The organism is Micromonospora sp. NPDC047187 (genome assembly GCF_040643355.1).
In the GTDB taxonomy this organism is placed as follows: domain Bacteria; phylum Actinomycetota; class Actinomycetes; order Mycobacteriales; family Micromonosporaceae; genus Micromonospora; species Micromonospora salmantinae.
The window spans coordinates 283,155-389,779 of record NZ_JBEYUF010000004.1 but is presented as its reverse complement, the minus strand read 5'-3'; the positions used below and the strand labels follow the sequence as shown (position 1 = coordinate 389,779).

102 protein-coding genes and 3 tRNA genes (1 of these 105 only partly in view) are annotated in these 106,625 nt (G+C 70.1%); 59 read left to right on the top strand and 46 right to left on the bottom strand.

The features are described from left to right. Nucleotides 1-639 precede the first annotated feature (639 nt). Entirely contained in the window at nt 640-894 is a 255-nt protein-coding gene (locus ABZ794_RS11060) for an SCO4848 family membrane protein (protein WP_238687998.1), read from the bottom strand. A gap of 193 nt (nt 895-1,087) precedes the next feature. Between ABZ794_RS11060 and ABZ794_RS11055 the strand changes: the two genes are divergently transcribed. The 3 genes from ABZ794_RS11055 (at nt 1,088) to trpS (ending at nt 2,887) form a co-directional block, all read left to right on the top strand. Continuing rightward, nucleotides 1,088-1,558 (top strand): PRC-barrel domain-containing protein, encoded by a 471-nt coding sequence (locus tag ABZ794_RS11055; protein WP_210782581.1) that lies wholly within the window; start codon nt 1,088-1,090, stop codon nt 1,556-1,558. Between the two features lie 4 nt (nt 1,559-1,562). After that, nucleotides 1,563-1,739: a hypothetical protein gene (locus tag ABZ794_RS11050; RefSeq protein ID WP_210782583.1), complete on the top strand. Its 177-nt coding sequence runs from the start codon at nt 1,563-1,565 to the stop codon at nt 1,737-1,739. An 89-nt stretch (nt 1,740-1,828) separates the two neighbouring features. Next, a complete protein-coding gene (gene trpS / locus ABZ794_RS11045) occupies nt 1,829-2,887 on the top strand; it encodes a tryptophan--tRNA ligase (protein WP_357515288.1) in 1,059 nt (352 codons plus the stop codon). Nucleotides 2,888-2,944: 57 nt separating this feature from the next. Here trpS and ABZ794_RS11040 read toward each other — a convergent pair whose 3' ends face one another. Continuing rightward, nucleotides 2,945-3,667, bottom strand: coding sequence for a hypothetical protein (locus ABZ794_RS11040; RefSeq protein WP_210782587.1), 723 nt, complete (start codon nt 3,665-3,667; stop codon nt 2,945-2,947). 72 nt (nt 3,668-3,739) lie between these two features. Between ABZ794_RS11040 and ABZ794_RS11035 the strand changes: the two genes are divergently transcribed. Next, on the top strand, nt 3,740-4,390 hold the full coding sequence (locus tag ABZ794_RS11035) for a winged helix-turn-helix transcriptional regulator (RefSeq protein WP_357515286.1): 651 nt from the start codon (nt 3,740-3,742) through the stop codon (nt 4,388-4,390). A 12-nt stretch (nt 4,391-4,402) separates the two neighbouring features. On the opposite strand, the gene ABZ794_RS11030 is transcribed toward ABZ794_RS11035, so the two are convergent. Continuing rightward, nucleotides 4,403-4,552, bottom strand: a complete 150-nt coding sequence (locus ABZ794_RS11030; RefSeq protein WP_357515284.1) for a hypothetical protein — start codon at nt 4,550-4,552, stop codon at nt 4,403-4,405. On the opposite strand from ABZ794_RS11030, the gene ABZ794_RS11025 reads away from it, so the two are divergent. Genes ABZ794_RS11025 through ABZ794_RS11015 form a run of 3 tightly spaced genes read left to right on the top strand, consistent with a single transcriptional unit; the run spans nt 4,551 to nt 6,752 of the window. After that, complete coding sequence (locus ABZ794_RS11025) at nt 4,551-4,886, top strand: YciI family protein (protein WP_238687996.1); 336 nt, start codon at nt 4,551-4,553, stop codon at nt 4,884-4,886. The genes ABZ794_RS11030 and ABZ794_RS11025 overlap by 2 nt on opposite strands. 2 nt (nt 4,887-4,888) lie before the next feature. After that, complete coding sequence (locus ABZ794_RS11020) at nt 4,889-6,145, top strand: sigma-70 family RNA polymerase sigma factor (RefSeq protein ID WP_238687995.1); 1,257 nt, start codon at nt 4,889-4,891, stop codon at nt 6,143-6,145. Between the two features lie 16 nt (nt 6,146-6,161). Next, nucleotides 6,162-6,752 (top strand): HAD-IA family hydrolase, encoded by a 591-nt coding sequence (locus ABZ794_RS11015; RefSeq protein ID WP_357515282.1) that lies wholly within the window; start codon nt 6,162-6,164, stop codon nt 6,750-6,752. Nucleotides 6,753-6,756: 4 nt separating this feature from the next. Here ABZ794_RS11015 and ABZ794_RS11010 read toward each other — a convergent pair whose 3' ends face one another. The 4 genes from ABZ794_RS11010 to ABZ794_RS10995 form a co-directional block, all read right to left on the bottom strand. Then, complete coding sequence (locus ABZ794_RS11010) at nt 6,757-7,728, bottom strand: NADP-dependent oxidoreductase (protein ID WP_238687994.1); 972 nt, start codon at nt 7,726-7,728, stop codon at nt 6,757-6,759. A 133-nt stretch (nt 7,729-7,861) separates the two neighbouring features. Next, entirely contained in the window at nt 7,862-8,941 is a 1,080-nt protein-coding gene (locus tag ABZ794_RS11005; RefSeq protein WP_357515280.1) for a DUF916 domain-containing protein, read from the bottom strand. Nucleotides 8,942-9,030: 89 nt separating this feature from the next. Next, nucleotides 9,031-11,004, bottom strand: coding sequence for a metallophosphoesterase family protein (locus ABZ794_RS11000; RefSeq protein WP_357515278.1), 1,974 nt, complete (start codon nt 11,002-11,004; stop codon nt 9,031-9,033). Between the two features lie 143 nt (nt 11,005-11,147). Beyond that, entirely contained in the window at nt 11,148-12,413 is a 1,266-nt protein-coding gene (locus ABZ794_RS10995; protein WP_357515276.1) for a HupE/UreJ family protein, read from the bottom strand. A gap of 160 nt (nt 12,414-12,573) precedes the next feature. Between ABZ794_RS10995 and ABZ794_RS10990 the strand changes: the two genes are divergently transcribed. Next, entirely contained in the window at nt 12,574-13,209 is a 636-nt protein-coding gene (locus ABZ794_RS10990; RefSeq protein ID WP_357515314.1) for a hypothetical protein, read from the top strand. 69 nt (nt 13,210-13,278) lie between these two features. On the opposite strand, the gene ABZ794_RS10985 is transcribed toward ABZ794_RS10990, so the two are convergent. Beyond that, a complete protein-coding gene (locus ABZ794_RS10985) occupies nt 13,279-14,910 on the bottom strand; it encodes a cellulose binding domain-containing protein (protein ID WP_357515274.1) in 1,632 nt (543 codons plus the stop codon). Nucleotides 14,911-15,274: 364 nt separating this feature from the next. Beyond that, nucleotides 15,275-15,997, bottom strand: a complete 723-nt coding sequence (locus ABZ794_RS10980; RefSeq protein ID WP_307850498.1) for an SDR family NAD(P)-dependent oxidoreductase — start codon at nt 15,995-15,997, stop codon at nt 15,275-15,277. A gap of 333 nt (nt 15,998-16,330) precedes the next feature. Here ABZ794_RS10980 and ABZ794_RS10975 point away from each other — a divergent pair, with 333 nt between their 5' ends. Further along, entirely contained in the window at nt 16,331-17,818 is a 1,488-nt protein-coding gene (locus ABZ794_RS10975; protein ID WP_357515271.1) for an MFS transporter, read from the top strand. Nucleotides 17,819-18,045: 227 nt separating this feature from the next. Beyond that, nucleotides 18,046-18,528, top strand: a complete 483-nt coding sequence (locus tag ABZ794_RS10970) for a class I SAM-dependent methyltransferase (protein WP_238687989.1) — start codon at nt 18,046-18,048, stop codon at nt 18,526-18,528. A 94-nt stretch (nt 18,529-18,622) separates the two neighbouring features. On the opposite strand, the gene ABZ794_RS10965 is transcribed toward ABZ794_RS10970, so the two are convergent. From ABZ794_RS10965 to ABZ794_RS10950, 4 genes are all read right to left on the bottom strand, one after another. Next, the gene (locus tag ABZ794_RS10965; RefSeq protein WP_210782614.1) at nt 18,623-20,155 is read right to left on the bottom strand and encodes a non-reducing end alpha-L-arabinofuranosidase family hydrolase; all 1,533 of its coding nucleotides are present in this window, start codon (nt 20,153-20,155) and stop codon (nt 18,623-18,625) included. Nucleotides 20,156-20,573: 418 nt separating this feature from the next. Then, complete coding sequence (locus ABZ794_RS10960; protein ID WP_357515269.1) at nt 20,574-22,190, bottom strand: protein kinase; 1,617 nt, start codon at nt 22,188-22,190, stop codon at nt 20,574-20,576. A gap of 276 nt (nt 22,191-22,466) precedes the next feature. Continuing rightward, nucleotides 22,467-23,579, bottom strand: coding sequence for a ricin-type beta-trefoil lectin domain protein (locus tag ABZ794_RS10955; RefSeq protein ID WP_210782618.1), 1,113 nt, complete (start codon nt 23,577-23,579; stop codon nt 22,467-22,469). A gap of 270 nt (nt 23,580-23,849) precedes the next feature. After that, nucleotides 23,850-24,065, bottom strand: coding sequence for a hypothetical protein (locus ABZ794_RS10950; RefSeq protein WP_238687986.1), 216 nt, complete (start codon nt 24,063-24,065; stop codon nt 23,850-23,852). A 182-nt stretch (nt 24,066-24,247) separates the two neighbouring features. Between ABZ794_RS10950 and ABZ794_RS10945 the strand changes: the two genes are divergently transcribed. Further along, nucleotides 24,248-24,925, top strand: coding sequence for a hypothetical protein (locus ABZ794_RS10945; RefSeq protein WP_238687985.1), 678 nt, complete (start codon nt 24,248-24,250; stop codon nt 24,923-24,925). A gap of 178 nt (nt 24,926-25,103) precedes the next feature. On the opposite strand, the gene ABZ794_RS10940 is transcribed toward ABZ794_RS10945, so the two are convergent. The 5 genes from ABZ794_RS10940 to ABZ794_RS10920 all read right to left on the bottom strand — a co-directional run bounded on the left by ABZ794_RS10940 (nt 25,104) and on the right by ABZ794_RS10920 (nt 30,158). Further along, nucleotides 25,104-25,385, bottom strand: coding sequence for a hypothetical protein (locus tag ABZ794_RS10940; RefSeq protein ID WP_238687984.1), 282 nt, complete (start codon nt 25,383-25,385; stop codon nt 25,104-25,106). A 540-nt stretch (nt 25,386-25,925) separates the two neighbouring features. Then, the gene (locus ABZ794_RS10935) at nt 25,926-26,204 is read right to left on the bottom strand and encodes a hypothetical protein (RefSeq protein ID WP_238687983.1); all 279 of its coding nucleotides are present in this window, start codon (nt 26,202-26,204) and stop codon (nt 25,926-25,928) included. Nucleotides 26,205-26,549: 345 nt separating this feature from the next. Beyond that, entirely contained in the window at nt 26,550-28,493 is a 1,944-nt protein-coding gene (locus ABZ794_RS10930; protein WP_238687982.1) for a DUF3732 domain-containing protein, read from the bottom strand. Further along, a complete protein-coding gene (locus tag ABZ794_RS10925; RefSeq protein WP_238687981.1) occupies nt 28,490-28,978 on the bottom strand; it encodes a three component ABC system middle component in 489 nt (162 codons plus the stop codon). Before ABZ794_RS10925 ends, ABZ794_RS10930 begins: the two co-directional genes overlap by 4 nt. Continuing rightward, a complete protein-coding gene (locus ABZ794_RS10920; RefSeq protein ID WP_357515263.1) occupies nt 28,965-30,158 on the bottom strand; it encodes an ABC-three component system protein in 1,194 nt (397 codons plus the stop codon). Before ABZ794_RS10920 ends, ABZ794_RS10925 begins: the two co-directional genes overlap by 14 nt. A gap of 1,104 nt (nt 30,159-31,262) precedes the next feature. Here ABZ794_RS10920 and ABZ794_RS10915 point away from each other — a divergent pair. Then, nucleotides 31,263-32,183, top strand: a complete 921-nt coding sequence (locus ABZ794_RS10915; protein WP_238687979.1) for a hypothetical protein — start codon at nt 31,263-31,265, stop codon at nt 32,181-32,183. A gap of 278 nt (nt 32,184-32,461) precedes the next feature. Here ABZ794_RS10915 and ABZ794_RS10910 read toward each other — a convergent pair. Both ABZ794_RS10910 and ABZ794_RS10905 read right to left on the bottom strand, forming a co-directional pair. Continuing rightward, nucleotides 32,462-32,534, bottom strand: a tRNA-Arg gene (locus ABZ794_RS10910). Between the two features lie 35 nt (nt 32,535-32,569). After that, nucleotides 32,570-32,660: transfer RNA gene (locus ABZ794_RS10905), tRNA-Ser, on the bottom strand. 239 nt (nt 32,661-32,899) lie between these two features. On the opposite strand from ABZ794_RS10905, the gene ABZ794_RS10900 reads away from it, so the two are divergent. Next, a complete protein-coding gene (locus ABZ794_RS10900) occupies nt 32,900-34,198 on the top strand; it encodes a hypothetical protein (RefSeq protein WP_357515261.1) in 1,299 nt (432 codons plus the stop codon). Nucleotides 34,199-34,202: 4 nt separating this feature from the next. Here the strand turns inward: ABZ794_RS10900 and ABZ794_RS10895 are convergent, their stop codons facing one another. Beyond that, entirely contained in the window at nt 34,203-34,973 is a 771-nt protein-coding gene (locus ABZ794_RS10895; protein WP_238687977.1) for a CPBP family intramembrane glutamic endopeptidase, read from the bottom strand. A gap of 144 nt (nt 34,974-35,117) precedes the next feature. On the opposite strand from ABZ794_RS10895, the gene ABZ794_RS10890 reads away from it, so the two are divergent. Continuing rightward, nucleotides 35,118-36,233, top strand: coding sequence for a globin domain-containing protein (locus tag ABZ794_RS10890; RefSeq protein WP_210782628.1), 1,116 nt, complete (start codon nt 35,118-35,120; stop codon nt 36,231-36,233). A 69-nt stretch (nt 36,234-36,302) separates the two neighbouring features. Here ABZ794_RS10890 and ABZ794_RS10885 read toward each other — a convergent pair whose 3' ends face one another. Beyond that, complete coding sequence (locus ABZ794_RS10885) at nt 36,303-37,832, bottom strand: peptide deformylase (RefSeq protein ID WP_238687976.1); 1,530 nt, start codon at nt 37,830-37,832, stop codon at nt 36,303-36,305. 326 nt (nt 37,833-38,158) lie between these two features. Between ABZ794_RS10885 and ABZ794_RS10880 the strand changes: the two genes are divergently transcribed. Then, complete coding sequence (locus tag ABZ794_RS10880) at nt 38,159-38,935, top strand: hypothetical protein (RefSeq protein WP_357515258.1); 777 nt, start codon at nt 38,159-38,161, stop codon at nt 38,933-38,935. 36 nt (nt 38,936-38,971) lie between these two features. Here ABZ794_RS10880 and ABZ794_RS10875 read toward each other — a convergent pair whose 3' ends face one another. Beyond that, nucleotides 38,972-40,705 (bottom strand): hypothetical protein, encoded by a 1,734-nt coding sequence (locus ABZ794_RS10875; RefSeq protein WP_357515313.1) that lies wholly within the window; start codon nt 40,703-40,705, stop codon nt 38,972-38,974. 314 nt (nt 40,706-41,019) lie between these two features. Between ABZ794_RS10875 and ABZ794_RS10870 the strand changes: the two genes are divergently transcribed. After that, nucleotides 41,020-41,730: a class I SAM-dependent methyltransferase gene (locus ABZ794_RS10870; protein WP_210782636.1), complete on the top strand. Its 711-nt coding sequence runs from the start codon at nt 41,020-41,022 to the stop codon at nt 41,728-41,730. Between the two features lie 117 nt (nt 41,731-41,847). Here ABZ794_RS10870 and ABZ794_RS10865 read toward each other — a convergent pair whose 3' ends face one another. Beyond that, nucleotides 41,848-42,390: a YbhB/YbcL family Raf kinase inhibitor-like protein gene (locus ABZ794_RS10865; RefSeq protein ID WP_210782638.1), complete on the bottom strand. Its 543-nt coding sequence runs from the start codon at nt 42,388-42,390 to the stop codon at nt 41,848-41,850. 143 nt (nt 42,391-42,533) lie between these two features. Here ABZ794_RS10865 and ABZ794_RS10860 point away from each other — a divergent pair, with 143 nt between their 5' ends. Together ABZ794_RS10860 and ABZ794_RS10855 are read left to right on the top strand one after the other, a co-directional pair. Beyond that, a complete protein-coding gene (locus ABZ794_RS10860; RefSeq protein ID WP_210782640.1) occupies nt 42,534-42,689 on the top strand; it encodes a hypothetical protein in 156 nt (51 codons plus the stop codon). A gap of 78 nt (nt 42,690-42,767) precedes the next feature. Beyond that, nucleotides 42,768-43,925 (top strand): low temperature requirement protein A, encoded by a 1,158-nt coding sequence (locus ABZ794_RS10855; RefSeq protein WP_238687974.1) that lies wholly within the window; start codon nt 42,768-42,770, stop codon nt 43,923-43,925. A 90-nt stretch (nt 43,926-44,015) separates the two neighbouring features. Here the strand turns inward: ABZ794_RS10855 and ABZ794_RS10850 are convergent. Beyond that, nucleotides 44,016-44,102, bottom strand: a tRNA-Ser gene (locus tag ABZ794_RS10850). Nucleotides 44,103-44,263: 161 nt separating this feature from the next. Here ABZ794_RS10850 and ABZ794_RS10845 point away from each other — a divergent pair. Continuing rightward, nucleotides 44,264-45,262: an NAD(P)H-quinone oxidoreductase gene (locus ABZ794_RS10845; RefSeq protein ID WP_210782653.1), complete on the top strand. Its 999-nt coding sequence runs from the start codon at nt 44,264-44,266 to the stop codon at nt 45,260-45,262. Here ABZ794_RS10845 and soxR read toward each other — a convergent pair. After that, complete coding sequence (soxR, locus tag ABZ794_RS10840) at nt 45,255-45,728, bottom strand: redox-sensitive transcriptional activator SoxR (protein ID WP_112637862.1); 474 nt, start codon at nt 45,726-45,728, stop codon at nt 45,255-45,257. The genes ABZ794_RS10845 and soxR overlap by 8 nt on opposite strands. A 47-nt stretch (nt 45,729-45,775) precedes the next feature. Here soxR and ABZ794_RS10835 point away from each other — a divergent pair, with 47 nt between their 5' ends. Both ABZ794_RS10835 and ABZ794_RS10830 read left to right on the top strand, forming a co-directional pair. Further along, nucleotides 45,776-46,471 (top strand): transketolase, encoded by a 696-nt coding sequence (locus tag ABZ794_RS10835; protein ID WP_357515253.1) that lies wholly within the window; start codon nt 45,776-45,778, stop codon nt 46,469-46,471. A gap of 5 nt (nt 46,472-46,476) precedes the next feature. After that, the gene (locus tag ABZ794_RS10830) at nt 46,477-47,370 is read left to right on the top strand and encodes a transketolase (protein WP_210782658.1); all 894 of its coding nucleotides are present in this window, start codon (nt 46,477-46,479) and stop codon (nt 47,368-47,370) included. On the opposite strand, the gene ABZ794_RS10825 is transcribed toward ABZ794_RS10830, so the two are convergent. Further along, entirely contained in the window at nt 47,356-48,063 is a 708-nt protein-coding gene (locus ABZ794_RS10825) for a glycosyltransferase family 2 protein (RefSeq protein WP_030487790.1), read from the bottom strand. The two genes, ABZ794_RS10830 and ABZ794_RS10825, sit on opposite strands and share 15 nt — an antisense overlap. Before the next feature lie 123 nt (nt 48,064-48,186). On the opposite strand from ABZ794_RS10825, the gene ABZ794_RS10820 reads away from it, so the two are divergent. Continuing rightward, complete coding sequence (locus tag ABZ794_RS10820; protein ID WP_357515251.1) at nt 48,187-50,406, top strand: glycosyltransferase family 39 protein; 2,220 nt, start codon at nt 48,187-48,189, stop codon at nt 50,404-50,406. 210 nt (nt 50,407-50,616) lie between these two features. Beyond that, nucleotides 50,617-52,218 carry a ricin-type beta-trefoil lectin domain protein gene (locus tag ABZ794_RS10815; protein WP_357515248.1) on the top strand — a complete coding sequence of 534 codons (1,602 nt, stop codon included), beginning with the start codon at nt 50,617-50,619 and terminating at the stop codon, nt 52,216-52,218. A 39-nt stretch (nt 52,219-52,257) separates the two neighbouring features. Here ABZ794_RS10815 and ABZ794_RS10810 read toward each other — a convergent pair whose 3' ends face one another. The 5 genes from ABZ794_RS10810 to ABZ794_RS10790 all read right to left on the bottom strand — a co-directional run bounded on the left by ABZ794_RS10810 (nt 52,258) and on the right by ABZ794_RS10790 (nt 56,777). Further along, nucleotides 52,258-52,857, bottom strand: coding sequence for a hypothetical protein (locus ABZ794_RS10810; RefSeq protein ID WP_238687969.1), 600 nt, complete (start codon nt 52,855-52,857; stop codon nt 52,258-52,260). A 56-nt stretch (nt 52,858-52,913) separates the two neighbouring features. Next, nucleotides 52,914-54,380, bottom strand: coding sequence for a HAMP domain-containing sensor histidine kinase (locus ABZ794_RS10805; RefSeq protein WP_357515246.1), 1,467 nt, complete (start codon nt 54,378-54,380; stop codon nt 52,914-52,916). Further along, the gene (locus ABZ794_RS10800; RefSeq protein ID WP_210782665.1) at nt 54,373-55,065 is read right to left on the bottom strand and encodes a response regulator transcription factor; all 693 of its coding nucleotides are present in this window, start codon (nt 55,063-55,065) and stop codon (nt 54,373-54,375) included. Before ABZ794_RS10800 ends, ABZ794_RS10805 begins: the two co-directional genes overlap by 8 nt. Nucleotides 55,066-55,154: 89 nt before the next feature. Continuing rightward, complete coding sequence (locus ABZ794_RS10795) at nt 55,155-55,661, bottom strand: hypothetical protein (RefSeq protein WP_210782667.1); 507 nt, start codon at nt 55,659-55,661, stop codon at nt 55,155-55,157. Between the two features lie 111 nt (nt 55,662-55,772). Further along, nucleotides 55,773-56,777 carry an aminoglycoside phosphotransferase family protein gene (locus ABZ794_RS10790; RefSeq protein WP_357515243.1) on the bottom strand — a complete coding sequence of 335 codons (1,005 nt, stop codon included), beginning with the start codon at nt 56,775-56,777 and terminating at the stop codon, nt 55,773-55,775. 190 nt (nt 56,778-56,967) lie between these two features. Between ABZ794_RS10790 and ABZ794_RS10785 the strand changes: the two genes are divergently transcribed. Both ABZ794_RS10785 and ABZ794_RS10780 read left to right on the top strand, forming a co-directional pair. Beyond that, a complete protein-coding gene (locus ABZ794_RS10785) occupies nt 56,968-57,906 on the top strand; it encodes a hypothetical protein (protein ID WP_357515241.1) in 939 nt (312 codons plus the stop codon). A 92-nt stretch (nt 57,907-57,998) separates the two neighbouring features. Then, nucleotides 57,999-58,889: a maleylpyruvate isomerase family mycothiol-dependent enzyme gene (locus tag ABZ794_RS10780; protein ID WP_210782672.1), complete on the top strand. Its 891-nt coding sequence runs from the start codon at nt 57,999-58,001 to the stop codon at nt 58,887-58,889. Between the two features lie 19 nt (nt 58,890-58,908). Here ABZ794_RS10780 and ABZ794_RS10775 read toward each other — a convergent pair whose 3' ends face one another. Then, complete coding sequence (locus ABZ794_RS10775; RefSeq protein ID WP_210782674.1) at nt 58,909-60,081, bottom strand: acetyl-CoA C-acyltransferase; 1,173 nt, start codon at nt 60,079-60,081, stop codon at nt 58,909-58,911. Nucleotides 60,082-60,193: 112 nt separating this feature from the next. Between ABZ794_RS10775 and ABZ794_RS10770 the strand changes: the two genes are divergently transcribed. Beyond that, a complete protein-coding gene (locus tag ABZ794_RS10770; RefSeq protein WP_210782676.1) occupies nt 60,194-60,622 on the top strand; it encodes a PH domain-containing protein in 429 nt (142 codons plus the stop codon). Here ABZ794_RS10770 and ABZ794_RS10765 read toward each other — a convergent pair. Together ABZ794_RS10765 and ABZ794_RS10760 are read right to left on the bottom strand one after the other, a co-directional pair. Next, a complete protein-coding gene (locus ABZ794_RS10765; protein ID WP_210782678.1) occupies nt 60,615-61,526 on the bottom strand; it encodes a rhomboid family intramembrane serine protease in 912 nt (303 codons plus the stop codon). The two genes, ABZ794_RS10770 and ABZ794_RS10765, sit on opposite strands and share 8 nt — an antisense overlap. A 94-nt stretch (nt 61,527-61,620) precedes the next feature. Continuing rightward, entirely contained in the window at nt 61,621-62,151 is a 531-nt protein-coding gene (locus tag ABZ794_RS10760) for a peptidylprolyl isomerase (protein ID WP_091396894.1), read from the bottom strand. A gap of 84 nt (nt 62,152-62,235) precedes the next feature. Between ABZ794_RS10760 and ABZ794_RS10755 the strand changes: the two genes are divergently transcribed. Next, the gene (locus ABZ794_RS10755) at nt 62,236-63,015 is read left to right on the top strand and encodes a hypothetical protein (protein WP_210782680.1); all 780 of its coding nucleotides are present in this window, start codon (nt 62,236-62,238) and stop codon (nt 63,013-63,015) included. A 115-nt stretch (nt 63,016-63,130) separates the two neighbouring features. Here ABZ794_RS10755 and corA read toward each other — a convergent pair whose 3' ends face one another. The 4 genes from corA to ABZ794_RS10735 form a co-directional block, all read right to left on the bottom strand. Beyond that, the gene (gene corA / locus ABZ794_RS10750) at nt 63,131-64,285 is read right to left on the bottom strand and encodes a magnesium/cobalt transporter CorA (protein ID WP_210782682.1); all 1,155 of its coding nucleotides are present in this window, start codon (nt 64,283-64,285) and stop codon (nt 63,131-63,133) included. A gap of 311 nt (nt 64,286-64,596) precedes the next feature. Beyond that, entirely contained in the window at nt 64,597-65,691 is a 1,095-nt protein-coding gene (locus ABZ794_RS10745) for a PLP-dependent aminotransferase family protein (protein WP_210782684.1), read from the bottom strand. Nucleotides 65,692-65,797: 106 nt separating this feature from the next. Continuing rightward, nucleotides 65,798-66,256 (bottom strand): ester cyclase, encoded by a 459-nt coding sequence (locus ABZ794_RS10740; RefSeq protein ID WP_210782686.1) that lies wholly within the window; start codon nt 66,254-66,256, stop codon nt 65,798-65,800. Between the two features lie 83 nt (nt 66,257-66,339). Then, nucleotides 66,340-66,732 (bottom strand): CBS domain-containing protein, encoded by a 393-nt coding sequence (locus tag ABZ794_RS10735; protein ID WP_210782688.1) that lies wholly within the window; start codon nt 66,730-66,732, stop codon nt 66,340-66,342. Between the two features lie 109 nt (nt 66,733-66,841). Between ABZ794_RS10735 and ABZ794_RS10730 the strand changes: the two genes are divergently transcribed. The 5 genes from ABZ794_RS10730 (at nt 66,842) to ABZ794_RS10710 (ending at nt 70,617) form a co-directional block, all read left to right on the top strand. After that, a complete protein-coding gene (locus ABZ794_RS10730) occupies nt 66,842-67,294 on the top strand; it encodes an NUDIX domain-containing protein (RefSeq protein ID WP_357515235.1) in 453 nt (150 codons plus the stop codon). Next, nucleotides 67,291-68,058 (top strand): hypothetical protein, encoded by a 768-nt coding sequence (locus tag ABZ794_RS10725; protein ID WP_357515233.1) that lies wholly within the window; start codon nt 67,291-67,293, stop codon nt 68,056-68,058. Before ABZ794_RS10730 ends, ABZ794_RS10725 begins: the two co-directional genes overlap by 4 nt. Before the next feature lie 78 nt (nt 68,059-68,136). Beyond that, on the top strand, nt 68,137-68,868 hold the full coding sequence (locus ABZ794_RS10720; protein WP_238687963.1) for a phosphocholine cytidylyltransferase family protein: 732 nt from the start codon (nt 68,137-68,139) through the stop codon (nt 68,866-68,868). Next, nucleotides 68,856-69,923 (top strand): iron-containing alcohol dehydrogenase family protein, encoded by a 1,068-nt coding sequence (locus tag ABZ794_RS10715; RefSeq protein WP_210782697.1) that lies wholly within the window; start codon nt 68,856-68,858, stop codon nt 69,921-69,923. Before ABZ794_RS10720 ends, ABZ794_RS10715 begins: the two co-directional genes overlap by 13 nt. Next, a complete protein-coding gene (locus ABZ794_RS10710) occupies nt 69,898-70,617 on the top strand; it encodes a CDP-alcohol phosphatidyltransferase family protein (protein ID WP_210782699.1) in 720 nt (239 codons plus the stop codon). Before ABZ794_RS10715 ends, ABZ794_RS10710 begins: the two co-directional genes overlap by 26 nt. Nucleotides 70,618-70,650: 33 nt before the next feature. Here ABZ794_RS10710 and ABZ794_RS10705 read toward each other — a convergent pair whose 3' ends face one another. After that, nucleotides 70,651-71,784 (bottom strand): tetratricopeptide repeat protein, encoded by a 1,134-nt coding sequence (locus tag ABZ794_RS10705; protein WP_357515230.1) that lies wholly within the window; start codon nt 71,782-71,784, stop codon nt 70,651-70,653. Between the two features lie 297 nt (nt 71,785-72,081). Between ABZ794_RS10705 and ABZ794_RS10700 the strand changes: the two genes are divergently transcribed. From ABZ794_RS10700 to ABZ794_RS10690, 3 genes are read left to right on the top strand one after another with little or no spacing between them, the layout of a single operon-like run. After that, the gene (locus tag ABZ794_RS10700) at nt 72,082-72,411 is read left to right on the top strand and encodes a hypothetical protein (RefSeq protein WP_210782703.1); all 330 of its coding nucleotides are present in this window, start codon (nt 72,082-72,084) and stop codon (nt 72,409-72,411) included. A gap of 27 nt (nt 72,412-72,438) precedes the next feature. Further along, the gene (locus tag ABZ794_RS10695) at nt 72,439-74,697 is read left to right on the top strand and encodes a CHAT domain-containing protein (protein ID WP_210782705.1); all 2,259 of its coding nucleotides are present in this window, start codon (nt 72,439-72,441) and stop codon (nt 74,695-74,697) included. Then, nucleotides 74,687-75,883, top strand: a complete 1,197-nt coding sequence (locus ABZ794_RS10690) for a tetratricopeptide repeat protein (protein WP_357515228.1) — start codon at nt 74,687-74,689, stop codon at nt 75,881-75,883. The genes ABZ794_RS10695 and ABZ794_RS10690 overlap by 11 nt, the downstream gene beginning before the upstream one ends. 156 nt (nt 75,884-76,039) lie before the next feature. On the opposite strand, the gene ABZ794_RS10685 is transcribed toward ABZ794_RS10690, so the two are convergent. Further along, on the bottom strand, nt 76,040-77,314 hold the full coding sequence (locus ABZ794_RS10685) for a glycosyltransferase (RefSeq protein ID WP_357515227.1): 1,275 nt from the start codon (nt 77,312-77,314) through the stop codon (nt 76,040-76,042). Nucleotides 77,315-77,338: 24 nt separating this feature from the next. On the opposite strand from ABZ794_RS10685, the gene ABZ794_RS10680 reads away from it, so the two are divergent. From ABZ794_RS10680 to ABZ794_RS10635, 10 genes are all read left to right on the top strand, one after another. Then, the gene (locus tag ABZ794_RS10680) at nt 77,339-78,199 is read left to right on the top strand and encodes a DNA-formamidopyrimidine glycosylase family protein (RefSeq protein WP_357515226.1); all 861 of its coding nucleotides are present in this window, start codon (nt 77,339-77,341) and stop codon (nt 78,197-78,199) included. A gap of 264 nt (nt 78,200-78,463) precedes the next feature. Beyond that, complete coding sequence (locus ABZ794_RS10675) at nt 78,464-80,035, top strand: sugar transferase (RefSeq protein WP_357515311.1); 1,572 nt, start codon at nt 78,464-78,466, stop codon at nt 80,033-80,035. A 39-nt stretch (nt 80,036-80,074) separates the two neighbouring features. Then, entirely contained in the window at nt 80,075-81,301 is a 1,227-nt protein-coding gene (locus ABZ794_RS10670; RefSeq protein WP_210782710.1) for a histidine kinase, read from the top strand. Between the two features lie 23 nt (nt 81,302-81,324). Continuing rightward, entirely contained in the window at nt 81,325-82,086 is a 762-nt protein-coding gene (locus ABZ794_RS10665) for a LytTR family DNA-binding domain-containing protein (RefSeq protein WP_088950711.1), read from the top strand. A gap of 66 nt (nt 82,087-82,152) precedes the next feature. Continuing rightward, nucleotides 82,153-82,815: a DUF5701 family protein gene (locus ABZ794_RS10660; protein WP_357515224.1), complete on the top strand. Its 663-nt coding sequence runs from the start codon at nt 82,153-82,155 to the stop codon at nt 82,813-82,815. A 227-nt stretch (nt 82,816-83,042) separates the two neighbouring features. Next, nucleotides 83,043-83,723 (top strand): response regulator transcription factor, encoded by a 681-nt coding sequence (locus ABZ794_RS10655; protein ID WP_357515222.1) that lies wholly within the window; start codon nt 83,043-83,045, stop codon nt 83,721-83,723. Next, nucleotides 83,720-84,802: a HAMP domain-containing sensor histidine kinase gene (locus tag ABZ794_RS10650; RefSeq protein WP_210782716.1), complete on the top strand. Its 1,083-nt coding sequence runs from the start codon at nt 83,720-83,722 to the stop codon at nt 84,800-84,802. The genes ABZ794_RS10655 and ABZ794_RS10650 overlap by 4 nt, the downstream gene beginning before the upstream one ends. Next, nucleotides 84,799-86,520 carry a DUF4173 domain-containing protein gene (locus ABZ794_RS10645; protein WP_357515218.1) on the top strand — a complete coding sequence of 574 codons (1,722 nt, stop codon included), beginning with the start codon at nt 84,799-84,801 and terminating at the stop codon, nt 86,518-86,520. The genes ABZ794_RS10650 and ABZ794_RS10645 overlap by 4 nt, the downstream gene beginning before the upstream one ends. A gap of 44 nt (nt 86,521-86,564) precedes the next feature. Beyond that, a complete protein-coding gene (locus ABZ794_RS10640) occupies nt 86,565-86,978 on the top strand; it encodes a hypothetical protein (protein WP_238687560.1) in 414 nt (137 codons plus the stop codon). Beyond that, on the top strand, nt 86,979-88,622 hold the full coding sequence (locus ABZ794_RS10635) for a cation acetate symporter (protein WP_210782720.1): 1,644 nt from the start codon (nt 86,979-86,981) through the stop codon (nt 88,620-88,622). A 94-nt stretch (nt 88,623-88,716) separates the two neighbouring features. On the opposite strand, the gene ABZ794_RS10630 is transcribed toward ABZ794_RS10635, so the two are convergent. Together ABZ794_RS10630 and ABZ794_RS10625 are read right to left on the bottom strand one after the other, a co-directional pair. Then, complete coding sequence (locus tag ABZ794_RS10630) at nt 88,717-89,571, bottom strand: hypothetical protein (protein ID WP_357515215.1); 855 nt, start codon at nt 89,569-89,571, stop codon at nt 88,717-88,719. Continuing rightward, nucleotides 89,564-90,064 (bottom strand): SigE family RNA polymerase sigma factor, encoded by a 501-nt coding sequence (locus ABZ794_RS10625; protein ID WP_210782724.1) that lies wholly within the window; start codon nt 90,062-90,064, stop codon nt 89,564-89,566. The genes ABZ794_RS10630 and ABZ794_RS10625 overlap by 8 nt, the downstream gene beginning before the upstream one ends. A 285-nt stretch (nt 90,065-90,349) precedes the next feature. On the opposite strand from ABZ794_RS10625, the gene ABZ794_RS10620 reads away from it, so the two are divergent. Both ABZ794_RS10620 and ABZ794_RS10615 read left to right on the top strand, forming a co-directional pair. Beyond that, nucleotides 90,350-91,114 (top strand): ABC transporter ATP-binding protein, encoded by a 765-nt coding sequence (locus ABZ794_RS10620; protein WP_091396824.1) that lies wholly within the window; start codon nt 90,350-90,352, stop codon nt 91,112-91,114. Further along, on the top strand, nt 91,111-92,802 hold the full coding sequence (locus ABZ794_RS10615) for an ABC transporter permease (RefSeq protein WP_210782771.1): 1,692 nt from the start codon (nt 91,111-91,113) through the stop codon (nt 92,800-92,802). The genes ABZ794_RS10620 and ABZ794_RS10615 overlap by 4 nt, the downstream gene beginning before the upstream one ends. Here the strand turns inward: ABZ794_RS10615 and ABZ794_RS10610 are convergent. Then, nucleotides 92,799-93,005: a DUF397 domain-containing protein gene (locus ABZ794_RS10610; RefSeq protein WP_238687957.1), complete on the bottom strand. Its 207-nt coding sequence runs from the start codon at nt 93,003-93,005 to the stop codon at nt 92,799-92,801. The two genes, ABZ794_RS10615 and ABZ794_RS10610, sit on opposite strands and share 4 nt — an antisense overlap. Further along, nucleotides 93,002-93,787, bottom strand: a complete 786-nt coding sequence (locus tag ABZ794_RS10605) for a helix-turn-helix transcriptional regulator (RefSeq protein WP_238687956.1) — start codon at nt 93,785-93,787, stop codon at nt 93,002-93,004. The genes ABZ794_RS10610 and ABZ794_RS10605 overlap by 4 nt, the downstream gene beginning before the upstream one ends. A gap of 589 nt (nt 93,788-94,376) precedes the next feature. Between ABZ794_RS10605 and ABZ794_RS10600 the strand changes: the two genes are divergently transcribed. From ABZ794_RS10600 to ABZ794_RS10545, 12 genes are all read left to right on the top strand, one after another. After that, the gene (locus ABZ794_RS10600) at nt 94,377-95,129 is read left to right on the top strand and encodes a flavin reductase family protein (RefSeq protein ID WP_357515310.1); all 753 of its coding nucleotides are present in this window, start codon (nt 94,377-94,379) and stop codon (nt 95,127-95,129) included. Between the two features lie 175 nt (nt 95,130-95,304). After that, nucleotides 95,305-95,670: a DUF485 domain-containing protein gene (locus ABZ794_RS10595; protein ID WP_088950720.1), complete on the top strand. Its 366-nt coding sequence runs from the start codon at nt 95,305-95,307 to the stop codon at nt 95,668-95,670. Beyond that, complete coding sequence (locus ABZ794_RS10590; RefSeq protein WP_210782730.1) at nt 95,648-97,339, top strand: cation acetate symporter; 1,692 nt, start codon at nt 95,648-95,650, stop codon at nt 97,337-97,339. The genes ABZ794_RS10595 and ABZ794_RS10590 overlap by 23 nt, the downstream gene beginning before the upstream one ends. 89 nt (nt 97,340-97,428) lie before the next feature. Then, a complete protein-coding gene (locus tag ABZ794_RS10585) occupies nt 97,429-98,406 on the top strand; it encodes an NAD-dependent epimerase/dehydratase family protein (protein ID WP_210782732.1) in 978 nt (325 codons plus the stop codon). 76 nt (nt 98,407-98,482) lie between these two features. Beyond that, nucleotides 98,483-99,709 (top strand): LCP family protein, encoded by a 1,227-nt coding sequence (locus tag ABZ794_RS10580; protein ID WP_210782734.1) that lies wholly within the window; start codon nt 98,483-98,485, stop codon nt 99,707-99,709. Nucleotides 99,710-99,868: 159 nt separating this feature from the next. Beyond that, complete coding sequence (locus tag ABZ794_RS10575) at nt 99,869-101,137, top strand: LCP family protein (RefSeq protein WP_210782736.1); 1,269 nt, start codon at nt 99,869-99,871, stop codon at nt 101,135-101,137. A gap of 221 nt (nt 101,138-101,358) precedes the next feature. Further along, entirely contained in the window at nt 101,359-102,276 is a 918-nt protein-coding gene (locus ABZ794_RS10570; protein WP_238687954.1) for an LCP family protein, read from the top strand. A gap of 58 nt (nt 102,277-102,334) precedes the next feature. Next, nucleotides 102,335-102,670 carry a rhodanese-like domain-containing protein gene (locus ABZ794_RS10565; protein ID WP_030487745.1) on the top strand — a complete coding sequence of 112 codons (336 nt, stop codon included), beginning with the start codon at nt 102,335-102,337 and terminating at the stop codon, nt 102,668-102,670. Between the two features lie 10 nt (nt 102,671-102,680). Then, nucleotides 102,681-103,469 carry a glycerophosphodiester phosphodiesterase family protein gene (locus ABZ794_RS10560; RefSeq protein WP_210782738.1) on the top strand — a complete coding sequence of 263 codons (789 nt, stop codon included), beginning with the start codon at nt 102,681-102,683 and terminating at the stop codon, nt 103,467-103,469. Nucleotides 103,470-103,523: 54 nt separating this feature from the next. Then, nucleotides 103,524-104,978: a PAS domain-containing sensor histidine kinase gene (locus ABZ794_RS10555; RefSeq protein WP_210782740.1), complete on the top strand. Its 1,455-nt coding sequence runs from the start codon at nt 103,524-103,526 to the stop codon at nt 104,976-104,978. A gap of 61 nt (nt 104,979-105,039) precedes the next feature. Continuing rightward, entirely contained in the window at nt 105,040-105,459 is a 420-nt protein-coding gene (locus ABZ794_RS10550) for an ATP-binding protein (protein ID WP_238687953.1), read from the top strand. Between the two features lie 59 nt (nt 105,460-105,518). Further along, a complete protein-coding gene (locus tag ABZ794_RS10545; protein ID WP_210782745.1) occupies nt 105,519-106,406 on the top strand; it encodes a DUF5926 family protein in 888 nt (295 codons plus the stop codon). A gap of 96 nt (nt 106,407-106,502) precedes the next feature. Here the strand turns inward: ABZ794_RS10545 and ABZ794_RS10540 are convergent, their stop codons facing one another. After that, a protein-coding gene (locus ABZ794_RS10540; RefSeq protein ID WP_091396783.1) for an arginine deiminase crosses the window boundary here: on the bottom strand, nt 106,503-106,625 show its 3' end. The gene runs 1,095 nt beyond the window's last position; only the last 123 of its 1,218 coding nucleotides appear in the window; the start codon falls outside the window, past its right edge — the gene reads right to left on this strand; the stop codon is at nt 106,503-106,505.

Below are 106,625 nucleotides of genomic sequence, written 5' to 3'. Positions count from 1 at the left end.
AATTGGCACTGGCTTTACAAGCACCCTGTTGAGTTCTCAAAGAACAACCACACACCGACCAGAAGCCCCACCACAGTGGAACCCCAACCGGGGCTTTTCGTACCGCGTCCCCGCCGCTCTCGCGCCGGGCACTTTTACTACGTTACCTCACCGTCTTCGCCGTGTCAAACCGTGTGTCCCGGTCTGTCATGCTTCGTACGGGTCAGCGCCGGCGCACTCACGCAGCAGCGAACCGCTGCGTCAGGTCGTCGGATTCAGCAGACCGGCCGCTGCGGTTTCCCGCAGTCTCGCCCGGTTCCCTGCCGGTCGTGAACCTTACCCGGTCGGCTTCGCCGCACCAAATCCGCCTCGCGGCCGATCCGGCGAGCCCCGCCCGGACCGCGTCTCCCAGAAGTGAACCCCTGCTTGACCCGGTTGCCATCCCGTTTCGGTGCTCTAGGACCTTCGTCCCGTTTGCCCCGTTCCGCGCTGGCAGAGAGAAAGTTACGCGTCTGCGGGTTTGATCGTCAAATCCACGGGTAGCGGCGCGCGTCACATTCGCACGTCCGACCGGTTTTCCCAGGTCAGAGCCGTTCCGTCAGCAGCAGGCGCTCGGCGACCATCACGCCAGGCCGTCCTGGTCCTCAGGAGCGGCGGTGATCAGGACGGCTGCCGCCGCCGGGCGGCGAGCCAGGCCCGGACGCCGAGAACACCGGCGGTGGTGCCGATGGCCAGGGACGCGGCGATCAGCAAGACGTGCACCCACAGAAAGCTGGTGGCCGGGCCGTCGGCCACCGTGCCGGACGCCCAGGACCGCGGGTCCTGCCAGATGGCGACCGCGAACCTCGGCCAGATCACCCAGGTCCAGACGCCGACTCCGACCAGGAAGAGGCTCCACCCTCGCGACAGCACCATGGCAGCCGAGTATGCCAGCGCGCCTGGTCACCGTGCCCGCGCCGGCGCGCAACCGGGCGGCGGCGCGAACGCCGGGCGGACCGCCCCACACCTCGGCAGGAGCGCTGCCGCGTGGAGCCCAGGCTGTTTCCGGCGTCAGCGGGATGGGCACTGCGAAGGGGGACAGCTGAGGACCGTCCCCTGGAGGTGCCCCATGCAACCCTCGATATTCAACCCCTGGGCCTGGCGTGATCCGTCCGCCTTGGCCGGCGGGTATACCGAGACCACCCCCTCGGTCACCCCTCCGGAGGATCAGGAGGGTGGGCACGACGGCCCGGACGCCCCCGGCCCGGGTACGCCCGTCGACCTGGTGGGTTATCAGGTGCAGGCGAGCGACGGGCGTATCGGCACCATCGACGAGACGAGCGACGAGGCGGACGCCGGGCACCTGGTGGTCGACACCGGGCCATGGATCTTCGGCCAGAAGGTGTTGCTACCGGCCGGGACGGTCGACCGGGTGGATCACCAGGAACGCGTCGTGCACGTCGACCGGACCCGCCAACAGATCAAGGACGCGCCACCGTTCGATCCGGTTTCGGCCGACCAGGAGTACCGGGAACGCGTCGGCGCCTACTACGCCGACAGCTACCTTCCGCCTCCCGGCGGCATCCCGCGGGTAATCTGAAGCCGTGGTCCGGACGGGCAACTGCGCATCCGAGGCGGTCGACCTGTTCGACGGCCGCTTCGTCGGTGCCGTGCCCGAGATCCCGACCAGCTCCGGCGACGGCCGTGAGCAACTTCTGAACGTCCTCCGTGCCGGTGGTCTGCGGTTTCGCGCCGGCGCGCGATGGCGGGCGACTCGCTGAGTCGATCCCGCTGACCGAGCAGGGCTGAGCCAGCCCTGCTTCGGCGCGCGCCCATGCGTGACCCACCTTCGGATACGAGAGGCACCACCATGTCCGTCGCACGAATGCTCACCGGCGACCGGCCTACCGGCCGCCTGCACCTCGGCCACTACGTCGGCAGCATCGCCAACCGGGTACGGCTGCACCGGCGCTACGAGAGCTTCTTCATCATCGCCGACCTGCACATGCTCACCACCCGCAACCGCCGGGAGGACATCGACCGGGTCTCCGGCAACGCCCGCGAGATGGTGACCGACATCCTCGCCGCCGGCGTCGACCCGGACCGGGCCACGTTCTATCTCCAGTCGGCCATCCCCGAGGTCGGCGACCTCAACACCCTCCTGCAGAACCTGGTGACCGTCCCCCGGCTGGAACGGGTGCCCTCGCTCAAGGACATGGCCCGCGACGCCGGCAAGGAGGAGATGCCGTACGGGCTGTTGGGTTATCCGGTGCTCCAGGCCGCCGACATCCTCTGCGTGAAGGGGGAGGTGGTTCCGGTCGGCCGGGACAACGCCGCACACGTCGAGGTGACCAGGGAGATCGCCCGGCGGTTCAACCACCTGTACGGCCCCGTCTTCCCGGTGCCCGAGTTGATCCCGGCGGACACGCCGAGCCTGGTGGGAACCGACGGCGCCGCCAAGATGAGCAAGAGCCGGGGCAACTCGATCGCGCTCTCCGACGACGCGGCGACTGTGCGTCGCAAGGTGCTCGGCATGTACACCGACCCGAACCGGGTGCGGGCCGACGTGCCGGGGACTGTGGAAGGCAACCCGGTGTTCGCGTACCACGAGGTTTTCAATCCGGACCGCGACGAGGTGACCGACCTGGCCCGGCGGTACCGGGCCGGGCGGGTGGGTGACGTGGAGGTCAAGGAACGGCTGATCGTCGCGCTGGAGGGGTTCCTGGCGCCGATCCGGCAGCGCCGGGCCGAGATCGAAGCCGACCGGGGCCTGGTCGACCGACTGATCGTCGAGGGTACGGAACGGACCCGCCAGGAGGTACGCCAGACGGTGCTCGAGGTACGCCGGGCGATGGGGCTGACCGGCGCGTACCAGCAGATGCGACGGCGGGCTGAGCGAAGCCGGCGCCGGACGGACGCCTCGACCTGAGGCCGGGGCGTCCGGTCGGCGGCAGGGCGCCGGGTCCGCTGCAACACCATCGGGGTCTCAGCGGATCCGGACGTCAGCCAGGTCCAGGGTGATCGGCGTCCAGGAGAGGTCCGGGGTGCGGTCCTCCTGGCGGATGTGGATCCGGCGTCGCGTCGGCACGACCAGCCCGTCGACCTCGGTCGCCCCGCTGACGTGGTGCGCGACCGGGGAGGAGCCGTTGACCACCGGCTGGTAGTCCATGCGCCGCAGCAGCCCGCCGTCGTCGAAGTAGTACAGCTGGGTGTCGCTGTGGGTGTGCACGCTCTCGGGGTACGTGACGCGCAGTACGCGCCAGGACTCGCCGTCCTCCTTCCACGGCTCGACCTCGTGCGCCTCCACGCCTGGCCAGGTGAACAGGAACGGCTCGACGAGGTAGTGCCAGGTGGCGTAGCCACGGAAGTAGGCCGCCTGGGCGAGCGTCCACTGGCTCTCCCCGGTGTAGCCGGCAAAGCTGGCCCGAGGGTTCGTCAACTCGTCGATCAGGCTGCCGTCCGCCGCGGTGACGGTGACCCGGTCGGTGTCGCTGTCGTACTCGGTGACCTGGCCGGTGCCCTCCTGGACGTGGCGGATCCGTTCCCGGTGCAGGTCGGCCTCGACAAGTTCGGTGCTGTCGAAGTCGGGGCGGCCCTTGAACGCCCAGAACGGGCCGCCGTAGGTGAGCCGGGTGGTGAGGGTCGACGCGGTGTTCCAGCGATCAAGGCCGCCGTGACGCTCGATCACCTTGGCGAGCAGTGCATCCATTACGCGCTCCTAAGTTAGGACTAGACAGTCCGAGGTTAGCACTGTTCGGTGGACGCCCACTACGATGGCGGTGTGACTCAGCGGACTTACCAGGACGCCTGCGGGGCGGCGCGCACGATGGACATCGTCGGCGAGCGCTGGGCTCTGTTGATCGTCCGAGAGTTGGTGTTCGGCCCGAAGCGTTTCGGCGATCTGCGGGCCGGGCTGCCGAAGGCCAGCCAGAACGTGCTCAGCCAGCGACTGCGGGAGCTGGAGCAGTCCGGCATCGTCCGGCGGGTGCAGCTCGGGCCGCCGGCAAGCGTGCACGCGTACGAGCTGACCGAACGCGGCCAGCAACTGGAGGCGACACTGATCGAGCTGTCGCGGTGGGGCGCCGGCCTGCCCGCGGAGCCGGACGTCGAGATGAGCACTGACGCGTTCATGCTGTTGCTCAAGGCTCTCTATCGACCACCGACCGACGCGCCGGTGACCGCTCGACTCCGGTTGCAGGTGGGCACCGACGCCTTCGAGGTGGGGGTGTCTCCGAGTGGGATCGACGTCGCCCGTGGCCGGTCGGGCCCTGTCGACGTCACTGTCACCGGCACTGTCAGAGCACTGCGGGACCTGATGTTCGGCGGCACGCCGCTGCGATCGGCGGTGTCGGCGGGCGAAATCGACGTGCACGGCGACATCCGAGCGGCCGAGCGGTTCTTCCTGCTCTTCGGAGCGACGCCCGACGAGTAGACCGGATGAAGCTCACAGCAGCTTCGCGGCTTCGGTGTGGCCAAGGCCGAAAAAAATCTGCCCGCGCCGTGTCGATATCACCGGCCCGTGTTCGTCGTCATGCTGTACGGCGACCCGCCGCACCGAGAGGAGCCGAAACGTGATGTACATGCTGCTGTTCATGAGCCCCATGGTTGACGGGGAGGTCGTCGACAACGGGTGCAGCTTCGAGGACTGGATCCGCTACGACCGGGAGATGAAGGACGCCGGGGTCTGGGTCTCCGGGCACCCCTTGCAGGACCTGACCACCTGCACCACGGTGCAGGTCGGTCCGGACGGCGAGCGCACGATCACCGACGGGCCGTTCGCCGAGACCCGAGAGCTGCTCGGCGGGTACGACGTCATCGACGTGCCGGACCTCGACGCCGCGCTGGACTGGGCGGCCCGCAGCCCCGGGGCCATCGGCACCGGATCGGTCCAGGTCCGTCCGATCTTCGAGATCGACATGCAGGGGTGACAGTGCCGGCTGAGGGGGCAGCCGTCGGGTCGTCGGTGGAGGCGGTGTTCCGGGAGGAACGCGGCCGACTGCTCGCCTCGCTCGTGCGCCGCTTCGGCGACCTCGACCTGGCCGAGGAGGTCACCTCCGAGGCCATCGAGGCGGCGCTGACGCACTGGCCGACCGACGGCGTCCCGAGCCGGCCGGGGGCCTGGCTGCTCACCACTGCTCGTCGTCGGGCCGTGGACCGGCTGCGTCGGGACCGGGTGCTGGCGACCCGGCTCGCCGTACTGCAGGCGGAGGCCGAGCGGGCCGATCACGCGCCGCCCGCCGACGCGGACCGCGACCTGCCCGACGACCGGTTGGCGCTCTTCTTCACCTGCGCGCACCCGGCGCTGGCCGCGCAGGATCGCGGCGCGCTCACCCTGCGGTTCCTGGCCGGCCTCACCACCACCGAGGTCGCGCGGGCCTTCCTGGTGCCGCCCGCCACCATGGCCCAACGACTCGTCCGCGCCAAACGGAAGATCCGCGACGCACGCATCCCGTTCCGGGTGCCGGGGCCCGACGAGCTGCCCGGTCGGCTGCCCACGGTTCTCCAGGCCGTCTACTCGGTCTTCACCGAGGGGTATGCGGCCAGCACCGGCCCGGATCTGCAACGGATCGACCTGGCCGAGGAAGCCATCCGGCTGGGCCGGATCCTGCGGCGGCTGCTGCCGGCCGAGCGGGAGGTCGCCGGGCTGCTCGGCCTGATGCTGCTGGTCCACGCCCGACGGGACGCGCGTACCGGGCCGGACGGCGCCATGATCCTTCTCGACGACCAGGACCGGGGACGCTGGGACCGTCAAATGATCGAGGAGGGGCGCGGCCTGGTGGTGGTCGCGCTGACCGGCCGAGCGCCCGGCCCGTACGGCGTGCAGGCCGCCATCGCCGCGCTGCACGACGAGGCCGCCGACGTGGCCAGCACCGACTGGCCGCAGGTGGTGGCCCTCTACGACGTGCTGCTCGGCCTGGTGCCCTCACCGATCGTGGCGCTCAACCGGGCCGCCGCGGTCGCCATGCGGGACGGGCCGGCGGCGGGGCTCGCGCTGCTCGACGAGTTGGCCGACGAGCCTCGGCTGCGCGGCCACCACCCCTATCCGGCGGCGCGGGCCGACCTGCTGCGTCGGCTCGGCCGGTACGACGAGGCCGCCGCCGCGTACCGCAGCGCGTTGACGCTGGTCGGCACCGAACCGGAGCGCGCGTACCTGCTCAGTCAGCTGAGAGCCGTCACGACCGAGTGAGCTGTACCCTTCCCGGGTGAGTCTGCCTCTGCCTCCCGGGCCGTTCGCCGCGTACCTGTTCGACTGCGACGGCACCATCGTCGACTCGATGCCGCTGCATTACCTGGCCTGGCAGCGGGCCCTTGAGGAGTGGGGCTGCGAGTTCCCCGAGGACCTCTTCTACGCCTGGGGTGGGCGGCCCACCGCCGACATCATCGTCGCGCTGAACGAGCAGCAGGGTCTGGCCATGCCGGTGGCGGCCGTCGTCGAACGCCGGGAGAGCTACTACCAGGAGTTGCTACCGCAGCTCGCCGCCGTGCCCGACGTGCTGGCGCACATCCACGACGCGCACCGGCGGGTCCCGTTCGCCGTCGTCTCCGGCAGCACCCGCGCATCGGTCACCGCCTCCCTGGACGCGCTCGGTCTGCTGGACCGGTTCGACGTGCTGGTCTGCGCCGACGACTACACCCGGGCCAAGCCCGACCCGGAGGCGTTCCTGCTCGCGGCGGAACAGCTCGGCGTACCCCCGGAGTCTTGCCTGGTCTTCGAGGACACCGACCTGGGCATCCAGGCAGCGACGGCGGCCGGCATGGCTTCGGTACGCGTGCCGCAACAGCGCACGCCCTGACGTCTCAGGCGACCGTCAGCAGGAGCTTGCCGGCGTAGGACGTCTGTAGGCGCTGGTGTGCGTCCCGCACCTTGCCCAGCGGGAACTTCTCCGCGACGTGCACCACGAACGGCCCCGCCTCGATGAGTTCGTTGAGGCGCTGCAACTGTCGAGGACTCGATTCGCCGTCGTACGCGCGGACCATGACGCCCGACCGCTCCTGCGGCTCCGGCCGCACCCCGTGGGCGAACGCGACGACCCCGCCGTCGGCCAGCGCCTCGGTCAGCCGGTCCAGCGTCGCGCCGCCGGCCATCGCCAGGATGGCGTTCACCCCGCCCGGCGCCGCGTCCCGGATCCGGGCCAGCACGTCGGTCATGTCGCCGTGGCCGTCGAGGGACACGTCGGCGCCGAGTCGGGTCACCAGCGCGACGCCGTCCGCCCCGGACGCCACGGCGATCACGTTCAGCCCCTGCCGCTTCGCCAACTGCACGGCCAGGTGGCCCTGACCGCCGCTCGCACCGAAGATCAGCAGCCAGGCGCCGGCCGACAGGCTGATCGCGTCGAGCCCGGCCAGCGCGGTCAGCGCGTCGGTGGGCATGGCACCGGCGTGTTCGGCAGGCACGCCGTCGGGCACCTTCGCCGCGTACTCCGCCTTGACCGACGCGTACTCGGCGTAGAAGCCGCCCTTCGGCCGAGCGGTGGCGGAGACGTAGACCAGGTCGCCCACCGCCAGGCCGGTCACCTTGCTGCCGGCCGCGATCACGGTTCCGGCGCCGTCGGAGCCGGGCACGATCGGGAGCGCCGAGCCCTCCGGCACCAGCACACCCTCGCGCTCGTACGCGTCCCACACCCCGACACCTGCGCTCAGGACCTTGATCAGCACCTCGTCGTCGGCGACCTGCGGGATCGGCAGCTTCCGCAGGGTGATCACCTCCGGCCCGCCGAACTCGTCGAAGGCCGCGGCCTGCATCCGCTCTGGCACATCCCCGTCAACCATGTGGCTTCCCTCTCCGTGCCGGCGTCACCGTCGCAGCATGCCGGCTCGGGAACAGGCGTGGCCCGGGGCCGAGCGTCGTTCACCCACAAGGACGAACGCCCGCGCTGGGTGGGCCTCGCCGGGCGTAGCCGGGTCAGGAGGTCTGCGGCTCCGGGCCACGAAGCGCCTGCTCGACGGCGTCGCGTACGCGGGCGTCCTCGCGCGCCTTGCTCTGCGCCCGGTTGCGGCGTCGGTACAGGTACGCCCCGACGAGCAGGGCGATCAGCACGACGAGCACCAGCACCAGCATCCAGGGCAGGGCCCAGCCGTGCGCGGTGACCTGGACCGGCTTGAGCGAGGTGGTGGAACCCGAGGCGTCGGTGAGCAGGGGTGTCACCGTCGCGGTCGCGGCCAGCAAGACGGCGGGAGCCACCCCGTGTACGGGCACCGTCACGTCCCAGCTCTCACCCGGAAGCAGCTCCGGCGGCGCGGCGACATCCTCGGCCCGCACCCGCAGCAGGCCGAACGGGCCCGAGACGGTCACCGCCTGCCTACCGGACAGGGCCGCGTTGCCGACGTTGTGGACCTTGTAGGTGATGGTGGCGTCACCCTTGCTGAACGGGTTGGTCGGCCCGGCGTACGTGACGTGGAGGTTCTCGATCGCGAGGTTCGGCTTCAGCTCGCCGCCCACCCGCAACTTGATCCGGATACCGAGGCGCCGGTCGACGTTGATCCCCTCAGCCTGGTCGGCCTGGGTCAGCGTGGTGAGGATGCCACCGACGTAGTCGCCGGGCGTGGCGTTCTCCGGAACGTTGACCTTGAAGGGGACCTGGGCGGTCTTTCCGGGCTGGATCACGACGCTGCCGGCGTTCGGCTTCACCCAGGCGCCGATCGCGATCGACTTCTTGTCCTTGGTGAACAGGTCGAGCTGGCCGGCGTCGGTGGTGAAGCCGTCGGCCGCGTACACGGAGAGGGTCAGCGGCGCCGGGCCGCGGTTGGCCACGACCATGGCGTCCTCGACGGCACCGCCCGGGTTGACGTTGTAGCTGTAGCTGGACCGGGCCTCGCCGTAGCCGTCGGAGGCCGTCCGGACCGTCCAGGCGACGTTGCCGTCCGCCGCCAGGGCGGGACCGGCGCCGACACCGACGGCCGCGACGACGGCGAGCAGGGACAGTGCGGTCGTACGGAGGCGTGCGGTGGTCGTGGTCTTCCAGCGAGTTACGGACGGTTGCATCTCAAGTCCTTGTGGTGATCTTGGTAGTGGGTGAACCGGTGGCGGGGTAGGCCCCGAAGGTGCCTACCCCGCCGAGTGGAACAGTCCGGTCAGCTGCTCAGGGCAGTGATCGTGAGGGTGGTGCGGTAGCTGCCCTTCGCGATGCTGTCCGGGATCTTCAGATCCAGGTCAGCGCCGAGCTTGGCGCCACCACGCGGGTGACCCTGCGCGGCCGCGGCGAGCGCGCTGGAGACCGAGAGGCCCTTGCCCTGGTCGTCGAGCGACGACAGGACCGGGGCACCGGCCTCGGCGCCCGCGCCGGCGTCGAGCACGTACGGGTTCCAACCGAGGTAGGAGCCGGAGAACTTCTTGTCGGCGTCCTGGAAGTCGCCGACGTTGGCCGAGATCGACCACGGGGCGAGCGACCGGCGGCTGTCCGACACGAGGATCGGGTTGATCTTGCCGTTGGCCTGGAAGTAGGTGCCGTTGCGCTCCTGCGCGCTGCCCAGGTCGACCAGACCGTTGTAGCCGTCGATCGTCCAGCCGAACTCGCCCGGAGCCGGGTTCGGCACGTTGACCTGAATGGCCTGACCGTCACCGCTGTACGGGTGAATCGTGGTGTTGTCGACGATCGAGCCGACCGGCTGGCCGTCCGGGGTGTTGACGCAGGAGACGCCCTTCTCGACCGCCGCGTTCGGTGCCGCGCAGGTGCCGCTGCGGATGTTCTGCAGGACCAGCTTGTCCGCCTTGACCTGCACCTTGACGTAGCTGCGAACGTGCTCCTGGTTCTGCGCCGAGTTGAACCAGTAGTTGCTCGGGTTCAGCGGGTCCGGGCCGAGGCCCTCGACACCAGTGCCGGAGTTGTCGGGCTTCTTGATGTCGTAGTACTTCGAGCCGGAGGCCGAGTTCGCCGTCACGTAGATGACACCGCCCGGGCCGGGGAACACGTCGGCAGCACCCGGCTTCTCGGCCGGGTTCTCCTTCTGGCCGTTCTTGATGGAGTAGCTACGGGTGTAGACGTGGTCGTGACCCTGCAGCACCATGTCGATGCCGAGATCGGAGAACGCCGTCGTGAAGTCCTTCCGGCGGTTCTTGTTGTCCGCGTCGGTGGAGTGGCTCGCGGCCGAGTAGATCGCGTGGTGGTAGACGAGCACCTTCCACTTGGCCTCGGAGCCGTGCTTGTTGACGACGTCGGTGACGTACGAGACGTGCGCCGCGTCGCCACCGGGCGAGCCGTCGGCGGGGTTGACGTAGCTGTTGCTGTTGATGTCGATGAACAGCACGTCCTTGTAGATGTACCAGTAGTCGCCGCCGGAGCGGGTCGACTGGTCACCGTTGTAGTACTGGGCCGAACGGTCGGTGTTCGGGGTGAAGTGGTGCTGCTCCCAGGACTTGCCGCCGACGTCGTGGTTACCGATGGTCGCGGCCGTCGGGTACTGCCGAAGCTGCTCCGGGGAGAGGTACGCGTCCCACTGTGCCTCGTTGTTCGCGGACTCGACGTGGTCGCCGCCGGAGACCAGCAGCTCGGCGTTCGGGTTCGCCGCGGTGGCGACCTTCAGGGTTTCCGCCCAACCGGCCTGGTCCTTCGCGACGTCGCCGGAGGCGCCGATCTGGGGGTCGCCGAAGAACAGGAAGTCGTAGTCGCCCTCGAAGTCCTGCGTCTTGAAGGCGTACGCCGGGGACCAGCTGCCCTCGGCGCCGACCCGGTACGAGTACGCCGTGTTCTCACGCAGGTTGCTGATCGTGGCGTGCCGGTTGAAGCCGGTGGTGGAGGTGTTCGCCGCGCCGACGGCGTCGAAGCTGACCGCGCCGGCCGGGAACTCGCCGTTGACGATCTCGGCGGTCGGGGCGAGCTGGATCTTCTGCGCGGTGTCGGCGGAGGAGTACCAGCTCACGATGCGCTGGGTCTCGTTGGCGCCGACGCCGAGGACCACACCGGTGATCGTGGTGGACTCGGCCGCGCTCGCGGTGGCCGTCAGGCCACTGCCGAGGGCCGCGCCCAGACCGAGGAACCCGGCTGCGACCCCGGCGACCAGGCGCCGCCGCACGAGCGCGGAGGCCCGTGTCGAGGTGCTCAATGTCATCGACATTGTTCCCTTTTCAAATAGAGAAATGGATTGTGCCTTCACCCGACGCTGGGGAAGCAATTCCACGCTTTCGCCGCCCGATGAACCGGCCATGAACGTGATCTTGCGAAAGACTGCACTCACGAACTACTTAGCTCTACTCATGATCCGGAAATACGCTGCACAAACCAGATCAACCCCATAATGGACACGCCTGCGGAAACAGCTCCGGTCGCCCAGAGGCCGGCTTTCGGCGCACGACGGCGCAGCACGAACAGCAGCGGGAAGACGACAGCGATAATCGTCAACTGAACGACCTCGATGCCGACGTTGAACACCAGCAGCGACCACAGCAGGGTCCACGACCACGCCTCGTCGATACCCAGCGCGCCCGCGAAGCCGAGGCCGTGCACGAGGCCGAAGCAGAACACCACACTGAGGCGGATCCAGCCGGCCCGATCCAGGCTGAAGTGGCCGCGCCCGGCCGTCTCCAGGTCGGCCGCGTGCTCACCACGCCGCCAGATCCCCCACAGGTGCCAACCGGCGACGACGGCGATCGAGAGGGCGATGATCGGCTCCACGATCACCCCCGGCACCTCGACCAGGCCGAGCGCGGCGAGCATGAACGTCACCGAGTGCGCCAGGGTGAAGCTGGTGGCCGCGAGCACGATCTCCCGAAGCCGCCGAGACCCGGCGATGAGCGCCAGCAGGAACAGGATGTGGTCGACCCCGGTCAGCAGATGCTCGGCGCCCAGGAGGAAGAACTCGCCGAACCGCTCGTACCAGGCCTGCGCGGTCGAGAAGGACGGGTTGGCGGCGTCGAGCGCCGCACTGCCCGAACGGCCGTCGATCTCGTAGGTGACTATCGTCTTCGTGCCCTTGACGTAGCCCTCGCCATCAGGGAAGAGGCCGCTGCGCACCACGTGCTCGTCGACCCGCTCCGGGCAGGTCCAGTCGAGCAGCAGGTCCGCGTACGGCACGCCCTCGCGCTCGCCGACCGTCGCGTCACCCACCTGGGTCGGCCGGCAGGCCGCACCCCGGGAACTCACCGAGAACCGGTCGGAGACGTACCCGAGAACCGCCGACGCGTGACCCTTCAGTGCGGCGGCCTGGGCGGCGGTGTCGCCCGCCTCGAACGCGGCGGTCCCCGCCTGGAAGAGCGGGTCGTCGTCGCCGGCATCCGCGGCGGAAACGACGAGGAGGTCGTATTCGAGCTCCACTCCGGTCCGAATGTGACCCTCATCTCCCGCTGCAATTTTCGCGTACACGGTCGACGAGAAGCCGTGCGCGGACGCCGGTTCGGCGCCCAGAAACGGAACCACCGATGCGGCGAACCCGACAGCGGCGACGATAACGGTGCGGCGGATGCGGCCTGACATTCGACTCCCTCGGTTGGCCAGTGCACGTTGCATGCCGTTGGTGAACACCAACCCGCGCACCGACGAACCGCCGGGGAACAACTTCCCCGAACGGCCGCCCACCGATTACCGGTGACCGGAATTGAGATAGGAATACGAAGAAGTACGCGCACTTTCCGCCACCACCCGGAGGACGATCACCTTGCGCCCCCCGCTTCGGGCCGTTGCCATGCTGGCCGTGACCGCCGCGCTGGTCACCGCCTGCAACTCCAGCGACGACTGGTCCGAGCCACGTCCGGCGCCCAGCGCCATCGGCACTCTCGGCCCGGGGTTCGTCGACCCCTCCACGAAGCCCGCGCCGGAGGCGACCATCACCCCGCGGCCCGGTTCGTGGGCCGACGTCCACCCGCCGAAGGACTACCGGGTCGTCCTGCTGACCAGCGGTACGGACAACGCGACCAAGGCCCTCGTGACGGCGGTGAAGGAGTGGGCCGACGACGAGCACGTCGACCTGAGGACCATCGTCGTCGGCAGTGCGCACGACACCGTTCCCAGCATCGCCAAGGCGATGGAGATGGGCCCGGACCTCATCGTCAGCGCGGGCAACGACCTCATCGACGGCCTCGCGCTGGTCACCCCGAACCACCTGGACGAGAAGTTCCTCGTGGTCGGCGCGGAACTCGCCGAGCCCACCTACAACGTCACAGCTGTCGACTGGGACGGCGCGTCGTTCCGTGGCGAGGGGCTCGGCATGTCCTCGACGTACGACCCGAACTCGTTCACCGCGGACCGGTGCGCGGCGGCCATCCGGGCGGGCGTGGCCGCGGTCCTCAACGACCTGACCGGGCTCGTGGTCTGGCTCTGACGCTCGGCTCCGCCGCGCAGCCGCGCGACCCGGTGCGGAGGCTGTGTGCCTCCGCACCGGGCCTGCGGGTCACCCGGTGGAACAGGTGGGAGTCATCCCCGCACCGGTGCCGCTGCCCTGGTAACCGAACTCGGTCGACTGCCCGGCTGCGATGGCGCCGTTGTAGGCGACATTGGTGAACTGGACGGTCCCGGTGCTGCCGCTCCGATTGGCGCTCCAGATGCTGGTGATGCTGGCACCCGACGGCAGAGTCATGGTGACCGTCCAACCGTTTACCGGCGCGGTGCCGGCGCTCACCCGCACCGTGGCGACGAAACCGCCCGTCCACTGGTTGACCGACACCGTCGCCGCACAGCCACCGGTCGGGGGCGGCGTGGTCGGGGGCGGCGTGGTCGGGGGCGGCGTGGTCGGGGGCGGCGTGGTCGGGCCGTCAGCCAGGACCGGCGTCGGCCAGTCCCGCCAGTCGGCCAACCGGCCGAGCGCCCTGCTGGAAATCCGGATCACGCCCGGCTCGTTGCCCGTCTTCAGCAAAAACTTGCGGATGTTGTTCTGCAGAGGGGTACGCCACTCGGGGCGGTTGGCGCAGTGGCTGCCGTCCTGCACGTCGGACCAGTAGGTGATGTTGTCGCCGGCGCCGAGCGCCTGGTAGACCTCGGCGCCGCCCAGGGCCGCGACGCTCGCCGACCGGGGGCCGAGGTTGGCGATGTGTGGGTTGTCCATGATGAACAAGCCGCGCGGTGCCACCATCGCGACCATCTCGTGGGTGTCCACCGGGAGCCGGTTCGGGCTGCCGGTGAAGGAGCCGAACGCGTCACCCAGCCAGGGTTGCTCCCCGTACGCGCTGCTCAGGCTCTGCGCGCCCTCACCCGGGATCCCCCGGAAGATGGGGACGCCCGCGCTGCCCGACTCGATCGGCATGGTCAGGGCGATGCGCTGGTCGAACACGCCGATCGCGAAGGCGCCCTTGCCGTAACGGGAGCAACCGGTGACGCCCATCGCGTCGGCCTTGAGGATCCTGCCGTCGGACTGCTCGATGACGTCGATGATCCGGCTGACGCCCCACCCCCAGGCGGCGAGCAGTCCGGTGCTGCTCGATGAGCCGTAGATGCTGTAGAACGCGCCCTGCTTGTTGGTCCGGGGAGTGCCCTCGCGGCCGACTGCCAGCGGGTCGTAACTGATCACGGCAGCGCCGGCGGCTTTGATGGTGGCCGTGTCGGCGCCGAACCCGCCGACGACCACGACGGCGGGGAAGGGACCGGTGCCGCTCGGCAGCTCGACCCGCGCCGAGAAGGTGGAGCTCCTGCCGTTGTGTGCCACGTTGACGGTGACGGTGCTGTTGGACACCGTCCCCGTGACCGTCGCGGGCTTGGCGGGCTTCTCGCCAAAGACGAACTTCTCGGCAAGTTCCTTGATCTCCGCCCGCCGGCAGCGCCAGTCGGACCTGGCGGTGATGGTCGTTCCGTTCAGCTTCTTGAAGGGATCGGGAAGCTTGGCGTTGGTGGGCAGCGAGCCCAGGTCCGGCAGACCGGACACGGCGCAGTCGACGCCCTCGTCCTCCACTGCCGCAGCCAGCGTGCCCATGGCGGCTTGCGCATTCGTCGTTCGTGTCACTACCGATACCGATCCGGCGACCGTGAGCGCTGCCAGCGCCAGCACGACGACCAGGAACCGGGTCCTGGAACGGCCCGAGGGGATGGTCACTAGAGGTCTCCTTCCGAGGTGGTGGTTACAGGAAGGGACGAAGCGAGATCGATGATCACGATTGCCAGCCACGTCAAGCCTGGGCCGGCTCATTGCAGAGTGTCAATGTTTTTCCGAAAGTTTCGGCCCCATCTTGTCGAAACCTTTCGACGCCAACGCCCGGCATCAGGTCCGCGCCGAGCACCGACGGCACGATCGTGGCCCGCTGTCGACGCGACGGTAAGGAGATCGGCACCTCGGACAGCCCGGGGGCCGAGTTCGCGGTCACGCAGACGATCCAGCGGGCCTACCGGATCGTCTGGCGCGTTGCCCGGTCCGGGGTGGCTGCCGCTGGAGCCGCCGCCCCGGACCGAACCTCACTGCCTCAGGCGGTCAGGGCGCCGTCGATGGCGATGGACGCGCCGCTGATGAAGGTGGCCTCGTCGCTGAGCAGGAACGCGGTGAGCGCGGCGACCTCGTCGGAGGTTCCGGCTCGTCCGGTCGGCTGCGCCGACAGGTAGCGCTCCGCGATCTCCGGGGCCTGGCTGACCACGCCCTGCCAGAGCGGGGTGTCGATCAGGCCGGTGACCAGGGCGTTGACCCGTACACCGGAGCGCGCCACGTCCAGGGCCGCCGAGCGCGTCAGACCGATGACCCCGTGCTTCGCCGCGTTGTAGGCGGCCTGGGTCCCGTCGCCCTTCACGCCGGAGACCGAGGCGTTGTTGACGATCGCGCCACCGCCGGAGGCGATGATCGCCGGCAGCTCGTACTTGAGGCCGTAGAAGACGCTCGTCAGGTTGAGGGCGAGCGACCGGTGCCAGTTGTCGCTGTCGGTCTCGCGCACGCTGGCCATCGGACCACCGCCGGCGTTGTTGAACGCGCCGTCCAGCCGCCCGTACTCAGTCACCGCGGCGTCCACGAGCCGCGCCATGTCCTCCTCGACCGTCACGTCGGTCGGCAAGAACAGGGCACTGCCGCCCGCGTTCCTGATCTGCGCGACGACTTCCTCGCCCCGGTCCTTGTCCCGGGCGCCGATGACGACGCGGGCTCCTTCCGTGGCCGCCCGCTGGGCGAACGCCAGGCCCATGCCCTGCGTGCCGCCGGTCACGACCAGCACCTTTGCTTCCAACCGTCCAGACATCTCGTCTCACATCCACTTCGACTGGTGAGCCGCCACGGGACCCGCAGGGCTCTTCGTGAGACGGAACGCTAGCTTTTTCTGGAACGTTCGACAAAGTAACGACACTCACAGTCGACCCCCTCCACAGGCGCGACTTCCCCTTGATTGCTCGACACAATCCGGCAAATGAGCTGATTTGGCCCTGCGGAACGCCTCGGATGCCGCTGTAACCGCAGGCACATTCTTTGGTGGTCGTTCCATAAAGTAGTTAGCGTTGGGCGAGTTGCCCGAATCCATATAAACCACTCTTAAGGAACCGTCATGTTCAAAGGTCGCACCGCCCCCGAGTCCCAGCGGTGGAAGGCCCTGTTGTTCATCTCCATCGCTCAACTGATGGTGGTGCTCGACGGGGCGGTCATGAACATCGCGCTCCCCTCGGCGCAACAGGCGCTGCACTTCACTGACGGGAGCAGGCAGTGGGTGGTGACCGCGTACGGTCTGGCCTTCGGCGGTCTGCTGCTTGTCGGTGGCCGGATCGGTGACATGGTCGGGCGCAAGCGCACCTTCCTGATCGCGCTGGCCGGCTTCGCGATCGCCTCGGCCATCGGCGGCCTGGCCGTCAACGCCGCGATGCTGCTGCTCGCCCGGGCACTCCAGGGTGTGTTCGCGGCCCTGCTCGCGCCGGCCGCGCTCTCGTTGCTCTCCCTGTCCTTCACCCAGCCGAGGGAACGCGCGAAGGCGTTCGGTGTGTTCAGCGCGGTCTCGATCGCCGGCGGCGCTGTGGGGCTGATCGTGGGAGGGCTGCTCACCCAGTACCTGAACTGGCGCTTCGCGATGTTCGTCCTCGTGCCGATCGCGGTCATCGGGATCCTGGGCGCCAGTCGCACAGTCCACGACGACGGCGAGCGGCACCGCGCGCGACTCGACCTGCCCGGCGTACTGCTGGCCAGCTCCGGACTCGTCGGCCTCGTCTACGGGTTCGGTGTCGCCGAGAGCCGCGGATGGTCGGCGGGGGTGACCATCGGGTCGTTCACCGCAGGGGTGCTGCTGCTGGCGACCTTCGTCGTGGTGCAGGCGCGGGTCACGTCCCCGCTGTTGCCACTGCGCGTCCTGACCGAACGCAACCGGGCCGCCGCGTACCTCTCGGTGGGCCTTGCGATCGTCAGCATGTTCGGGATGTTCCTCCTGCTCAGTTACTACTTCCAGCAGGTGAAGGGATGGTCGCCGGTGCTGGCCGGATTGGCTTTCATGCCGATGGCAGTGCCGCAGGCCATCGGTGCCACGCAGATCGGCGCCCGACTCGCGCACCGGATCGCACCCCGGCCGATCATGGTCGGCGGGTACCTCGTCACAGCGGTCGGTCTGGTGCTGCTGGCTTCGCTCGACGCGGACAGCGGCTTCCTGGAGATCGCGTTCGCCGAAGCGGTGATCGGGCTCGGCATCGGCACGGCGTTCATGCCCGCGATGAGCATTTCCACCCACGGCGTCGAGCCCAAGGACGCCGGTGTCGCCTCCGCGATGATCAGCTCGTCGCAGCAGGTCGGCGGGTCGATCGGCACCGCGCTGCTCAACACCATCGCGACCAGCTCGGCCGCCACCTACCTGGTCTCGCACGGTGGCCCGGCGGCGCAGGCCCAGGAGCGGAACGAGGCGCTGATGCACGGCTACTCGGTCGCGTACTGGGTTGCCGTCGGATTTGTGGTCGCGGCGGCACTGGTCTCGGTGGCCATGGTGAACGCCGGCGCCCCGAAGCACGTCCCGGCCCCGACGGACACCCTCGGAGACGTCACTCCGGTGCCCGTGCACTGATCGCTGTCGCGCCTGTCGATCCGGCGCGGTGACCGAGGACACGGTGCACCGATTCCGCCGAGAGGGTGGAATCAGAGGTGTGAGCAGAGAAGGCACCGGCGAGTGACGTCGTGAGGTCCACTCTTTCGACCCGCGATCCGGGTTCGTCCAGCGCTGGCACGACGCCCGCGGCGATCGAATCGATTCCGGCGACGCCCGCCCAGCGGCAGCGCTGGGCGGTGCAGGCGATGGCTGTCGCGCCTGACGACCAGGTGCTGGAGATCGGCTGCGGTCGGGGCGGTGCCGTCTCCCTGGTCGCCGGGCAACTCGCCACCGGTCGGATCGTCGCCATCGACCGCGCCGCAACGATGGTGCGGCTCGCGACCGAACGGAACCTGAGCCACATCGACGCCGGCAGAGCCGAGATCCGGCAAGCAGGGTTCGAGTCGGCCGACCTTCCGACCGGCCACTTCACCAAGATCTTCGCGGTGAACGTCAGCCTCTTCTGGTTGGGCGACGCGGCGCAGCAGATAGCTCGGATACGCAGCCTGCTGGCGCCGGGAGGACGGCTCTACGTCTTCGGCGAGCGACCCACCGAAGCGCACGCCACCGCGAACCTCACAGCGACCGAAACACTGCTCGAGACCCACCGTTTCGCCACGACCACATCGAGCGCCACCCGTGGTCGGGGCCAGGTGCTGACCTGTGTCACCGGCACGCCGATCCGGTGAGCATGGGCTGATCGCAGCGTTGACATGAGCCGGGCGGGCTCGGCGTGACGCCGAGCCCGCCCGTTCCGGGTCAGTCGAGCTTGATCAAACAGGGTCAGCGCTGCAGGGTCAGCAGACCCGGCCGGTACGGCAGCAGGCCGTAGTCGACGCCGTCGGAGCTGGGGGAACGCCCCTGGTAGAGCAGTTGCAGGTTGCAGGCGTCGACGGTCATCGTCTGGTCGGCGTTGGTGCGCAGCAGCTCACCGTGGCTGATGTCGTTGGTCCAGGTCGCGCCGCTGTTGACCTTGCCCGCGAACGGGTTGCTCTGGGACGCGGCCTGCGGGGTCCACGAACCGTTCAGGCTGGTCGCCGTGAACGAACGGAAGTAGCGGCCCGTCGAGCCGATCGCCTCGACGATCATGAGGTACTTGTTCAGACCCTGCAGCTTGTAGACCTGAACGGCCTCGAACAGGTTGTTCGTGGTGTCGCTCATGATGGTCGTGTAGCTGCTGCCGAAGTTGCCCGGGAAGTTCCCGATCGGCATGCTGGCCCGGTAGATCTTGCCGTTGTCTCCGGCGAAGAACAGGTACATGTTCGTACCGTCACCAATGAGAGCCTGGTCGATCGGACCGGTACCGGACCCGGTGATGCTTCCGGTGAACAGCGTCTGCGGCGACGACCATCCGTTCGGGTTGGTCGGGTCGGACGAGGTCCGGTAGGAGAACGCCGGTCCACCCCACTGGTAGGCGAGCACCCAGATGTTCTTCGGCGCGAAGTAGAACAGCGACGGCGCGACAGTGCCGGAGTTCATCGCGTTCTGGCTGGCCGAGCCCATCTGCGAGTAGTTCGAGAAGAGGCTGAAGTTCATCGAGCCCCAACTCGACCCGAAGTCGTGCGTGGTGGCGTAGACCAGTTGCTGGCCGTTGTAGGGGGCGACGGTGAAGTCCTTCAGCGACACCCAACCCGACCTCGGGTTCGCCAACACTCCACTGGAGGACCACCGGTACGTCGAGGGAAGGTCGCAGGTGCCGCCCGGCGGCGGAGTCGTCGTCGGCGGTGGCGTGGTCCCGTCGACGCGGACGAACTGCCACTGCTGGTTGGCACCGTTCCAGTCGTCGTACTGCACGATGTTTCCGCCGTCGGCGGTCGAGGCGCCCTGCACCTCCATCACCTTGTTGCTGTTCCGGTTGATCAACCGGACGTAGCCGCTGTCCGAGTCGGCGAGCCGGAACTGCTGGTTGGTGCCGTTGAGGTCACTCCACTGCACGATGCTGCCACCGTTGGCGGTCGAGCGGCCCGAGACGTCCAGCACCTTGCCGGACAGCCGCGACTTCACCCGGTAGTAGCCACCACCGGAGTCGACGAACTGCCACTGCTGCTGGTTGCCGTTGTTGCGGGCCCACTGGGTGATCCGGGCACCGTCATTCGTGGCCAGGTTGTAGACGTCCAGGGCCTTGCCGCTGTTGCGGTTGACCAACACGTACCACGCGTTCGTGTCGACCGACGCCGCAGCGGCGGGAGACGACACCACCGCTACGGCGGCGCCACCGACCATCAGCGCCGCCGCGCTGGCGGCGAGAAGGCGGGGCAACCACCAACGCCGCCGCGGCGGCGTTGCGATCGATGGAGACCTATCGAGGGCAGACATGATCCTCCTCCAGTGACCAAGAGCCGAACGGCCTGCCCGAGGGTGGGCGTACCGCGACGCGTGGCCGAGCGCGCAGGCGTCAGAGAGTTAGCGTTAACAAGACGCCGGCGAGCAGTAGCGCACGCCTGATTCGAGATCGACGAAGCAGGGCTTGCCCGGAAAGCCAAGGTGTCGTCGTCCTTAGGCATCGACTGTGAGCGATAACATGCCGTTCGTCAAGACGTAATGCGCTGGGAACATCTGCCGCTGCCGGGCTGCGGATCTTGGGGCAGGACGTCTTGCGCCGCGTTCCCGCAGGCATCGCCCCAGATCCCCCGCGCGGAGCACCGCCGAGCCCTTGAGGAGGCCCCGCGAGCGCGTTAACATCGACGACTGCCCATTGCCGACGGCTTGCTGATGGCGCCGGTGAACTCCCGAGTCAGACCGCGCCTCGGTCGACCAGGCTGAACGTGGTGATCAGCGGAGCGTCACCGAGAAACTCGACGAAGATCTCCTTCTTGGTCGGGCTCCACTGCACCGGGCCGTACTCCTCGTTGATGATGGAGTAGGAGGTGCGCCCCTTGTCGTCCCTGCCCTCACGGAAGATCGTGAACAGGGTTGCCTTGGTGGGCCGACAGTCGGCTCCCACCAGCGACTTGTACCCCTCGGAATCGAGCTTGACCCCGAGGCACGGTCGGTGGGCGATCTCGGGGTTCACCGACTTGATCATGTAATCGACACCGACCGGTTCGAGCACGAAGAGCGCATCCTTGCCGGTTCCGTTGCCGACCTCGACCTCGCCGTGGGACGGCAGCGACAGGTCACGGTCGATCTCCACCACGTGCAGCAGGAATCGCCGCTGACCGGCCAGCATGGCCTGGGTCGGGTCCGCGCTGGCCGACGGTGAGGCGGACGGCTTGCCCGACGCGGGCGTGGACGTCGTGGCCGCCGGCCCGCTCGTCGTCGGGCTACCGCTCGGCGTCGAGCCGGCCCGGTCCGGTCCGGACAGCCCATTCAACAGTTGCGGGCCGAACAGGAAAGCGGGCACCAGCACGGCGATCACCGCAGCAGTCGCCCCCAGCGCGGTGAGCCAGCCACGCCGGCGTGAACCCCCGCGACCGGCCGTGGCCAGACCCGACGGCGTCGGCAGCGCGCCCCGACCATCACCACCGGCGGCGGGCGACACACTCGGCGGCGTCGCGCCCGGAAGTTGAGCCGGCCCGCCGGCACCCACCGGAGACGCTGCGGTCAACAACCCGTCGAGCAACTCCCGGGCGGTGGGCCGGGCAGCGGGGTCCTTCTCCAACGCGCGGGAGACCAACTCCCGCAACGGCCCACCGAGCCCGGTCAGGTCCGGCGGCTGAGTGAGGATCCGCATCGCGGTGGCGGTAGGCGAGTCGCCCCCGAACGGGCTGCGGCCGGTCGCGGCGTAGGCGACCAGGGCGCCCCAGGCGAAGATGTCAGCGGCCGGGCCCGCCGGACGGCCGGAAGCCGTGTCGAACCGCTCCGGAGCCATGTACGAGACGGTCCCGACCATCTGGTTGGTCCGGGTGTGCTGGCTCGTCGCCTCGAACGCTCGGGCGATGCCGAAGTCGATGACCTTGATCCCACCCGGTGCGACCAGGACGTTCGCCGGCTTCAGGTCGCGATGGATCACCCCAGCCCCGTGGATGGCGGTGAGCGCGGTGGCCACCCCGACCGCGATGCTGTGCAGCCGCGCCGCCCCCAGTGGGCCCTGTGTTCGGACCACCTCGGCCAGACTGGGGCCCTCGACGTACTCCACCACCAGGTAGGGCGGGTCATGGTCCGGGTCGGCGTCCAGGACCTCGGCGGTGCAGAACGGTGGAACCTGGCGGGCGCGGTTCACCTCACTACGGAACCGGCCCCGGAACTCCTCGTCGTGCGAGAGGTCCGCACGGACGACCTTGACCGCCACCAGCCGTCCCTGCGGCGAACGGGCCAGGAAGACACTGCCCATGCCCCCGTCGCCGAGCCGGTCGAGCACCTCGTAGCCACCGAGGCGTGCCGGGTCACCGGGACGCAACCCGTCGCTCACGCCAGATGCCCGCAGACTCCGACCACCGCGCGAACCGTTCCGCCCATCACCCGTTCCCCTCAGGTCACTCCGACGCCGGCCGCAGCCTATCGTCCGCCCACCGAATCCCGTCGATGCCGTCCACCAGCCGGCCACGACCGGGAACTATCGCCTCGTCGCGGCTGAAGCCGCCCCTGTCCGTCTGGCCGGGCAGGGGCGGCTTCCGACGTTGCTGGGAGTGCCGGTGCCGGCATGGGTGTCCACCTGCGATCCGACCATCCGGCGCGACCGTACGAGCTATCGGCGGCTCCACTGCTGGTTGGTCTGGCCGGTGCAGGTCCAGAGGACGAGCTTCGTGCCGTTGCCCGTACCCACGTTGTACGGGTCCAGGCAGAGGCCGGACTGCACCCCGGTGATGGTGCCGTTGGCGTTGACGTTCCACTGCTGGTTCGTTCCGCCGTGGCAGTCGTAGATGGTGACCAGGGTGCCCGGCGAGGTGCCATAGCCGGCGGCGTCGAGGCACTTGTTGCCGTACACGGTCAACGTCTTGTTGCTCGTGTAGGTCCACTGCTGGTTGGTGCGGCCGTGACAGTCCCACACCTGCACCTGGGTGCCGTTGGTGGTGGAGGAGCCGGGGACGTCGACGCAGCGACCGGACAGGGCACCCACGATCGCGGTGGTCTGCCCGGTGCCGCTGCCCGGGTTGCCGATGCTGCCGGGCACCGACTGCAGCGCGCTGTACCAGCGGGCAGCCATCTTGTCGTACCCGCCGGACGTGGGGTGGACGCCGTCGATCAGGTCGGCGGTGGTGAGTGCGCTGTGCATGTCGACCAGGCGTACGCGCTTGCCGGCGTTCACCTTGCTCTGCACGATGCCGGGGATCGCCGCGTTGAACGTGCGTGCGGCCGCCTCCTGGTTGCTGTTGGAGAGCGGGATGATCTGCGCGACGAACACTTCCGCTGTGGGAGCCGTGGTGGTGATCCGGTCGATCAGGGTGGAGAGCCGGTTCGGCGCGGTGCTCACGTTGTAGTTCTGCAGGATGTCGTTGGTGCCGATGTGCAGCAGAACGGTCTGCGGCCGCTGGGTGTTCAGCCAACCGACGATGTTCGCGTCGATCTGGTCGATGCGCCACCCGGGATGTCCCTGGTGGTCGTGGTCACCCAGGCTGGCAGGCCCGTTGAACTGCGACCCGACGAAGTCCACCGTGTATCGACCGTTGACGAGCCGCTGCCAGAGCCCGATACGGTACCCGCCCGGCACCTGGGTGCCCTCGGTGATGGAGTCACCGAGAGGCATCACCCGCACCCCGCCGTTGGATTCCGCGTTTGCCGGGCCGGTCGAGATCAGCACCCCGGCGAGGACAACACCGAGTGCGGCAGTCGCCGCGAGCCATCTTGCCCTCGTTCGCATAGGTTTCTCCCCTGCAGTGGTAGTGCTGACCGAGGAGTCAGGCCGCCGCGACCGCCGCGACATCGGCATGACGATGCCGTCGCAGCACTGGGACGGATTGTTAACGCTAACAGCGATTCCTGTAAATTCTTGTCGCTGATCTGGCCCACGTCAAGCGCCAGCAACCCGGGTGTCCTGCCGGCGCGACGGCCGCCGGAAAGGCGGAAGGGCATGGTGGTGCTGCTGGGGTGCCCGTGACACGTACGCCGACATGAGCGAAGTCGCGGTAGGTCAGACCAGTCCGCCGAAGCGATCGACGCGAACGGATCCACAATCGTCCGCGCGGCCAACGCCATTCCGTTCCGGATCCTGGAGGTCGGAGCCGGCGGCGACCTGACGCTGCGAGACGCCACCATCAAGGGCGGCCAAGCCGAGGGTGGGGTCGGCGCCGGCGGCGGTGGCATCCGGATCGACGTCGGCGGCAGGGCTGTCATCGAGAACACCCACGTGGTCTACAACCACACCAACGGCCCGGGTGGCGGTATCGCCACCTCGGCGTCACGAAGATCCTCGGCGGGAAGGAGCACGGCAAGGACTGGGACGGCAAGGACAAGGACAAGAAGAACAGCGGCAGCAACAACAGCGCCCTGTTCGACGGTGGAGGCATCTTCAACAACGGCAACCTCACCGTGCAGAACACCCGGCTGAGCTACAACAACACGATCGGGGTCGTCAACATCCTGCCCATCGGTGGCGCTGGTGGCGGGTTGTCGAACAGCAGCGTCGCCGTTCTCGAGAACGTCCACCTGGACAACAACAACACCGCAGGCTTCCGTGGCGGCGACATCCGCGGTGGAATCAACTCCACCACCGAGGCCAGGAACGTCGAAGTCAACGACAACCGGGCCGGCAGCGAGGGCGGCGGAATCTTCTCCGACGGCGTCTTCCACCTCCGACACGGCAAGGTCCACCACAACGAGGCCGGCCAACGGGGTGGCGGCGTCTACAACCAGATCGGCCAGTTCGTTGTCGAGGACAGCTGGATCAGCGAGAACGTCGCCAGCACGAACAGCACGATCGAACACGGCGGCGGCGTCTACAACGGCAGCGGCACCGTGGTACTGCGCCGCACCCACGTCGACCGGAACCGGGCCATCGGCTCGAATTCCCAGGGCGGCGGAATCTACAACAACAGCACGCTCACCCTCACCGAAAGCAAGGTCACCGACAACATCTCCATCCTGGCACCCGGCGGGATCTTCAACGACGGCGGCCAGGTCACCGTGGACCAGAAGACGGTGATCAGCGGCAACCTGCCCACGAACTGCACACCCAGCTCACCGCCGGTGCCCAACTGCTTCGGCTGATCATCCGATCGGTACGACACACGGGTAGCTGGCACAGAGGTATCGGAGCAACATCCGGTCCCGCACAGGTTCGGTCACGAAGACCGAACCTGCGGCGTGACCGGATGCCGTCCGCGGAACGACCGCAGGGACTCGAACCGTCACTTCTCTGCCGGGCGACGATCCTCCGGGTGGCGGCTCAGGTATCGATGATGTTGTTGTTCGCGTCGATGCCGTGGCTGCGCCAGTAGACGTCCCACTCGTCGTCGACGTGCTGCGGGACCTTGCCCTCCGGGTAGCGGACGTACGGCGGGGTCGGCTCCTGCCCATCCGGGAAGCAGGCGCTGCCGCCCTGCCCGCCCACCGCGATCGCCGGATACTCACCGCCAGCGCAGATGTCCTCCCGGAACGAACAACCGGTGGTGACCATCAGCCCACCCAGGCCGACCCCGGCCAGGGCGATCATGATTCGCGTTCGCATGGAGGGAATTCTGGTCGCCGCGACCGCGCCTGCCATCCGTACGCGTACTCATCTCGAGCCGGGCGTCACGATTCCTCGCCCAGGGTCGACCAGGCCGATGGGGCGAGCAGAACAGCACAACAGCGTCCGATACGTAACCCCATACAAAACAGGGAACATAGCCGATTGGCTATATTCCCTGTTCAGGTGGTGCGCCCGAAGGGACTCGAACCCCCAACCTTCTGATCCGTAGTCGGAAGGAGAGGGTGCTCGCGACCTGCAGTTATGCAGGTTTGTCCAGATTCGGTATGTAGCAGTGTCGACGGAACGTGACGCTTGAGCGCGTTTCCTGCCCGCAGCGCGCGCCCATAGGCGCGCGGCCTGATGTGGATGTTTCGATCTGCGGAGGCAACGTCTGCACTGCCGCTGGTCGAGCATTGGTGGGGGCCACGACTCGCTCTGCCGTCTCGCGCAGACACTTGCCGCACGAACACGTAGGTCATCTCTGGGCTGCCGTCTCCACCAGGATGCCCCGCACGCAGCCGCACTGTTATTCGCGGATCAATCCCGTGGTCCCGGTCGGTCGCCCGCTTCTTGATCTGCTGGCGAGCTACCTGCCGCTCGGCGCGCCTGACTCATCAGGTCTCGGATCACTGCCGACGGGTTGAGGCCGCGGCGCTGGGCCTCCTCGAAAAGCCATATGAGCTCGCCCTCGCTCAGCTCCACCACGTACGTGTTCCTCACCGGGCGGGGCTCGTACTCCACCTTTACCTCGCCCTGGTCGATCAAGTCGGTCAGCCGCGCGTTCAAGGCCCACTGCTCTTCAGGACTCAGTCTCATGGTCCCCTCCGGGAATCGTCCGGCCCGCTCCCGTCTCATTCTTCAGCTGCCTGCCGCTAACTACCAGGACAAACTCGCTGCCGCCCGTCAGCGTGGCTGGCGGAGCACACTGGCCACTGCGCTCGCGGACCCGGTTCTACCGGGCGTTCTACGCGCTGGTGGGAGCCGCTGCCCCCGATGGTGCGCCGGGTGGCGCCGAGCCAAGGTCCTGGAAGCGACGTGCACGGTGCAGCGTCGTGGCGACCGCGTCCGTATGCCGACGCTCCCGGGTCTGCGGGAACCCTCGGAGCGCTCACCGAGGCTGCAGCATGAAGACTGCGCTTGGCGCGAACTCGGATGGCGCCGCTAGTCCTCCTCGATCCAGTCCGCGGGTATCAACGCCTCGCCGTCAGCGCGCCATCGATACCTGACCGCGTCGCTGAACCATTGCTCCTCAAGATCGGCATGCTCCATGACGATGACTTGGAGGTCTACTTCGGGACGCGCGATGGTCTCCATGACCACTTGATAGGTGCGGACGAGCGCCTCCCGATCGTCATCGGGCAGCACGTGCGAACCGTCGCCGGCGTAGTCGGAGGGAAACCAGACTTGCGACGGCTGGTCCATGATCAGGATCCTGGGTACCGGCCGGTCCTCCGTCGCGAACCACTCGTGCAACGCCAGGAAGGTCGCAACGTGGTACCCGACATAGTTCTCGCCGCTGCCCATCTCATGCAGTGGGACCGCGCCGTTGCGGGTGTCGGCGACGACCGTCAGACGCCTCAAGTCCAGGCGGATGGGCCACGCCGAGTGCTCGATTTCAAGGCGTTGAGCCTTCTCCCACAGGCTCTGACTTATGCGCGCCAGGAAGGATGTGAGCAGGTCGGGGTTCCCGTTCTCCTCCAGCCTTGCCTCGATCTCGGCGATCTCGGCCTCGATCTCAGCCGTGCGGTCCTGGATCGGCGGTTGTTGGCCACGTCGGTCGAGCATCTCAAGGTAGAAACCGATCCGCCCCTGAACCAACGCAGTACGGGCCTCGGCGTCGCGAAGCCTCGCGATGGCCTGGACACCGGCCGCCAGCTCATCAATCTCAGCCTTATTGGCTCGCAGTAGCTGCGTGACCTCTTGAATCTCTTCGGCCAGCAGCGCCGCCATCTGGTCGATTTTGGGGGTGTCCGTTCGTATGGCGACGATCTCCCCGTCAAGTCGCACCAGCTCACGGTGCATGTCAACCCACGTACTCTCGGCGCCGGGGGCGTCGTTGCCGCACACCGGACAGGCACGCGGAGGTCCGTCCTCGTTTCCGAAGAACCCGAGCGACGCGAGGCGTGCGCGCTGCTCGCCGGCCTCGGCCGCGAAATCGCTGTTCTCGTTGGCTGCGCGGCGAAGCCGGGTTAGTTGGATGTTCAAGCCAGCTAGCCGGTCTCGCAGCTGCGCGCGCTGCTGATTGAGTGCCGTGATCTGGTCACCTTGGGCCTCCGGCTGCCCGACGGACCGGACGTCGACGAGTGACAGTGACCGCAGGAGCCCGAAGGCTTCACCCTCATTGAGGCCCTGGGGCGGCAGCTCATCGAGCAGTCCAACTGCCGCTGCCTCCGCAAGGAGCGCACGGGCCTGGCCCGTGGCGCCGAGTGCTGCGGCGCGTTCATCGAGCGTCCGCCGCAGCGCGACGAGCTCCCGCTTGAGGGTACGTAGCCTGATCGTGAGTGTGGCGTACTCGGTATCCACCGCCCCCAGAAAGTAAGGGATGACCGCCCGAATTGCGTTGGGGCGGTGCTCATCCCCTTGGGTATGGAACAGCACATCCTGGTTAGCAATCTCGTTCTGTTCCTGCATGACAAAGAACAGCGCGTGACGAATGCTAGGAGACAGCGGACCCGTGGTGCCGGGCATCGGCAGACGCAGTGAGCGGTCGATGCCACACAAATCTCCGATGATCTGCTTGGCCGTGTCGACGTTCGTGTTGAACTCGAGTTCGTCGAATGCTGGTATCGATTCTGGATCGGAGACGACGCTGACGTACATGCGATCGGCGGTTTTGTGTAGGCGCTCCGGCGCTGGCCGGGCGATGTACATCGTCCGATCACCACTCACGATCATGAGACCGAACCCTCTGGAGTTGTCCCTCGTCACCCCCGCCTTGACCGGATACCCACCGCTACCGAGGCAGTAGTCGATGATCGTCAGGATCGCGCTCTTACCCCTGCGTGAGGAACCGGTGATGATGTTGAGCTGTCCGAGCTCAAAGGTCACCTTGCGGACGCGTTCGCCGCGGCCGTACACGACGACATGCCTGATCTGGAAGCTCAAGGACGGACTCCAAGAAGTGTGAAGATCGTCGGAAGGTCGCCGGCCCTGGAAAGCCACCGGCCAAGGAACAAGCTGGCCCTCTGGATCTGGGCAACTTCCGGGGTGTCACCGGTGATCCTCTTGGGGACTCGCTGGGTCGATCGGACGAGGTGTTGTTCCTCCAACACCAGCAAGCCGGCCCGCAAGCTAAGCAGGAGCCCTTCCCTCACGAGCGGGCCGAGGAACGGCGCGGCCTGTCGAAGGTGAACCCGGGCTGCCGATTCACGCTCGATCCAGTTGACCGTCGTCGAGGAGATGCTTTTCGGCAGCACGGCTCGCACGGGGGCGGTGAGGGCCATGACGGGAGCCAAGATGGCGAGGAGGACGTGACAGCCTGGGCCGTTCTCTTGCTCATGCCCCTGCACGGCGCGGGCGACCAGGAGTCCGGCGAACGCAGGATTGTGGAGGTTTCGCTCTTCCCGACTCAGAAGGTCAAGCGCCGGCATTCACACCACCGACAGGCTCCAGGATGGCCAGAAGACGCACCTCGAAGTCCGGGTGCCATCCCACACGCTGGTCGTCCGCGAGGATGTGGAAAGACCCCTTGCAGATAAAGGGGTCATGGCACTCGGGTCGGATGTTCCTCCGGAACTCGGTCTCCACCCAACCGTAGATCCGTCTCGCCGCCGCGATTTTCGTTTCTTCCGCCGCTTCCTCACCAAGCTCGTCCTGCATGACGGCGAAGTGCGTCTCCCACTCCTCGCGCAGCCGCCGCTCGTAGGTTCCGATCTCGCCGGGAAGAAGCAGATTTTCACGCGACCAGCGTGAGCGTTGGGTGGACGCGCGCAGGTAGTCACGCACCGCGAGTTCGATCCGGCGGTTGCCTATTCCGATCAAGTCGAGCTGTCGGATGAACGCGCGTTCGCCGTACTCCTCTCGGGTCGCCGTCATTTCGGCGATGTCCTCGTCGATCGGGAGGTTGTAGGGCCGGAACTGGTCGCGCAGCTCGCTGAACTTTTCATCGATCTCGCTACCCGGGATCGGCAGCGCAGCCTCGACCCGCATGGTCTCGATGCACCGCTGAATGAACCAGCCTTCGAGGCGGTTGAGTAGCGATTCGGCCGCCTGCTTGCCGACAGCGAAGTGGCAGACCTGAAGGAGGTCTCGGTAGACGTCCTCAATGGTGGGACCATCGCCGAGGACGGTGATGGCCGCAAGCATCGCCTCTCGTTGACCGTCCTTCAGTCCACGGTAGGCCTCGATGCTCTTTCTCTTGGCATCCGACGCCGATCTTGCGGCCGCCGCTTCAAGCAGTTCACGTGCCCTCTTGACATCCCGGCCCGGACCTGACTGTAGGTAATGGGCCACCGATTCGACGGGCACATCCGAGGTTGTCAGCAGCAGGAGTCGGGTACGGGCGGGGTCCAGCGATCCGTCCCTGATCGCCTCGCTCCAAATCCGTAGCGTCTTCCACAGATCGGTGCTGCCGTCCGTGAGCCGGGTGCCGCTGGCTCGATGCTTCAGTTGCCAACGTCTGCTTCCGCTGGCGGCGACGATTTCCACGTCGTCTACCACCTCAACCGACACACTCCAGCTCGCGTCAGCCCCGAACTCATTGAGCCCGGCCAGGAGGGCATATCGCAGCTGGTAAAGATAGCCGATAGCCGAGGCTGAAGCATCGAACACGCTACTTGAACCACTCACACGAGCTCCTGGATAAGCCGCGCCGGGACCGTTGTCGTGGCAGCACATCACAGCCAGGTCGCTGAGTAAATACGTCTCGTCACACTGGGGACGATTTGTTGCCCGAGGTCAACCGGCCGTCACAGGAAACGACTCTTCCGGCCGGTTGGCTGGAGTAGCGACAGCAGTATGCAAGTCCACGTGCGCGTCGTAGGCGGCATAGCCGGCCACGCGGGTCCCGCCCGTCCGGTCAACCCTCGCCGTCCGCTACGTCGAGCGGTGGCGCTGGAGCGCTCGATCTGCCTGCGTAGCGCACAACGTCCACCAGCAGGCTCAACCATCGGCGGCAGCACGCAGCGTCGCGAACCGAGTCCTGCATCGCTCCAAAGCCGGTCCTCGCGCCTTCGGCCAGCGGTCCGCCGTGCGTACTGCGATCCTTGGCGCCGAACCCACCTCTGACCCTATTCCGCCATGGTCGCCGGACCCGCCGAACCTGAGCCAAGCCCTGCCCGAACCGCCGCCGTCACCGAAATGGTGGCGACGCCGCCGGCCGGGCACCGCCAAGGCTTAGCCACCCAGCCTCCCGGTGTTATCGCCGCTGAGTCAGCGCGCCTCTTCGTTCCTCCGGGCGCCGCGCCACCGCTCCGCCCCAGGCTGACCAGCTCATGCCCCGGGTGCTGGACGCGGTGTAGGAGTTGCGAGCGGGCCCGGGCGCGATACGGCAACGGCGAGGTGTCCCTTGAGAGGGACACCTCGCCGTTGATCGTCAGCGGGCTTGGTGCCAGGTGGATAGCCGGAGAGGACTACCTCGTGCGGTCCTACCTGCCTGGTGCCGGAAAGCCTGTCGCTGGGAGGAACGATCCGACTCACCGCCGCCAACTCACCCTCGCTTCGACCTGCATCGGCAGGGCCACGCTCCCCCTGCTCTTGCAGCCCTCCGTCCGGGCTGAAGCCACCATAGCAGCCGATTCATCACCAGGGATACCCTTAAAACCCCGATCAGACCGCGCTTGCGCGGGGGTAGCATCGGACTAGACCCAGGGTCACCCTTGCGCTAGCGTAGGGGTGAGCCTGCCACTGTTACCGGGCACTATAGGAGAACACTTTATGTCGCTGAATAACGGTGAACAGCCGTTCGCCCCTGCGCAAGCGTCACGTGTTTCGTCCGGTGACGGGTACCAGCGCCTCTTTGACCAGTTCACCTACCGGCGACCGCGCCCGATCGCCCTCACCGCGGCGGAGAACGTCGCCAAGCGCAATCACAACCGGTCCCTGCCGCTGCGCCGGGCGTTCGCGGAGCGGCCGGACAACTCGACCCAGCCCACCCCGCTGGCCCGCCTCCTCCGCGGCGGCCGAGGCGGCAGTGTCCGGCTCCGGCTGTACCTGTCCTACCTCTGGCTCGGCGCGGCGCCCCCGCACGAGCTGGTGTACCCCGCCCGCGCCTGGGCCGAGCTGCTCGACCTGGACGAGCCCGATGCCAGCGGAGCCCGACGTGTGGCCGACGCGGTGCGCTGGCTGGAGAAGAACAACTTCATCGAGGTCACCAACCGCGCCGGCGCCCCGAATATCGTCCGGCTGCGCAGCGACACCGGTGACGGCAAGCCCTACGAGACCCCCGGCTCCGCCTACAACCGGCTGAAGCAGAAGAAGCCGGAGGCGGCGCAGATCCACCGTTACATCCAGCTCCCGCCGACGCTGTGGACCTCCGGCTGGATGGCCGTGCTCAGCCCCGCCGCCTTGGCCATGCTGATCATCCTGCGCGTCCAGGTCGGCGCGAAGGACCCCGACACCGAAGAGGTCTGGATCGCCCCCGACTACGCCACCAAGGCGTTCCTGCTCTCCGAAGAGACCCGCACCCGCGGCATCCGCGAACTCCAGCACGCCGGCCTGATCAGCGTCCGACGCCGGCAGCTCGTCGCCACCGACAGCTTCGACTTCCGCCGGTTCCGCAACGTCTACCAACTCAACCTCCCGGCCCTCGCGCAACCGGCGGTAATCCCCGAGCCGGTCAAAGAGGCACCTGCGTGACCGGACTGTGCCGCGGAGACGGCAACGCACCTGCGCGGGGGTGGGCGGGTTGAGGCACCGGGCCAGGGTCGACAGCGGCGCCGACAATGACGGCGGTCAGGGTGGCGATCGCGAGCCAGTGGCCACAGGCGTCAACGTTCGGGCTAGCTTCTTCCGCTACTGACCGTCACGATCAAGCAGCGCCAGCGCGCGAGCGCGCGCCCATGGGCGCGCGAAAAAAGCCCCCCTGGTCGACGGTTGTCGATGACCAGGAGGGCATTTTCCCTGTTCAACTGCTGTGCGCCCGAAGGGACTCGAACCCCTAACCTTCTGATCCGTAGTCAGATGCTCTATCCATTGAGCTACGGGCGCTTGTGCTCAGCCAGTGTACACACCCGGCTTTCGCGCGGAGACTCCGGGATTCGAACCCGGGAGGGGCTTTAAGACCCCAACCGCATTAGCAGTGCGGCGCCATAGACCAGACTAGGCGAAGTCTCCCCGGTGATCCTCAGACCACCGCGCCCGAGGATACAGGTCACCACCCACCGGGAGCAAAACGACTTCCGGGGTACGCCCACCGCGACCCGCCGCCGTCCGTGTTTCCACGCTGTGCGCCGGCGTGATCGGGACTACGCTCCATCGATATGCAGGAGCAGCCGCCCAGCGAGTCGACCCGTCGAGAGCCTGCTGAACGAGCGCGTCGGCGCTCCCCACGGGCCACCTTCAGGCCGCCGATCGTGGCCGAGGAGCCCACCGAGACGGTGGAGCCGGCTGAGGCGCCGGCACCGCCGGCAGCCGACTCGGCGAGCCAGCGTCCCCCTCGACGGGCCAAGGCTGCCCCGGCGGTGCTCTTCCAGCCACCGGAGCCGGATCGCCCCCTGCCTCGACAGCCTCGACGCGCACCGACCGAGCTGACCGCCGAGGCGATCGCGGAGCAGCCGGAGCACGCGGAGCAGCCGACCGGCGACCAACCGAGCCCAGCAACCGGCCTCGCATCGACACCGCCGAAGGCTCGGACCGCCCCTGTTCGCAGGGCTGCCCCTCGGCAGGCAGCCGACACGCCGGCCGAGGTGACCCCCGCCACGCCGGCACCCCGCAAGCGCGCCGCACAACCCACCAAGGCCGCGAGCAGCACCGAAGCCGCAAGCACTACCGAACCGCAGACCACCACAGCCGCGAGCAACACCGGCGAGGCGAGCACCATCACGCCAACGGCCCCGGCCAAAGCCGCAAAGACCACCAAGCGCGCGGCCACCCCACGAAAGAGCACCACGCCGACAAAGAGCACCCCGCCGACAAAGCCCGCCCCCGAACCCGTGGTCGGGCCGCAGACGGCGCGCACCGAGCAGTTGGCCTCGGCAGCCCCCGCCGCGCGGCAGGTTGAGCCGGCTCTGGGGCGTACCCCGGAATCGGAGCTGCGCGCGGTCGCCGCGCGCGTGCTCGACCACCCTGGCTTCGCACCGGAGCTGTTGGCTCTGGCTGCGGTGCGGACGTTCGGGCCCGGCGCGGCGGGGTGGGCCGCTGGGTTGCGCGACCGGTATCCGGACGCCTCGGCGGACGGCCTGGCCCGGTTGGCGGCCCGGCGGTTCGTCCGCTCGGCGGGTGCGGGTGGGGCGACCGCCGCGCTGGCCGGCTACTTCGCGCCGCTGGCCGAGTTGGCGGCGGTGCTGTGGACGCACTCGGAGCTGGTGCTGCACCTGGCTGCGGCGTACGGCAAGGATCCGACGCATCCTGACCGGGCCGTCGACCTGTTGGTGCTTACCCAGGTGCACCCGGATCGGGCGAGCGCGGCGGCGGCCCTGGCCGCCGCCGAGTCGCCGGGTGACCCGGTCGAGGGGGCGTGGCCGCGGGCGGCGGAGGCGGCTTGGCGGTTGGCCGCGCCGCTCACGGCGCAGGCCGGTGGTTGGGTCGCGTTGCGGCTGGTGGCCCGGTTGCTGCCGGGCGCGGCGGTGCTCGCGGCGGCGGTGGGCGACGCGGCGGCGGCCGACCGGCTCGCGGCCCGAACGGTGGCCGCCTACCGACCCGACCGGCGCTGACGGGTCAGAGCCAGTCGAACCATTCCCGGGGCAGCAGCGCGTAGCCGACGAAGGCGAACACGTCGAGCAGGGTGTGCGCGATGATCAGCGGCATCACCCGCCGGGTGCGCAGGTAGAAGAGGCTGAACACGACGCCCATGATCGCGTTGCCGACGAACGCGCCGAAGCCTTGGTAGAGGTGGTACGAGCCGCGCAGCAGCGCGCTGGCCGCGATGATCGCGGCCAGCCGCCACTGGAGCTGACGCAGCCGGGTGACCAGGTAACCGACCACGATCACCTCTTCCAGCACGGCGTTCTGCACGGCGGCGAGAATCAGCACCGGAACCGTCCACCAGACGTCCGGCAGCGCGGCCGGCACCAGCGTGGCGTTGAGGCCCAGATGGGCCGCCACCCAAAACAGCGCCAGCCCGGGTAGCCCGATGAGCGCCGCCAGCCCGGCGCCGCGCGCCACGTCCTGACCGGGCCGCCGGGCGTCCAGGCCGAGGGTCCGCGCCGGGTCGCCGGGGTCACGACTGAGCAGGTGTACGGCGAGCAGCACCGGCAGCAGCGCGAACACGATGCCGAGCAGCTGGTACGTGAGATCCAGCCAGGGGCGGGCCGACGCCGAGGTGTTCAGCGAGGCGGTCTGCTTGGAGAGCGGACCGTCGGCGGTCAACTTCGCGATGATCGAGACCACCGCGTAGATCGCGGACTGGCCGAGGGAGAGGCCGAGGACCAGCAGCGTCTCGGTGCCCAGCAGTCGGCGGGACACCGGGCGGGTCAGCTCAACGGTCACCGCACCACTCTGCCCGACGTGCGGCACCCGTGACATGGCCGACCGGCCACCATGAGCCGATCGCACATTCTGTGCGACCAGTCGACACGCTCCGTGGAGATTCTATGGGCGCCCGATCCGTTGCCGTCTGGAGAAGGAGCGTCCGTGGACAACCTCGCGCGGTTGCTGAAGGAGAGCTGGACCCTGGTCGAGGACGACCGGGTCCGGTTGAGCGGTCACTTCTACGCTCGGCTGTTCCTGCTCGACCCCGCCCTGCGGCAACTGTTCCCGGTGCAGATGACCGGCCAGGGCGACCGTCTACTCGAAGCGATCATCACGGCGATCCACACTGTGGACGACCCGGAGAGCTTCGACGAGTTCCTCCGGGCGCTGGGCCGCGACCACCGCAAGTACCACGTCGACGAGCGGCACTACGCCACGATGGGCGTCGCACTTCTGGACGCGCTGCGCAGCACCGCCGGCGACGGCTGGAACCTGGAGTACGACCAGGCGTGGCGGGAGGCGTACGCGGCGATCGCCGCCCTGATGGTGGCCGGCGCCGCCTCCGACGACGACCCGCCGTTCTGGCACGCCGAGGTGCTGACCCACGAGCGGTACGGCCCGGACACCGCCGTGCTGACCTGCCGGGCGTTGCAGCATCCGCTGCGCTGGCAGGCGGGGCAGTACGTGAGCCTGGAGGTGCCGCGCTACCACCCCCGGGTGTGGCGTAACTACTCGGTGGCGAACGCCCCGAACGACGACAACGTGCTGGAGTTCCACGTGCGGTCTCCGGGGGCCGGCTGGGTGTCCGGCGCCCTGGTGCGGCGGGTGCGGCCGGGTGACCTGCTCCGCCTGGCGGCGCCGATGGGGTCGATGACACTGGACCGCGCCTCGGAACGGGACATCCTCTGCGTGGCCGGCGGCGTCGGGCTGGCGCCGATCAAGGCGCTGGTGGAGGAGTTGGCCACCTTCAACCGGACCCGGTGGGTGCACGTCTTCTACGGCGCACGGCAGGCGGGCGACCTGTACGGCCTGGACGGGTTGCAGGAGTTGGTGGCCGTACACCCGTGGTTGTCGGTCACCGCGGCGTGCAGCGAGGACCCGGACTTCGACGGCGAGCAGGGCGAGATCCCGGAGGTCGTGGCCCGGTACGGCCCGTGGACCACGCACGACTGCTTCGTCTCCGGTGCCGCCCGGATGGTCCGGTCCACCCTGCGGGTGCTCGCCGCGGACAACGTGCCGCCGCCGCACATCCGCTACGACACCTTCGGTGACCTCTAGACGTTCCTCCCCCCACACCGGGGCGCGTGCCCCTGCCCCCTGGGGCACGCGCCCCGGTCCCTTTCTTGGTCAGTAGCGCCAGGGGTGCCCGCTCTCGCGGTACTCCTCCACCGGCACCAACGGCACACCGGGTGCCATCCGGTCGACGTAGAGCCGGCCCTCCAGGTGGTCGATCTCATGTGCGACCAGCCGGGCCATGCCGAATTCGAACGACGTGATGATCCGGCTGCCGTCCCACTGGGCGTGTTCCACGTCCAGTCGCAGCGGCCGGGGCACCAGACCTCGGTGGTCGAAGAAGGAGAGGCAGCCCTCGTACTGCTCGTCGGTCTCCGGGTCGGCGTCGACCACCCGGGGGTTGAGCAGCACGACCGGCTCCGCCGACCGGTCGGGGGGCCGCACCACGGCCGCGGCGCGGCCGATGCCGAACTGCGGTGCCGCGACGCCCACTCCCTTGCTGAACGGGTGCAGCTCGTCGAGCCGGGCCAGGGCCATGGTGAGCCGGTCGACCACGTCCCGGGCGACGTGTTCCTCGCCGGGCAGGTCGAACGGGCGGGCCCGCTGGCGGAGCAGGTCGTCCCCGCGTTGCACGATGCCGAGGCCGCGCATCCGGTCGCTGGGTCGGACCCGGGCGCCGCCGGGGCCGACGTCCGGTTCGGTGTCCGGACGGGCACGGAACCGCCACTGCATCCGGTAGCGGGCGTTCAACGGGGGGTCGTCGGTCTGCCAGTCGTAGATCACCCGATCGCCCTCGTCGTGACGCTGCGGCGCCGTCCGCAGCGGGCCCTCCTCCGCGCTGAGCGAGGTCTCCACGCCCCAGACCTGCGGGTCGAGGGCCGCGGGCAGGTCCAGGCGTACGGCGAGCTGCCGGGTGGGCAGTCGGACGGCTCGCTGGAACCAGGGGCCCCACTTCTCGTGCCCGACGCTGTACGCGTACTCGATGGTGGCCCGGTCGCCCGGATAGAGGGGGAAGCGTCGCTCCCCGTTCTCGAAGAGCAGCCAGATCTCCTTGAACGCGTCGCGATCGTGCTTGGCGCGCCAGTGCATCGGCTCCGGGTCTCCGCCGCCGTCGTCTCGGCGGGCCTGTATCTGCAGTTCGGCGAAGGTGAGGGGGTGCTCCCGGTGGTGCCGGTTGGAGCGGCCGGGGTCGTTCGGGTAGCGGTCGACGGCGACCCGGACCAGGTAGCGGGTGACCGGTTCGGTGCCGGCGTTGTACAGCTCACGGTGGATGACGCACCGGTAGCCCTCGTCGGCGTGGGTGAGGGTGGCCAGCTCCCGTTCCACGACCAGGCCGGTGCCGGGTGGCAGCCACTGGCCTGGCAGGTACGGCTCGCGGTTCGGCTGACCGGCCCGGGCGTGCCGTAGGTCGTCGTACTCCCGGAAGCGCTGCCAGATCGCGCCGCTTGCCTCCAGGACGGCCTCCGCGCGGCGGGCGAAGTCCTCGGTCGGCCGGTGCCGCCGCCCCTCGACGTGGCTCACGTAGGACGGGTCGAACCCCATCAGGACGGCCAGTTGCTTCTTGGACAGCCCGCGCCCGGTCCGTTGCCGGGCGAGTTCGGCCGCGAAGGAGTCGGCAGCCCGTTCGAGGGGTGAGGTCGTCATGAGCTTCCTCGTGGCCGGGGCTATAAGTTTCACGTTCCGTACGCGACCACACACGCAAGTGGCATGTTTTCGACACACCGCTTGACAATTAACCGATGGCCGTCGATTGTGCGGCGGCGTTTCCCAGCACTGACTCCGGGTAGTACGCGAAGCACTACTCCCGTCGGATACGGGGTGACCTGGGCGTCCGGGATGTGACCAAGGTGAGGCTTCCCTTACGGTCAGGGGGTTGGTTAGGCTAGCCTTAGCTCAGGACGGCACTGGTTCGTCCGCCGGGGCGCACTCCTCGGTCACACAGACAGGGGACGACTCAGGTGACAGCGGTGATGCCACGGCGGGATACCGCCACCACGCCGCTCGCCCCCGTCACCGCGGCGCTCCGGGCCATGTTCGGCACCGACGACCTCCCCGGCCTCGCCCGGGGCCTGCTGGTCGACGACGAGCTCGGCTGGGCGCCCGCCACCACCCTGATCGACGGCAGCCGGCTGCCGGAGCTGTTGAACGGCGCCGCCGTCCGCTGGGGCGGCACCCCGCACGCCTGCGCGGCGTTGGCCTGGAAGTCCTACAGCTACTGGGCAGCGCTGCCGGTCGTGCTCGGCTGGGCCTCCGCCCGACGGGTGCCACTGCTCGATCCGGCCGACCTGCTGATCCACTTCGAGGACCATCGGCAGCTGCTCACCATGGGCATGCGCCGGGGCACGAAAGTGGCGGTGCTGCCGAACGACCCGCTGGCGCTCGCCGGCCTGCCGGAGGTGCGGGTCGTCGCCGACGAGGCGGAGCTGCTGGCCGCGCTACGCGCGTCCCTGCTCGACGCGCACCTGGCACCGCTCATCACGGCGATCCAGTCCGAGGTCCGGGTGGGCACCCGGACGCTGCTCGGCTCGGTCGCCTCCGGCATCGCGCACGGCATCCTGCGGGCCGCGGACGCCCTGCCCGGCTCCACGGTGCAGAGCATCGACACACTGCTCGGCGCACTCGACCTGGCCGACCTGATCGAACTGGTGCCGGGGCCGACCGGTGAGCCGACAGTGCAGCGCCGCACCTGCTGTCTCGCCTTCACCCTGCCCCGCCCGAAGGTCTGCCAGGGCTGCTGCGTCCGGTAGGGCCTGTTTCGCCTAGGTCAGGCTGGGCCGCACTGCTCAGTCGGTCAACGACCGGACATCCCACACCCACACGCCGCCGGTGAAGACCGGTTGGGTCCCGGTCAACTCGGTCATGCCCCGGCGCAGCGCGGCCTCGTGCTCGTGTGGCCCGAGGATGACCACCCCGGCCCGCCAGTAGCGCAGGTCGTCGACCGCTCGGACCCGGGTCTGCGGGGTGATCGGCGGCACCGCCCCGGTGCGCCGGATGGTGCCGAAGAAGCTGCTGGTGGGGCGGGGAGTCGCACCGAACAACGCAACCTTCGGCGGATCGGCGTTCGGGCGGGTGTCCGGGCCGAGGAAGTAGCCACGGGCCAGCGGCATGTCCAGCCGGGTCGCGGCGGACCAGCGCAGCGGCTCGGCGTAGGTGGTGTCCGGCAACGGCAGGGTCACCACACTGCGCCCACCGGTCACGTACGGCCGCCAGGCCCCACTCGTCACGAAGCTGGGGACCGGGTCGAGGCGGGCCACGGGCAGCGGGGTGGGGACGATCGGCAACAGGGCCATCGTGAGCACGGTGGCGGTGACGAAGCGGACCTGCCCGCGAGCGGCCGGGTGCGCGTCGGCCAACTCGCGGGCACGTTCGGCGCCGTAGGCGAGCAGCAGCCCGATGATCGGGGTGATCGCCAACGCCCAGCGTGTCGGCACCACCGAGTGCAGGATGGGCAGGTTCTCCAGCGCCGCCCAGGGGCCCGGCACACCCGTACCCCGGTTGTCGAAGCGGACCTCCCGACCCAGCGACAGCACCGCGAAGAGCAACCCGAGCGCGGCCAGCGCGAGCACCACGATCGAGCGGCGCAGCCACCAGACCAGGGCGATCACCAACACCACCAGCGCCCAACCGAAGAAGCTGTTCTCCTCGGTCGGGTTCTTGGCCAGGCCCGCGGCGGTACGCGCGCTGCCGGCCAGTGATTCCCGGGAGTACGCGACGAAAGAGGCCACGTCGCTGGAGTAGCCGCGGATCAGGCGGGACAGCCCGGAGTACGCGTCCGGTCCGAAGAACTGCACGTACAGGGGGTACGCGAGCAGGAGCAGGGCGACCACGGCGGCGACGGCCAGCCCGGCGAGGAAGGATCGGGCCCGCGACCGTAGCTCCGCGCGGCCGAGGGCGAGCACGCCGACGATCACGCCGAGCCCGATCGCGGTCATCAGCAGGATCTCCAGGTTGAGGAACGCCTGCCAGACGATGACCAGCGCGAGGAGGACCCCGTTGCGCAGCCAGCGGCCGGGTTCACCGAGTCGTAGCGTGCGCCAGATGATCAACGGGACGACGAACTGCGACACGATGTTCGGGTGCCCATTGGCGTGCGACACCATGGCCGGCGCGAACGCGCAGAAGCCGGCGCCCAGCCACGCCGGCCCTCGGCTGCCGATCAGGACCCGGGAGAGCAGGAAATACCAGGCAGTGGCGGTGGCAATCATGCCGGCGGTGAGAAAGATCAGAAATGACGCCCGCGGCCCGAACAGCAGGGTGATCGGCGTCATTGGCAATGAAATGGATAATACGGACGTATTGGCCATCAGATTGACGCCGTCGGGGACGTTCATCTGATTGGAATGGAACGGATACGCAAAGTGCGTGACTACTCGCGCACCGTGGGCCATCATCCATTCGAACTGCGACTGATCGGACTGGTTGTCCCGCACACCGCTGCGCGGGTCCAGCCAGAGTCGACAGGTGACCCAGAAGCCGAGCACCACGAAGCTCAGCACGGCGGCCAGATCGGCCCACATCCCCCTGCGGGAAGGCCGAACGGCAGCGGAGGCCCCCTCCGCCGACGGCACGGCGGCCGGGCCGCCGCCGTCGCTGGGCACGTCCGGTTCAGGAGTAGTCATGACAATTCATAGGGTAGTCAGCGCATGGCGCCGCCGTGACATGTTTCGGGGTACTGCCGTACTATGTGCCGGGTTCGCCGACCGCCGATCACGAACCCACCCCCCGACCACAATTCGGCCACCCCGATGCCCCGATTCTTTCGCCGTCCCAGCGGATGATTCACTCTGTCGGTCCAGGCACGGGTCGAGTTCATATCGTGAGGAATCGACGCATGGCAGAAATCACTGGGGATCAGCGCGTGCAGTCCGAGGTGCTGGAAGGCCTGGCAACCGCTGTCAACCACCGTCGCTGGTTCATCGAACTGGCCGTGCCGTACCTCGGCGACGACCCGATCGAGATCGGCAGCGGTCTCGGTGACTACGCGCTGGAATGGTCCGAGCGGCTGCCGCGGTTCACCGCCACCGAGGCCGACCCGGCCCGGCTGGTGCAGCTCAAGGAGCGCCTCGCCGACCGTCCGAACGTCGACGTCCGGCAGATGCTGCTGCCGCACAACGACCGGGGCGACTACAGCGCGGCCGTCTCGTACAACGTCCTGGAGCACATTGAGGACCACGTGGGCGCGCTGGAGAGCATGCGCGACCTGGTCCGCCCCGGCGGCGCCGTGATCATCATCGTGCCCGCGTTCCAGTTCGCGATGGGCCCGGCCGACATCGCCACCGGGCACGTCCGCCGCTACACGAAGAAGACGCTCGGGGCAGCGATGACGGACGCAGGTCTGACCATCGAGAAGATGCACTACGCCAACGCGCTCGGGCTGATCGGCTACTTCATGGCCACCAAGGTCTTCCGGCTGATGCCGAAGGAAGGCCCGATGGTCAAGGTGTACGACACCCTCGTCCTGCCCGCCACCAAGGCCGCCGAGCAGCTCGTCCTGCCGCCGTTCGGCCAGTCCGTCTTCGCCGTAGCCCGCGTCCCAGCCTGACCCCGGCCCCGGCCCCGGCCCCGGCCCCGGCGATCTTGCGCTTTCTGTCGTCCTTACGCCCTTTATGTCAGGGATGTCGGGACAGAAAGTGCAAGATCGCGGGAGCTGGGGGTGGGGTTAGTCCTTGATCTGGTACGTGGGGCGGATTACCGCTCTCGCGAGGGTGTGGAACGTCAGGTTGAAGCCGACGTAGGCGGGGCTGGCGTCCGGGGTCAGGTCCAGGCGGTCGACGTCCAGGGCGTGCACCGCGAAGACGTACCGGTGCGGGCGGTCGCCGGGCGGCGGAGCCGCCCCGCCGTAGCCCTGCTCGCCGTAGTCGTTGCGGACCGAGAACGCCCCGCCGAGGTCGGTGCCCGCCGCACCACCAGCCCCGGTGGGCAACTGGGTGACGTTGACCGGCACGTTCACCAGCACCCAGTGCCAGAAGCCGCTGCCCGTCGGCGCGTCCGGGTCGTAGCAGGTCACCGTGAAGCTCTTCGTCTCGGCGGGGAAATCCGACCAGGTCAGCTGCGGCGAGACGTTGTCACCCCCGGTGCTGCCATGCGCGTGCCGGGCGTCCATCGGCTCGCCGTTCTGCACGTCGTCGCTCATCAGCGTGAACGAGGGCACCGTCGGCAGCAGCTCGTACGGGTCCGGGGCGATCGGTCGTTCCAGGGTCATGGGGACGCGTCCTTCCGATGTGCGGAGATACCAGCCCCTTCTTACCCCGCCGCGGCCCTCCCGACGACCGGAAGCACGCGCTGACCCAGTGTGGTTTCGCAGAGCTACGTTTGAGTTCGGGCAGCGTTCCGCAGGGGGACATCGTGGCCGGCATCTGGCGGGACTTCGTGGTGGCCGTCTTCACCGCGTTCCGCCGCCGGGACGAGCGAGCCATCGCCGACGAACGCCGACGCGGTGTCGAGCGACTGGCCGAGGAGACGATCCGCCGGGAGCGGCGGGCCACCGACCCGCCGGAGTGACCGCGAAGCGGGGTGCCGGACTGCCTCGGTGCAACCGGTGAAGATGACCTGATGGGGCGGACTTTTGGGGCACGACCGATGGCGACCCCGGAGACACATCGACCCATTCTGTTCGAGGTCTTCTTTGACCTGGTCTTCGTCTTCGGCCTGATCCGGGTCACCACGTTCATGAGCCAGCGGCCCGCGCCGGTGACCTTGATGCAGGGATTCCTCGTACTCCTGCTGCTCTGGATCTCCTGGCTGGTCTACTCCTGGCTGGGCAACCACGTCCGGATCGACGTCGGGCTGATCCGTGCCGGTGTCACCGTCGCGATGGCGGCCGTCTTCCTCGTCGCTCTCGTCATCCCCGACGCCTGGGGGACCGGACCAGGTACGACGGGGTCCCGGCTGATCCTGGTGCTGGCGTACATCGTGCTTCGAGTTGTCGATCTGGTTCTCTTCCGCTGGGTGGCAGCGGGCAACCGGCAGGTGCGCAGGACCATTCGCCTCTACACCCTCTCCACCGCGCTGTCCTGGATTCCGCTCGTCCTCGGCGCCGTGTTCGGCGGCACCGCACAGATCCTGCTCTGGGCGCTGGCCCTCACCATCGACATGGGCGGCGGGGTGGTCTCCTCGATGCTGAGCGGTTGGCCCGTACGCAGCCCCGGCCACTTCGCCGAGCGGCACAGCCTCGTGGTGATCATTGCGCTCGGGGAGTCCCTGATCTCGGTCGCCGCCGGCATCGGGACTCAGCGGATCCGTGGACCGATCCTGCTGGCCGCGCTCCTCACCCTCTCCGTCACCGTGTGCCTGTACTGGCTCTACTCCGCGAGCGCGGCAACCTCCAGGCACGCGCTGACGACGGAGTCCGGGCTACGGCGCGCCCACGTCGGTGCGAATGCCTACAGCGTTGCCCACTTCCCGGTACTCGCCGGGACCATCTACGTGGCACTGGGAGTCGAGCAGGTGCTGGCCGGCCTGGCACATGAGGAGTCCCACGGCATCTCGGACTGGATGCCGACCGTCGCGTTGTTCGGCGGGACCGCCCTGTTCCTCGCGGGCCGGGCGACGTTCCTGAGTCTCAGCGTCCGGTGCGTGCGACCGGGGCAACTCGTCGCTCCCGTCGTGGCGCTGCTGTTACTCCCCGTCGGCCGTCACCTGCCCGGCCTGGCCGCGCTCGGCCTGCTCACCGCGTTCCTCGCCGTGCTGCTCAGCTACGAGGCGTGGACCAGGCGCGCTACCGCCGACGAAGGCTGACCGCGCCAGATCCACTCGGCATTCAGGAAATCGCGGTATCCGCGTGGCCCGAACACCCCGACGTCCGAAAAGTCGAGTGGATCAAGGAGGCGGAGGGTGTGGGATTCGAACCCACGAAGACATCGCTGCCTTACCGGTTTTCAAGACCAGCGCCATCGGCCACTAGGCGAACCCTCCTGGGCCGCCACCCGTGGGCGTACGGCCACGCATAGTCTGCCACGGCTCGCTCCGGGCGGCCCGGCGTCCCTCCCCGGTGCGCCGGCCAGCCGGTCTGCTGCGTCCACTGTGGGCTGGACGGTGCGCCTGCGACACCCGGGAAGATCGGGAAGACTGGGCCCATGCGAGCCATCACGATTCCCCAGCCCGGTGGACCTGACGCGCTGGTCTGGGCCGAGGTGCCCGACCCGGAGCCGGGCCCGGACGAGGTCATCGTGGATGTGCGGGCCAGTGGGGTCAACCGCGCTGACCTGCTGCAACGGCAGGGGCACTACCCGCCGCCGCCGGGTGCGCCCGCGTACCCCGGGTTGGAATGCTCTGGGGTGATCACGGAGGTTGGCGCGCAGGTCGCCGGGTGGGCGGTCGGGCAGCAGGTCTGCGCGCTGCTGGCCGGCGGCGGGTACGCGGAGCGGGTCGCCGTTCCCGCCGGGCAGTTGCTGCCGGTGCCCGCCTGCGACCCGGTCGACGCCGCGGCGCTGCCCGAGGTGGCCTGCACGGTGTGGTCGAACCTGGTCCAGGTGGCGCGGCTCGGCGCGGGCGACACGCTGCTGGTGCACGGCGGCGGCAGCGGGATCGGCACCTTCGCCATTCAACTCGGGGCGGCCCTCGGCGTGACAGTGCTCACCACCGCGCGGGAGGCCAAGCACGACCGGCTGCGTGAGCTGGGCGCGGCACACATCATCGACTACCGGGAGCAGGACTTCGTCGAGGAGGTCCGGCGGGTCACCGACGGGCGCGGCGTGGACGTCATCCTCGACATCATGGGTGGGTCCTACCTGGGGCGGAACGTGTCCGCGCTGGCCACCGGCGGTCGGCTCGTGGTGATCGGGATGCAGGGTGGGCGCAAGGCCGAGTTGGATCTCGGCGCGCTGCTGGCCAAGCGGGCCAGCGTCACCGCGACGTCGCTACGGTCCCGTCCGCTCGCCGAGAAGGCGGAGATCGTCCAGGGCGTACGGGACGAGGTGTGGCCGTTGGTCGAGGCGGGCCGGATCCGGCCGATCGTGGACCGGCGGCTGCCGATGACCGAGGCGGCGCAGGCGCACCGGCTCGTCGAGTCCAACGACCACTTCGGCAAGGTGCTGCTCACCCGCCCACCGGGCGGAGGGTCGGCCGTCAGCTGAGCGAGCCTGCCAGGGTCGGGTCGTCGGTCGGTCGGGGCAGCACCAGCCGGGCGCCCGGGCCCTCGCCGGCCAGGGTGTCCTCGGGGTTGTTGAGCGTGCAGCGCTGCAGGGACAGGCAGCCGCAGCCGATGCAGCCGTCCAGGTCGTCGCGGAGCTTGGTGAGCAGCCGGATCCGCTCGTCCAGGCGGCTGCGCCAGCTCGCCGACAGCCGCGCCCAGTCCTGCGGGCTCGGGGTGCGGGCCTCGGGGAGCGAGTCGAGCGCCTCCCGGATCTCGTCGAGCGAGACGCCGACCTGCTGGGAGATCCGGATGAAGGCGACCCGCCGCAGCTCGGCCCGGGCGTAGCGGCGCTGGTTGCCGCCGGTGCGGTCGGCGCGAATCAGCCCGAGTCGCTCGTAGTAGCGCAACGCCGACGGTGCCACCCCGGAGCGGGCGGACAGCTCACCGATCGTCAATAGATCCGGCATCACCAGGTCCTTGAGTTGAAGTGCACTTCAACTCACACAGTAGTGGCATGACCACCACACTGCCCACCACCAGCAGCGCCCGCCTGCCCGGCCTGATCCGACGACTGACCGGCGACGAGAAGCACGCGCCGAGCGCGCACTCCACCGTCGACGTGCTCCAGGTGCTCTACGACCGGGTGCTGCGGGTCACCCCCGACACCACCGACGACCCGGAGCGGGACCGGTTCCTGCTCTCCAAGGGCCACGGGCCGGCCGCCTACTACGCGGTGCTCGCCGCCCACGGCTTCATCCCGGACGCCTGGCTCGACGACCTGGCCGGCTCGGAGAGCCGGCTCGGCCACCACCCGGACCGACTCCTGGTGCCGGGGGTCGAGATCGGCTCCGGCTCCCTCGGGCACGGGCTCGGGCTGGCCGTCGGCACCGCGCTCGGCCTGCGCGCCCAGGGGCTGCTCAACCCCCGGGTGTACGTGCTGCTCGGCGACGCCGAACTGGACGAGGGATCCAACCACGAGGCGATCGCGTACGCGGGAGCGACCGGCCTGGACAGCCTCACCGCGGTCGTGGTCGACAACTCGTCGGCCAGCCACGGATGGGCCGGTGGTATCGCCAGCCGGTTCACCGTCAACGGTTGGACCGCCGACACCGTCGACGGCCGCAACCACGAAGCCCTGTACGCGGCGCTGACCGGGCACCGGCCACGACACCCGCACCTGGTGGTCGCCCGCATCGAGAGCAAGGGATGACCGACATGCGTACCGCCTTCATCGACACCACCACAGCGCTTCTCGACGAGGATCCGCGTACCGCACTGGTGCTGGCCGACATCTCGGCGAGCCAGTTCGCCGCAGCCGGCCACCGCCACCCGGACCGGGTGCTCAACGTCGGGATCCGGGAGCAACTGATGATCGGTGTGGCCGGCGGGCTCGCCCTGACCGGGCTGCGTCCGATCGCGCACTCGTACGCGACGTTCCTGGTGGACCGGGCGTACGAGCAGATCAAGTTGGATCTGGACCACCAGGGCGTGGGCGCCGTCCTGGTCAGCATCGGCGCGTCGTACGACGGGTCGGCTGAGGGCCGCACCCACCAGTCACCCGGGGACGTGGCGCTCTTCGACTCGCTCGGTGACGGCTGGACGGTTCGGGTGCCCGGCCACCCGGACGAGGTGGCGCCGCTGCTGCGCAACGCCGCGACCAGCGACGATCCGGTCTACCTGCGGCTCTCCGAGCAGCGCAACGCCGAGGCGTACCCGGACGCCACACGGCTACGGGTGCTTCGGCGGGGCCTGACGAACGCGCCGCTCGTGGTGGCGGTCGGACCGATGCTCGACCCCACTCTGGCGGCGACCGAGGGAATGGACGTGACAGTGGCGTACACCCACACGCCCCGGCCACTCGACACGCCCGGGCTGCGGGCGCTCGCCAACACCGACGTGGTGCTGGTCGAGCCGTACCTGGCGGGAACGTCGAGCGCGCTCGTCAGCCGGGCCCTGGCGGACGTACCGCACCGGCTGCTCGCCCTCGGGGTGGGTCAGACCGACCTGCGACGGTACGGCGATCCGGCCGACCACGCCCGGTGGCATGGTCTGGACGCCGACGGCCTGCGGCGGTCGATCAGCGCGTTCCTGGGGTCAGTTGGCGGCTGAGACGGCGGGGCGGCGGCGAGCGCGCTCGCGCCCGAGGATCCAGATCGCCTCGACGCCGTCCTTCCAGGTGATCTTCTTGCCCTCTTCCCGGCCGCGTGCCCGGTAGCTGATCGGCACCTCGTACGGCCGGATCCGGCGACGCAGCAGCTTGCCGGTCACCTCGGCCTCCATGCCGAAGCCGCGCGAGCGCACCTCGAGCGACCGGTAGAGCGCCACCGGCATCAGCTTGAAGCAGGTCTCCAGGTCGCCGATGTACGAGTTGAACAGCACGTTGGCCGCCATCGTGACGCCCTTGTTGCCCATCACGTACCAGAAGCTGTAGGCGCTGTGGCTGCCGAAGGTGCGATTGCCGTAGACCACCGTGGCCCGACCGTCGAGCACCGGGTCGAGCAGCTTGGGGATGTCCTGCGGGTCGTACTCCAGGTCGGCGTCGAGGATGACCATGTAGTCACCCTCGGCGCTGTCGACCGCCGTCTTGATGGCGGCACCCTTGCCGGCGTTGCGCTGGTGGGTGATGACCCGCAGGCGCGCGTCGTCGGCGCGACCGAGGACCTCGCCGGTGCCGTCGCGGCTGCCGTCGTCGACGACTACCAATTCGATCTCACAGGGATAGTCCACCGCCAATGCCTGCTTGAGGGCATCCGCGATGCGTTCTTCCTCGTTGTAGACCGGCATGAGGATCGAGAGCTTCACGGGGATCTCCACGGTGGCGGCAACACGTCGGCCATAGCCTAGCCTGGTTGGTTTGTTTACCGCGTACCGCTACCGCTGGGCAGTCCGCGCGGCGGCCTCAGATCAATGGTGTTTACTTCCGCCATGTCGGCTGCCGGCTCCCTGCTCGCGGTGATTCCTGTCGCTGCGGTGCTCCTGCTCATCGTCGCGGCGATGCCACGCGAGGCTGGCGCGGTGGCACCGCTGCGGCTCGCCGTGGTCCGCGCCGTCCTGCTCAGCGGGGCGTACGCGGTGCTCGTCGTCGAGGTGCTCGGCGCGGCGCACGCGCTGACCCGAGGCGCGTTCACAGTCGCCTGGCTACTCTTCCTGGTCGCGGCCGCGGCGGCGGCCGGTCTGCGCCGGCGACGGGCGACCCGCCTCGGGCGGCCGGCCGCCGCCGCACCGGTGCCGGTCAGCGCTGCGCCGGCAGTCAGCACCGCACCGCGGCCGGTGCCGGTCGGCGCTGTGGTGTCCGGTGGCGGACCTGACGTTTCCGCCCCGGCCGCCGAGCGCGGTGAGCCCGGCCCCACGCCGACACAGGCTGGTCGGGGGTTCGCTGACCTTCGTGCCGTAGCGGTCGACGCGTGGCGTGCGGCCCGACCGGGTGAGCGGCTCCTCGCCGGCACCGTCGGCGGGCTGGTCCTGGTGGAGCTGCTGGTCGCGCTGCTGGCCGAGCCGAACAACTTCGACTCGCAGACGTACCACCTGCCGAAGGTGGAGCACTGGGTGGCCCAGGGCGACCTGGACTTCTGGCCGACCGCCATCCACCGGCAGGTGACCATCCCGCCCGGAGCCGAGTACCTGCTGCTGCACCTGCGCCTGCTCACCGGCGGGGACCACCTGCACAACCTGGTGCAGTGGGCGGCCGGAGTGGTCTGCCTCCTGGTGGCCGCACGGATCACCACACAGCTCGGCGGCGGCCGGCGGGCCCAGTTGCTCACCGCGTTCGTGCTGGCGACCACGCCGATGGTGGTGCTCCAGGCGACCAGCACGCAGACCGACCTGATCTGCGCGGCGTGGGTGGCCTGCGCGGCGACCCTGGCGCTGGACGGGCTGAGTCGACGGACCGGCTGGGGCACGTTGCTCGGGCTGGGGGCGGCGACCGGGCTGACCGCGGTGACCAAGACCAGCGGCCTGATCGCGGTCGGCCCGCTGCTGGTGCTCTGGGGACTGGCCCAGTTGAGGCTGGCCCGGACCGATCGATCGGCACCGGCTGGCCCGGCGACACCCGGTGGGGGTCGGCGTTCCTGGCCGGTCGGCGGGCTGGCCCGCACTGTCGGCGGTTCGGTGCTGATCCTGGTGGTCGCTGCCGTGGTGGTCGGCCCGTTCCTGGCCCGGGTGACCGCCGAGTTCGGGCACCCGCTGGGGCCGCCCCGGCTGCGCGAGTCCATCCCGATGGAGCGGCACGACCCGGCGTCGATAGTGGTCAACGCGCTGCGGATCGGGCACACCGCGTTCGACACGCCGCTGGCGCCGCTGCGTCGGGCCGGGGCCGAGGTGATCATCAGCGGCGCCGAGGCGGTCGGGGTCGACCCGCAGGACCGCGCGATCACCTTCGGGCGGGAGCTGTTCCCGGAGCCGGCCTGGTATCCGGACGAGGACCGGGTGGCGTTTCCGCTGGCCGGGGCGTTGGCGGTGATCGGTGCGGTGATCGCGCTCGCCCGACCACGGCGGATCGCCCCCGAGCGGGCCGGGTCGCTGCGGGCGTACGCCGTGGTGGTGCTGACCGCCGTGCTGCTGCACACCGCGATGATCAAGTGGCAGCCGTGGGGCAACCGGCTGCTGCTCTACGCCGTGGTGCTCGCCGTGCCCCTCGCCGGCCTCTGGCTGGACGCTCTCCTGCGCAACCGCGCAGGTGGGCGTCGTTCGGTTGCCACAGTGGCGGCCCTCACCGTGCTGGCCACCGCGGCGCTGGCCGGAGTGCTCGCGCTGTCGTACGGCTTCCCGCGCCGGCTGGTCGGCGCCGGCTCGGTCTTCACCACCTCGGACTGGGACACCCGGTTCCTGCGCCGCCCCCAGTGGGCCGACGAGTTCCGCTGGGCGGCGACCGCGGTCCAGGACAGCGGTGCGCGACGGATCGGTCTGGTGCAGCAGAACGACAACTGGGAGTACCCGTGGTGGCTGCTGCTGCGGCAGCCCGACGGCGGCTCACCGGACCTGGTGGCGTTGCAGTCCGTGTTGCCGGAACGACCGCCGGCCGACCCCTCCTCGGTCGACGCGATCGTCTGCACCGGCACCAAGGCGGCCTGCGCCAAACTCGTCCCGGCCGGCTGGCGGCTGGAGTTCCGCGGCTACGTCGGCTACGCCCTGCCGCCGGGCCGCTGAACCAGAAGTCGGCCGCACCGCCGCCCGGCCGCTGCACCAGAAGTCGGCTCGGCGCCGCCGTGGCGCTGGCGCGCGGGCCCGGATAGTCCGATCCGGGCGGTTCTGCAGCCCGCGCGCAAGGATCTGAAGCGCATTCACATCTGCTGATCCGCACGTTACCGTCTGGTAACTCAATCGACGTCCCGCGATTGAGCCGAAAGGAGTGCGTCGATGCCTGCAATCCCCGCCAGGCCCGAACGCGCGACCCGACGACGGGCCATCACCGTCGCCGTCGCCGTCGCCGCTCTCGTCCTACCGATGCTCGCCGGACCGGCCACCCCCGCCACCGCCGCCGACCGACCAACCGTCCAACCACTGCCCGCCAACCTCGAAGCCGTCCGGGCCGCCGAGGCGACCGCCCTCTACGGCAGCCCGGCGATCCGCCCGATCGAGCAACGGCGTACCGCGTTGATCACCATGGGTGACAGCGAGATCTCCGGTGAGGGGGTCGGCAACTACGTCCCCGGCACCCACCAGGACGGCAACTGGTGCGACCGCTCGTACGACCAGGCGGTCTTCCGCACCGGCATCACGTCGGACGCGCAGTACAACATCGCCTGCTCCGGTGCCACCCCCTGGAACCTGATCGCCGGCGGCCCGACCCAGCACAACGAGCTGAACCAGGGCGACTACCTGGGCATCAAGGCGCGCAACACGCACGTGAAGCTGATCTGGGTGGTGGTCGGCGCGAACGGTGACGGCACCATCCAGTTCGGTCCGGTCGCCACCGACTGCGCCGTCCGCCGGGTCTTCTTCCAGGGCGCCTGCTACCCCACCTACACCGACCAGTGGACGATCCGCACCGACGGCAGCCGGCAGGCAGTGGAGTCGGCGCTGACCGACATCCGGCAGACCATGACCAACGCCGGCTACCTGCGGTCGGACTACGAGCTGGTGCTGATGTCGTACCCGAGCCCCGGCAGCCCGGACGTGGAGGACAACCCCAACTTCCCCGGCTGGTACTCCGGCGGTTGCCTGCTCTACCTGGCCGACGCGGCGTTCGCCCGGAACAAGGCGGTGCCGATGTTCGAGTCGGCGCTGCGCTCGGCCGCGGCGAACACCGGCACCCGCTACCTGGACGCCAGCCGGCTCTTCCACGGGCACGAGGTGTGCACCGACAACACCTCGGTCCGTGGCCTCTACATCGAGGTCGGCATCTGGAACGAGAACGCCGCCCGACAGTCGTTCCACCCCAACGCCCGTGGGCACGGCATGTTCGCCCAGTGCATCACCCAGTTCTGGAACTCCGGGCAGACGCGGGCCAGCTGCGTCGACCCGGCCAGCACCGGCGGTGGCGTGCTCTACCCGGGTCTGCTGGACTTCAAGCAACTGCGCAACCTGGCCACCGGCACCTGTGTCGACGGCAAGGGGTACGACTCCCGCAACGGCACCGCGCAGCAGCCGTACTCCTGCCACGGTGGGCGCAACCAGGGCTTCTGGTACGACTCGGCCCGGCGGTCGCTGCACTCGGAGCTGTCCCACGACCGTTGCCTGGACGTCGCCAACAGCTCGATGACCGCCGGCACCGCTGTCAACATCTACGACTGCAACGGCACCGGCGCGCAGCAGTTCGTCTTCGTGGGTAACCAGATCAGGCCGGCGAGCGCCAACAACCTCTGCGTGGCGTTCGACAACCCGCTGCTGGGCAGCTCTCGCCTGCGGTTGGCGAACTGCTCCAGCAGCACCCGGCAGCAGTGGTCGTTCGAGGCCCGTACCGCCGCCAACCCGGTCGGCTACGGTCACGACGACTTCATCGGCTCCCGCGTCTACTGACGAGGGCAGGGGCCCTGGCCTCGGCCAGGGCCCCTTCGCTCACTTGGCGCGGGGAACGAGGACGAGCCGGGCCACGCCCTTCTCGCCGTTCTTCGCGCCGGCGACGCCGAGCGTCGCGCCGACAGTTATCTCGCTCGGCTGCACTGTGGCCCGCCGCTCGACCACCCGCAGGTCGTCGCCGAAGGTCCAGGTCATGGTGAAGCCGTCGGTGGACTTGACGGTCATCGAGTCCCCGTCGATCGCTGTCACCTCGCCGCGCTGCACGGCGACGGTCTGCGTACCGCCGTCCTTCGTCTTCACCACCGCCTCACCGTGCAGGGTGTTCTTGCGCAGCAGCACGCGGGCCTGGCGGCGCTTGCGCCACTCCTCACCGCGCTTCTCCCGGGCCTTCTCCTGCGCGCTGGGGGACGCACCCGGCGTCGGCGTGGCCGGCGCGGCGACGGTTCGCACATCCAGGTCGTCGGCGTCGAAGCCCATCGCGGCCAGCGCCTGACCCTCGACCCCCATGGCGGCGGCGACGTCGACGGCGACATCCCGGGCGGGTTGGCTGGCCACCTCGGCCGCGCCGCAGCCGCTGACGCCGAGCGCGACCGCCGCGAGCAGTGCCGTGGTGCCGGTGGCGATACCCCAACGTGGCATGACTCTCCCTCTCGTCCGTGGAGCCCTCAGCCTTCCCGGGAACGACGAGCGGAGCGTCAGGCCGGTGTTCGGGTCAGGTAAGGATCACCGGGCAACCGGACGGCGAAGGCGGCGCCGCCCTCCGGCGCGTGCCCCGCGGCGATCTCCCCGCCCAACCGGCGGACCAGCCCGGCGGCCAGCGCCAACCCCAGGCCGCTGCCCACCTTGCGCACCCCCCGGTAACGCTCGTGCAGCGCACCGCGTTCGAAGGCCACCGCCAGGTCGTCGTCGGTGAAGCCGGGCCCGCCGTCGCGAACCTCCAACACGCCGCCGTGCGCCGGGTCCGCGCCGGCCGGCCGGACCGCGAGCACCACCGGCGCCCCCGGGGGTACGACCCGCAGCGCGTTCTCCAGCAGCCCGTCCAGCACCTGCCGGATCCGCCCCGGATCGGTGTACGCGGGCACCGGCCGACCGGGCGTCTCCACCCGGAACGACACGCCCACCGCCGCGCACCGCCCGGACCAGGTCGGCTCCGCATCCACTGCCAGTTGGGTCAGGTCCACCGGCACCGGTTCGAGGGGAAAGTCGGCGGCCTCCAGCCGGGCCAGTGCCAACAGGTCGCCGATCAGCCGGTCCAGGTGTTGGGCCTCGGCCAGCATCGTCCGACCGGTGTCCACCGTGTCGTCGGCACCGAGCACCCCGTCGGCGAGCGCCTCGGCGTACCCCCGGATCGCTGTCAGCGGGGTACGCAGCTCGTGCGAGACGGAGAGCAGGAACTCCCGCTGTCGGCCCTCGCTGGTGGCCAGCGCGGCAGCCAGACCGTTCAACGCCTCGGCCAGGTCGGCGACCTCGTCCGGCGACTCGACCGGCACCCGGACGGCACGGTCACCGGCGCGCAGCCGGGCGGCGGCGGTGGCCGCGACACGGATCGGCCGGGCCAACCGACGGGCCAGCAGCAGCCCGGCCACCACACCGGCGGTCAACCCGGCCAGCAGCGGCAACCACAGACTGAGCAGCACCCGTGCCCACAGCCCGTTGGCCAGCGGACGGGAGAGCACCACCCCGTTGCCGCCGGGCAGGGCCCGACCCTCGACCAGGGCCCGCTCACCGTTGACCGAGCGGCGGGCCGACACGTTGCGGCCCTGCCCGATCCGCTGCACCACCCGCGGTGGCAGGCCCGCCCGGTCCACCGCCCCACGGCGGATGAGGTACGCGTCGATGCCCTGGGCGCGCAGTTGCTGGATGAGCCGTTCCTCGTCGGCTCCGCGACCCCGGTCGAGGCGGGTCCGCAGCACCTCGGCGGCGAGTCGGGCCTGGGCGGCGAGCGCTTCCTGCTCGCTCCGCTCCGCGCCACGGATCGCCAACGGCACCGCGACGATGGCGGTGACCAGCACCGACACCAGCGCCACCGCGCAGGTGACGAGCACCGCGCGGGCGGTCAGCGTACGGCCGAGCCGGCCTCGTCGGGGTGCGGTGGGTGGGGTGGCGCCGACCACCGGCAGGGCCATGGTCGGCGACTCGACGTGCCCGGGGTGGTCAGGCATCGACCGCGTACCCGACGCCGCGATGGGTCCGGATCACACTCGCCCGGCCGAGCTTCGCCCGCACCTGGGCGACGTGCACGTCCACCGTCCGGGTGCCGGCGTGCGCCGCGTAGCCCCAGACTCCGGCCAGCAACTCCTCCCGGGTGAAGACCCGGCCGGGCCGGGCCATCAGGTGAGCCAGCAGGTCGAACTCGGTGGAGGTGAGCTGCACCGGGGCACCGGCGGCGGTGACCGTGCGGCGGGCCGGGTCGAGCATCACCGGGCCGACGACACGTGGCCGGTCCGCGCCCTCCGGGCCGCCCGCGGATCGGCGCAGCACCGCGCGGACCCGGGCAACCAGCTCCCGGGGGCTGAACGGCTTGGTGACGTAGTCGTCGGCGCCCAACTCCAGGCCGACGATCCGGTCCACCTCGTCGTCGCGGGCGGTGAGGAAGATGACCGGGGTCCAGTCGCCGGCCTCGCGCAGCCGGCGGCAGATCTCGGTGCCGGGCAGACCCGGCAGCGCGATGTCCAGGACGCAGGCCACCGGACGCAACCGGCGGGCCGCGCTCAGACCAGCCGCGCCGTCACGCTCCAGGTGGACGCCGAACCCGTCCCGGGTCAGGTAGAGCCGGACCAGGTCGGCGATGGCCGGCTCGTCCTCCACGACGAGGACGAGCCCGCGATGCGGTGGTTCGACTGTCACCGGCCCATGATTGCCGACTGCGAAGGCTCGGCGCGATCTGTGTGTGTTCGAGTTCGGTAAAGGCCGGGCGACGCCCGGTCGGGGTCAGCTCACCAGGACGGAGCGAACATCCCGGGCCGGGCGGCGGCCGGTGCGTCACCGATGCTGGCGACGACCCGGGCGCCGGGCGGCCGCAGGCGGGTCCGGAACGCCTGGTTGAGCAACGCGTCGAGCTGCCAGACCTGCTTCGGGTGACTGGTCCGGATCAGGAACCGCTCACGGATCCCGTCGATCGCGGTGGCCGCCATCTCCACCGACTGCAGCCGCGGGTCCGGGCTCCAGGTGACGTTGCTCAGCTCGCGCAACTCGGTGTTGAGATGCAGGCGCAGTCGGTGCAGGAGGCGGGTCTGCTGGGTCACCACCAGCCGACGGTGGGTGAGTAGCAACAGGTAGTCGCCGGTGACCGGGCGGTCGGGGCGGCTGCAACGGGTGATCAGGATGGTGGCGTCACCGGAGCCGACGCAGCGCCGGAAGACCGGCATGTGCCGGCTCACCGTCTGCACGGCCAGGCCAGCCTCGGCGGCGGCCGGGAGGAACGTTCGGGAGAAGACGTCCATGACCTGCCCAACGACGTCCCCAGCAGGGTGATGTGGGTCACGCGGGATTTTTGGAAGTTCCACGCCGCCTGTCGCACTGCCTGTCCGACTTCCGACTCGGACGGATCATGGTCAGGAGTTCGGCTGAAGTGGACTGGCGGCGAACAGCTCCTCCAGCCAGCCCGGGACCGCGTCGGCGTACTCGGCGCGGGACTCCTCGGGAGTGTCCAGTGCCCGACGCCAGGAGAGTGACCGGCTCACCGGCCCCAGGGCGATCGCGAGGTCGGCGGCCTCCACGAGCGTCCGCCGGTCGTACCGGTCGGTCCACGCCTCCAGGTACGCGTCACGCAACCGCACCAGTCGGGCGTCGGCGGCGGCGAGCTTCCCGGCGTGCCCGATGGAGCGCAGGGTCACCAGCAGCGTGCCGAACGGGTGCGCCACCGAGGCGTCGCCCCAGTCGAAGTACCGGTACCCGTCCGCGCCGGCGAAGACGTTGCCGTCGTGCAGGTCGTCGTGTTGCACGGTCGCCGGAATGCCGAGGTCGGCGAGCCGACGGCACCGCTCGGCGTACGACGGCACCTCCGCCCGCAGCCGGTCGTACACCTCGGGGTTGAGCCCCTCCTCCGCGCCGAACAGCGACGCGCGGTCGTCGAGCAGCTCGACGAACAGGTCGGCGAGCACCTCGGGCCGATGGTCCGGTACGCCGGAGGTGACCAGTTCGTCGGCCTGCGCCGCGGTGGCCAACTGGAGGGCGGCGTACCCGGGCAGCGCCCGCTCCCAGTGCGTCAGGTCCGGGTCGCGGGCCAGCAGGTCGCGCAGTGACTCGCCGCCGTCGGGCAGCAACGACCAGCCCCGTTCAGGGTCCACCGCGATCGGGGTCAGCACCCGCTCGGGCGCGAGCCGGGCCAGCGTCGCGATCAGGGCGGCCTCGTGCATCGTGCCCGGATTGTTGGCCTTGAACCAGACCGGACCATCGTCGGTCGGCACCCGCCACACCAACGACCACGGGCGGATCCGCGGCTCCACCGGCCCGGTCACTCGCCGACCCGCGCGAGTCAACTGCTCGTCGACCCAGGACCGGGCCTGCGTCTGCCACTGCCCGTCGGACCAGTCCGGAGCACGCTCGATCGTCGTCACGCTGGCACCCTAGGCCGTCTTCCCGAAGTTGGGGACCGCTTATTCCACCGCCGCCGGCACGGCACGACGTCCCACCGGAGGCCGTGACATCTGCCGACTGCGCACCCTGGGAGATGCGCCGAGGAAGCTCCGAGCGAAATCATCGCTGCGCACAGTAATTAGTGCTCGAATCGGCTCGGGGAGTAGAGCTATGACGGGAACGCCAACCACAGCCACTCGAAACGTCGCGCGCCCCTCCGTCGCCGATCGTCCACCACGCAACGGCGTCATCATCGCGGTCAGCGTGGCGGCCGGGGTCCTACTGGCGGTGCTCTGGTCTTACGAGTTCGTCGACTCGGTCATCGGTGACAGCGTCGCCAGCGGGATCCTCGGTCACGATGCGAAGGCGACGGCGATCTCCGGTACCGCCGCCGGCCTGGTGTTCGCATTCGTGTCCGGCCTCGCCGGCACGTTCACCGCGTGCAACATCGCGATGCTCGCGTCCATCGGGCCGCTCGGCGCGGCAAGCTCCGCCAACGGTGACCGGCTCCGGCTGCTGCTGCGGCCGGTCGGCTACCTCACCCTGGGCATGGTCGCCGTCGCCGCGGTGTACGGGTTCGTCGGGGTCCTGCTGGGTGACCGGCTTCCCCAGCTGTCCACCGACACCGCCGGTGGGGTGCCGGTACGCATCATCCAGTCGTCGGTGGTGTTCGGCGTCATCGGACTGGCCCTCATCTATCTCGGGCTGGCCGCGATCCGGGCGGTGCCGGACGTGTTCGCCGACCGGCCGGTCGCACGGGTGATCACCCTCGGCGCGCTCATCGGCGGCTTCCTCATCGGCCGGCCGTACCCGTTGTTCAACAAGCTGTTCCACTGGGCGGTCGACAGCGGCAACCCACTGTACGGTTCGGCCGCGTTCGTGCTGCAGTCCCTCGGCAACATCGTCGTGGTCACCGCGCTGTTCGCGTTGCTGATCATGCTCACCCGCGGCCGGTTCATCAGCTGGCTCGCCGCCGACGTACGACGCAGCATGGTGATCAGCGGCGCGCTGCTCATCGCCCTGGGCGTCTTCACGGTCGTGTACTGGGACGTCCGGGTGCCCTCGATCTTCGGCTTCGGCTGGTTCCCCACCATGTTCTACAACCACTGACGCCGGTCCTGCCGCTGCCGCTGCCGCTGCCGCTGCCGAAGAATGGCACATTCGAAGATGTTTCGGCGCGCTGGATGCTCGATGCTGTTCGTGTGACTGGCGGGGCGGATCAGGACCGGTGGAGTGTGGCCAACACGGCACTGCGAACGGCCACCGACCGGTTCACCGATTTGGTGGCCGCCGCGCCCTCACCCGACGTCATGGCGACTGCCGACTGGACAGTGGCCGACACCCTCGCGCACGTGGTGTCGATCGCGATGCTGTACGTGTCGAGGCTGGACGGCACCGAGGTCCCCATCCGGGTGCCGGGGCTGGAGGACATGCTGGCCAGCACGAATGTGGACACGGTGGCCGACGTCAACACACAGGTGCTCGCCCACTTCACCGAGCGCGACCCGGAGGTGCTGCTGACGCAGCTGAACAACCTGGTCGGCCGCCTCCTGACGACGTCGGCCGATCCGCGCTCGACGGTGAGTTGGCTGGGCAACGCGAGGGTGACGGTCGGCGGACTGTTCGCCCACCTGACCAACGAGCTGCTCGTGCACGGCTGGGACATCGCGCGGGCGCTCCGCCGGCCGTGGCCGATGCCGGACGAGCACGCCGCGCTCTACTGGGACCTGTTCATGTTCGACATGCTGCGCGACACGTACGGGGTGCTGCTCAACACCGAGCTGCCGATGCCCCGGCACCACGTGTCGGTGCAGTTCCGCTCGCGGTACGCGCCGACGACGACGCTGACCCTGGGCGACCGCCGGGTGTGGATCGCCCCACCCGACGCCCCGTTCGACGCGAGCGTGACGTTCCGCCCCGCCCGGTTCAACCTGATGATGTTCGGCCGGATCAGCATCGCGCAGGCGGTGCTGCGGCGCGACGTCGTCATCGGCGGGCCGAGGCCGTGGCGGCTGCCCGCGTTCCTCAGGGTCGTGCACATGCCCAACGCCCGGCTCGCGCCCCCACCAGCATCCGGGCCCCAACGGAGGTGACCGGCGGGCGACGGTGTCCTCAGATCAGCTCGACGATGGTGGCGTTGGCCATCCCGCCGCCCTCGCACATGGTCTGCAGGCCGTAGCGGATGCCGTTGTCCCGCATGTGCTGAAGCATGGTGGTCATGATCCGGGCACCGGAGCCGCCGAGCGGGTGGCCGAGGGCGATCGCCCCGCCGCGCGGGTTGAGCCGCTCCGGGTCCGCCTCGGTCTCCGCCAACCAGGCCAGCGGCACCGGGGCGAACGCCTCGTTCACCTCGTACACCCCGATCTCCTCGATGCCCAGCCCCGCGCGGCGCAGCGCCTTCGCGGTGGCCGGGATGGGCGCGGTGAGCATGGCGACCGGGTCGTCGGCGGCGACCACGGCGGTGTGGATCCGGGCCAGCGGGCGCAGGCCGTGTCGGCTGGCCCAGTCGGAGGTGGTCACCGCGAGGGCCGCGGCGCCGTCGGAGATCTGGGACGCGGAACCGGCGGTCACCACGCCGTCGGCGCGGAACGGGGTGGCCAGCTCACCCAGCTTCTCCAGGGAGGTCTCCCGACGGATGCCCTCGTCGGCGGCAAACTTGCCACCGTCGGCGAGCGGCACCGGGGTCAGCTCCGGGTCGAACGCGCCGGCGTCCTGCGCGGCGGCTGCCTTCTCGTGGCTGGCCAGCGCGAACTCGTCCAGTTGGGTACGCGAGAGGCGCCACCGTTGGGCGATCAGCTCGGCCCCGACCCCCTGGTTGAACGGCAGCGGCGCGTCGTCGGCGAAGCCCTCGACGCCCCGGTAACGGGCGCGTAGCTGGTCACTGAACGGCATGCCGCCGGCCACGCTCGAGCCCATCGGCACCCTGGTCATCGACTCGACGCCGCCGGCGACCACCAGGTCGGCCTGACCGGAGAGCACCGTCGCGGCGGCGAAGTGCAGGGCCTGCTGGCTGGAGCCGCACTGCCGGTCCAGCGTGGTGCCGGGCACCGTCTCGGGCCAGCCGGCGGCGAGCACGCCGTTGCGGGCGATGTTCCACGACTGCTCGCCGACCTGGGACACGCAGCCCCAGAAGACGTCGTCGACCTGGGCCGGGTCGAGCCCGGTGCGCTCGGCGAGGGCGCGCAGCACGTGCGCCGAGAGGTCGACCGGGTGGACGCCGGCGAGGCTGCCCTTGCGCCGCCCGACCGGGGTACGTACCGCGCCGACGATGACCGCGTCACTCATGTTTACTCCCCGGTAACTTGGGCTGCCCCGATCCTACGTCGTCCATCGACCGGTCGTCGGGCCACACCCGCACGAGGTGCCGGAATCCGACGGCCGCTGGCATGCTGGGCGGGTGAATGAGACCTCCCCTGCACAGCAGTGGCGGGTGCCGTCGAGCCTGCCGTCGGCGAAGCTGGCCGGCGCTGTCCTGCTCGTCGCGCTCGGGCTGCTCTTCGCCGACGGCGACACTGTCCGCCTGGCATTGGCCGTCCTGGCCGCCGCCGCGCTGGCCGGCTGGGCGGTACGTGACCTGGTCGCGCCGGTCCGGTTGGCGGTGGACCCGGCCGGGCTCACCGTCATCCACGGCTTCGCCGGCCGGCGGCTGCTGCCCTGGTCTGCGGTCGAGGCGATCGCCGTCGACCGGCGGCCCCGACTCGGGCTGACCAGCGAGACCCTGGAGATCGACGCGGGCAACTCGCTGCATCTGTTCGGCCGGTACGACCTCGGGGCCACCCCGGAAGAGGTGGCCGCCGCACTGCACGCCGCCCGCCCTGTCAGGTGAGCAGTGCGGCGGTCCGGAAGAGCACCAGCGCGAGCAGGATCAGCAGGATCAGCGCCCCACCGGTGACCTGCACCAGCGTGCGCCGACCACGCGGCGCGTACGCGAGCACCAACGCCATCAACGCGCCGACCACCAGCCCGCCCAGGTGCCCGGGGATCGAGATGCCCGGCACGGCGAGTGTGAACACCAGGTTGATCACCAGGATCGGGATGATCCGTGAGATGTCCCGGCCCAGCTTGCGCTCGATGATGATCAGCGCGGCGAAGAGACCGAACACGGCGGTCGACGCGCCGACGGTGGCCGCCCTCGGGCTGCTGAACAGGTAGGCGGCCACGTTGCCGCCGAGGCCCGCGATCAGGTAGAGCGCGGCGAACCGCACCCGCCCGAGGTTGGCCTCCAGCGACCGGCCGAGCACCCACAGCGCCCACATGTTGAGCAGCAGGTGGAGCACGCCGTAGTGCAGGAACATCGCCGTGACCAGCCGGTACCACTGGCCCTCGGCGATCCCGCCGAGCGTGTAGTCGGAGAGGTAGGCCCGGCCGAGCACCGCACCCCACTCGGTCAGCGGCGTGCTGCCACCCATCAGGCCGCCGAAGCCGGAGCCGCCGACCGCCGCGTCCCCGCCCCGGGCGGAGGCGATGGAGAGCAGCAGGAGCAGCACGTTCACGGCGATCAGGGCCTTGGTGACATAGCCGTGCCGGCCGGCCGTACCGCCGCCGAAGGCGGTACGCGCCGGCCGGACACTGCGACGCCCCTCGTTGACGCACTCCGGGCACTGGTGCCCGACCGAGGCATCCCGCATGCAGTCCGGGCAGATCGGCCGGTCACAGCGGGAGCACCGGACGTAGGTCTCCCGGCCGGGGTGCCGGTAGCAGACGGGGGTGGTCGGCGGAGACTCGCTCACCGGGCCGACCCTCCGTCCAACACCACACGGTCCACCGGCACCGGCCGTGCTCCGGAGCGCTCAATCATGCGAGCAAAGGTACCTCGCCAGTCGCTCAGGAAGCAGACCGCTCAATCTCGACCCGCTCGATGACGACGTCCTGGAGCGGACGGTCGCTCGGACCGGTCGGGGTGTTCGCGATCGAATCCACGATCTTCACCGACTCCTCGTCGGCGACCTGTCCGAAGATGGTGTGCCGGTTGTTGAGGTGCGGCGTCGGGGACACGGTGATGAAGAACTGCGAACCGTTGGTGCCCGGTCCGGCGTTCGCCATCGCCAGCAGGTACGGACGGTCGAACCGCAGCTCCGGGTGGAACTCGTCGGCGAACTTGTAGCCCGGTCCGCCCCGGCCGGTGCCGGTCGGGTCGCCCATCTGGACCATGAAACCGCTGATCACCCGGTGCGAGATGGTCCCGTCGTAGTACGGACCACTGCCCGGCTGACCGGTGCGCGGGTCGGTGTACTCACGGTTGCCCTCGGCCAGGTCGACGAAGTTGCGGACGGTCTTCGGCGCGTGGTTGGGGAAGAGCTCCAGCCGGATCGGGCCAGCGTTGGTGTGCAGGGTGGCGTAGACAGCCTCGGCCACGGGTACTCCTCACTCGTTGGTCAGTTCCATGCGGATCCTCCCATGTGCCCGATCTGGCATCGCGGAGGCATCCGAAGGTGGAGGATGACGAAGGAACAACTCCCAGGAGGTAGGACCGTGTTTGGATTCGGGCGGCGCAAGTCCCAGGGGCAGCTGGCAAGGGCCGAGCTGAACCAGAGCATCAGCCACCTGATGCTGGCAGCCAACCACGCCGCGAAGGGCGCCGGCGCGACCGTCGGCCCGCGGGTCCAGATGGCCCGGGGTTACGTCGAACCGACCGCCGCGAAGGTACGGGACCGCGCGTCGACCGGCTGGGGGACGACTCTCACCACGCTGGCACCGCTGGCGGCGGCTGCTCGTGACGGCGCCGCACAGGCAGGGCCGCTGACCAGGAAGGCCAAGTCGAAGACCATGCGGATCACCGGTAAGAAGAAGCAGCCGCGTCGTCGCGGCTCGATGATGACCGGCCTGTTGGCGGCGGGTGCCATCGCCGGCCTGGCCGGCGCGGTCGCGCTGCGTCGCCGCCGGGAGCAGCAGGAGTGGGCCGAGTACGACCCGACCCGCAGCACCCTGGAGCCGATGCGCGACGAGGTCGACTCGATCGAGGTGCGTACGCCGTCCGCAGCACGGGGGTCCGACGGGTCCGCGATTTCCGGCGCGGCGGGGATGACCGGCGCGGGCAGCTCGGCGGTGGCCGGCGGCTCCAGCGCCAGCACCACCGCCCCGGCCAAGCAGACCGGTGTCCGCCCGACCGACAAGGTCCCGTCGGTCGCCGAGGGCGCCACCGACGTCTCCGGTCGGCCGACCGACGACCTCACCAAGGCGCTGGGCAAGGACACGGCCCGCACCAACGGCCGCCGCTGAGGTCAACAGCAGCGCATCGGGCGCCGGCGAGTGGGTCCACCCACTCGTCGGCGCTTCCGCGTGAGCGGCGCTACCGCAAGAGCGGCGCTTCGTCGTGAGCGGCGCTACCGCAAGATCAGAGCCAGCCGTTGCGGCGGAACCAGCGGTAGAGGGCCAGCGAGACACCGAGCATCAGGGCCAACACCACCGGATAGCCGTACGTCATCTTCAGCTCGGGCATGTTGTCGAAGTTCATCCCATAGATGCCGGCGATGGCGGTCCAGACCGCGGCGATACCGGCCCAGGCAGCGATCTTGCGCATGTCGTTGTTCTGGTCGACGGTGACCTGGGCCAGCCGCGCCTGAAGGATGGAGTTCAGCAGGTCGTCGTAGGAGTTCACCTGCTCCACGGTGCGGCTCAGGTGGTCCTGCACGTCCCGGAAGTACTTGCGGATCTCCTTGGGAACGTCCCGGTTGACCTGGGAGGTCAGCGTCATCAGCGGCCGTTGCAACGGCACCACCGCCCGCTTGAACTCGACCAGTTCCCGCTTCATCTGGTAGATCCGCTGAACCCGCCCGTGGCCGTGGCGGTCGAAGACCTCGGCCTCCAGCATGTCCAGGTCGTCCTCGATCTGGTCGGCCACCTCCAGATAGAGGTCGACCACCCGGTCGGTCACCCCGTACGCCACAGCCCACGGGCCGTGCAGCAGCAACTCCTGCTTGGTCTCCAGGTCGGCGCGGATCGGGGCGAGCCGGCAGGCGTCGCCGTGCCGGACGCTGATCACGAAGTTCGGGCCGATGAAGAGCATCACCTGCCCGGTCTCCACCACCTCGGAGTTCTCGGTCAGCTCGGTGTGCTCGCAGTAGCGGGCGGTGCGCAGCACCAGGAAGACGACGTCGCCGAACCGCTCCAGCTTGGGACGCTGCTCGGCCTTGACCGCGTCCTCGACCGCCAGCTCGTGCAGGCCGTAGGTCTCCGCGATGGCGGTCATCTCGGCCAGCTCCGGCTGGTGCAGACCGATCCAGACGAAGCCGTGCTCCTCACGGCGGGCCGCCGCCAGTGCATCCGCGTAGTCCCAGTCGCCGGGCTGCCGCTTGCCGTCGACGTAGAGCGCGCAGTCGACCACGGCGCTGCGGCCGGTGCCACTGCCCGTCGGGGCCGGAACGGGCGGCGAGCCGTCGGCGTTGAGAATCCGGGTCATCGCCCGGACCGGGGAGGGCCACGCCCGAGGTCGCAGCACCCGACCGGTGGTCGACGGTGCCGTCCGGTCCCGCTCTGTCCGATCCGTCATCGCGTCACCTCCCGCGCTCAGCTGCGGCTTGCAGGCTACGCCGATCGCGGTCGAGGACCGGTGTGACGGCGGTCGCGTGGGGGCGGCGCCGGGCGGGCCGGGCCGCATCGGGGGGTGTGCGGGGGACGACACGGCCCACCCGGCACCTGTGGGGGCGGGAGGTTGTGCTGCCGCGTCAACCCGGCGGGGCCGGCCCGGAGGCCGGGCGCAGCTGGCGGGGTGACGCTCGCAGCATTGTGGGCCAGCCGGCCGCCCGAGGGGAGCCCCGGGACGGCCGGCATCGTCGTTCTGTCAGGAACCCGACACTTAAGTCAGCTGCGGACGGCCTCGACTGCCGCCGCGAGCCGCCGGACACCCTCGTCGATCTTGTCGGCGGTCACCGCCGAGAAGGCCAGTCGGAGAGCGTGCCGCCCGCCGTCCAAAACGAAGTCACTGCCCTTGACCACGGCGACCCCGCGCTCGGCCGCCGCCGGGGCGAGCCGGTCGACCAGCACGTCCTCCGGGAACTCGACCCAAAGGAAGTAGCCGCCGTCGGGCTCCACGAACCGCGCCTGCGGCAGGTGCCGGCGCAACGACTCGGCGAGCACCTGGGCCCGCTCGCCCAGCGCTGCCCGGACCGTCTCGATCGAGCGGTCGATGTCACCGGAGACGCAGAACTGGTGCACGATCGCCTGGGACACCATCCCGGGGGAGATGTAGAGGCTTGTCGCGTTCTTCGCGATGGAGGCGATCAGGTCGGCCGGGCCGACCAGGTAACCGACCCGCACACCCGGGCAGACCGTCTTGGTGAAGCTCGACGCGTGCACCACCACGTTGCGGGTGTCCAGCGAGAGCATCGACGGCAGCGCCTCGCCACGGAAGCGGATGTCCGCGTACGGGTCGTCCTCGAAGATCGTGAACTCGTACTCGGCGGCCAGGTCGAGCAACTCCCGGCGCTTCTCCAGGGACAGCGTCATACCGGCCGGGTTCTGGTAGTTCGGGATGACGTGCGCGAGCCGGGGGCGGACACCGGACTCCAGCAGCTTGCGCAGCTCGGCAGTGTCCAGGCCATCCGGCTGGACGGCGATGCCGTGCAGCTCGCTGCCCATCCGCTGGAGGTTGAGCAGCGTCCGGTCGTACGTCGGGCGCTCCACCACCACCGCGTCACCGGGGCGGACCAGGTGGTCGAAGAGGAACGCGTCGGCCTGAAGCGACCCATTGGTGACCAGCACCTGGTCGGCCTCGACCCCGTGCTTCTCCGCGATCCACTTTCGCAGCGGAAGGTACCCGACGGAGGTGCCGTACGCCGTCACCCCTGCAGGATCGGCGTCGAAGGCGCGGACGGCGGCGGCCTTGAGCCCCTCGACATCGACGATGTCCAGCGAGGGAGCCCCACGGGCAAAGGAGATCAACTGCTCGGCGGTCATGGATGTTGAGCGTACGGGCGGCGGCGGGGGACGCGCGGTCGGCACGGCGATGTCCGCATCCTGAGCCACCGGGTCGGGTGACCCCACTCCACCAGTCGGCGGCAGATCAGACCGGAAGTGCGAGCGCGTCGCGCTGCGCGGCCCGGGAAAGTCCCTCCAGCTGCACGCCGAGCGCGTCGAGGAGCTGACTCCAGTCGAAGTAGGAGCGCCAGGCGGTGATCCGACCCTTGCGGGCCCGGACCACGTCGGCCACCTCCCAGCTCACCAGCCGGCCGGTGGGCGCTACGGTGCCGTACGGCGAATGCAGGGTGCCGGTGTGGGTGCCGGTCAGCCGCAGCTCGACCGCGGCGCCACCGCCGGTGCGGACCACGCCCATCGGGTCGACCCGCAGATCTCCGAAGGCGCCGGTCCAGGTGCGCAGCAGCGCGGGCAGCTCGATCGGACGGACCGTCACGCCCGGCATGGCGTAGAACGCCTCCGGGGCGTAGAGATCCGGCAGCCGAGCCACGTCCCGACGCAGGAGCATGGCGTACTGCTGCTCGACCAGCCGCTCCGCGTCGCGCATCGGGACCTCCCCCGCGGGCCACGGCATCTCCGCGCCCGCAGGGGATGTCTACCCATCGATCCGGCCCCGCACACCACAGTCGGTCAGGTCGTGGCGACCGCCTGGCTCTCCGACCAGACCCGCATGATGTCCCGGACGGAGATCACGCCGGCCACCTCCCGGCCGTCCAGCACCACCAGGTGCCGGAATCCGCCCCGGGCCATCGCGGCGGCGGCCTCGGTCACCGTCCACTCCGGCCCCGCGTAGACCACGTCCCAGGTCAGGTGGGCGCCGGTGCGTTCCACGTCGCAGTCCAGGCCGGCGCCGATGGCCTTCAACACGTCACGTTCGGTCATGATCCCCACGCCCTCGGAATCCGGGTCGATCACGACCGCCGACCCGACACCGCGGGCCGACATCATCCGGGCCGCCTGGCGGAGCGTGTGCTCCGGACCGACGACGAGGACCTGGCTGGACATCGCATCCCGTACCTGCATCACACATCACCCCTTTGGGACGGTGGCATTCGGTACGGACATGGTGGTCGGTGGATGTTTCCGGGACAAGAGCGGCATCGCACAAGCTGCGGACGCTGGCTACTGTCGGATGGTGTCCACCGAGCCCCTGCGCTGCGCCGGCGCGCTGATCGTCGACCATGACGGCCGCATCTTCTTTCAGCGCCGCTCACCACACCGACGCCTGTTTCCCAACTGTTGGGACATCGTCGGTGGCCACCTGGAGCCGGGCGAGGACATCGACGAGGCACTGCGCCGGGAGATCACCGAGGAGACCGGCTGGGTCCTCTCCCACGTCCTGGGTCAGGTGGGCGAGTACAGCTACGTCGGCGACGACGGCCTGGCCCGGACCGAGTACGACTTCCTGGTCCGCGTCGACGGTGACCTCGACCGCCCGATGCTGGAGGCCGGCAAGCACACCGAGTACCGCTGGCTGGCCGAGCACGAGGTGACAGTGCTCGACGAGCACCGCGACGTCAACGACGGGCTGATCCGGCGGATCGCGGAGGAGGGCTTCGCCGTCCTGCGGTCGATCGGTCTGTGAACACCGTCGAACTGGCGCCCCACCGGATCGCCGGGCTGCTCGCGCCGGCCGTGGACCGGACCTTCCGCGCCGGCATCCTGGCCGGCCGGGACGGTGGTGGCGCCGAGTTGTCCCAGCGCTACGGCGGAATCACCGCCACCGGCTTCCTGGTCGACCTGCGCACCCGGCTGGCCGCACCCGGTGGCACAGTCGACGGGCCCGGGTTCGCGGCGATCACCCGCTACCAGGACCCGGTCGCCTGCCGGCGGACAGTGGACAAGCAGGTGGCCCACGGAATGATCTACCGCGGCCCGGACGGCGCCCTGTCCGCCACCGAGCGGGGCGCCGCCTTCCTCGCCGAGCTGTACCAGGTGCACGCCGAGGTCACCGAGGAGTTGTGGGCCGGCCACGACGACCGGGTGGCCCGGCTGGTGGCCATGCTCGGCCGACTGCTGTCGTACGCCCTGGTGCTGGCCGACGAGGAGGCGAACCCGGTCGCCTCGGCCTTCGCCGCGCTGGCGCCCCCGTACGAGCCGGACGGCACCCCGTCGGGTGTGCTGCTGCTCAACCGGCTCAGCACGCTGCGACACCACCGGGCCGACGCGCACGCCGCCGCGTGGAGCGCCGCCGGGCACACCGCGTCGAGCATCGCCGCCCTGCCGGCCGGTCCCGAGCGGCTCGCCATCGAACTGGAGACCGACCGGCGGGCCGCCGGCCCGTACGCCGTGCTCAGCGCGGAGGAGCGCCTGGCCATGCTCGCCGACCTGGCGGCATTGCCCGGCTGACCCGGTTGGCCGGAGCGGCGCACCCGGCCGGCGCTATCCTCCACCGGTGACGGGAGCAGGACTAGGGAGGATGTCGCGATGATCGGAATGGTGCTCGCGGCCGGAGCGGGACGACGGCTGCGCCCGTACACCGACACCCTGCCCAAGGCTTTGGTGCCGGTGGACGGCGAGACGACGATCCTGGACATCGCGCTGGGCAACCTCGCCGAGGTAGGGCTCACCGACATCGTGATCGTCGTCGGCTACGCGGCGGACGCGGTCCGCGAGCGGCAGGCCGAGCTGGAGAAGCGGTACGGGGTCACGCTCACCCTGGTGCACAACGACAAGGCCGAGGAGTGGAACAACGCCTACTCGCTCTGGCTCGCCCGGGAGTACTTCGCGCGCGGCGTGCTGCTGGTCAACGGGGACACCGTGCACCCGGTGAGCGTGGAGAAGACCCTGCTCGCCGAGCGTGGCCCGGGCATCCTGCTGGCCGTGGACACCCTCAAGCCGCTGGCCGAGGAGGAGATGAAGACCACCTTCGACGCCGCCGGCCAGCTCACCCGGATCACCAAGATCATGGACCCGGGCGAGGCGTACGGGGAGTACATCGGCGCGACGCTGATCGAGCCGCAGGTCGCCGACGCCCTCGCCGACGCGCTGGAGGCGACCTGGCGACGGGACCCGAACCTCTACTACGAGGACGGCTACCAGGAGTTCTCCGACCGGGGCGGGGAGGTGCGGGCGGCGCCGATCGGTGACGTCCCGTGGGTCGAGGTCGACAACCACGCCGACCTGGCCCGCGCGCGGGAGATCGCGTGCCGCTACTAGCTCGGAGCGTCCTCACCCCGCTGCACATCGACGTGCGACGCGGGGCGGTCGCCGACCTGGGCGCGATCCTGGCCGACGGGCGGATCTCCTCCGGGGGCGACGTCGCGGTGGTGGTCGGCCCGGGTCAGGGTGCCCAGATCGCGGAGCTGATCCGACCGTCGCTGCGCTCGGCGGACGTGTTCACCGTCTCCGGCGGGACGCTGGACGCCGCCGACGACCTGGGCGGCAAACTTCGCGCCCGGTCCTACGACGCGGTGGTCGGCATCGGCGGCGGCAAGACCATCGACGTGGCCAAGTACGCGGCGACCCGCCGGGGGCTGCCGATGGTGTCGGTGGCGACCAGCCTCGCCAACGACGGGATCGCCTCCCCGGTGGCCAGCCTGATCACCGACGGGATCAAGGGCTCCTACGGCGTACACATCCCGATCGGGGTGATCGTCGACCTGGACTTCGTGGAGAGCGGCCCGGACCGGCACAACCGGGCCGGCATCGGCGACGTGATCAGCAACATCAGCGCGCTGGCCGACTGGGAGCTGTCCCGACAGGTACGCGGTGAGCCGGTCGACGGGCTGGCCGCGTCGCTCTCGCGGGCGGGCGCCGAAGCGGTGCTCAACCACCCGGGCGACATGAGCGACGACGCCTTCGTGATCGTCCTCGCCGAGGCGTTGATCTCCAGCGGTCTGGCGATGGCTGTCGACGGCACCAGCCGTCCGTGCAGCGGCGGCTGCCACGAGATCATGCACGCTGTCGACTCGCTCTTCCCGGGGACCGCCTCGCACGGCGAGCTGGCCGGGCTGGGTGCGCTGTTCTGCACCTGGCTGCGCGGAGATCTCCGCCGCTTCCGGGAGATGTCGGCCTGCCTCACCCGGCACGGCCTGCCCCGGCTCCCCTCCGAGGTGGCGCTCACCGACGACCAGTTCATCGAGGCGGTCCAGTTCGCGCCGCGTACCCGGCCGGACCGGTACACCATCCTCGAACACCTGGCACTGTCGCCTACCGAGACCCGGGAACGGCTGGCAGACTACGCCGGTGCAATCCGCGACCAGCTTGGCTGACCCCCGTCCCACCGTCGCCGACTTCCACCGGGTGAACCGGGGCGGCGGCCTGTTCAGCGAGTCGATCAGCCAGTGGCTGGGGGCCGTCTTCGCGCTCGTCGCCCAGCGGCTCGGGCTGCGACCCACAGCGTTGACAATCACCAACCTGGTGCTCGGGCTGGCCACCTCGGTCACCGTGGTGGCGCTCGCCGGCCCGGTCGCCGCCGGGGACGTACCGGCCTGGGTGGTCGGTCTGCTCGCCCTCATCGGCTGGCAGGTGGCGTACTCCCTGGACTGCGCGGACGGGCAGCTGGCCCGGGTGACCGGCCAGGGCAGCGCGGCCGGCGCGCGTGTCGACGTGCTCTGCGACGTGGCCGCGCAGATCGCCCTGGTGGCAGCACTGGCCGCCACCGCCGTGGCGCAGGAGCCGTCCACGCCGACCTGGCTCGTGGCGACCTTCGCGGGCACCTGGATGGTCAACCTGGTGACGTCGGTGATGCAGGCCGGCCCGAACGCGGCCAGCATGGTCACCTCGACCTCGCTGCCGGTGCGCCTGGTGAAGCTGGTCCGCGACTACGGCGCTGTGGTCTTCGTGGCCGCCGTGGTGCTCGCCGTGGCCCCCGCGCTGGTCCTCTGGGTGATGGTCGCCTTCACCATCGTCAACGGCGGCTTCCTGCTGGCGAGCATCGCCTTCTCCGCCCGCGCCTCCTGGTAACGAAGGGTCCCTACTGACGCCTTCGCGCTGCCATCACGATCCCGAAGGCAGCTCGGTCCCGCCGTCTTGCGCGCATTGACGGCGGAGTTGTTCGAGGACGGCGGTGTCGGCTTCGAGGTCGGGGTGGTCGACCTGCCGGTCGAGGTCGACGACGTGTTCGAGTTCCCGGATCGCCTGGTCCAGGTCACCGCCCGCCTGGTGGACGATCGCGATGTTGTACCGGGTGACGGCTTCGCTAGCCCGGTCACCGACCTCCCGCTGGATGGGCAGGGCCTGGTGGAAGTGGTCCAGGGCCCGCTGCCGATCACCCAACCCGTCGTACACGCCGCCGATGTTGTTCAGGGTGCCGGCTTCGCCGGCCCGGTCACCGACCTCCCGCCGGATGGACAGGGCCTGGTGGTAGTGCTCCAGAGCCCGCTGCCGATCACCCAACCCGATGTACGCGAGGCCGATGTTGTTCAAGGTGGTGGCTTCGCCGGCCCGGTCACCGACCTCCCGCTGGGTGGGTAGGGCCTGGTGGAGATGGTCGAGGGCCCGCTGCCGATCCCCCAACCCGATGTACGCGAGGCCGATGTTGTTCAAGGTGGTGGCTTCGCCGGCCCGGTCACCGACCTCCCGCTGAATGGGCAGGGCCCGGTGGAAATGGTCGAGGGCCCGCTGCCGATCCCCCAACCCGATGTATGCGCCGCCGATGTTGTTCAAGGTGCCGGCTTCGCCGGCCCGGTTAGCGACCTCCCGCTGGATGGGCAGGGCCCGGTGGAAGTGGTCCAGGGCCCGCTGCCGATCCCCCAACCCGATGTACACGCCGCCGATGTTGTTCAGGGTGCCGGCTTCGTTGCCCCGGTCGCCGGCCTGCTGGTACATGGTCAGGGCCTGCTGAAAGTCCTCCAGCGCCGGCCAGGGCCGACCGGTCGACGACCGCGCCCAGCCACGTTGGTAGAGGGCGGTGGCATTCAAGCCCAGGGTCAGGGTCGCGGTGGCCATGGCCTCGACCGCCGCGAACCGCGAGGTACGCAGCCACACCCGACACACCCGGGCACCGGCATCGCGGGCGATCAGCGGCTGCTGACCGGCGACAGCAAGCCGATGCACCTCCACATGTCGGGCGACGGCAGTCGCCGCAGCGTGGGTGACGGGACGCAATGGTGACGGTTCTCGACCCTCCATGCCCGATGAACCTCGCTCTTCCTGCTGCTCCCGGTTGCCGACTCGGCGTGTCCAGGGATCGGACCGCGGCACACCATGGCCGTACGGCGAGGGTGTGGGTCGTCATTGTTCTTCCCACGATGGCCGGGACTTGGTCAGCGAGTCGGAAACCCGTCAGCCGGGTTTACCGAGCGGCCTCAGGACGCGAATAAACGTACAGTAACCGCCAAGGTCCACCCGTTGATCGCCTGGCCTGAGCCAGAGATCGGCGCTCCTGGGCCGGCTTGACCAGGCGCATCAGGGGGAGGGGTGCGGGCGATGGGAAACGCCACAGTGGAGGTGTCCGGCGCGCAGGCCGCGAGCTGGGCGGCGGAGCTGCGGGCCGCGCTGATCGGGGCCATGGGGCCGGACGACAGCGTGTCGCCAGTGCAGGTGCAGCGATCGGCCGAGATGGTGATCGCGGTTATCGGGCTTGTGTTCTCCGGGGTCGGGGTGGCCAAGACGATCACCGAGTGGTGGAGCGCCCGCCGCCGGGAAGGTGCTGCGGTGACCGTGCTGCTGCCGGACGGCACCCGGATCGAGCTGGCCGAGGGTAGCCAGGCTCAGCTGGAGATCGCCATGCGGCAGGAAGGCACCTGGCCGCACTGAACCGACCACCACGACGGGGACGGGCCGATGAGCACCTTCGAACTGGTGGTCTTCCCGCAGACCTCCGATCATTACGAGTTGCGGCTGTCCGTCGACGGCGCGCCGCCCCAGACCCGCAGTCTGGACAGGGCTGCGGTCGATGAGCTGATCACGCTGGTGCAGCGTGACTACAGCAGTGACGCCAACGCACAGCGGGTGTACGGCGCGGTCCGGCTAGCTGAGCTGGGGGCGAGGCTGGCGGAGTTCCTCGACGGCGACCAGCGGTGGCTGACCCCGATCCTGGCCCATCCTGCCGGGGCGGTGTTGCGGATCAGCGCCGAGGAGCGGTTGCGGCACCTGCCTTGGGAACTGCTCGCCCGGGAGGGCACGTTCCTGACCGTGGCAGGGCGGGCACCGCTGTTGCCGGTTCGAGCGGTCGGCACCCACGCAGCACTGACCAGCCCAGTCACGCCGAACAACCGGCCGTTGCGGGTGTTGTTCATGGCAGCCTCGCCCGAAGGCGTCGAGCCGGTGCTCAACTTCGAGGCCGAGGAGACCGCGATCCTGGCCGCGACCCGACGGACCGGCACCGATCTGGTGGTCGAAGAGAGCGGCACCCTGGCAGGGCTCCGGTTCCTGAGCCGCGACTACGGGCCCGACCACTTCGATGTGCTGCATCTGAGCGGGCACGCCACCACCGACGGCGGGGAGCCGGTCTTCGTGGTGGAGGACGAGTTCGGCGGGCGCGCCAAGGCGACGGCCGACCAGATCGCCCAGGCGATGCAGGGACACTGGCCGAGACTGGTGTTCGTTTCCGGCTGTCTGACCGCTGACGCCCCTGGTGGTGGGGTTTTCCCGTCGATGAGCGAGAGCCTGGTCGACGCTGGCGCCCCTGCGGTGCTGGGCTGGGCGCTACCGGTGGGGGACGTCTCCGCCACCGATTTTGCCGCAGCTCTCTACCGGGCACTGGCCGACGGCGGATCGTTGGACCAGGCCGTCATCGAGGCCCGCCGTCACCTGTTCCACGACAAGAAAAGCAACTACTGGCATCTGCTCCGGGTCTATGCCGACCGGTCCCCGCTGACGTCCCTCGTCACGCCGCTGCACACCCGGGACCGCAGACAGTCGCAGGTGCGCGCCGCCGACCGGCAGTTCCTGGACCCGCAAACCCAACTGTCCCGGGTCGCGTCCCGCGCCGAGTTCGTCGGCCGACGGCGGATCATCCAGCGCTGTCTGCGCGCCCTCCGGCAACCCGCCGACACCCCCGGCGCGGCGCAGGGCCTGCTGCTGGCCGGCATGGGTGGGCTCGGCAAGAGCAGCCTCGCCTCCCGGCTCCTGGAACGCATGCCCACCCACCAGCATGTCGTCTGGTACGGCCGGGTCGACGCCATCAAGTTCCGCGAGCTGACCAGCAAGATCCGCTTCGACAGCGTCGAGCAGTCCGAGGAGGCCGGCAGGCTTCTCGACAACGAGCAGATTCCGCTCCCGACCCGGCTGCGGTACCTGCTCGACGCCGACGGGCTCCTTGGCAGAACACCCTGCCTGTTCGTGTTCGACGACTTCGAAACCGGCAACCTCGACATCCGCGACGACGGCAGCCGCGTGCTCGCCCCGGCGATGGCCGAGATCCTGCCCGCCCTACTCGCCGCGATCCGCGACACCGGCAGCCCGAGCCGCGTCATCATCACCAGCCGCTACCGCTTCCCCGCCCCGGCCGGCACCACCATCGCCGTCGCGGCTCTGGAGACCCTCAGCCCCGTCGAGCAGACCAAGAAGATCGCCAATCTGGTCAACCTGCGCCCCGAATCCACTATCGACCCGGCCATCCGGGACCGGGCGATCGAGGCCGCGGCGGGCAATCCCCGCCTGCTCGACTGGCTCAACCGGATCGTCAGCGATCCCACCCTCGACATCGACGGCCTGCTCACCGCCATCGAGAACGAGACCGACAGGTTCCGACGCGAGACGGTGCTGGCCGACAACCTGCTCGACTCCCAGCCCCTCGAACTCCGCCGCATGCTCGCCAGGATCAACGTCGTCGAACTACCCGTACCCGCCGCCACCGTCCACGCAATGCACCAACACCCCTACGCCGATCGGCACATCCAGCGGGCCGTCCAACTCGGCCTGCTCGAAGAGGGCATCGACCCCGAGACCCGCCAGCCCCGCTACTACGTTTCCAACATCCTGCACCCTCTCGTCCGCCCCCTGATCACCGACGACGAACACACCGAGGCATGCGCCGCCGCCGCCCAGTCCCTCTATCAACTCTGGGTCCTCAACCCCGCCGGTTCCAATGGCCGCTGACGCAAGGGACCTCGCCCGATGGGTCGAGGTGCACCGGCTTGCTGTCGCCGGTCAGCAGCCGCTGATCGCCCGCGATGCCGGTGCCCGGGTGTGTTGGGTGTGGTTGCGTACCTCGCGGTTCGCGGCGGTCGAGGCCATGGCCACCGCGACCCTGACCCTCGGCCCGGACGCCCGCGCCCTCTACCAACGTGGCTGGGCGCGGTCGTCAACCGGTCGGCCCTGGCCGGCGCTGGAGGACTTTCAGCAGGCCCTGACCATGTACCAGCAGGCCGGCGACCGGGGCAACGAAGCCAGCACCCTCACCAACATCGGCCACGTGTACTACAGGTTAGGAGATCGGCATCGGGCCTTGGACCACTATCACCGAGCGCTGCCTATCCAGCAGGAGGTCGGTGACCGGGCCGGCGAAGCCACCACCCTCACCAACATCGGCACCGTGTACGACAGGTTGGGTGACCGGCAGCGGGCCCTCGACCACTTCCACCAGGCCCTACCCACCCAGCGGAAGATCGGTGACCGGGCCGGCGAAGCCGCCACCCTGACCAACATCGGCAGCGTGTACGACAGGTTGGGGGATCGGCAGCGGGCCCTCGACCACTATCACCAGGCCCTACCCATCCAGCAGGAGATCGGTCACCGGACCGGCGAAGCCACCACCCTCACCAACATCGGCCACGCGTACGACAGGTTGGGTGACCGGCAGCGGGCCCTCGACCACTACCACGAGGCCCTACCCATCCAGCGGCAGGTCGGTGACCGGGCCGGCGAAGCCACCACCCTGAACAACATCGGCGGCGTGTACGACGGGTGGGGGGATCTACAGCGGGCCTTGGACCACTTCCACCAGGCCCTACCCATCCAGCGGCAGGTCGGTGACCGGGCCGGCGAAGCCACCACCCTGAACAACATCGGCGGCGTGTACGACGCGTTGGGTGACCGGCAGCGGGCCCTGGACCATTACCACCAGGCCCTGCCCATCCGGCAGGAGGTCGGTGACCGGGCCGGCGAAGCCGTCACCCGGTACAACATCGCGATCGTCCACCAGGCGGGCGGTGACCTGGACCAGGCGATCCGGGAACTCGAACACGTCGTCGACCTCGACCGGCAGGTCGACCACCCCGACCTCGAAGCCGACACCGCCCTCCTCGAACAACTCCGCCGACAACGCACCCTGCCTAACACCTGAGCGCTGAATGAACTCTCGGCAGATCCGGGTGCCTGGGCTTCGACTGGCGCGTCCCACCTTGATCGACTCGGGCGGGGCAAAGTGGGGGTATCGACAGTGCGGGAGCCGAGGCCGCCCCGGCAAGCAAGGTTGAGCGGGAGCAAGTAGGCCGGGGGGTCAATGAGGGCGGGACAGGCCGGCGTAGACGTCAAGGTGTCGCTTGATGACGACGTCCGGGTGGAAAGTCTGCTCGTACCGCAGCCGGGCCGGTGCGGATAGCGCGGCGGCACCGGCCCGCGCGACCGGGAGCGCTGCGGCCAACGCGGCCGGGTCCGGCGGGACCACCCAGCCGGCGGTGCCGGTGACCAGGCCGGCCGGCACCCCGGACGGACCGGCCGGCGGCGGGGAGTGGCCGGCGACGGCCGAGGCGACGGCGGCCGGACCAGTGCCGGCGGGCTCGTGCGGGGCGTCGGCCCCCACCAGGTACGGAATGCCGCCCAGCGCCGTACCGAGCACCGGTCGGCCGTTCGCCAACGCCTCGATGATCACGGTGGGCAGCACGTCGTGCCACATCGCGGCGGCGATAACCACAGCGCTCGCCTCGACTGCGGCCTGCACGCCGGCCCGGTCGAGCTGACCGAGGTAGACCACGTCGGGTCGCTCGGCGGCGGCTGCCTCCACGAGGTGGCGCAGCTCGCCGTCGCCGGCCACCCGCAGCGTGCCCAACGAACCCACCGGGTGCCGGCGCCAGGCGTCCAGCAGCAGGTCGACGCCCTTCTCCGGAGAGAGCCGCGCCATGTAGAGGAACCCGTTACCCAGCGGTGCCGGCCGACCCGGGTCGGGTACGGAGTTCGGCTTCACCACGATGCGTTCGTCCGGAATGCCGTAGTCGCGGAGGTGATCGGCGATCGCCGAGGTGAGCGCGATGTACCGGTCGACCGAGCGCCAGGTGCCCCGGTGCACGGCCAGGGTGGTCGCCATCAGCGCGCTCTGCACCGCCGAGTCCCGGTAGCAGCGGTGCTTGATCGCTGGCACACCCAACGCCCGACCCTTGCAGTCCTGACAGATCACGCCGTCGCGGAAGTAGATCCCCGACGAGCAGACCTGCCGGTAGTTGTGCACCGTCTGCACCACCGGCACGCCGTGCCGGTGCGCGGTCCGCACCACCCAGGGCGAGATCAGAGGGTACGGGTTGTGCAGGTGCAGAACGTCCGGTCGGTGCTCGGTGAGCAGCCGGCTCAGGTCGTGTTGGGCGCGCGGCGCCCAGATCGGCGAGATCGGCAGCAGCGCCTTCGCCGCCTTCGACATCGACGGGATCTCGTCCGAACTGCGAATGAAGGGCAGCACCTCGACGCCAGCGGCGGTGAGCTGCGCGATCTCCGAGTCGACGATCGTGTTCTCACCGGAAGGCTGGGCTTCCCGGTACCGGTTGTGTGCCACCACGATTCTCACGGGAAAGAAGGCTACCGTTGTGTCGTGCCCGAACTACCGGAGGTTGAGGCGCTCGCGGGTTACCTGCGTCAGCGCGCGGTGGGGCGGCGCGTCGATCGGCTGGAGATCGCCGCGATCAGCGCCCTGAAGACGTACGAGCCGGCGCCGTCCGAGGTCGCCGGCCGGGCGGTGGTCGACGCCAGTCGGCACGGAAAGTTCCTCGACGTCCTCTTCGAGGGCGGCCTGCACCTGGTGGTGCATTTGGCGCGAGCGGGCTGGCTGCACTACCGGGAGGCGTTCCCCGCCACCACCCCACTGCGTCCGGGCAAGGGCCCGATCGCGGTGCGGGTACGCCTGGATGACGGTTCCGGCTTCGACCTCACCGAGGCCGGCACCCAGAAGAAGCTGGCCGCCTATCTGGTCACCGACCTCGCGACGGTCCCCGGGGTGGCCAAGCTCGGCCCGGACGCGCTCGCCGCGGATCTGCCCCTCTTCGCCGAGCGGCTGCGGAGCAGGCGGGGGCAGGTCAAGGGGGTGCTGACCGACCAGTCGGTGCTGTCCGGGGTGGGCAACGCGTACTCCGACGAGATCCTGCACGCCGCGAAGCTGTCTCCGTTCGCGATCACCGATCGGCTCACCGACGCCCAGATCGCCACAGTGCACGCCGCCACCCGACAGGTCCTCGGCGATGCGGTCGAGCGGTCCCTCGGTCAGCGGGCCGCGGAACTGAAGGGCGAGAAGCGCTCCGGCCTGAAGGTGCACGCGCGCACCGGGCTGCCCTGCCCGGTGTGCGGGGACACCGTGCGCGAGGTGTCGTTCGCCGACTCCAGCCTCCAGTACTGCCCCACCTGCCAGACCGGCGGCAAGCCGCTCGCTGACCGTCGGTTGTCCCGCCTCGTACGGTGAGTAATTGCACTTCAGGGCTACGGAGCGGAATCGCCCTCAGTGAGCGGAAGCTCCGGTCCGCCCTTCTCGCCACGCGCGCATCCATCGGTATAGTGGCCCGGTCCCCGGCTTCTGAAATGGTGCGGAGCCGGCCAGATCCTGCCAGCACCGTCGGTCGCCAATCTCCTTTGGGGCGACGATCGGTCGGAGGCCGCGTGGGAGACTGGGACGGTGGGCGACCCGGGCCTTCACGCCGAGTGAGCGGCCCGTGTCATGCGGGAGGACATGGGTGAGGTGACGGCAAGCCTCCAGCGCCCGGTAACCAACGAAGGCCGGAGCAGACTCGTGCGGCACGTCGACAGCTTCGAGATCCAGCCGCCGACGCCGCCGTCCCACAACGGCGTACCTCGGTCGGCTTGGACGAGGGCACGACGCCGCGTCTCCCGTTGGCACCGCCCCTACACCGCGATCCTGCTGCTGCTCGACTTCGGCGCGGCGGCGTTCGCCAGCTGGATCGCGATCCAGCTGTTCGACCAGGCCGCCTCCGGGTTCTCCGGCACCCAGCAGGACCCGACCTGGTTCCACACCGTCTCCTACCTGCTGCTCCCGCTCGGCTGGGTGATCATCCTCTGGAGCAACCGGGCGTACGACCGCCGCTACCTGGGGCTCGGCCCGGACGAGTTCAAGCGGGTCATCCGGGCCGGGGTGACGGTCGCCGCGAGCGTCTCGTTCCTCGCGTTCGCCACCAAGACCGAGTTGTCCCGCTGGACGGTCGGCACGGCCCTGCTCGGCGCGCTGCTGTTGATCCTGTGGGGCCGTTTCGTGGCCCGCTGGGCGCTGCACTACATCCGGCGGCGGGCCGGCCAGGCCGCGCACCGGATGGTGCTTGTCGGCACCCTGCCCGAGTGCCTGGAGGTCTACGCGGCGGTCACCCGCAGCCCGGCCGCCGGGCTGATGCCCGTCGCCATCCACATCACCGACGGGTACGCGGCGGCCAGAGGCATGCCGACCCCGGTTCCGGTGTACGCCGGACGTGACGTCCTGGCCCTGGTCCGTGAGGTCGGTGGGGACACCATCGCCGTCTGCGGGTCGGCCAGCGCGGAGCCGGGCGAGTTGCGCCGGTTGGCCTGGCAGTTGGAGGGCTCCGGCGTCGACCTGGTGGTCGCCCCGCAGCTCACCGACATCGCCGGCCCTCGGGTGCACATCCGGCCGATCGAGGGTCTGCCGCTGCTGCACGTCGAGGAGCCGACCCTCTCCGGGCCGGCGCTGCTGGCCAAGAACCTGATGGACCGGGTCGCCGCCGGTCTCGGCCTGCTGCTGCTGGTCCCGCTCTTCCTGGCCATCGGCGTGGCGATCCGGATCTCCGACCCAGGGTCGGTCTTCTTCCGGCAGCCCCGGGTGGGGCACGAGGGGCGCACGTTCCGGGTGTGGAAGTTCCGGACCATGTACGTCAACGCCGAGGACCGGCTGGCCAGCTTGGTCGATCGGAACGAGACCGACGGCATGCTGTTCAAGATGAAGGAGGACCCTCGGGTCTTCCCGGTCGGTCGCTTCCTGCGGGCCACGTCGCTGGACGAGCTGCCGCAGCTGATCAACGTGCTGTGGGGCGAGATGTCGCTGGTCGGGCCCCGCCCGCTGCCGGCCGACGACGGTGACTTCCTGGGTGACGTGCGGCGCCGACTGCTGGTCCGCCCCGGCATGACCGGGCTGTGGCAGGTCTCCGGGCGCTCCGACCTGTCCTGGGACGAGTCGGTCCGACTGGACCTCTACTACGTCGACAACTGGTCGCTCGCGTACGACCTGAGCATCCTGTGGCGCACCGTCGGGGTGGTGCTCGCCCGCAAGGGCGCGTACTAGAGAGTTGGCGCGCCGGCTCCCAGGGGCGAGGATCGCTGCGTGGCTGCCAACCTCTCCGCCGTGGTCGGCGTCGTCTCACTCGTCACCGCGCTGACCGCAGCCCTGCTGGCGGTGCTGCGGCTGCGGGCCCGCCGTGGCATCGCGACCGCCACCCAGCGGGCCACCTACGAGGTGCTGCACACCGCCGGCCTGGCCGCCGAGCCGCTGCGAGCGGGGTTGAGCGAGGCGGGCGCGGCGAAGGCCGTACGGCATCTGCGGGCGCTGGTGGGCGCGGTCGGGCTGGCGCTCACCGACGCCGACCGGCTGCTGGCCCTCGACGGGCGCGGCACGCACCACGGAGAGCAACTGCTCGTGGCGGCCCAGCGGACGGTGGACAGCGGCCGCTCGACGGTGCTTGGTGAGCAGGAACTGCACTGCGACCGGGTCGACTGCCCGGTCCGCGGGGCGGTGGTCGCGCCGTTGCTGGGGGCGGACGGCCGGGTGGTGGGCGCGCTGGTGGCGGTCGCCGACAGCCCGCCGCCTCCGGGGTTGGTGCAGGCCACCCTCGAGACGGCGCACTGGGCCGGCAACCAGCTCGCCCTGGCCGAGCTGGACTCGTCGCGGGAGCGGCTGGCCCGCGCCGAGATCCGTGCGTTGCGGGCGCAGATCAGCCCGCACTTCATCTACAACGCGCTGACCGCGATCGGCTCGTTCGTACGCACCGACCCGGAGCGGGCCCGGGAGCTGATCCTGGAGTTCGCGGAGTTCACCAGGTACTCGTTCCGGGCGCACGGGGAGTTCACCACGCTGGCCGAGGAGCTGCGGTCGATCGACCGCTACCTGACCATCGAGCGGGCCCGGTTCGGCGACCGGCTGCAGGTGCGGTTGCAGATCGCCCCGGAGGTGCTGCCGGTGACGCTGCCGTTCCTCTGCCTCCAGCCGTTGGTGGAGAACGCGGTTCGCCACGGGTTGTCCCGCAAGCCGGGCACGGGCATGGTGAGCATCGAGGCCCGGGACGCGGGGGCCGAATGCCACATCACGGTGGAGGACGACGGAGTGGGAATGGATCCGACCACGCTGACCGCCGGCATCGCCGAGCTGGCCCGCGGCACCGGCGACCCGGGCGACGACACGGGCCAGCACGTCGGCCTCTCCAACGTCGACGAGCGGTTGCGCTCGGTCTTCGGGGACCGGTTCGGCCTGGTCGTGGAGACCGGGTTGGGCTCGGGCACGAAGGTGAGCATGCGGGTGCCGAAGTTCCACCCCGGCGTGCGGGCAGGGTCGTGAGCGAGCGGACCGGAACGGGTGGGGTGAACGCGTCCGGTTTCCTGCGCGTCCTCGCGGTGGACGACGAGCCGCCCGCGCTCGACGAACTGGCGTACCACCTGCGGGCCGACCCCCGGGTGGCCCGGCTGCACACGGCGGGCGATGCCACCGAGGCCCTGCGGCTGCTGCGCGACGGCGACGTGGACGTGGTCTTCCTGGACATCCGGATGCCCGGCCTGGACGGCATGGAGCTGGCCCGGGTGCTGCGCCGCTTCGCCCGGCCACCGGCGATCGTGTTCGTCACCGCGTACGACGACGGCGCGGTGGACGCCTTCGATCTGGGCGCCACCGACTACGTGCGGAAACCGGTGCGCGCCGATCGGCTGGCCGAGTCGCTGCGCCGGGTGATCGGCTCGCGGGTGGTGCCGTCGCACCCGGCGGCGCTGGCCCGCGCGGAGGAGGACCCGACCATCCCCATCGAGTTGGCCGGCACCACCCGGATGCTGCCCCGATCGGCGGTGCGCTGGGTGGAGGCGCAGGGCGACTACGCCCGGTTGCACACCGCGGAGGGGTCGCACCTGGTGCGGGTCTCGCTGGCCACGCTGGCGGAGCGCTGGGCCGATGCCGGTTTCGTCAGGGTGCACAGGTCGTACCTGGTGCAGTTGAAGCTGATCGCGGAGTTGCGGCTGGTCAACTCCGGCTACGTGGTGGTGATCGACTCGACCGAGCTGCCGGTGAGCCGGCGGCACACCCGGGAGCTGAAGGACAAGCTGGTCAGGGCCGCGAAGCAGGATTGGAGTCGCTGAGCCGGGAATGGAAGCAGCCCTACCGTACGTTGTACGCTAGTCCGTACGACTTCCGGGAGGCCTGCCGTGACCGAGACCCCGTTCGACGCCGAATCCGAGTTCGACAGCCAACTCGACCGACTGGTGCAGCTCGGCTACCCCGCCCTCGCCGGGCTGACCGAGAGCGCCTTCCGCGACCTGGTCGCGCCACTGCGGGCCACTGCGGTCGAGGGCACCGCCGGGCTACCCGCCCCCACCGACGCCCGGGTGCCGTTCGTGCTGGTCATCACCCGGGACCTGATCGGTGTGCCGGAACGGGTGGAGCTGACCACCCTGGCCGGCAAGAGCAAGCCCGGGGTCATCGACCGGAACTACGCCGACGACGACCTGCCCCGCTTCGATCCGATCAAGGAGCTGGAGGTGCCCGCCGGTCCGGCGTACCTGCTCTTCGACGTCGACCGGGGCGAGGAGTTCCGCAATCTGGCCCCGGCCACTGCCATGGAGGGGATCACCGCTCAGGGCCGGTTGCCGCTGAGCATCGACGAGGGGCTCGCCTTCATCACGCTGCACCCGGCCGCGCTGGCCAGCAACCGGTGCTTCTCGCTGGTCGGCTCCCGCTGCGGCGACAAGCGGGTGCCGGCGCTGTGGATCAGCCAGGGCGCACCCAAGCTGGGCTGGTGCTGGTACGGCAACCCGCACACCTGGCTCGGCTCCGCCTCGGCCCGGCCGGAGCGCGTCGGCCTGGAGTGACCGCAGGCCGTCGATGATCGACCCGGGTTCCGGAAAGTCGGGCCATCCCACCGGCCCGGATGGCCCGACTCTCCGCAAGCTCGGTCGGTTGTCCACAACGAGCCTCCGGAGTTCCCACACGCCAGCCGGCATGATCCCCGAGTTATCCACAGCCGCGACCGGTTCTCCACAGGTTATTCACAACGCAAACCACTGATCTCCACGGCCGCTCCCTACAGTCAGGACCCATGAGCGCACGCCGGGTACTGGTGGTCGAGGACGAACGGACCATCGCCGAGTCCATCGCCGCCCGACTACGGGCCGAGGGTTTCACTGTGGAGATCGCGGCGGACGGGCCCAGCGCTGTCGCCCAGTTCCACGCCGGACAGCCGGATCTCGTCGTCCTCGACGTGATGCTGCCGGGCTTCGACGGTCTGGAGGTGTGCCGCCGGATCCAGGCCGACCGGCCGGTGCCGGTGCTGATGCTCACCGCCCGGGACGACGAGACCGACCTGCTCGTGGGGCTGGCGGTCGGCGCGGACGACTACCTCACCAAGCCGTTCTCGATGCGGGAACTCACCGCCCGGGTGCACGTCCTGCTGCGTCGGATGGAGCGGGCCGCCGCCACTCCCGCGCCGCCCGCCATCCGCCTCGGCGACATCGAGATCAACGAGGCCGAGCGACGGGTCCGCCGGGCCGGGGCGGACGTGCACCTCACCCCGACCGAGTTCGACCTGCTGGTCCACCTCGCGGGGCGGCCCCGCACGGTGCTTCCCCGGGAACGGCTGCTCGCCGAGGTCTGGGGATGGGGCGACGGGAGCGGCACCCGCACCGTGGACAGCCACATCAAGGCTCTGCGCCGCAAGCTGGGTGCCGACCTCATCCGCACTGTGCACGGCGTCGGCTACGCGCTGGAGCTGCCGTCATGACGGCGACAGTGCTCACCCGGCTGGACCGGGTGCTGGAGCTGCTGCCCCGACCGCTGGACCCGGTGCGCTCGATCAAGCTGAAGCTGGGTGTGCTGCTGGTCGCCTCCGGGGCGGCCGGGCTGGCCTACTTCTCGTACGGCATCGGCTGGCCGCCGCCGATCACCTCGGCCACCGCCATCGCCGTCGCCCTGCTCACCTCGCAGGTGCTCGCCCACGGCATGACCTCGCCGTTGCGGGACATGACGGCGGCCGCCGGGGCGATGGCGCGCGGCGACTACACCCGTCGGGTACGCGCCACCTCCCGCGACGAGGTCGGCGAGCTGGCCCAGGCGTTCAACAAGATGGCCGAGGACCTGCACGCCGCCGACCAGCGCCGACGCGAGTTGATCGCCAACGTCTCGCACGAGCTGCGTACGCCGATCACCGCGCTGCAGGGCGTGCTGGAGAACATGGTGGACGGGGTCGCCGATCCCGAACCCGCGGCGCTGCGTTCGGCGTTGGCCCAGACCGAACGGCTCGGGCACCTCGTCGCCGACCTGCTCGACCTGTCCCGACTCGACGCCGGGGTGGTGCCGTTGCGGCGCGTACGCATCGACGTGGGGGACTTCCTCGACGAGGCGGTGGAGCACGCCACGGCCAGCGCGTCCGGCGCCGGTCTGGACGTGCGCTTCCAGCTCCGTGACCTGCCGGCACCGCTGACGGTCCACGCGGACCCGTGGCGCCTGCACCAGGTCTTCGCGAACCTCCTCGACAACGCGGCCCGACACAGCCCACCCGGCGGCACGGTACGGGTGTGCGCAGAGGAACACGGCGACCAGCTCCGCTTCGAGGTGAGCGACGAGGGCCCGGGCATACCGCCGGACGAGCGTTCCCGGGTGTTCGAGCGATTCACCCGCGGCGACCGGTCGGTCGGCGGGGGGACCGGGCTCGGCCTGGCCATCGCCCGGTGGGTCGTCGAACTGCACGGCGGTCGGATCGGTGTCCTCGATCCCGCCGGACCAGACCGGGGTGACCGGCCCGGCTGCCGCATTCAGGTCACCATCCCGTGCGACGGGCCATACCGAGAAGAGGCCGCATGACCAGCCCCGGCAGCACCCCTCTCCCGGCCACCGGGCCGAGCGGACCGCAGGTCTCCCCGACCGTTCGACCCGGCCCGGCTGGCCCACCAGCCGCCGCTCAACCCCGACCCGGGCCGGCCGCCCCGACCCTTGCCAGGCCACCAGGGCTGATCGAGCGGCGCTGGCCGGGGCCGGCCGGTCCGGCCGGTCCGCTGGTCCTGGCGGCGCTGACGGCGGCGGCGGTCGTCGGCGCCTCGACGCTCACGATGGTTCGTCCCGGACTCGGCTGGCTGGTGGCCGCGCTCGCCGGCACCGCCGCCCTCGTAACCGCCAGCGTCGTCCGTTCCAGGACGTTGACGTCGGCTGCGGACGTCACCAGGCCGACCGCCGCGACGGCGACCGCGACACCGACCGCCACGACAGCTGCGGCGGCCACCGCCCGCCCCGGTGCCACGGGGGCACCGGGGCGGGTGGCGCAGGTCGTCTGGGCTGCCGCGACGGTGGTGTTGGTCGCCGTCGGCACGGTCCGGGCCGCCGGCTGGCTCTTCGCCCTCTGCCTGCTCGCAGCGGCGGTGACCGGGACACTCGCGGTGACCGGCGGGCGAAGCCCGCTCGGAATGTTGGTCGCCGCGACGCTGCCGCCGGCCGCGACGGTACGGGCGCTCCCGTGGGCGGTACGCGGTCTACGCAGCGGCCGTCCGACCGGGTCGGGTATCGAGGTCGGACGCATCATCACCAGCCTGGCGATCTCCGCCGGCCTGCTGCTGCTGTTCGGGGTGCTCTTCTCCTCCGCCGACGCGGTCTTCGCCGATCTGGTCACCGGATTGCTGCCCGACATCTCGGTGCCCGGTGTGATCGGTTGGGCGTTCCGCCTGCTGCTGATCGGTGGCGGTCTGCTTGGTGCCGCGTACCTGGTCAGCCGCCCACCCGACCTGGAGGGGCTGCGACCGGCGCCGTCACGACCGGCCCACCGGCTGGAGTGGACCCTCCCGCTGGTGTTGCTCGACGCCCTGTTCGCCGCGTTCGTGCTGGTTCAGCTGACTGTGTTGTTCGGCGGGGCGGGGCACGTGCTGCGGACGGCCGGGCTCACCTACGCCCAGTACGCCCGCGGCGGGTTCTGGCAACTGCTCGCCGTCACCGCGCTCACCCTGCTGGTGATCGCGATCGCCGCCCGCCGGGCACCGAAGGCCACCCCGGGGGACCGGCTGCTGGTCCGCGTACTGCTCGGCACGCTCGCCGCGCTCAGTCTGGTGATCGTCGCCTCGGCGCTCTACCGGATGCAGGTCTACGCCGACGCGTACGGTGCCACCCGGCTGCGGCTCGTCGTGTCGGCGGTCGAACTCTGGCTCGGGCTGCTCTTCATTCTGGTCGGGGTTGCCGTGGTGCGGTTGCGGGCCGAATGGCTCCCCCGGCTGGTGGTGGGCACCGCGGCGCTGGCGCTGCTCGGGTTGGCACTTCTCAACCCGGATCGCCTGATCGCCGAACGGAACGTCGACAGGTACCTGGAGACCCGCCGGTTGGACGTCGGCTACCTGTCCGGGCTGTCGGCAGACGCCGTACCGGCCCTGGATCGGCTGCCCGAGCCGATGCGCTCCTGCGCACTCGGGGAGATCGCAGCCGAGCTGCCCCGGGACGGGTTCTGGGCGGCGAACCTCGGCCGGGAACGCGCCCGTCGGGTTCTCGACACGACCCGGGTGAGCGCCGGCGTGACCGACTGCCTCGGGTTGCAACGCTGGTGAGCATGAACGCTTGACAATCGCGTACGGCGGGCGAGACTGCCGGGGTGGCCAAGCAACTCCCCGACGTCGGGTCGAGCGGTGCGGTACCGCCGCCCCGGCGGTCCCGGATCGTGCTGGCCGAGATCACCAGGCAGGACACCCGCGCCGAGCGGACCCGCGCCGAGCTGGCCCAGCAGACCCAGGTCGGCGAGGCGCTGGTCCGCGGCCTGGTCCGGGCCCAACTCGCACTGGCGTTGCGGCTGTCCCTGGTGGTGGCCATCGGGTTGGGCGGGCTGCCCTGGCTGTTCGCGATCGCGCCCTCGCTCGGCCGGACCACAGTCGCCGGCGTCAACCTGCCGTGGCTGCTGCTCGGGGTGGCCTCCTTCCCGTTCCTGATCGGCGTGGGCTGGGCGTACGTGCGGCTGGCCGAGCGCAACGAGCAGGACTTCACCGACCTGGTGCAACGGCCGGAGCGCTGAGTGGGCAACGACTTCGTGGTCCCGGCCATCGTCGCGGTCACCCTGGTCACCGTCGGGATCGGCTTCTACGGGCTGCGGATGGCCCGGACCACGTCCGACTTCCTGGTGGCGTCCAGGGCGATCAGTCCGACCTGGAACGCCGCCGCCATCGGCGGGGAGTACCTGTCGGCGGCGAGCTTCCTCGGCATCGCGGGGCTGGTCCTCAAGTACGGCGTGGACGTGCTCTGGTACCCGGTCGGGTTCGCCGCCGGCTACCTGGCCCTGCTGCTCTTCGTGGCCGCGCCACTGCGCCGCTCCGGCGCGTTCACCCTGCCCGACTTCTGCGAGCTGCGGCTGGGGTCGCGTCGACTCCGCATCCTGGCCACCGCCTTCGTGATCTTCATCGGTTGGCTGTACCTGGTGCCGCAGCTCCAGGGTGCCGGGCTGACCCTGGCCACGGTGGCCGGCTCCCCGTACCCCCTCGGAGCCCTGCTGGTGGCGGCCGTGGTCACCGCGAACGTGGCGCTGGGCGGCATGCGCGCGATCACCTTCGTGCAGGCGTTCCAGTACTGGCTCAAGCTGACCGCTCTCGCCGTACCGGTGATCTTCCTGGCTCTGCAGTGGCAGGCCGACGGCCGCCCGGCGGTGACCCCGCCCGACGGGCCGACGTTCCGGGCCGCGACCACCGTCGTGGTCGAGCACCGCGCGACCCTCACCCTGCCCGACGGTGACATCCGGGAGGTACGCCCCGGCGACGAGTTGACGTTCGCCGCCGGTGACCCGGTGCCGGACGTCTCCGGGGTGGCCACCGACGCCAACGACTGGTTGCTGCCCAGCGCCGCCGGTGACGACGACCGGGGCCTGTTCGCCACGTACTCGCTGATCCTGGCCACCTTCCTGGGCACCATGGGCCTGCCGCACGTGCTGGTGCGCTTCTACACCAATCCGGACGGCGCGGCGGCCCGTCGGACCACCCTGGTCGTGCTGGCGTTGGTCGGCGCGTTCTACCTGCTGCCCACCCTGTACGGGGTCCTCGGCCGGATCTACACCCCGCAGTTGCTGCTCAGCGGCCAGACCGACGCGGTGGTGGTGCTGCTACCCGAAGCGGCCCTGGGTGACGGCCTGGCCGGGCGGCTCCTCGCCGCGCTGGTCGCCGCGGGCGCCTTCGCGGCGTTCCTCTCCACCTCGTCCGGCCTGCTGACCAGTGTCGCCGGGGTGATCTCGACGGACGTGCTCGGTCGGGGATCGGTACGCGGGTTCCGGCTGGCCACCGTCATCGCCGGTGGTGTGCCGGCGGTGCTGGCGCTGCACGTCTCCGGGCTGGACGTCTCGCAGGTCGTCGGGCTGGCCTTCGCTGTCGCCGCGTCGAGCTTCTGCCCGCTGCTGGTGCTCGGGATCTGGTGGCGCGGGCTGACCGACGTGGGCGCCACTGCCGGCGTGGTGGCCGGCGGCGGCGCGGCGATCGGCGCGGTGCTGGTCACAGTGCTCGGCCCACCGCTGTCCGGCTGGCCGGCCACGCTCATCGCGCAGCCGGCCGCCTGGACGGTCCCGCTGGCCTTCACAGTGATGGTCGCCGTGTCGATGGCGACCCGCCGGCGAGCCCCGGCCGACGTCGCCGCCACCATGCTCCGCCTACACACCCCGGAAGCCCTGCGGATGCAGTGATCCCCGCTGCCGCGATGCGCTCGGTCACGATCACCGCCATCGCCCCGGACCCACCTTCGCCATGGCAGAGGTGACTCCGGGGCTCGCGACCTGGTCAACAGGTGTCAGTGCCGGCGCAGAGCCGCTGCGCCACCGGGCGGGCGTACCGCAGCGCCTCCTTCGGCGTGGTGTCCATGTCCAACGCGACCTGTGCCACCAGGTCGCCCTGCCGCACGACGAGCCAGCGGCTCCGCACGCCCTCGATGTCCGAGCCCACCAGCACTGACTCGTCACCGGCCCCCAGCCCATCGGCCAGGACCGACATCGAACTGGTCGCCCCCCTGGGTTTGCAGTCGGTGAAAAGTGCGCGGACCGCGTCCATCTCACGGGCAGCATCGCGAATCGAGTAGCGGACGACGCGTTGGATCATCCTGTCGGTCGGCGAGTCGAACGACACGGTTCGCTGGGCGAGCCTGGCCGTGGACGTCCCCGACGGCGCTTCGCGACAGTAGATCGACACTGACTCCAGGCTCCAGTCGCCGTCGATGTCGTCCTCTGCCATCGTGAAGCCGGCGGGCAGATCCGCGAGCCGCAGCATGGCTGCGGCCGGAATCGCCGGGTTGGTGGAACCGGCCGACGGCCGACCACTGGTACGTGACGGGCTCGATGGCGGTGCGGGGGGAGTGGTGCTGGTCGTCGACGGCCGAGGTGCCGCCGAGGTGGCCGACGGCGTGGGTGTCGGGGTGGGTGATCCGGTCGCCGGCAGCACCGGCGTCGGCGCGCCCTCCCGGCCACCGGCCAGCGCCACCGCGCCGGTGGCCACCAGGGCCACCGCCACCACCGCGGCGAGCGCCGCCGCGATCCTCGTCTGACGGGTCCGCCGCCGGCCGCGCTCCCGCACCTGTGCGGTCGGGGCCCAGCTCAGGTGCTCGGTGTCGCGGTAGATGTCGGTGAAGAACTGATCAGGCATTGCTGACCTCCTCGGGGAGGGTGGTGCCGAGCATGGGGGCCATGGCCTGGCGGCCCCGGGAGAGCCGGGCCTTGACGGTGCCGAGCGGTACACCGATCTGAGTCGCGATGTCAGCGACCGAGAGGTCCGCCAAATAGTGCAGGACGATCGCCTCGCGTTGTTCCAGCGGCAGTCGACGTAACGCCGCGACCAGCGCGACGGTGTTCTCCGAGGGTGGTCCCACGGCAGTGGCCGGGCCGTGCCGCCGGTTCGCGCGGATGCCGTTGCGGATCTTGCGCCATCGGTTGATGAGGAGGCGGTGCCCCACGCCGCGCACCCACGCCTCCGGATCGTCGTACTCGCCGATGCGCTGCCAGCGCTGCCAGGCCCGCACGTACGCCTCCTGTGCGGCGTCCTGCGCCTCATGGATGTCGCCACCGAGGGCGTACAGCACGGTGACGACCCGGTGTCTGGTGGCTCGATAGAACTCCTCGAAGCCGTCGTCTCTGTCCAACGTCCCCTCCCCCGTTGTCGCTTCTGCCACTGTCACCCGCCGGCACGACGGCCGGTTGCATCAGAGGGCGCACGGAGAGTGGGTGTCGGCCGGAACGAGGCTGCCGAACACGACACCGAGCTCGTTTCGCGATCTTGCACTTTCTGTCCCGACACAAGGCTCATAACACCCCATCTCGACAACAGAAGCTGCAAGATCGGCGCACTCATCGTCCGCCTCGGGGATGATCGCGGGTCCGCCCGTCGCCGGACGGCGGAACTGGCGATCGACGGATAACGTCGGCGCATGACTGTTGAGCACCCCGCGCTCGCACTGCGTGGCCTGGCCAAGCGGTTCGACGGCACGATCGCGGTGGCCGGCGTCGACCTGGACGTCCCCGCCGGCTCCTTCTACGGCCTGCTCGGCCCGAACGGCGCCGGCAAGACGACCACCCTGTCGATGGCGGTCGGGCTGTTGCGACCGGACGCCGGCTCGGCCTGGGTGCTCGGGCACGACGTCTGGCAGGACCCGGTCACCGCCAAGCGGCTGCTCGGTGTGATGCCCGACGGGGTCCGGTTGTTCGACCGACTCACCGGCGCGGAGCTGCTGGCGTACAACGGGTTGTTGCGGGGGATGGACCCGGCGGTGGTCGACCAGCGGGCAGCCGAGCTGCTGGACGTGTTGGCGCTCGGCGACGCCGGTCGCACGCTGGTGGTGGACTACTCGGCGGGCATGAAGAAGAAGATCGGTCTGGCCTGCGCGCTGCTGCACGGCCCCCGGGTGCTGGTGTTGGACGAGCCGTTCGAGGCGGTCGACCCGGTCTCCGCAGCACTGATCCGAGACATCCTCACCCGGTACGCGGCCGGCGGTGGCACCGTGGTCTTCTCCAGTCACGTCATGGAGGTCGTCGAGCGGCTCTGCTCGCACGTGGCGATCCTGGCCGGCGGCACCATCAAGCGGGTCGGGACCATCGACGAGGTCCGCGGCGGGCGCTCGTTGGAGCAGGTCTTCGTCGAGGTGGTCGGCGGGCGCACCGCGACCGGCGAGGAGCTGTCGTGGCTCTCCCAGTGAGCGCGGACGCCACCCCCGCCGCGCCCGTACGCACTGTCTCCGCTCGCCACTTCGTGCGGCTCAAGCTGCGGGTGATGGGCAACAACTTTCGGGGCCAGGGCTGGCGGATCGCCCTGTTCGTCGGTGGCGCGTTGCTCGGGCTCTGGTTCGCCGCCGCCGGGTTCTTCCTCTTCGCCGCGCCGGGCCTGACCGGCAACGGCCGGTACGCGGTGCTGGTCGCGGCGGCCGGTGGCGGGCTGCTGGTGCTGGGTTGGCTGTTTCTGCCGCTGGTCTTCTTCGGTGTGGACGAGACACTGGACCCGGCCCGGTTCGCGCTGCTGCCGCTGCCCCGGCGCACACTGGTGACCGGCCTGTTCGTGGCGGCCCTGATCAGCGTGCCGGTGCTGGCGGTGCTCATCGCGTCGTTCGGGCTGGTGCTGACCTCCTGGTCGTTGGGTGGCTGGTCGGCGGGGTTGGTAGCCGTCGTGGGTGTGCTCGCCGGGTTGCTGCTCTGTGTGGCCGCCAGCCGGGCGGTGACCAGCGCCTTCGCCACCATGTTGCGGTCCCGACGGGTCCGCGACCTGGCGGCCGTGCTGCTGGCGGTGACGGCCGCGCTGCTCGGCCCGTTGCAGGTCTTCGGCCTCGCCGCGCTGCGCGAGGCGGACTGGACCCGGTTGGCCGGCGTGGCGACCGTGATCGGTTGGACGCCGTTGGGCGCTCCATGGACCGTCGGCATCGACGTGGCCCAGGGGCGGGTGTGGGCGGCGCCGGTCAAGTTGCTGATCACCGTGGTGGCGCTCGGCGCCCTGCTGGCCTGGTGGTCCCGGTCGATCGAGTCGGCGATGGTGGGTGCGGCGAGCGCCGGTAAGGCCCCGGTGCGGCGCGGGGTCACCGGCGGCGCGGTCGCCCAACTGTTTCCCCGGGTCGCCGCCTGGGCCGGCCGGGACCGGTTCGGTGCCCTGGTCGCCCGGGAGGCCCGCTACTGGTGGCGGGACGCGCGCCGCCGGGCCAACCTGATCACGATCGCGGTGGTCGGCATCTTCGTACCGGTGTTGATCAACGTTACGGGCGGGGACTTCGCGTTCGATGACGGCGCCGGGTTCACGGCGGCTGCCAGCGACAGCTCACCGGTGGTGGTCACCATCTCCATGGTCCTCGTGGGCGTGCTCGCCGCCGTCACCCTGGCCAACCAGTTCGGCTTCGACGGCAGCGCGTACGCGGCGAACGTGGTGGCCGGGGTGCCCGGCCGGGTCGAGTTGCGGGCCCGGATGACGGCTTTCTCGCTGTACGTGCTGCCGATGTTGGGCGTCGTCGCTGTGGTGTTGTCGTTTCTGCTCAGCCGACCGGAGTGGATCGGCCTCACCATCGGCGGTCTGGTCGCCACCTACGGCGCCGGGCTGGCGGTGAACAGTCTGATCTCGGTGCTCGGGGCGTACTCACTGCCGGAGACGAGCAACCCGTTCGCCATGAACAGCGGTGCGGGCCTGGCGAAGGGGCTGCTCACCCTGCTGGCCATGCTCGCCTCGGTGGTCGCCGCGGTGCCGATGGTGGTGGCCGCCGCGCTGCTCGGTGACGCGTGGCTCTGGTTGGCCCTGCCGGTCGGCGCCGCGTACGGGCTGGGCGCTGCGCTGCTGGGCGCGTACCTGGCCGGTGACGTGCTGGACCGCCGTCAGCCGGAGCTGCTGGCCACTGTCACCCCGCGCCGCTAGTCAGCGCGTCGGCTGGGGTCCTGGGCGGCGTCGGCGATGAAGCCACGCCAAGCGGCCGGCGCGAAGCTGAGGGTCGGGCCGGAGCGATCCTTGCTGTCCCGGACCAGAACGACGCCGGGCAGATTGTCCGCCACCTCGACACAGGCACCACCCGTGTCGCCGGACCTGGTCGACGTCCGCCAGTGGGGTTGAGGAACGGTCATGGCGTCACCTTCAGCTTCCGGATCAGATCCAGCGAGGCGCTTGTGGACAGTGCCTCGCCCAGCAGGCTATCCCATTTCCGACCAATCAGACGCACGACGTCCGGGTCGTCGATGACATGTCCGCGAGCCACGTCCTCGACATAGGTGACCCGTTCACCGTCGGGCAGCTCAGCGAGCAGAAATCCGCCTGTCAGTCCGACATGGGCTCCGGCATCGAGGGGCACGACGTGCAGTCTGACGTTCGGCATGGCGGCGAATTCCATCAGCCGAGCAAGCTGCGCGTCCAGTACCGCCGGTCCGCCGATCGGGCGGCGTAGAGCCGTCTCGTCCAGGACGAAGACACATTGCGGCGACTCTGCCCGCTGCCACAACTGCTGTCGATCCATCCGGACCGTGACCAACTCGTCCACCAACTTGATCGGATTCAGGCCACCAGCGGAAATGACCGCGCGGGCATAGTCCTCGGTTTGCAGGAGCCCCGGAATCAGGCACGGCTCGAACTCGCAGAGCCGGATCGCCTGCTCCTCATGGTTGCGCCACGGAACGAACCAGGTCGGTAGCCGCTGCCGATCGGCGGCCCGCAACAGTTCGGCGAGGAGGCCGCCGGTGGCTAGGGCCTCGTCGGCGGCGACCGCGAACTCCATTGTCGGCCGACGTCGGCCGGTCTCGATGGCGGCCACCGTGGATGGACTCCACTTGGTCAGCGTAGCCAGCGCCTCCTGGGACACCTCGGCACCGGCTCGGGCGGCCTTCAACGCCCGCACCCACATCTCGACGTTCATCCTTACCTCTCCGGTAAGTACGTGACTGCGCTGTGTAGTAAGCCCTGGCATCCTCCCCTGTCCGCGCCGCTCAGTCCAGGGTGGATAGCACGCGGCCCGGCCGGTGGAGGCGACGTCCCGGCGACTGGGTCCTGCGTTCGGGCCGCCCCGGTCATCCCCCGATCGGGGCGGCCCTCGTCGACTGGGAGGAGATCAGCCTTGTTCGGGTTCATCCGTGGCGGGAACGGGGTGCGGTGGTCGTACCGGAGAAGGAAGGTTGCGGCACCGGAGGCCGTGCCGGGCGCGACCGGATCGGAGCGGTCGGTAGGCCCGCCGAATCAACCACCCGCGTGGGCGAACGGGCCGACGGTGGCCCTGCCGCGACCAGGCCGGGCCGGTTGGCTGACCCCGGCGCAAACCTGGCGCGCGAACGGTGGCCGCTGGTGAGCTGCGCCGGCCGGGAGCGCCACGCCACCACAAGCGATATACCTCTGAGTCATATTTATGCCTCAGAGGTATATCGCTCAAACCGGAGAGACCCTTCGACCACCGTACGGGTTCGGCCGATCGCGAAGACCGGGCCCGGCTGGTGAGCCGGCCACACGTGCCGATGCGGCCGCTGTGGCGGTGTCGGGGCTGCGGCGCGCACTGGCCGTGTCAGCCGGCGCGGCTGGCACTGCTCGCTGAGTACCGAGACGACCGCGTGGGGCTGCTGGTCTACCTGGCCACGATGATGGCGGAGGCCGGTGATCAGCTCGCCCGGCTCGGCGGACGACCCGCCGATCTGCACGAGCGCTTCCTTGGTTGGGCGAGGGGTCGGGGCGGCACAATGTTTCACGTGAATCATGAGCCGGGTGCCGAGATCCACCACACCGATCCGTTCGCGGTGCCGACCGGGCAACGGTCGCCGGTACGCCGGCTGCGTGGTCGCCTCGCCGCACCGGTGACCCTCTGGACGGCGCCCGGTCCGGCCGGGCTGACCGTCTCGTCCACCCTGGTGGCCGAGGGGGAACCGGACCGGCTGCTCGGGCTGATCGACCCGGAGTCCGACCTCTGGGCGGCCGTCGAGGAGTCGGGTCGGTTCGCTGTCACGCCACTCGGCCCGCCACACCGGCAGCTCGCCGACCGGTTCGCCGGCCTCTTCCCCGCCCCGGGCGGGCTCTTCGCCACCGGCGCGTGGAACGAGACGCCGTACGGGCCGGTTCCGGCGGACGCCGGCGGCTGGGTCGGATGCCGGCTGGACACCGCCCGGGAGTACGGCTGGGGCCTGCTGGTCGAGGCCACGATCGAGGCGATCGACCTGGCCGATGAGGCCACCCCGCTGCTGCACTACCGAGGTCGCTACCACGAGCTGCCGACCTGAACGGACCCTTCGCCACGGGCGACCGATCATCGCAGTGACCTGAGTCACTTGGCGCAGCCAGCCAACCGCTCGGCGCACTCGCCGACCGGCGTCGATCTCAGCCTTCCCTGCCGGGGAGTGCGCTCTTTACGGTGCGCGAAACTCCTCTGACGCCTGTGAAGGTGGTGATCCACAGATGTCCACGGACACACCCGCTCCGGCCGCTTCCCAGTCGGACAAGTACCTGGCCGTACAACGGTCGGACGAGTTCGCCGGGCTGCGGCGTGCGCTGCGCGGCTTCGTCTTCCCGATGACCGTCGCGTTCTTCCTGTGGTATGCGCTCTACGTCATTCTCTCCGCGTACGCCCGGGACTTCATGGGCACGAAGCTGTTCGGCAGCAACATCAACGTCGCACTGGTCTTCGGCCTGCTCCAGTTCGTCTCCACGTTCCTGATCGCCTGGCTCTACTCCCGGTACGCGGACCGGAAGATCGACCCCATCGCGGACCGGATCCGCGCCGAGATCGGGGAGGTGACCCGTGAAGACGGTTCACGCGGTTGAGACGTTCCTCGCGGCTGAGGCGGGCGATCACACCGCCCGCAACCTGACCATCACGCTGTTCCTGGTCTTCGTGGCGGTGACCCTGGGCATCACCATCTGGGCCAGCCGGCAGACCAAGACGGCGACCGACTTCTACGCCGGCGGCCGGTCCTTCTCCGGCTTCCAGAACGGCATGGCGATCGGCGGCGACTACATGTCGGCCGCCTCGTTCCTCGGCATCGCCGGCATCATCGCGCTCTACGGCTACGACGGCTTCCTCTACTCGATCGGCTTCCTGGTCGCCTGGCTGGTGGCCCTGCTGCTGGTCGCGGAGCTGCTGCGGAACTCGGGCCGGTACACGATGGCGGACGTGCTGGCCTTCCGGATGCGTCAGCGTCCGGTGCGTACGGCGGCGGCGGTCTCCACCATCACGGTGTCGATCTTCTACCTGCTCGCCCAGATGGTCGGCGCAGGCGCGCTGGTCGCGCTGCTGCTCGGCATCCGGCCGGGGACGACCTTCCTCGGCATGGACGCGGACACCGCGAAGGTGGCCACCATCATCATGGTCGGCACGCTGATGATCATCTACGTGACAGTGGGTGGCATGAAGGGCACCACCTACGTGCAGATCGTCAAGGCGTTCCTGCTCATGGGCGGCGCGCTGTTGATGACGATCCTGGTGCTGGCGAAGTTCAACTTCAACCTGTCGGAGCTGCTCGGCCAGGCGGCCGCCGCGTCCGGCAAGGGCAGCGCGTTCCTCGAACCCGGGCTCCGGTACGGCGTCGAGGTCGCCGGCAACTCGACGCAGACGTTCTACAACAAGGTCGACCTGCTGTCCCTGGGCATCGCCCTGGTGCTCGGCACCGCCGGTCTGCCGCACATCCTGATCCGCTTCTACACGGTGCCGACCGCGAAGGCGGCCCGTAAGAGCGTGCTCTGGGCGATCGGCATCATCGGCACCTTCTACCTGCTCACCCTGGCCCTCGGCTTCGGTGCGGCGGCGCTGGTCGGCAGCCAGGCGATCACGGCACAGGACAAGGCCGGCAACACCGCCGCGCCGCAGCTGGCCGAAGCGCTCGGCATCGACTTCTTCGGCGGCGAACTGGGCGGGGCAGCCCTGCTGGCGATCATCGCGGCGGTCGCCTTCGCCACCATCCTCGCGGTGGTCGCCGGGTTGACGCTGGCCTCGTCGTCCAGCCTGGCGCACGACTTCTACGCGAACGTGCTGAAGAAGGGTGAGGCGTCGGAGCGGCAGGAGGTGCGGGTCGCCCGGATCTCCGCCCTGGGGATCGGCGCGGTGTCGATCGCCCTGTCGATCTACGCGCAGAACCTCAACGTGGCGTTCCTGGTGGCGCTGGCCTTCGCGGTCGCCGCCTCGGGCAACCTGCCGGCGATCCTCTACAGCCTCTTCTGGCGGCGGTTCAACACCTCCGGCGCGGTGTGGGCGATCTACGGCGGGCTGCTCTCGGCCGTGCTGCTGGTGTTCTTCTCGCCGGTGGTCTCCGGTGCGGCGACCTCGATGTTCCCGAACCACGACTGGCAGTGGTTCCCGCTGTCCAACCCGGGCATCCTCTCCATCCCGTTCGGTTTCCTCTGCGGGTGGATCGGCACTGTCATCTCCAAGGAGCACGACGAGGACAAGTACGCGGAGCTGGAGGTGCGCGCCCTGACCGGCTCTGGCGCCCACTGATCGCGGCACCTGTCGAGGGGTTCCCTGTTGACGTGCGACGTCAACAGGGGACCCCTTCCGCGAATTCGGCGGTCGGTAGGCTGAGCCGCATGAAGGTTGCTGAGCGCTTTGGTTCCGATCACCGCGTCCTCGTCACCGGCGGAGCTGGCTTCGTCCCGTCACACCTGGTGGACGCCCTGATCGCCCGAGGCTGCACGGTGGTGGCGCTGGACAACTTCGTGACCGGCTCCAAGGAGAACGTCGCCCACCTGCTGGATCGGCCGACCTTCACCCTCGTCGAGGCGGACATCTCCGACGGTCTGCCGACCCACCACCCGGCGCTGGCCGAGCGGTTCGACGCGATCCTGCACATGGCCTCTCCGGCCAGCCCCACCGACTTCGCCCAGTTGCCGGTGGAGATCCTCCGGGTCGGCTCGGTCGGCACCCTGCACCTGCTGGAGCGCGCGGCCGCCGACGGCGCCCGGTTCCTGATGGCCTCCACCTCCGAGGCGTACGGAGATCCGAAGGAACACCCGCAGCGGGAGACCTACTGGGGCAACGTCAACCCGATCGGGGTCCGCAGCGTCTACGACGAGGCCAAGCGCTTCTCCGAGGCCGCGACGATGGCGTACCACCGCTACCGGGGGCTCGACGCGGCGATCGTCCGGATCTTCAACACGTACGGCCCGCGGATGCGCCCGGACGACGGCCGCGCCATCCCCACCTTCATCTCCCAGGCGCTGCGTGGCGAGCCGATCACCGTGCACGGCACTGGTAACCAGACCCGGTCCATCTGCTTCGTCGAGGATCTGGTGCGCGGCATCCTGCTGCTGCTCGACTCGACCGAGACGGGCCCGGTCAACTGCGGCACCGAGCACGAGCTGACAATGCGGCAACTCGCCGAGTTGATCGTGTCGCTCTCCGACAGCACCTCGAAGGTGACCTATGTCACCCGCAGCTCGGACGACCCGGAGATGCGTCGACCGGATCTCACGCTCGCTCGTGAACTGCTCGGATACGAGCCGTCGGTCGCGCCCGAAGATGGCCTGCGACGCACGATCGAGTACTTCCGGTCGCGGCTAGGGTAACCAGATCTTCGCGTACCGCCTGCCGCTGAGTGTCGCCTGAAGGCGGCAGTGGCTCCCGCTACGTACCCTGAGTTACATGTCCGCGACCTCGTCAGCCGGTGTCCCGCATCCGTACCTGCACCGCAGCGCCGGGCGCGCATCGGTGCCCGGCCCCGATCGGGGCGCCTCCGGGCGCGCCCGTCCGACCGAGGCGCGCTTCTACCCGTCGTACGACGAGGAGCAGCCTCGGTCCGGCGGCCCGGCGGGGCCCACCGGGCCCGGTGGGCCGGGTGGCACCGGCGGGTCGGGGCGGCGCGGCCCGCGACCGCGTTGGGGTCGGATCGCCCTGGTGGCCGGGGCCGCGGTGCTGGTGCTGGCGCTGCTCGGCAGCGTCGGCGCCTGGTTGTACGCCCGCAACCTCAACAGTGACCTGGCCCGCACCGACCCGTTCTCGGAGATCACCGGTGGTCGGCCCGCCAAGACCGTCGACGGTGCGCTGAACATCCTGCTGGTCGGCAGCGACTCACGGGACCCGGACGCGCCGGTCGACAGCAAGAGTCAGTGGCGCGCCGACACGATCATCGTCATGCACATTCCGGCCGATCACCAGGAGGCCTACCTGGTCTCCATCCCCCGGGACCTGTACGTGCCGATCCCGGAGAGCGCCGGCGCGGACTGCGGCTCCGGTTCGCGCGCGAAGATCAACGCAGCGTTCGCGTTCGGTGGGCTGCCGCTGGCGGTACGCACCGTGGAGTGCTTCACCGACGTTCGGATCGACCACGTGATGGCTATCGACTTCGGCGGTTTCAAGGAGGTCACCGACGCTCTCGGCGGGGTGGACCTGAAGGTGGAGCGCACCATCACCTCGATCCACAAGCCGTACCGGACCTTCACCAAGGGCACCAACCACATGGACGGCGCGGAGGCGCTGGACTGGATCCGGCAACGCAAGCAGTTCCCGGACGGGGACTTCGCCCGGATGCGGCACCAGCAGGAGTTCCTTCGGGCACTGATGGACAAGGCGGCCAGCACCGGCACGCTGGCGAACCCGAAGAAGCTCAACGATTTCCTCAAGTCGGTGACCGCGGCCGTAACCGTCGACCAGACTTTCTCGGTTACAGACATGGCGCTGCAGTTCCGTAACCTGCGCGGCCAGAACCTCACCTTTGTGACCAGCCCGAACTCGGGCAGCGACACCATCAACGGCGAGTCGGTGGTGGTGTCGGACCGGGAGAAGGCGCTCGCGATGTACCAGGCCATGTCCGGAGACACGATGGCCGACTGGGTCAAGGCGAACCCGCCGAAGAGCAACGACGGCGGCTGACCGTGGCCCGGCTGGCACCAGCCGTTCGGGTCATCGAGCAGCGACGATCGACTGAGTCTGCGAAATTCGACGTCCGGATTGACCCGGGATGAACTCGCCAAGTCGATTTGATGTACGTACAGTGGTGCCGCCCCCTCCTGATCACGAGCTGGAGCACGCATGCCGGTTCAGGCCAGTCGTCGCCCTTCTTCCTCCGGGTCCGCCGCCCCCAGCGGTCGAGTCGCTGCGGCCATACCCGCGCAGGCACGCCCCTCGGGCGGCGGGCCGGGCTCGCGTCCGCCCGGCAGCGGCGGTGGTGGCGGTGGCGACCGCCCGGGTGGTGGTGGGTCGAAGAAGCGGACCAAGCGCAAGGACCCGCTCTGGGCCAGGCTGACCGTCGTCTTCGGTGCCGTGCTGATGCTGAGCAGCGGGGTGGCCATCGTCGGCAGCAAGGCGTTGATCGGGCAGGCGACCGGCGGCATCGCGAAGGGCAACCTGCTGGGTGACGCCGGCAAGTCCGACGCCGAGGGCGGTGCGAGCCTGGACGGCCCGATCGACATGCTGCTGCTCGGCGTGGACGCGCGGGAGCGCTGGGCCGCCGACGACGTCCGCTCCGACAGCATCATCGTCCTGCACATTCCGGCCACGCACGACCAGGCGTACCTGATCTCGATCCCGCGGGACACCGAGGCGCAGATCCCGGCGTTCAAGAAGAGCGGCTACGGCGGCGGCTCCGGAAAGATCAACGCCGCGTTCCAGGCCGGTGCCGCCAACGGTGGCGGCTGGGAGGGTGGCGCCCAGCTGATGGCCCAGACGATCAAGCGCCTCACCGGGATCAGCTTCGACGGCGCGGCGATCATCAACTTCGGTGGCTTCAAGAACGTCATCGACACCCTGGGCACGGTGCGGATCTGCGTCAGCCAGGAGGTCAAGTCGCTGCACATGTCGTACGTCGACGGCAAGCCGATGTGGAACGCGGACGCCAAGAAGACCGGCAAGCAGCGGACCCCGGTGGTGCACAAGAAGGGCTGCCAGGAGATGGAGGGTTGGGCCGCGCTGGACTACTCCCGGCAGCGCAAGTCCCTCAAGAACGGCGACTACGACCGGCAGGCCAACCAGCAGCAGCTGATCAAGGCGATGGCGAAGAAGGCCACCGAGGGCGGGATGTTGTCCAACCCGGCCAAGATGAACAACCTGATCAAGGCGGCGGGCAAGGCGTTCGTGCTGGACACCGGCGGCGTGCCGATCGAGGACTTCATCTTCACCATGCGCGGGGTCACCGGCAACGAGCTGACCATGCTCAAGACCAACAATGGCACCTTCAACGCCAACGACAACAACACCGAGGGCTTGAGCGAAGAGACGATGGCCATGTTCCAGGCGGTCAAGCAGGACAAGCTCGCCGAATTCGTCTTCACCCACCCCGAGGTGATCTCCACCCGCAAGTGAGGGCCGGGAGTCGCGGAAAGCCAGCGACGACCTCCTCACCGCCCGTAGCCTGACGTGAGCAGGTTTCACGTATCGGCTGCGGGGAGGCGGTCACGTCCAGGTGGGGACGGAACGCAACGGGCCGGGCCGGGACGGCCCCGTCCGCCCGGTCGCCTCGCGCCCGTTGGCCGCGGATCCTGCTCGGCATCGGCCTGGCTCTCGTCCTACTGGCGGGGCTCGCCGTGGCCGGGCTCAAGACGCTCAGCCACCGCTACGACCGCACGGTGACCAAGGAGCAACTGCTCGACGCCGACGCCCGCACCGACCGCACCGACCTGGACGGGCCGCTCAACTACCTCCTGGTCGGCTCCGACCGGCGCCCGGGCGACAGCGGCCCCGACCAACGCTCCGACACCATCCTCATCGTGCACGTCCCCGCCGGGCAGCGGGAGGCGTACCTGGTCTCCATCCCGCGTGACCTGCTGGTCGCCATCCCGCCTGCGAACGGCTTCGGCGGCGGTCAAGACAAGATCAATGCCGCGTACGAGCACGGCGGCGGCGGGCAGGCCGGCGCCCAACTGCTCTCCGCCACCCTGCACCGGCTCACCGGAATCCGGTTCGACGGCGCCGCGCTGATCGACTTCTCCGGCTTCCGGAAGGTCATCGACCTGCTCGGCGGGGTGGAGATGTGCGTGGACACCGAGGTCCGCTCGATCCACACCAACCGGGTCTTCCCCACCGGCTGCCACCAGATGGACGGCGCGCAGGCGCTGGACTACGTCCGACAGCGCTACGACCTGCCCGGCGGTGACTACGACCGGCAGCACCACCAGCAGCAGCTGCTCCGGGCGATGTTGGACAGCGCCGGCAGGGCGGACCTGCGGAGCAACCCCGTCAAACTGGACCAGGTGCTCCGGGCGGTCGGCGGCTCCTTGACCGTCGACACCAACGGCGTACCCCTGGAGGACCTGCTCCTCGCGCTGCGCGCGCTGCCGCCCGACGGGATGCGCGGCGTCCAGGTGCCCTCCTCGCCGCAGACCATCGACGAGGTCTCGTACGTGGTGCTGGACAACGGCGGCAACGGGCTCTTCGAGGCGCTCCGCGGCACTGAGGTGCCGGCCTGGGCGCAGGCCAACCCTCGCTGGGTGACCCGGTTGTGACGGTGCCGACGGCCCGGTCGGTGCCGAACCGGCCCATGAGGATCTAGTGTTGCTTCCTGTGTTCGGACCCCAGGTTCCCACCGTGCCCGTGACCGAGATCGCCGACGAGACCTACCTGCTGGACGTGCGGGAGGACGACGAGTGGGCGGCCGGCCACGCGCCCACCGCCCACCACCTGCCGATGATGGAGCTGCCGGCCCGGCTGGCCGAGGTGCCCACCGACCGGGAGGTGGCTGTCGTCTGCCGTTCCGGCGGACGTTCCGCCCAGGTCGTCGCCTACCTGATCAACAACGGCTGGGAGCAGGTACGCAACGCCGACGGCGGGATGCGCCAGTGGGCTGCGGTCGGCCGACCGGTGGTCGACGCGAACGGGCAGCCCGGCCAGGTCATCTGAGGCCGGCGGAATGGGCGGGCCACTGGTCTTCGCGCACCGCGGCGCCTCGTTCGACCTACCCGAGCACACCCTCGCCGCGTATCTGCGCGCCCTCGACGAGGGCGCCGACGGCCTGGAGTGCGACGTCCGGCTGACCCGGGACGGGCACCTGGTCTGCGTGCACGACCGACGACTCGACCGCACCAGCAACGGTCGCGGTCTGGTCAGCGCGCGTACGCTCGCCGAGCTGGACGCCCTGGACTTCGGCTCGTGGCACCCGGGCAGCGCCCCGATCGGCGACCTGCCACCGGACGAGTCGCACACCCGGCTGCTGACCCTGGCCCGGCTCCTGGACGCGGTGCTCGCCGCCGGGCGACCGGTCCGACTGCTGGTGGAGACGAAGCACCCGTCCCGCTACGGCTCGAACGTGGAACGGCGACTGGTCAGCCTGCTGCGCCGGTACGGGCTGGCCGACCCCGCGCCGGACGACCCGGTGCAGGTCACCGTCATGTCGTTCTCCCCGCTGGCGGTCCGTCGGGTGCGCGAGCTGGCCCCGACGCTGCCCACCGTGCTGTTGCTGGAAGTGCTGCCGCGCTGGCTGCGGTTGGGTCGGCTGCCGTTCGGCACCCGGATCGCCGGGCCGGGCATCGGCCTGGTCCGGGCCCGCCCGCAGCTGCTGCCCGCACTGCGCGCGGCCGGCAACCAGGTGTACGTCTGGACGGTCAACGAGCCGACCGACCTGGAGCTGGTGCTGGCCGCCGGCGTGGACGGGATCATCACCGACCGGCCCGCGTACGCCCTCGCCCGGCTGGACCGCTGACCCATCGACCGGGCGGGGGTGCCCAAAACCCGGTCGGCGGGGCAGACTCGGCACATGCCGGAGCGTATCGATTTCCCCGCTCTCCTCGCCGGCCACACCGTCGTGATCGAGATGATCAACTCTGGGGACGCGGGCCTGCCGGTCCTCACCCAACTGCTCCGGGTGGCCCAGCCTGCGCTCGGCGCCACCGGGATGGCGTTCGTCGAGTTCGGTCCGACCGGCGGTCGCGTCATCGCCGCGACCGGCGCGGCGGAGTGGGCCCTCGGCCGACCACTGGCTGTCGACGACCCGGACACCGTCTGCCTGCTCTCCGGGCCACGGGTACGCCAGGCGCGGGTGAGTGACCTCAACGGCAAGCTGGCCGGCGAACTGGCCGGCAGCGGCCTGCGCCGGATGGTCGTCTCCCGGGCCGAGATCGGCGGGCACACCGTCGGCAGCCTGCACGCGCTCTACCCGGGCGACGACGAGCCGGGTGCCGAGCAGCAGGGGGTGATCGCTTATCTCGCCTCCTGCGTCGGGCACATGTACGGCGACCAGAGTGGCCTGCCGGTGCACGGCGACGGCCCGGTGGTGGCGGCCCTCGCCGACGGGCTGGCCGTCGTCGACCGGGACGGGCACGTCCGGCTCTGGAACCCGGCAGCCGCCCAGGTCACCGGCCGGACGGTCGAGCAGGCGCTGAGCCACCCGTTGCCGTTCCCACTGCCGCCCTCCGGGCAGGTTCGGGACCACCGGATGCCGGACGGCCGCTGGCTGCGGATCACCTCCGGCGACCTGCCCGGCCCGGGAACGTTACGGGTGGTCACCTTCCGCGACATCACCGACCAGCAGCGCCGCGACCACGACCGAGAGCTGTTCGTCGCGGTGACCAGCCACGAGCTGCGCACCCCGGTCACCGTCATCAAGGGGTACGCGGACACCCTCACCGACCACTGGGAGTCGCTGACCGACGTCGACCGACGGCAGGCGGCCCGGGTGATCGGGCAACGCGCCAACGAGCTGGCCCGGCTGGTCGACCGTCTGCTCAGCTCGGCGGCCGAGGTAGGGCCGGGCGACGACCCTCCCACCCCGTTCGACCTCGGCGAGGCGCTGCGTTCCGCCGTCGTCGACCTGCCGGCGGAGCTGCGCCGCCGGCTGGTGCTCCGCCTCCCGAGCGATCTACCCAAGGCGCTCGGTCACCGGCCCAGCCTGGCCACCGTGCTGACCGAGTTGACGACCAACGCCGGTAAATACTCGGCACCTGGTTCTCCCATCGAGATCACCGCCTCCGGCGACGGTCATCTGGTGGCGTTCCGGGTCAGCGACCAGGGCATCGGCATCCGACCCGAGCACGTGGAACGGGCGTTCGACCGGTTCTGGCAGGGCGAGTCCGGCGACCGTCGCGGCTACCCGGGGGCCGGGCTCGGCCTCTATCTCGTCCGTCGGATCGTTGAACAGCAGAATGGATGGGTATCCCTACGTCCGAGGACCGGCGGCGGTACGGTCGCAGAGGTGCGGCTACCACGCGGTTGACCAGGGGTGGCGCGACGTGGAGGCGACGGTGGCAGCGGCAACGAGGGATCGAGCCTGGTGCGTGGTGGTTCCCCACCACCCGGGCGGGGCACGGCTGGCCCGACACCGGCTCGCCGCCGAGCTGACGGATGTCGTACCCCCGACGCTCCTCGCGGACCTGATCGCGGTGCTCGCGGAGCTGGTGGGCAACGCGGTGCGGCACGCCAGACCGCTGCCCGGCGGCGTGATCCGGGTTGCCTGGCAGCTGCGGCCCTCGGCCGAGGGCGCACTGATCCAGCTTCGGGTCACCGACGGCGGCAGCGCGAGCACCGGGCCGCGGCTCCGGACGGCCAACCCGGACGCGGCGGACGGGCGCGGGCTGCACATCGTCGCCGGCCTGGCCACCCGTTGGGGCGTCGAGCGGGACGGCATGGGCCAGCGCGTCTGGGCGGAGTTCGACCCGGCGCCGACACCTCGACCCGACCTGGTGTCGGCGGGCTGAGGACGGCTCGGGCGGGTCCCGGTCACGGCGAGCCGCTCGGGGCTCTAGGCTGTGACGCCGTGAGTAAGCGTCGAAAGAGCCAGCGCGCCGCCGCCGACACCACCCCCCGTCGCGACAAGGTGCGAGACGTCTTCGTGCCGCGTCCGTTCGACGGGCTGGTCGACGAGTCCGAGTGGATCGCGCTGCGCGAGTTGGTGCCCGCCGCCTCGGCCCCGCTGCGCCTGGCACCCGCCCTGGTCGAGGAATTCGGCGACCGGGCGGCGACGCTCGCCACGGTGCTGCCGATGGCCGCGCCGGCGATCACCAAGCCGGACGGCCGGGTGCTGATCGGTCTCCAGCGCCACCAGCAGTCCGGCGACGTGTCGCGGGACCTGGCCGACGCGTTGCTCAGCGCGCTGCGTGCCGAGCCGGGTGGCCAGGTGGCAGTGCCGCCACTGCCCGGCCCCGGGCCGCGGCTGCAGGACATCCTCGTGGACGGTCCGCTGGACATCACCATGCACGACGGTTTCGACTTCTGGCTCGACCCCGGAGCAGCCGACGATCCGACCGTCCAGGCGTCGCTGGAGCGGGCGAACGCGGCCATCTACCCGACGGTCCGGCTGACCGCGGCGAAGGCCGCGTACTGGTGTCAGGTCCCGGAGAAGGCCCACGTGCGCTGGGTGCTGCCGGACGACGAGGACGCCGCCCTGGACGCGCTGGCCCGACTCGGCGCGGCCGGCACGCTGACGCTCGGCGAGCAGACCAAGTTCGCCGGCATGTTCCGCGCGCACGGTCGACTCGTGCCGGTCTGGGACCTGCCGGAGGAGACCCCGGCCGCCGAGTGGGAGGAGCCGGTGGCGCAGTTCGCCAAGCGGTACGCCGAGGCGCTCACCGTCGCCGACCCACTCGACGCCGCCGGCCGCCGGGCCCGTCAGGGGCTGCTCGGCCGCCAGCTCACCCTGCGCTGAGCCGGGGCCGTCGTTCCGCTCGGCCGGGCGAGCTCAGGCGGCGTCTCGCTCAGCCGGGGTCGTACCGCTCAGCGGGGTGACGGGCCGGTCGTGTGCTCAGCCGGCGACGGGTAGCGGGTCGCGGGTGATCGGGCAGGACATGCAGCGCGGCCCGCCCCGACCGGAGCCCAACTCGGAGCCGGCGATCGGGATCACCTCGATGCCGGCCCGCTCCAGTTG

Coding starts and splice junctions, on each gene's coding strand:
- ABZ794_RS11060 (WP_238687998.1), bottom strand. CDS start 894: ATGGTGCTGTCGCGAGGGTGGAGCCTCTTCCTGGTCGGAGTCGGCGTC.
- ABZ794_RS11055 (WP_210782581.1), top strand. CDS start 1,088: ATGCAACCCTCGATATTCAACCCCTGGGCCTGGCGTGATCCGTCCGCC.
- trpS (WP_357515288.1), top strand. CDS start 1,829: ATGTCCGTCGCACGAATGCTCACCGGCGACCGGCCTACCGGCCGCCTG.
- ABZ794_RS11040 (WP_210782587.1), bottom strand. CDS start 3,667: ATGGATGCACTGCTCGCCAAGGTGATCGAGCGTCACGGCGGCCTTGAT.
- ABZ794_RS11025 (WP_238687996.1), top strand. CDS start 4,551: ATGAGCCCCATGGTTGACGGGGAGGTCGTCGACAACGGGTGCAGCTTC.
- ABZ794_RS11030 (WP_357515284.1), bottom strand. CDS start 4,552: ATGAACAGCAGCATGTACATCACGTTTCGGCTCCTCTCGGTGCGGCGG.
- ABZ794_RS11010 (WP_238687994.1), bottom strand. CDS start 7,728: ATGGTTGACGGGGATGTGCCAGAGCGGATGCAGGCCGCGGCCTTCGAC.
- ABZ794_RS11005 (WP_357515280.1), bottom strand. CDS start 8,941: ATGCAACCGTCCGTAACTCGCTGGAAGACCACGACCACCGCACGCCTC.
- ABZ794_RS11000 (WP_357515278.1), bottom strand. CDS start 11,004: ATGACATTGAGCACCTCGACACGGGCCTCCGCGCTCGTGCGGCGGCGC.
- ABZ794_RS10990 (WP_357515314.1), top strand. CDS start 12,574: ATGCTGGCCGTGACCGCCGCGCTGGTCACCGCCTGCAACTCCAGCGAC.
- ABZ794_RS10975 (WP_357515271.1), top strand. CDS start 16,331: ATGTTCAAAGGTCGCACCGCCCCCGAGTCCCAGCGGTGGAAGGCCCTG.
- ABZ794_RS10970 (WP_238687989.1), top strand. CDS start 18,046: ATGGCTGTCGCGCCTGACGACCAGGTGCTGGAGATCGGCTGCGGTCGG.
- ABZ794_RS10965 (WP_210782614.1), bottom strand. CDS start 20,155: ATGTCTGCCCTCGATAGGTCTCCATCGATCGCAACGCCGCCGCGGCGG.
- ABZ794_RS10955 (WP_210782618.1), bottom strand. CDS start 23,579: ATGCGAACGAGGGCAAGATGGCTCGCGGCGACTGCCGCACTCGGTGTT.
- ABZ794_RS10940 (WP_238687984.1), bottom strand. CDS start 25,385: ATGCGAACGCGAATCATGATCGCCCTGGCCGGGGTCGGCCTGGGTGGG.
- ABZ794_RS10935 (WP_238687983.1), bottom strand. CDS start 26,204: ATGAGACTGAGTCCTGAAGAGCAGTGGGCCTTGAACGCGCGGCTGACC.
- ABZ794_RS10925 (WP_238687981.1), bottom strand. CDS start 28,978: ATGCCGGCGCTTGACCTTCTGAGTCGGGAAGAGCGAAACCTCCACAAT.
- ABZ794_RS10915 (WP_238687979.1), top strand. CDS start 31,263: ATGTCGCTGAATAACGGTGAACAGCCGTTCGCCCCTGCGCAAGCGTCA.
- ABZ794_RS10885 (WP_238687976.1), bottom strand. CDS start 37,832: ATGACGACCTCACCCCTCGAACGGGCTGCCGACTCCTTCGCGGCCGAA.
- ABZ794_RS10880 (WP_357515258.1), top strand. CDS start 38,159: ATGCCACGGCGGGATACCGCCACCACGCCGCTCGCCCCCGTCACCGCG.
- ABZ794_RS10875 (WP_357515313.1), bottom strand. CDS start 40,705: ATGTGGGCCGATCTGGCCGCCGTGCTGAGCTTCGTGGTGCTCGGCTTC.
- ABZ794_RS10870 (WP_210782636.1), top strand. CDS start 41,020: ATGGCAGAAATCACTGGGGATCAGCGCGTGCAGTCCGAGGTGCTGGAA.
- ABZ794_RS10865 (WP_210782638.1), bottom strand. CDS start 42,390: ATGACCCTGGAACGACCGATCGCCCCGGACCCGTACGAGCTGCTGCCG.
- ABZ794_RS10855 (WP_238687974.1), top strand. CDS start 42,768: ATGGCGACCCCGGAGACACATCGACCCATTCTGTTCGAGGTCTTCTTT.
- ABZ794_RS10845 (WP_210782653.1), top strand. CDS start 44,264: ATGCGAGCCATCACGATTCCCCAGCCCGGTGGACCTGACGCGCTGGTC.
- soxR (WP_112637862.1), bottom strand. CDS start 45,728: ATGCCGGATCTATTGACGATCGGTGAGCTGTCCGCCCGCTCCGGGGTG.
- ABZ794_RS10835 (WP_357515253.1), top strand. CDS start 45,776: ATGACCACCACACTGCCCACCACCAGCAGCGCCCGCCTGCCCGGCCTG.
- ABZ794_RS10830 (WP_210782658.1), top strand. CDS start 46,477: ATGCGTACCGCCTTCATCGACACCACCACAGCGCTTCTCGACGAGGAT.
- ABZ794_RS10820 (WP_357515251.1), top strand. CDS start 48,187: ATGTCGGCTGCCGGCTCCCTGCTCGCGGTGATTCCTGTCGCTGCGGTG.
- ABZ794_RS10815 (WP_357515248.1), top strand. CDS start 50,617: ATGCCTGCAATCCCCGCCAGGCCCGAACGCGCGACCCGACGACGGGCC.
- ABZ794_RS10810 (WP_238687969.1), bottom strand. CDS start 52,857: ATGCCACGTTGGGGTATCGCCACCGGCACCACGGCACTGCTCGCGGCG.
- ABZ794_RS10805 (WP_357515246.1), bottom strand. CDS start 54,380: ATGCCTGACCACCCCGGGCACGTCGAGTCGCCGACCATGGCCCTGCCG.
- ABZ794_RS10795 (WP_210782667.1), bottom strand. CDS start 55,661: ATGGACGTCTTCTCCCGAACGTTCCTCCCGGCCGCCGCCGAGGCTGGC.
- ABZ794_RS10785 (WP_357515241.1), top strand. CDS start 56,968: ATGACGGGAACGCCAACCACAGCCACTCGAAACGTCGCGCGCCCCTCC.
- ABZ794_RS10775 (WP_210782674.1), bottom strand. CDS start 60,081: ATGAGTGACGCGGTCATCGTCGGCGCGGTACGTACCCCGGTCGGGCGG.
- ABZ794_RS10755 (WP_210782680.1), top strand. CDS start 62,236: ATGACGAAGGAACAACTCCCAGGAGGTAGGACCGTGTTTGGATTCGGG.
- corA (WP_210782682.1), bottom strand. CDS start 64,285: ATGACGGATCGGACAGAGCGGGACCGGACGGCACCGTCGACCACCGGT.
- ABZ794_RS10745 (WP_210782684.1), bottom strand. CDS start 65,691: ATGACCGCCGAGCAGTTGATCTCCTTTGCCCGTGGGGCTCCCTCGCTG.
- ABZ794_RS10740 (WP_210782686.1), bottom strand. CDS start 66,256: ATGCGCGACGCGGAGCGGCTGGTCGAGCAGCAGTACGCCATGCTCCTG.
- ABZ794_RS10735 (WP_210782688.1), bottom strand. CDS start 66,732: ATGCAGGTACGGGATGCGATGTCCAGCCAGGTCCTCGTCGTCGGTCCG.
- ABZ794_RS10730 (WP_357515235.1), top strand. CDS start 66,842: ATGGTGTCCACCGAGCCCCTGCGCTGCGCCGGCGCGCTGATCGTCGAC.
- ABZ794_RS10720 (WP_238687963.1), top strand. CDS start 68,137: ATGATCGGAATGGTGCTCGCGGCCGGAGCGGGACGACGGCTGCGCCCG.
- ABZ794_RS10705 (WP_357515230.1), bottom strand. CDS start 71,784: ATGGAGGGTCGAGAACCGTCACCATTGCGTCCCGTCACCCACGCTGCG.
- ABZ794_RS10700 (WP_210782703.1), top strand. CDS start 72,082: ATGGGAAACGCCACAGTGGAGGTGTCCGGCGCGCAGGCCGCGAGCTGG.
- ABZ794_RS10695 (WP_210782705.1), top strand. CDS start 72,439: ATGAGCACCTTCGAACTGGTGGTCTTCCCGCAGACCTCCGATCATTAC.
- ABZ794_RS10690 (WP_357515228.1), top strand. CDS start 74,687: ATGGCCGCTGACGCAAGGGACCTCGCCCGATGGGTCGAGGTGCACCGG.
- ABZ794_RS10675 (WP_357515311.1), top strand. CDS start 78,464: ATGGGTGAGGTGACGGCAAGCCTCCAGCGCCCGGTAACCAACGAAGGC.
- ABZ794_RS10655 (WP_357515222.1), top strand. CDS start 83,043: ATGAGCGCACGCCGGGTACTGGTGGTCGAGGACGAACGGACCATCGCC.
- ABZ794_RS10650 (WP_210782716.1), top strand. CDS start 83,720: ATGACGGCGACAGTGCTCACCCGGCTGGACCGGGTGCTGGAGCTGCTG.
- ABZ794_RS10645 (WP_357515218.1), top strand. CDS start 84,799: ATGACCAGCCCCGGCAGCACCCCTCTCCCGGCCACCGGGCCGAGCGGA.
- ABZ794_RS10630 (WP_357515215.1), bottom strand. CDS start 89,571: ATGCCTGATCAGTTCTTCACCGACATCTACCGCGACACCGAGCACCTG.
- ABZ794_RS10620 (WP_091396824.1), top strand. CDS start 90,350: ATGACTGTTGAGCACCCCGCGCTCGCACTGCGTGGCCTGGCCAAGCGG.
- ABZ794_RS10610 (WP_238687957.1), bottom strand. CDS start 93,005: ATGACCGTTCCTCAACCCCACTGGCGGACGTCGACCAGGTCCGGCGAC.
- ABZ794_RS10605 (WP_238687956.1), bottom strand. CDS start 93,787: ATGAACGTCGAGATGTGGGTGCGGGCGTTGAAGGCCGCCCGAGCCGGT.
- ABZ794_RS10600 (WP_357515310.1), top strand. CDS start 94,377: ATGCGGCCGCTGTGGCGGTGTCGGGGCTGCGGCGCGCACTGGCCGTGT.
- ABZ794_RS10595 (WP_088950720.1), top strand. CDS start 95,305: ATGTCCACGGACACACCCGCTCCGGCCGCTTCCCAGTCGGACAAGTAC.
- ABZ794_RS10585 (WP_210782732.1), top strand. CDS start 97,429: ATGAAGGTTGCTGAGCGCTTTGGTTCCGATCACCGCGTCCTCGTCACC.
- ABZ794_RS10580 (WP_210782734.1), top strand. CDS start 98,483: ATGTCCGCGACCTCGTCAGCCGGTGTCCCGCATCCGTACCTGCACCGC.
- ABZ794_RS10575 (WP_210782736.1), top strand. CDS start 99,869: ATGCCGGTTCAGGCCAGTCGTCGCCCTTCTTCCTCCGGGTCCGCCGCC.
- ABZ794_RS10560 (WP_210782738.1), top strand. CDS start 102,681: ATGGGCGGGCCACTGGTCTTCGCGCACCGCGGCGCCTCGTTCGACCTA.
- ABZ794_RS10555 (WP_210782740.1), top strand. CDS start 103,524: ATGCCGGAGCGTATCGATTTCCCCGCTCTCCTCGCCGGCCACACCGTC.